The sequence below is a fragment of the Bacillus sp. FSL R5-0512 genome, from assembly GCF_038593295.1.
Classification (GTDB): Bacteria; Bacillota; Bacilli; order Bacillales; family Bacillaceae; genus Bacillus; species Bacillus safensis.
This window is the reverse complement of sequence record NZ_CP151982.1, coordinates 2,981,643-3,096,985: the sequence shown is the minus strand read 5'-3', so window position 1 is coordinate 3,096,985 and position 115,343 is coordinate 2,981,643. Positions and strand designations below refer to the sequence as shown.

Here is a 115,343-nt window from a genome sequence, read left to right as displayed (position 1 = left end):
GGAATTATTGGCGCAACAGGTAAAGCAGGACAAGAAATTGTGAAAGAGGCTCAATCAAGAGGACATGAAGTAACGGCGATCGTCCGAGATGCACAAAAGGTGACAGATTCATCACTAGCTGTTCTTGAGAAGGATGTGTTTCACTTGCAAGCAGAAGACATCAAAGGCTTTGATGTGATTGTAAATGCATTTGGCGCACCTGCTGGAAAAGAGCACCTTCACGTAGAAGCTGGGAAAAAGCTGATCGATATTTTAAAAGAGGCACCTGAGACTCGTTTGATCGTTGTGGGCGGAGCAGGAAGTCTATTTGTAGATGAGGCGAAAACAACAAGACTAGTGGACACACCAGAGTTTCCTAAAGAATATGCTGCTACGGCTTCACAGCAAGGAGAAAACCTAAAAGATCTTCAACAGACAGAGGGATTAAAATGGACCTTCCTCAGTCCAGCTGCGTTCTTTAATCCAGCTGGCAAACGTACAGGTTCTTACGTGAAAGGGAAAGACCATCTGATTGTCAATTCTAAAGGTGACAGCTATGTGAGCTATGCTGACTACGCCATTGCGCTGGTTGATGAGGTGGAGCAGGCAGCCCATGTTGGAGAACGTTTTACCGTTGTATCTGAAGCTGAATAAGCAGTTTCATGACCGCCTAAAAATGATAAATGGGGAGTCTAACGTATGAATGAGCAAGAATTGTCTTTCATCTATGTATGGGATGCGTATTGTGGCTGGTGTTATGGATTTTCAAATAGTATCCGCACTTTGCATGAAAATCATCCGGAGATATCATTAACACTTGTGTCGGGTGGTTTATTTGTAGGGGAAAGAAGTCTTCCAATAAAGGATTATCCACACATTTCAGAAGCAAATCAGCGTATTAGTCAGCTGACTGGTGTCGAGTTTGGTGAACGTTATCAGGAGCTGTTAGCAAACGGAACGTTTCTTTTAGACTCTGAGGCTGCGGCCATTGGTTTTTCTTCATTAAGATCCATCGCACCTGAGCGCGCATTGCACTTGGCTTCATCGATGCAAAAGGCTTTTTATCAAGACGGAAAAAGCCTGAGTGATGAAGAAACGTATCGGGAGATCGCTTTGGCGCATCATCTTGATCCTGACGCAGTCATTGAACGCATGAAAACAAAAGAAGCGATGAATGATGCGTATGCCGACTTTGCGAAGGTTCATCAACTTCAGGTGAACGGCTATCCTACACTTTTATTAAAAAGAGGGGAAGAATACTTCAGCCTGGGCGGAGGTGCGATGACAGCTGAAAAGCTTGAAGACCGCCTGAAGGAATTATTAGAAAAATAAATCATTCAAAAACAACCTCTATGCGGATAGAGGTTGTTTTTTTACGCTTTAATGATAATCGCCTGACTGCCCATCTGTTCCCAAGAATCTTCAAACTGATCACGGTCGACTTTTTGATTCTTTTCTCCATAGGGGTTATTCAAGTAGACATGCTCCTTGTCATAGCCTGTGATGACCACGCTATGCATATTAAAGCTTACATTTATTTTGCCATTCGGTGTATTCCAAGTTTCGATGTTATCTGTTTTGTCAAAGGTGGATGTCGTAATCACCCAGACAGGATAGCCCTTTTCAAGTGATTGATAGATGGCCTTTTTAACAGGCTTTCCGGTTAAGTCGACAACTTGATCGCCTGCATATTTTTTCGCAAGCTGATAAATCGGTTCGTGGTAAACACCAAGACCCGGCCCATTCTCCATATCGCCTACAAACCCGTCATGAGGGTCTCCTTTTAAGCCATTTTCATAATTGAGCGGAACACGTTTTACTTCATTTGCCAACTTGTTTTTCGTTACATGCTCATAGCCGCTGTAATGAAGCAGCATCGCTAAGCTCGTGACTTCGCATCCGTTATAAAGCCTTGGCGCATCCATTTGATTGTAGAGGGTGACGTCCATGGCTTTTTTGCTTCCTTTTAATGAATGATGTGTGGTTTCTGCTTTTTTCGTTGAACGAGTTTCTTCAGCTGCAAGTGCCGTATCGTTTTCTTTTGCTGCTTTTTGCGGCGAAGCTGTTTTCTTGACTTGATCGATTTGCGAAACGTATATAAAGCCGAAATAAACAAGACATGCGCACAACAAAGTTAAGATGAATGTCTGGATGAACTTCACTGTTAATCTCCTGTGTTATTCAATATTTTTAAGTATTATAGCACGTTCTTTCTTCGAACATACAGAAAAGGCACAGGTGTCACTTGAATGTAATAATTCCAGAATATGTTGATGAAAATAGGGGGAAATAAAAATGATTGATTTAATTGCTTTATTTTGTTAGCATATTATCATATTAGCGAACTAAAGGATTCGGAATTTTTTGTTTTAATGTGTTGGAGGTGCGGAAGAACATGTTTATGTTTGAGAAACCATATGGTATGCGAGATTCATTACCTGGATTGTATGAGACGAAGAAAAAAGTGAGACATTCTTTAACAGAGGTCATGACTGGTTGGGGTTTCCGTTTGATGGAGACACCAACGCTTGAATTTTACGATACAGTCGGTGTTCAATCGGCGATTACAGATACACAGCTCTTTAAGCTGCTTGATCAAAACGGGCAAACCCTTGTACTGAGACCTGATATGACGGGGCCGATTGCAAGAGTGGCGGCTTCCAAGCTTCACCAGCAGGCGTATCCGCTTCGTGTTGGGTATGCAGCCAACGTGTTCCGAGCGCAGGAAAGAGAAGGCGGAAGGCCGTCAGAATTTGAGCAGGTCGGAATTGAATTGATTGGTGATGGTTCGATTAGTGCAGATGCTGAAGTCATCGCGCTTGCCGTATTTGCCTTAAAAAATGCCGGGCTAAGGTCCTTCAAAATCGCGATCGGGCATGTCGCTTTAGCAGAGACGTTATTTGTCGATGTACTCGGAAATACAGAGCGTGCAAATGTCCTTCGCCGCTTCTTATATGAAAAGAATTATGTGGGATACCGTCAGCATGTGAAACAATTACCGCTCTCCTCCATCGATAAAACGAGGCTGTTACAGCTTTTAGAGTTAAGAGGCGGCCAAGAGGTTATAGGGCGGGCAGAGGAAATCGTCGTTTCACAAGAAGGAAAAGAAGTGCTCGCACAGTTAAAGTCGCTTTGGGAGACACTTGAAGATTACGGCTGTACAGAATATATCCGTTTAGATTTAAGCATGGTGAGTCATATGAGCTATTATACGGGTATTTTGTTTGAAGTATTTGCAGATCATGTTGGGTCGGTCATCGGAAGCGGCGGGAGATATGATCAATTGCTTGCTCATTTTGATGCACCCGCGCCAGCTACAGGGTTCGGACTTCGACTAGACCGTCTTCTTGAAGCGCTCGATGCAAAAGAAATTGTTGAGCCGCAGGAGGCTGTGATTTTTAGCAAAGAACAAAGACTGGAAGCTTTTGCTTTTGCAGAAAAGGAGCGGTCAAAAGGGAAAAAGATCGTCCTGCAAGACTTAGCGGGGATTGAAAATATTGACGCGATGACCAAGGCATTTGAGCAGGTGACTTATTTTATCGGCGCTAGAAAGGAAGAGCAAAATGGGTAAAGTGTTGACGATGGCGATGCCAAAGGGCCGGATATTTGAAGAAGCAGCAGGGCTGTTAAGACAGGCGGGGTACCAGCTGCCAGAGGAATTCGAGGATTCAAGAAAATTAATCATTGATGTACCAGAAGAAAACCTCCGCTTTATTTTAGCCAAGCCAATGGATGTGACCACCTACGTAGAGCACGGCGTGGCGGATGTTGGCATTGCAGGGAAGGATGTCATGCTTGAAGAAGCTCGTGATGTGTACGAAGTGCTCGATTTAAACATCAGTAAATGTCATTTAGCTGTTGCTGGCTTGCCAGGAGCGAGCTGGGGGGGTGTCGCACCGCGTGTGGCGACAAAGTACCCAAATGTTGCATCGTCCTATTTTAGAGAGCAAGGGGAGCAGGTGGAGATCATTAAGCTGAATGGTTCCATTGAATTAGCACCGCTCATTGGGCTTGCCGATCGCATTGTGGACATTGTCTCCACAGGTCAAACACTAAAGGAAAATGGCCTTGTGGAAACGGAGCATATTTGTGATATCACGTCACGTTTTATTGTCAATCCTGTGAGCTATAGGATGAAGGATAAGGTGATCGATGAAATGGCGCAGCGTCTTGCAAGAATCATTGGAGAAGGGGAGGAAACATCATGAACATCACCTGCATACAAGAAGGTGAGACAGATACTCTCTCACTCAAACGGTCCTTAGATACAGGAACAGAAGAGCAGCGTCAGGCTGTTCAGCGCATTATACAAGAAGTGAGAACAAATGGTGATGAAGCTGTACGGTCTTTTACAAAGCAATTTGACGGGGTGTTGATTGAAGATCCACTTGTCACAGAGGAGGAAATGGCAAAAGCCTGCGACCGCTTGGATAAAGAGATGATTCAGATTATCCAAACGGCTATCAAGCATATTCGCACATACCACGAGCGCCAGCTGACGTCCTCTTGGTTTTATCACCAAAAGGATGGTTCAATGCTTGGTCAAAAAGTAACACCGCTTGATGCGGTAGGTGTGTATGTCCCCGGTGGAACAGCTGCCTATCCATCATCTGTATTAATGAATGTGATCCCTGCGCTAGTCGCAGGCGTTGAACGAATCGTTCTTGTGACACCCCCTGGGAAAGATGGCTGTCTCTCTGACGCTGTCTTGGCTGCGGCGAAGGAGCTTGGTATTTCTGAGATGTATAAAATGGGCGGTGCCCAGGCGGTTGCGGCACTTGCCTATGGAACGGAAAGCATCAAACCTGTTGATAAAATCACAGGTCCAGGCAACATTTATGTCGCGCTGGCAAAGCGGGAAGTATTTGGTCAGGTAGACATTGATATGATTGCAGGCCCAAGTGAAATTGCAGTTCTAGCAGACGAAACAGCAGTCGCGCATGAGGTAGCGGCGGATTTACTTTCGCAGGCAGAGCATGATGCGCTGGCATCTAGTATTTTGGTGACACCGTCTAAGACACTTGCTGAAAGCGTGCAGGCTGAAGTAAGAAAGCAGCTTGATAGTTTACCGAGAAAATCAATCGCAGCAAAATCTATACAAGATCATGGCCGTATTTACGTGACAGAATCAATCGATCGTGCAGTAGACGTCATCAATCAATTAGCACCAGAGCACTTAGAGGTGCTGACAGCATACCCAGAAGCACTTCTTGGTCAAATCAAGCATGCTGGCGCAATTTTCTTGGGACGCTATAGTCCAGAGCCGGTGGGCGATTATTTTGCAGGACCGAATCATGTGCTGCCAACAAACGGAACAGCTCGATTCTCCAGTCCGCTTGGTGTGACTGATTTTCAAAAGAAAACGAGCATTATTTCATATAGTCAAAAAGCCTTTGAAACACACCGGGAAAGCATTGCGGCTTTTGCCAGATTAGAAGGGCTTGAAGCACATGCAAGGTCGATTGAAGCGAGAAAGCGGGAGGAATCGTAATGAGACAGGCGAAAACATCGAGAAAAACAAATGAAACGAACATTTCATTAGCGCTAGAAATTGATGGAGAAGGAAAAGCGGATATTCAAACAGATGTCCCTTTTATGACGCACATGCTCGATTTATTTACGAAGCATGGACACTTTAATTTGACCGTCGATGCGAAAGGAGATACGGATGTTGATGATCACCACACAACAGAAGATATCGGCATTGTACTTGGGCAAATGTTTAAGGAAGCGTTAGGCGATAAAAAGGGAATTAAGCGGTATGGATCAAGCTTTGTTCCGATGGATGAAACACTTGCCCAGGTCGTGGTCGACTTAAGCAATCGTCCTCATTTGGAAATGAGAGCGGCCTTTCCAAGTCAAAAGGTTGGTACCTTTGATACAGAGCTAGTGCATGAGTTTCTGTGGAAATTTGCACTTGAAGCCCGGATCAACCTTCATGTCATTGTTCACTACGGAACCAATACACATCATATAATTGAAGCCATTTTTAAAGCGATGGCACGTGCCTTAGATGAAGCAACAACCATTGATCCACGTGTGAAAGGAATTCCTTCAACAAAGGGGATGCTCTAATGATCGGAGTCATTGATTACGGAATGGGAAATTTGTTCAGCGTATCAAAAGCACTGGAACGAGCAGGTGCCCGCTATATCGTCTCCTCTGATGTAGAGGAGCTGAAAAAAGCAGATGCTTATATTTTGCCTGGGGTCGGTTCGTTTCATGATGCAATGCAGCTGTTAAAAGAGACTGGACTTGAGGCGTTTATCCATCAAGTCGTAGAGGAAGGAAAGCTGTTATTCGGCATTTGCCTTGGCATGCAGCTGTTATTTGAAGAAAGCGAAGAGGCAGGACACACAAAAGGATTGGGTCTGTTAAAAGGGCGTGTCGTTCTTTTAAAGGATCGTGATCAGGACGGGCAAAGGCTGAAGGTACCTCATATGGGGTGGAATGAGCTCACGTTTCATCAGCCCTCCCCATTGTTTGACGGTGTGCCAGAAGGATTTGCGTACTTTGTTCATTCTTATTATGTGAGTGATATGAATCCAGATGAGCAATTAGCAAGCGCGGACTATGGTGTTCAAGTACCAGCTGTTGTTGGCAAGGGAAATGTGCTTGGAGCACAGTTTCACCCTGAAAAAAGCAGTACAACGGGAATGGCGCTGCTCAAACAATTTATTCAATTAGCAAACGAACAGAAGGTGAACAAATGAGTGAGTTTACATTATATCCAGCGATTGATATGAGAAATGGCAAATGTGTACGTCTTGTGCAAGGAGATTATGATCAAGAAACCATTTATGGAGATTCACCGCTCGACATGGCCGCGCAATTTGTAAAAGAAGGAGCTAAATGGATTCATCTTGTCGATCTAGATGGTGCAAAAGCAGGGAAACGTGTCAATCATGAGCATGTGCTGGCGATTGCTTCCTCCTTAGATGTGAAGGTACAAATCGGCGGCGGTATTCGGACGGAAGAAGACGTTGCCTTTTATTTAAAGAGCGGCGTAGATAGAGTGATTCTCGGCAGCTCAGCTGTTTCGAACCCAGTCTTTGTGAAAAAAATGCTGGCGCAATATGGAGAGAAAATCGCAATTGGGATTGATGCGCGAAATGGCTTTGTATCAACTGAAGGATGGCTTGAAACGTCTAAAGTGAAGGCAGAGGAACTCGGCAGGGAATTGGCAAAGGAAGGCGCAGAGGTCTTTATTTTTACCGATATTCAAATGGATGGCATGCTGTCTGGTCCCAATGTAGAAAGCACGGTTCGCTTAGCAGAAGCAACCGGCAAACAAGTGATTGCTTCAGGTGGTGTCAGCGCAGTAGCTGATCTTCAAAAGCTGTCAGCGCAAAAACAGTCTGGTGTGTCTGGTGCGATCGTTGGAAAAGCACTTTACACAAAGCAGTTTACTTTAGCAGAAGCATTTGAAGGGCTTGACCGCATATGATGACAAAACGAATCATCCCATGTCTTGATGTGAAGGAAGGGCGTGTTGTCAAAGGGGTGCAATTCCTAGGCTTAAAGGATGCTGGTGATCCGGTCGAATTAGCGCAGATCTATGATGAGGAAGGGGCGGATGAACTTGTCTTCCTTGATATTTCCGCTTCTCATGAAGGCCGGAAAACGATGGTGGATGTGGTCAAACAAGTCGCGTCCACTCTTGCGATACCATTTACGGTGGGAGGCGGGATTAACCACCTTGATGACATGAAGCGTATATTAAGAGCGGGTGCAGACAAAGTATCTGTCAACACAGCAGCTGTGTTAAGGCCGGAACTGATTTCAGAAGGTGCTGACTTTTTTGGCTCCCAGTGTATCGTTGTTGCAATTGATGCAAAATACGATGAAGAGAAAAAAGCATACATGGTCTATACACACGGAGGACGCCGTCAAACAGATTTAGAGGTCAGCGACTGGGCGAAGGAAGCTGTGCAGAGAGGGGCAGGAGAGATTTTGCTGACAAGTATGGATGCCGATGGTGAAAAGACAGGCTTTGACCATCGATTGACAAAGCTTGTATCAGAGGCAGTCAATGTGCCAGTTATTGCTTCTGGCGGCGCTGGCAATGCCCAGCATATGCTCGAGGCCTTTACAAAAGGAGAAGCTGATGCAGCATTAGCAGCATCTATTTTCCATTATAAAGAAACCTCCATTCATGAGGTGAAGACATATTTGAGAGAACACGGGGTGAAGGTCAGATGAAACAGGCAAATGAATTAACCTTTAATGAGGCAGGCCTGATTCCTGCGATTGTACAGGATGCTCAAAGTAAGGAAGTATTGACGCTTGCGTATATGAATCAAGAATCCTATGAAAAAACGCTGGAGACAGGTGAAACATGGTTTTATAGCCGGTCGAGAAACGAGCTTTGGCACAAAGGCGCCACCTCGGGACATACCCAGCAAGTGATTTCTATTCGATATGACTGTGACAAGGACGCTCTGCTTGTCCTTGTCGCGCCAAGCGGCCCAGCCTGCCATACTGGCAGCTATAGCTGTTTTTCGGAAGAAGGCGTGAAGCGCCAAAGCGAAGAGCAGGATCGTTTTGCGATATTAAATGAACTTGAACAGGTCATTGCAAAGCGTCAGGCGGAAATGCCAGAAGGGGCTTATACAACCTATCTATTTGAAAAAGGGGTTGATAAAATCCTGAAAAAGGTAGGGGAAGAAGCATCCGAGGTGATCATTGCAGCGAAAAACCGGGATCAAGAAGAATTGAAATGGGAAACTGCTGACCTCCTCTATCATCTTCTAGTATTATTACGCGAACAGCAATTGCCGCTTGATGATGTATTAAAGGTATTAAAAAAACGTCATCAAGGTGAATGAAAAGCCGGGGGATATCCCTGGCTTTTTTATTTTAAATGAAAAACAAATCCTTCCTTTCTTTTTGTTCTATGTGACGACTGGTGAAGTATGTTATACTACACACGGTACACTGTTCGAAATGGAGGGTATCGGTGAGTAAATACACTTCTCAAAATAATCACACACAAGTCGTCCAGCTATTTCAAGATGGGCATTACTTTTTTCATAAAGGTCTTAAAGCATATAGAGAAAGAAATCTGTCCAGAGCAAGTAAGCTGATACAGCGGGCCATCGTACTTGAGCCTGAAAATGTAGAAATGCTGTCGCAGCTTGCCATTATTTATACTGAAATGGGTCATTACCAGCAATCAAACGAACTGCTTGATTTTATCCTTGAACACATCGATGAAAACATGTCTGAGTGCCACTATTTTAAAGCCAATAATTATGCGAATCTCGGACTGTTTCAAGAGGCATATAAATCAGCTACTGCTTATGCCGCGCTGGAAGAGAACGGGGAATTTGCGGATGAAAATGAAGACCTTCTTGACCTGCTCGATATGAGCGACGAAGAGGACGAAGATTTTCCTTATGATCAGGATGACCTGATTGTGAAGCAGGATCAAGCAAACCATTTGTTAGAAAGCGGCAGACTCGATGAAGCCATTGAGATGCTGGAACAGATGATTGTTGAGTATCCAGAATTTTGGTCAGCGTATAATAATCTTGCTTTGGCCTATTTTTATTCTGGCCGAATCCATCAGGCGAAAGAAATGTTGAACCGGGTCCTTCTTGAAAATCCCGGTAATCTGCATGCCCTTTGCAATCAGCTTGTCTTCTACCATTATGAGAAAGAAGAAGAGAAGGTCAACATGTTAGCGAAGCAATTAACGCACGTGTATCCAATACTAAGTGAACAGCGTTATAAGCTTGGCGCAACATTTGCCCTTGTGGGAGAATTTGAATGGGCCTTTAAATGGCTTTATTCTTTGTACAAAACAGGTTTTCAGGGAGATAGTACATTTTTATACTGGCTTGCAAGCGCAGCCTATCATACAGGCCACAAAACGCTCGCCCAAACGGTTTGGGATAAGATGGTTGAAGAAGATATCGACGCAGATGAAATCAAGCCGTGGCAGGATAAACCTGAGGAGACTGAGCCAATGGTCTCGATTGAGGAACGGCTGACTGCGTACTATGTCAGTAAACAAAAAGGGGAACGTGACGTTCTGCAGTCTGTCCTTGATGCACGCGCAGCGAAAACGGCCTTTGAACAGCAATTTATAGAACTGCTTTTGTATGAAGATGAAATGAAAGAAAAGTCTTTTTCAGAAGATGCAGTTTTTGCAAAACAAGCGGCATCCAGTCTGGAGGAAGCGGTTCAGCCTGACAGCCATATGCCTTATTTTTGGTTATTCCATATTATTCAGCAGGCACGTGCTTCTGGTATTGATAAGAAAAATGCACCTGCCTGGGCAGCAGCATCTTATTATCTATGGATGAATGAACAAGAAGCAGCTCTCAGCAAAAAAGATGTTGCGTCCGCTTTTCAGATCAGTGTTCAAACACTGTCTAAATACGAACGAGAGATCTGTACGTTAATCGATTAAATTAGGTAAATAGATTCAGAACATCGCAGCATGGCCGAAAAGGTCATGCTTTTTTCTTGGATAAAAAGGTGGGATTTGCAAGGAATTGGCGAAGTATGACAATCACGACATGTTTTTGAAACATAAATGTAATAAAAATATTAGCTCATTTTGTCGATGTCTCATGTATAATGAAACTCGTGGATAAAACAAAGATAGATATTTAAATATTTTACTATACATAATGAAACACCTAGTGATAGAAACAATCTGGTCAACATCTGACTGAACAATCAGGAAGAAAGACATAGAGAGCACAGATTGGTCGCAGAGAATTTGCTGCTTTCTAATGTCGCTTGGGAAATTGTCAAAGGAGGAACTATTCGTGAAAAAGTTTATTACTTTCGGTTTAGCTTCGGTGATCGGAGCGAGCGGTTTATTTATTCCATTTACGCATGAAGCAAACGCACAGAACTTTGAACAAAAGAAACAAGAACTAGACAGCAAGCAATCTGAGGTAAACAAGAATCTTCAAAAGAAAAAAGAAGAGCTTTCAAAGCTTGAAGCAAAACAAGAGGCACTTGCACAAAAGCTTAAAGATATTGATGAGAAAGCTTTAAAAACAAGTGATCAAATCGAAGAAAAACAAAAAGAAAATGAAAAAACAAAAAAAGAAATCAAAGCATTGAAAAAAGAAATTGCTGATACAGAAAAACGTATTGAGGATAGAAACAAATTCTTGAAAAAGCGTGTACGTGCACTCCAAGAGAGCGGCGGTTCTACGAAATACATAGATGTATTACTAGGAGCAAAAAGCTTTAGCGATTTCATCAGTCGTGCAGGTGCAGTATCTACATTGATCAACGCAGACAGTGAAATCATTAAAGAGCAGGAAAAAGACAAAGCAGAACTTCAAAAGTCTGAAAACGAATTAAACACAAAGCTTGAAAATGTGCAAAACACACTTGCCAAGCTTGAAACGCTTCAATCAGACTTGAATAAACAGCTTGATGAAAAAGACAAGCTATTCAAGCAAGTGAAAAAGCAAAAAGGAAGTGCTTTTTCTGAAATCAGTGAGTTAAACAGTGAGGCTAACAGCATCGCATCTGAAAAAGACGCAACAGTAGCTGCACAAAAACAAGCTGAAAAAGAAGCAAGAGAAGCAGCTCAAAAAGCAAAAGAAGAAAAAGCGCAAAGACAACAGCAGCAGCGTCAAGCTAGTGTCCAAGCGGAAGACAACAGCTCAAATAACGATAGCAGCCCGTCTTCAAGTAACAGTGGATCATCTAATGACAACAACAATAATAACAACAGCAGTTCACCAAGCAAGAAGCCATCTTCTCGCGGCGGATCACCTGTCAGCAGTAACGTAGGCGGAATTGAAGGTGCGATCAGCACAGGTTCTAGTATTGTTGGACAATCTCCATATAAATGGGGCGGCGGCAGATCACAAGCCGATATTGACGCACGTCGTTTTGACTGTTCTTCATTCGTTCGCTGGGCATTCGCATCAGCAGGCATCAACCTTGGGCCAGTTGGCGGTACAACAACCGATACGCTTGTAGGTAAGGGAAGAGCTGTAAGTGCATCTGACATGAAACGTGGAGACCTTGTGTTCTTTGATACGTATAAAGTAAATGGACACGTTGGTATTTATTTAGGAAACGGTTCATTCTTGAACGATAACAGCTCTCGCGGTGTTTCAGTTGACTCAATGAACAACGTATACTGGAAAAAAGCTTTCAATGGCGTTGTAAGAAGAGTCGTTGAATAAATCATTACTTTTTATATAACCGTAAACAGGCTTCCTTAAACAGCAGTTTAAGGAAGCTTTTTCTTTTTTTGAAGATATGAGCAAATGATTCGCTTATTCCCCGCAGATTTAATAGGATATGGGTAAGGAATAAAAGCTAAGAGTGGAAATGATGCTCTCTGTCATGAATGGAAGCATCACCCAAGGGCATTCTAATAAGAAATGCGAGCAGCAATTGAAGAGGGAGTGACAGTTGTGTCAGAAGAAAAAATCTACGATACGATCATCATTGGAGCGGGTCCTGCCGGAATGACAGCCGCTGTTTATACATCACGGGGAAATCTTTCAACATTAATGATTGAAAGAGGAATTCCAGGCGGACAAATGGCGAATACGGAAGATGTCGAGAACTATCCTGGCTTTGAAAGCATTTTAGGGCCGGAACTTTCAAATAAAATGTTTGAGCATGCGAAGAAATTCGGTGCAGAGTATGCATATGGCGATATTAAAGAAATCGTGAACGGTGAAGAATATAAAATCGTCAAAGCCGGCTCAAAAGAATACAAAGGACGCTCTGTCATTATCGCGGCAGGGGCTGAATACAAAAAAATCGGTGCACCAGGTGAAAAAGAACTTGGCGGCCGCGGCGTATCATATTGTGCAGTATGTGACGGGGCATTCTTTAAAAACAAAGAGCTTGTCGTCATCGGCGGCGGTGATTCTGCGGTAGAAGAGGGTGTGTATCTCACACGCTTCGCTTCTAAAGTAACGATTATTCATAGACGCGATAAACTTCGTGCACAAAGCATTTTACAAGCACGCGCCTTTGATAATGAAAAAATTGACTTCAAGTGGAACAAAACCGTCAAACAGATCAATGAAGAAAACGGGAAAGTCGGCAGTGTGACATTGGTTGATACGGTGACTGGTGAAGAAGAAGACTTTAAAACAGACGGCGCCTTTATCTATATCGGCATGCTGCCACTGTCTAAACCATTTGAAAATCTCGGCATTACAAATAAAGAAGGCTACATTGAGACAAACGAAAGAATGGAAACAAGAGTGGAAGGTATTTTCGCCGCTGGTGACATTCGTGAAAAAACACTTCGTCAAATTGTGACAGCAACAGGTGACGGAAGTATTGCAGCACAAAGCGCACAGCATTATGTAGAAGAGCTTGCTGAAAAACTCAAAGCAACGAAATAAAAGGCTGTCGTAAATCCTTAATATAGCGTCATGGGCTTTTAACTGGAATGTAACACGGGTGAAATAATTTTCCGTTATGATGAAACTAGTAATTGACCCCCTTTTATAAGGAATACATGTTTGGCACGGATGTGAATCCGTGTCCTTTTTTTTGCCTGAAATCAGAAATTCACTAGATGTTCACAAATGACGCATGGAGAACCATTAGATGCTGTAAAATAAAGAGTAGAGAAATTGCCCGTTACACGATTCAAACGAAAACCGGTCTGTTTTCGGGGAAGAACGGGCATGTTCATTGTGGGAGTCAGGTTGAACCTGTATAATAAGTTAAAGACATAAAAGAGTAGGTGACAGCTGATGCAACGAGTAACCAATTGTGTGCTGCATCACGAAGATCAAGTTCTCTTGCTGCAAAAGCCAAGACGGGGCTGGTGGGTAGCACCGGGCGGCAAAATGGAAAGCGGAGAATCGGTCAAGGATTCAGTCGTTCGAGAATATAGAGAAGAAACAGGTATTTATATTTTAAATCCGCAGCTGAAAGGTGTTTTTACCTTTATCATAAAAGAAGGCGATCAAATCGTTCAAGAGTGGATGATGTTCACCTTCATGGCAGATTCATTTACCGGAAAAAACGTAACAGAGTCAGAGGAAGGCGTTTTAAAATGGCATGACGTAAAGGATGTGCCTGATTTGCCGATGGCCCCAGGAGATTCCCATATTCTTGATTTCATGCTTAAAGGAAAAGGACTACTGCACGGCACTTTTACGTATACACCCGACTTTGAGCTGATTGCTTATCGGTTAGATCCTCAGGGAGAATAATACATGAACCGTTTTCATAAAGAAGGAGAGGAAGCAGGCATGAATACACACAAACAAGAAGATATTCAGCTTGTGATTATTACAGGAATGTCAGGTGCGGGGAAAACCGTCGCCATTCAAAGCTTTGAAGATTTAGGCTACTTTTGTGTTGATAACCTGCCGCCATCACTTTTACCGAAGTTCTTAGAGCTCATGAAGGAATCGAATTCCAAGATGAGCAAGGTCGCTCTTGTGATGGATTTGCGCGGACGCGAATTTTTTGACAGCTTAATTGCCGCCTTAGATGAAATGAGTGATCTTGACTGGATCACGCCAAGAATTCTATTTTTAGATGCAAATGATAAGGTGCTTGTCTCAAGATACAAAGAAACGAGACGTTCGCATCCCCTTGCGACAACAGGTTTGCCGCTCGAAGGAATTGAAATGGAGCGCGAGCTGTTAGAGGAGTTAAAAGGCCGGTCTCAAATGATTTTTGATACATCGGATTTAAAACCGAAACAGCTGCGAGAAAAAATTGTCACGCATTTTGCCACCAATCAAGGACAGGTGTTTACAGTAAATGTGATGTCCTTTGGTTTTAAATACGGCCTGCCGATAGATGCTGATCTTGTCTTTGACGTGAGATTCCTGCCGAATCCTTACTATATTGAGAGCATGCGTCCACAGACTGGAAACGATGAAGAAGTGCGCTCCTATGTGATGAAATGGAGTGAAACGCAAAAATTCACAGAGAAATTAATCGATCTCCTCAGCTTTATGCTTCCGTCCTATAAACGGGAAGGAAAAAGCCAGCTTGTGATTGCCATCGGCTGTACAGGCGGACAGCATCGATCTGTGACACTGGCCAACTATTTATCGGAGTATTTTAAAAACGATTACTATACACATGTCACTCACCGGGACATTGAAAAGAGAAGCAGAAAATAGATGACGACACTACCAAAGGTGGTCATTCTTGGCGGGGGCACTGGCTTATCTGTTTTGCTCAGAGGGCTTAAAACGAAGCCAGTGGACATTACCGCTATTGTAACGGTTGCTGACGACGGAGGCAGCTCAGGCAGACTGCGGCATGATTTGAATATTCCCCCTCCAGGAGATATTCGAAACGTCCTTGCGGCTCTCTCTGATGTGGAACCGCTAGTAGAAGATCTATTTCAGCACCGTTTTAACAAAGGGAATGACTTAACAGGCCACTCACTCGGCAACCTCATTCTTGCGGCCATGACAAATATAACCGGTGATTTTTTTCATGCCGTCACTGAAATGAGTAAGGTTTTAAATGTGAGAGGAAAAGTATTGCCAGCAGCAAATTCAAGTGTTGTTCTTCATGCTGAATTAGAAAATGGGCAAATGGTGACAGGAGAATCGAAAATTCCCACCTATGGTGAGCGAATCAAACGAGTGTTCCTCACACCCGATACGATTGAACCACTGCCAGAATCCATTCAAGTCATTCGTGAGGCGGATTTGATCGTCATTGGGCCCGGCAGCCTGTATACAAGTATTTTACCAAACTTGCTTGTCCCGCATATTGGAGAAGAAGTGATTCGCTCTAAGGCGAAAAAAGTATATATTTGCAATGTCATGACGCAGCCGGGGGAAACGCTTTCCTACAGTGCAGCTGATCATGTTCAGGCATTAAATGATCATATGGATCGTCCATTTATCGATACGATTTTTGTGAACAATAAAGAAATTCCAGAAGAAATCAAAGCAAAATATGCAGAAGAACAGGCACAGCCTGTCCAATTCGACACAGATGCACTGAAAGCAATGGGACTAGAAGTGATTCCTGGAGAAATCATTACATATGACCAGCATGTCATTCGTCATGACACGCTGAAAGTAGCCTCGCTGCTTGTCGACCTGCTGCATCAGAAAAAATAGGAATGGGGGTGGCAAGGATGTCATTTGCATCCGAAACAAAAAAAGAGCTGACTAATCTGGACGTGAAGGACTGCTGCACAAAAGCAGAGCTTTCTGCCCTCATCCGTATGAACGGTTCATTATCTTTCTCTAATCGAAAATTGATTTTAGATATACAGACAGAGAACGCAGCCATTGCAAGACGGATTTATACGCTGCTCAAGAAGAAATACGATGTGACAGTCGAACTGCTCGTCCGTAAAAAAATGAGATTGAAAAAGAATAACGTGTATATTGTCAGACTGGTAGAACGAGCGAGAACCATTTTAGAGGATTTAAAAATATTAGGTGAGCAATTTGTATTTGAGCGCAATATTTCAGAAGAGCTTGTGAAGAAAAGATGCTGCAAGCGCTCCTATATGAGAGGTGCTTTTTTAGCAGGCGGTTCTGTGAATAACCCAGAAACGTCCTCCTATCACCTTGAAATTTTTTCACTATATAAAGAACATAATGATGCCCTTTGTGAGCTGATGAATCAATTTCATCTCAATAGTAAAACACTTGAGCGCAAAAAAGGGTACATTACGTACATGAAGGAAGCAGAAAAAATCACGGAATTCTTAAGTGTTGTGGGCGCTCATAACTCACTGCTCCGCTTTGAAGATGTGCGGATCGTCCGAGATATGAGGAACTCCGTCAACCGGCTCGTCAATTGTGAAACAGCAAACTTGAATAAAACGATTGGTGCATCACTGCGTCAGGTCGAGAACATTCAATTCATTGATGAAAAAATTGGACTTGATGCCCTGCCGGAAAAGCTTCGTGAAATTGCCAAACTGCGAGTCGACTATCAAGAGGTCACGCTGAAGGAACTTGGGGAAATGGTAGAAAGCGGCAAGATCAGCAAGTCAGGGATTAACCACCGTTTAAGAAAGCTAGATCAAATCGCAGAACAATTACGAAACGGACAAGCTGTTACACTCAAATAGGAGAATGAAAAAGGGAGGCAGATCATATGGTGGAAAAAACGGTCACCATCCAGCTGAAAACAGGCTTGCAGGCACGTCCAGCTGCTTTGTTCGTACAAGAAGCCAATCGCTTTGGTGCTGATATTTTTCTAGAGAAAGATGGGAAAAAAGTCAATGCGAAAAGCATTATGGGTCTCATGAGTCTTGCGATCAGCTCTGGGGTTACTGTCACACTGATCGCAGATGGTGCGGATGAGCAAGAAGCCATTGAGGCGTTAACGGATTTTATCAATCAAGAAAACTGAGTCTCTTCAAAGGCTCAGTTTTTTTAGGAGGGAATGTCATGATTCAATCAGCTTTTTTACAGAAGATCGAATATGAAGGCCAGTCCATCACCTTTGATGACTTGCCTGTAGTATTAAAAAAAATGGCCTTTACCTTTCCGTTTGAAAATAGAGCTGTTCTGAACAAACAATCCTACGCTTTGAATCAAGAAGGGTTGAAGCAGCATCTACTTGAAGGAAACAGAGGAGGTCTTTGTTACGATCTCAATCCTCTCTTATACTATGTGTTAAAAGAGGCAGGGCTCTCTGTACAGCTTCTTCAAGGCACAGTGTATAACAAAGAAGCGGGTACGTGGGCAATTGATGGCACGCATGTAGCCATCATGTTGAAGCATCACAACGAACGCTTCCTCATTGATGCGGGATTTGGTGTGAATTTACCTCTTCAACCTGTGCCTTTTACAGGAGATTGGGTGGAAGGAGGGTCAATGCGGTTTCGCGTCAAAGCTGAGGAAACCGAAAAAGGGACACATCTGCTCCAATTAGATAAGGGAGATGGCGCTGAAACAGGCTATGCTTTCACATTGAACGAGGTGGACGAGGCTGTATTGGCCCAAATGAGACACGAGATTTATGAAAATGAATCCTCTCCATTTAACAAAAGACCGCTTGCCTCAAAGCTCACGCCAACAGGACGTGTGGTCGTTACTGAGGATCATGTCACCACACATGAGCATGAAGAAGTGTCGAAAAAGCCGCTGCCGATTCCTTTTGAGGATTACGTGAAAAACCTGATACCGTAAACCACCATACGAAAAGACAGCCCCAGATCAAATAGGGCTGTCTTTTTTGATTATCGAATACGGGTGAAAGTCGCATAATGGTCTGTTGTTTTGTAAATGAGCCAGTCGCTTGAATACACAAGACGGTCAGCATTGCGGAAGCCTGAAACGTAGTTGATGTCTGCCTCACGCCATGTTCGGCCGCTTGCTGAAGGAAGACGTCCCTCCCGGTTTGAGAAAATATCTCCACCAATGCTTTTACCTGGCGCCACCTCGGCTAGATTTCCCTTAGATGCCACCCATCCGAGAGCACTTGCTTGTGATTTCGTAATGTAGTTATCAGGCAGTCGTTTGTAGCGAATTAAATAATCTGCTACACCATCAAACGTATTAATGACGGCAAGGGTACGCACATCCGGCGTGAGCTGAATAGAAGCAGTTTCAGTTGTGGCTGTTGGTGTAAGAGGTGTTTCTGCATGAGCTTGCTGCGGGACAAATCCAGAAAACAGAATAGCAGCGATCAGAGCGAACATAGTAAAAACCGAACTTAATCTTTTCATCTTCATCCTCCTATTAAGGAAATCGGATGCCGTCCTCTTGATGCTTGTCTAGCTCATATTATAGCACCCGAACATAAAGGAAATGTAAAGAATCAGGATATTTGCTAAAATGAGTCTTTTCTCCTGATGTCTCCTAAAAGAAATAAATAAAAAGACGCAGTTTCTGCGTCTTTCAGCGTGTAGACAAACCCTCGCATTCTTTGTCAGTCCTGCGCGCTGGTGCTCACGAATGTCAAATTCGCTCCGCAAAAGTAGCCGTCCTTCCTAGACTTCAAAGGTTTTCTATCACGCTGAAAAGAAGACAAAGAGCTAAAATAAAGATCATTTTAGCCCTTTGTCAACAATCTGAAAGACGCAGTTTCTGCGTCTTATCTGTTCAAGATGAAGCAAGCTCCTTCACAACATCAACAGGCGCCTTCCCATCTATTCCATGAATCACATTATGAATGGCTCGTTTCAGCATGAGATCCCTTGTTGTTTCAGTAGCGGAACCGATGTGAGGGGCTAAGGTGACATTATTCATCTCTTTGAAAGGATGATCCTCTTGAAGCGGTTCCTGCTCATACACATCAAGACCAGCGCCTTTGATCCATCCCTCCTGAAGTGCTTGAATGAGGCTTTTTTCATCCACTGTTTTCCCGCGGGAAATGTTTACAAATAAAGCCGTTTGCTTCATTAACTTCAATTCTCGTTTCCCTATCATATGATATGTTTCCTCGGTCAGCGGTGTAATCAACACGATGATATCAGCTTGTTTTAAAAGATCATCAAGTGCACAATAGACAGCGCCATACGCCGTTTCAGCCTTTTCATTCCGGCTTCGGTTATGATAAAGAACGTTCATATCAAAACCATGTGCTGCCCGTTTGGCCACTTGTTCTCCTATACGTCCCATGCCAATAATACCGAGCGTTTGGTGATGTACGTCGATGCCAAAGATCTCTTCCTCCTGTACGAATTTCGTCCATTTTCCTTCACGGATAAAACGGTCAAGCTCGGCGATTCTTCGCGCAGAGGAGAGAATGAGCGAAAAGGCAAGGTCAGCCACGGTATGATCGAGGGTATAAGGAGTGTGCGTACCAATCACGCCTCTTTGCCTCATCGCTTCTATATCGAAATTGTCATAGCCGACAGAGTTATTACTCACCACCTTGAGTTTTGGTGCGTGATCTAACAGCTCTTGATCGATTTTTGTTCCAGACGTTAAAAGACCATCAGCGTGCTGCAGCTTCTCAAACAAAATGTCTCTTGGAATAGGGTCTTTGGATTGCCATATCTCGTATGTACAATGTTCCTTTAGCATTTCTTCAAAAGAGGCAGGTAAGGGTTTGGCGACAAAAATGTGTGGTGTCACAGTCAATTCGCTCCTTTCACATGGTCATCTTACTCCTTTTATTATATAGCAACGATTTCGGCAGAACACGTTTGAATGTTAGCAGCTCAATATTTAATATACTGAAATAACGGTAAAGAAAGACATTTTCTTAGTGAAAAAGTAGATTCTTATGCCATCTGATGCATTTTTTATCTATATAAAAATAAGCTGATAGTAGATGATACATGTGAAATTGCAAAATTTTACGAGAGATTATCTGACAAACTGGAAAATAGATCGAGACTTTTTGGTAGAAAATTTATTATATTTGAAATGTATTAAACGGGATGGTCATTTTCTACTAAACCATTTTATTGTCTTTTGGTGTGATGAGAACAATAGATTGAAAACAAACCCGCGAAGCCGTTGGGATGCAGCGTAAAATAGAGAAAATGATGATATTTCTTCTCATCGTTTTCTCATTTTTTTCTTTTTTTTCTATCATTTTTCTTCTCTATTCTTGAGAACACAAGAAAGAAAAGGAGGACAGGCACGAGCTTACGTTACTTAAAAAAAGATGGGAGATGGCAAAATGGAGTCAAAATTAGAACAGATTCTTCGGCACAATTCAGAGTTTGTGAATGAGAGACATTATGAGCCTTACAAAGCGGGGAAATTTCCTGAGAAAAAACTGGTTATTTTAACGTGCATGGATACCCGTCTTTTGGAATTATTGCCGCAATCTATGGGACTGCGCAACGGGGATGCAAAAATCATTAAGAATGCAGGCGCCATCGTGACACATCCGTTCGGCAGTGTGATGCGGAGTATCCTGCTAGCCATCTATGAACTAAAGGCAGAGGAAGTATGCATTGTAGGGCATCATGAATGCGGAATGGCAGGTCTTGCGGCGGACCCTTTACTTGAAAAGGCGAAAGCACGCGGAATCGAAGAGAAATGCTTAAGCATTGTGAAAAACTCAGGAGTTGATTTAAAGGGCTGGCTGACAGGCTTTGATTCAGTTGAAGAAAGCGTGGCCCAAAGTGTGAAATTAGTGAAAGAGCATCCACTGATGCCAAGTGATGTGGCTGTTCATGGACTGGTGATTCACCCAGCAACAGGAAAGCTGGATGTCGTAGTGAAAGATAAACTGATTGACCCGCAGTATACCTAAATCATCTACACATACTTGAAGGAGGCCAACACATACCATGCGTTTTTATGGAAGATTTGAAGGGTACAATTCATCAAAGTTTAGACGCGATTTAATCGCTGGGCTTGTCGTGGGGGTTGTGGCAATTCCTTTAGGCATGGCATTTGCCATAGCATCTGGTGTCGGACCAGAATATGGATTATATACAGTCATCGTTGCCGGCATTTTGATTTCATTGTTTGGTGGTTCAAAGTATCAGATCGGCGGGCCGACCGGGGCGTTTGTTCCCATTTTATTCGGGATCGTCAGCCAGTACGGTATTGAAAACTTGCTCATTGCCGGTTTTATGGCAGGCTGTATGCTTGTATTATTCGGAATATTCAAACTAGGAAAGCTCATGAAATTTATTCCTCGTCCGGTTATCATCGGTTTTACTGCTGGCATTGCTGTCATTATTTTTTCAGGACAGATTGCCAACTTCCTCGGATTAAAGGGTGTTGAAAAACATGAAAGCTTTTTCCTCAATATGAGAGAAATCGTGGTCCATCTTGGTACCACAAACAGTCTCGCCATTATCACAGCCGTCATCGGGCTCATCGTGATTTTGGCGGCACAAAAATACATTCCCAAAATACCTGGTGCTCTATTAGGTTTATTGGCTTCTACGTTTCTAGCCGTTCTCTTTTTTCAAGGACAAGTTGAAACGATTGGCTCTGCATATGGTGAAATCCCTCGTCAGCTGCCAACCTTCGCTTTTCCTGAATTGACGATTGAAAAAATGATATACCTCCTGCCTCCAGCAATTGTCATTGCGCTTTTAGGCGGCGTGGAATCGATTTTATCCGCAATGGTCGCTGATAATATGAAAGGCTCTAAGCATGACAGCAATAAAGAGCTTGTGGGGCAAGGAATTGCCAATATGGCGGCACCGCTTTTCGGAGGAATTCCAGCGACGGGAGCTATTGCCCGAACGGCAACGAACATAAAAAATGGCGGGGCAAGTCCGATTTCTGGTGTGGTGCATGGCGTTGTCGTCTTACTGATCTTAATGGTATTTGCGCCGTATGCGTCGATGATTCCACTTGCTGCAATGGCACCGATTTTAATGTTTGTTGCTTGGAATATGAGTGAGAGAAAAGAGTTTATCAATATTTTGAAAGTGAAAAATGCTGATTCGCTTGTACTGGTCGTGACCTTCCTGCTCACAGTGATCGGTGATTTGATTATTGGCGTCACTGCTGGTCTCATTTTAGCGTTTATCGCCTTTATCAAAAAAATGAGCCAGACGACCAATATTCATACCAATGTCGCTGTTCCTCAAATGGAAACAGCAGCTGCTTTAGAAAAACAGACAGAGGAGAAAGGGATCAGTATGTATTCCATTGAAGGGCCGCTCTTTTTCGGAACAACAGATTCATTAGAAAATTCGATATTGGATCATGTTCAAACAAAACCGAAAACGCTCATTCTGCTTATGAATAAAGTCAATTACATGGACACATCGGCAGAAGCGGTTCTAATGAATATCTCCAATCGGTTAAAGCATCATAATGGAAAGCTGATGATCGTTGGACTTCAATCACAGCCTAAGGAGCTTTTGCATCGAACGGGTCTATTCCATCATATCGGAAAACAGCATTTCTTTGAACGAACGGATGACATCTCACCACAGCATCTTTAAGGCGTAAAAAAACACGTGACAGCTTGGTCACGTGTTTTTTACTGGCTCTTTTTCTCCAGAAAAGCGTTTGTTGAGTTTTTGTTGATGAGCGCTGAAGACCTCTTCTACTGTGACATCATATTGATCCGCTAAAATGAGGAGATTTGCTAAAACATCTCCCATTTCTTCAATGAGTTCTTTCTTCAGCTCAGATGATTCCTGTCTCTGCTCATCAGGCCGGTCTCGTCCGATTTCTATTGCTCTAACAGCGCGAGCGAGTTCTCCCGTTTCTTCCATTAAGAAGCCTAACCGGATAAACGGTCCGTATTCTGTCCAATTTCTCGTTTGATAAAAATCCTTGATCCACTTCTCCATCTCAGTTGTTTGCATTCTCTCTATACAGCTCCTTATATGGTGTTCACTCTTTTGATTTTACACTATATATAGAAGAAACGGCTGTTTCTTTACAAATCATTATAGTAGAATGAGTGGGTGAAGAAATCATAGAGAGAGATGGGGCTGTTTTGATGAAAACGATTTGTGTGTTTGCTGGTTCGAATCCAGGTGTAAATGATGTCTACAAACAAAAGGCTGTAGAACTGGGTGCTTATATGGCGAAGCAGGGCATTCGTCTTGTTTACGGCGGATCGCGTATTGGGTTAATGGGTGCGATTGCCGATGAGGTCATGAGACATGGCGGGCAAGTGATCGGGGTCATGCCTAAGGGGCTTTTTAGAGGAGAAGTCGTGCATCAAGAGCTGACAGAGCTAATTGAGGTAACAGGCATGCATGAACGAAAAGCGAAAATGAGCGAGCTGGCCGATGGGTTTATTGCGATGCCAGGCGGCTTTGGTACATATGAAGAATTATTTGAGGTGCTGTGCTGGGCACAAATCGGCATCCATCAAAAGCCGATTGGATTGTATCAAGTGAATGACTACTTCAACCCGCTCATAGACATGGTGAAATTCAGTGTACAGGAAGGTTTTTCGAATGAATCTCACCTTCAATTGTTACATGCTTCGAGTGAACCGGAGGAATTAATCACGCAGATGGCTTCTTATCAAACACCGTTTCTTCAGCAGAAATGGACGGAGCTGTCTTAAAGTATGATGAAAACAAAAAACCGTCTGTTCAGGAACAGACGGTTTGTGTTGTGATGATTATTTTTGGTCTTCTGTATTACGGGTCAAGACTTTGTCAATGAGTCCGTATTGAAGTGCTTCTTCCGCTGTTTTGAAGTTGTCACGATCTGTATCGCGCTCAATGACTTCAATTGGCTGACCAGTACGTTCAGCAAGTACTTGGTTCAGTTTATCGCGTAAAGAAAGGATTCGTTTTGCCGCAATTTCAATTTCAGTTGCTTGACCTTGGGCACCGCCTAGTGGTTGGTGAATCATGACTTCACTGTTTGGAAGAGCATAACGCTTACCTTTTTCACCAGCAGCAAGCAGGAACGCACCCATAGATGCAGCCATACCAATACAAATAGTTGATACCTTTGGTTTAATAAATTGCATCGTATCGTAAATGGCCATACCAGCTGTGATTGAACCGCCAGGGCTGTTAATGTAGATAGAAATATCTTTTTCTGGATCTTCAGCTTCTAAGAAAAGCAGCTGTGACACGATGGAGTTGGCAACATTGTCATCGATCGCAGAACCAAGCATGATAATACGGTCTTTTAAAAGACGAGAATAAATGTCGTAAGCTCTTTCCCCACGATTTGTTTGCTCAATGACTGTAGGTATTAAATTCATAATGTTCCTCCTTCACCTTTTAGGTAAGTATGTAATTCAATGATACATTTTTGGTCAATAAAGGTCAAACAAAACGCTGACCTAAATTCAAATACCCCTATCCATTTTCCCCAAAATCATTCCACTTCAAACCATCATATTAGTGTATGAATACAAAGTAAGAAAATACATCATCATGACGAATGATTAATCATTGCTTTCTTGCAGTATTTCCCTTATAATTTGATATGCTGACGTTCAAAAAACATATCGTGCGCTCGTAGCTCAGTTGGATAGAGCGGTGGTTTCCGGTACCACGTCTGCCGGGGGTTCGAATCCCTCCGAGCGCGTACTTAGTATCTTATAGGATTCGATTAATAAATTGTGAAAAATGAGAAAACCCTTTTAAATAAAGGGTTTTCTTTGTTTTTTATTTGATTGAATATGTAAGTAAACGTTATTAATTCGATTGGTTTTGCACAAATTTTTCACTTGTGTAAATTTCGAGTATTAACATTTTGGAACAAATCTAAAGTACTTATAGTCTCTTCTTCTCTAAACTCCTTCATAACATGAGCATAATATCTAAATAAAAATAACATCTGAGGAAAGATTGCGCCTGCATTTGATTTTGAAGTCCCGACTAATATGGTTGATAGTTATTTGACATACAAGAAAAGCGGAAACCGTTCTTTAGTTGAAAGGAAGAAACGAAGCATAGCAGTGAAATTAAGGGTGAAACATCAGTGTATGACATTACGTATGAGCTTCCGCATATAAACGTTGAGCGCCATACAGGTCACTTATTTAATGATGAACAGGTGGAGAAGAAAGACAAAAGAATCACGTATGAACTTGTAGATGGAGGTCGTAAGTTTTATAGTCCTATTTGGTCTTATATGGTCTTATATGGGGAAGTATGGCATGAAACTGAAATCACAGCCTATGGGGGTGAATCTCGTTATGGTGGATGTGCAACAGGAATTAGAGCTATACGCTCATATGTATGCTCATATGGATTCGGAAACGAAGGAATATGACGAGGTTCTTTTGAAGCCAGTGTATGCAGATGATCCGTTTCCGAATGGTTTGCCAGAAGAGAGGACATGGAATGGATAAAAAGCAAATAACAGAGAGGAGATAGGTGGATTGAGTTTTGCAGAAATTTTAAGGAAAGCTATGGATGAAACAAATATGTCACAGGCTGAATTGTCAAAGTTGACGGGGATAGGGAAATCATCAATAAGTCAATATGTATCAGGTAAGAATGAACCTAATCGAAATAGGAAAATTAAGATATTTGAAGTTCTGGGGAAGAGTCCTTTAGAGCATATTGATAAAATAAGTACGGATGGTTTTAGTGGGAAAATGTCTTTGAAAAAGGCGGCTAAGCTATTGGGGAAGTCAGAACAATTTGTACGTATTGGATTGCAACGTTCTGTCTTGCCTTTTGGCACAACTGTTAAATTAAATTCTAAATGGACTTATCATATAAGTGCAAAGAAATTTTATGATTTTATAGGCTTGAGAGTGAACTTTTGAAAGCTGTTCGGTGTTGTGTGTAATAGACAGGTATGCCGCAGTTAACGTTAATAGAAACATTGATAGATCAATGTTCACAGATTTAGGTCGTGTCGAAAGAGGCGAAATTAATATTACTCTTTCAACTTTAGAAAAGATCATAGGTGGTCTCGGAATGACTGAAGCGGAATTTTTCAGTTCTTTAGATTTTGAAAGTGAAGACCCCACATTAGTGAAACTAATGCGAGAAGTAAAACAATCTTCCAAGCGAGATCAATATCTAAATGATTATTTTTTAAAGACTACTTTAACCGGTAGTCTTTTTCTTTCGCCACTGTCGTCCTCTTATCAAAGGGCTTGATTTTGACGTTACAAAATCAGGCCCTTTGATAAGAGATAGTTTTAATTTATACATCTCGTTTTATTTGTATTGTTCTTTATGAAATAAGTTTCTGTATTGTGGTAAAATAGAAAAAAATTGTAACGAGGTGTAATGATGGTAACTATAAATCTCGTGTTAGGAATTATTGCTTCAATCCTATCTATTTGTTCAATTGTTTTTTCAAAAAAGGTATCTGCCAAAAATAAAGAAATTGAACAACATTTGAAACAAGAGTTAAATATTACATTGGATTCATCTAAAAAAGATGTATTGTCTAGTAAAAAGGCTATTTCGGGTGAAAATGGGAACAGCATAATAGGAAACGGGAATAATATTCGTGGAGGGAAGTAATGGCGTTAAGTAATAGTGCTAGAAGCGGAGATAATGGAACTTCAATTGTTGGTAATGAGAATAAACTTACAACTGTTAATATTGGCAGCCAAACCCCTAAAATATTAAAGCGAAGTGCTATCTTTGATGTCTGTAAAATAATAGCAGAGCTTGATATCGACTATGATGATGAATATTCTATTCAGAACAATTCTGATTGGATGGAAAAGTTTGAGCACAATAAAGTTAAAGTTTATGTGGAGATTTTTGATAATTATTCGGACGGTTATGATGAAGTTTCTAAGGTTTTAAACGGCTATTTAAAAAAGTCAATAATGGTCAAAAAAATTCGGACGGTTTATTTAGAAGTGGAAAAGGTAAGAGAAGAAGAAAAATTTGATGGTGATTATGTGATTAACCAAGTGTTTAATCGTATTAAAGAAGAAGTTTGTTATAGTGCACTAATCAGTGAATCTGACTTATTAGATGAAGAAGTCGATGAAGCCATTTATCTGATTATGTTTTATGCATTTACTAAATGTAAACTTTTAAAGCCAGTGCCTAAGGATGTTGAATAAGATGATAATTGACAGAGACTCAAATCCTAAAGATACCGTATACTACATCTCAGCATGTATTTTAGAAATTATTTCTCTAAACAAGCACAACGTTGAGGACTTATACGAAACTTTAAAGAAGCGATACAATGACTCTCTTGAATACACAATCTATTTACTTTCATTGGATTTTCTTTTTCTTATTGATAAAATTTCAATTAGTAAGGAGGGATTTCTAAATTGTTCATAAAGCGTTTGATTATTAAAGAAACAAAACCTGCTCAAAAAATCATTAGAAACATTCGTTTTGCTAAGGGAATGAATTTTATTGTCGATGCTGGAAAAGATCAGGAAAAGGGAAATAGTGTTGGGAAAACGACTATTTTAAAGTTGATAGATATATGTTTGGGAGCAAAAGACAAGAAATTTATTTACTTTGATGATGAAACAAAGCAAACAAATGAGATACTAAAAAACTATATTATTGACAACAAAATTAATGTTGAACTGGAGGTTGTTGAGTCTTTCGACGAGGAAGATTCAACTGTGCATATTCTTTCTGTGGATCTTTATCCTCGGGGGAAAAGATATATCAATGGTATAGAAGTGAATCAAATTGATTACTGGCCACAACTTAATGAGATTTTCTTTTCTAATCTCGCTAATCATCCTACATTTAGACAGTTAATTAATATGTTTGTTAGAATAGATCAACGGGCAGACAATAATAAGTTCCTTAAATTTTTGGAAAGAACTAATGATGCAACCTATGAGAATATTTATTCGTATCTTTTTGAGATGCAAGATCAGGAAATAAGTAACCAAATTTTAGATTTAAGAAAAGAAATTGCAGAGAAAAATAAAGAAATAAAAAACTTTATGTCTATAAACAATTTTAAATCTATAGATAGTGTCAATCAAAAGGTAAATCTACTAAAGTCGACTATTGATGAATTAAATGATCAAATGAACATATTAGTGAATTCAAGGAAATTCAAAGAAAATGAAGAAAAAATATCTGAAATAAAAATTATGTATTCTGATTATAGTGATCGGATTGATGAACTTTTATTTAAAAGAAAGAGAATCATAGATATTCTTGAGGATGCTGAGCAGGAAATAAAAAATGCCATTGATAAAGAGGTTCTAAGAAATTTATATAATGAAACTCTGGAAGCAATGGGTGAATTACATAAGGAATTTGAAGATTTAGTAAAGTTTAATGATGAACTTATGCACAATAAAATAAGGTATTTTAATTTTCAGTTAGAAAAATTAGAAGAAAAAATTAGTGTTCTTGAAGAAGATAAGAATCAACTGTTTGAAAAACATAAGAATGTAATTATGTTAATAGAAGAAAATAAAATTGATGAGTATACTTCATTGCAAAGTAAACTAGCGGAATATAACGAAGAGTTGGGGAGTAATAAGAACATTAGATCAATTTATAATCTTTTAGAGAGTCGGGTGGCGAAGCTTGTTAAACAATTAGAAGAAACTGAAGCTGAAGCTACTATTAAGGAAGATTCTTTGTCTATCTTTAATAAATATTTTTCCCAATATAGTGAAAAGACTAATGGAGAATCCTTTATGCTCTATAAAACAGAAAAAGGCTTCCCTTTTGGTATTGATAACGTAAAAAGGGGTTTAAGTACAGGTACGAGGAAATCCATTATTGTTGCATTTGATTTAGCCTATCAACAACTAGCTAAGGATTTGGAGAAAAAAGTCCCCAATTTTATAGTTCATGATGTAATAGAAACTATCGACAAGGTAGCTCTAAATGCCATTATCACTATCGTGAACTCTATAGAATGTCAATACATTGTAGCAGTTCTAAAAGAGAAAATTCAAGATATTGATTTACAAAAATCAAATATTGCAGTTACATTTTCTGAAAATGATAGACCTTTTAGAATTTAAACGGCAAAAAGAAATCTTTAGGAAACAAGTATTCAACTAACATCCATCATTTTGGATCAAATTTGTTCAATTATTATCACTTTCAATAATTTCACATACAGCTTTATCCATCTTGTAATTGAGTAGATTGTTGATGTGAAATAATAAAAATAACACAGTTGAAAAATAACATTGGGTTAAATATCTTGAAGGTAAAATTGCACATAATTAAGATTTAAATTAAAATTTCGAAAAATGACTTGTGCGAGAACAAGCTTAACGGGAAAAATTAGGATTTCAGTCTGGCATTAATTACAAAAAAACATCAAAGAAATTGAAGCCAATATAAATCTTTTTAAAATGAAATTTCTGATTAGAAGAAAGAAATCAAAACAAATAATTTTAAGGATCATTACAAAAATTTTAATAAATATTGTCTTGTTTTAATTAGACACAGAAATATTCTTTGCACAAATTTTGCACCAAATCATCTTAAAATATAGTTACAACAGTAATCATAGACATAAATTGTACGTTCTCCGAGCGCGTACTTGACCTTGCTAACGATAGACAATGGTCTCACGAAATCCTCTCCTTTGGAGAGGATTTTTTTCGTTCCGCCTCATGTATAATTCACTTTTAAAACTTTTCATCTATGAATGATTATTTATGCTATAATTAATAATCATTCTCAATTAAAGGTGGTTTCGTAAGTGAAAAAAATGATCTGGCTGGTCAGTCTGCTGGCACTGCTGTTAGTGGCATGTGGGCAGAAAGAGAATAAAGAGCAAGCAGCAAGTACGCGTACATATACAACGGAAACGGGTGAAAAGATCACCATTCCTGCCAAACCGAAGCGGATTGTTGTGTTAACAGCGCAGCTTGGGAACTTTAAAAAGTTAGGTGTGACACCTGTTGGCATGACGGATGTTTATCCTAAATCATCATTTTTAGATGAAACAGGTGTGAAGCGGGTACCGATTGAAAATGTGGAGGCAATTGCAAAGCTGAAGCCTGATTTGATCATTGCTTATTCACAAAACGAACAGATTGAAAAATATAAAAAGATTGCCAAAACGATCACGTTTACGACAAGTGAACACAGCTTCAAAGAGATGCATATTGAAATTGGAAAGATTCTTGGAAAAGAAGCGTTAGCGAAAAAACAAATACAAGAAATGGACGAGAAGCTGAAGAAAGACGGGGAAGAAGTGAAAGCGAAAATTGGTGATGACAAGACATTCTCCATTATGGATGTTCAGCCAAAGCAAGTGTATTTATTTGGTACGGACTTTGGCCGCGGCGGGGAAGTCATCTATCAAGGCTATGGGTTCAGCTTGCCTGAAAAGGCAGAAAAGGCACTTCCCAAGGAAGGTTATCTCGGAATTTCACTAGAAGAGATGAACGAGTATACAGGGGACTATTTACTTGTACCAACAAAGGATGGAAAAAAGCCAAATCTTGATATAACGAACAGCGGTGTATGGAAGAAAAATCAAGCGGTGAAGCAAGGGCATGTCTTGTACTACTCAATCAAGGAATTTATCTATGCAGATCCGATCTCCATTGAAAAACAGTCTGCTGCATTTAAAAAAATGCTGCTCAAACCATAATGTGAAAAAGACAAAGTGCTCATTAGGAGACTTTGTCTTTTTTCATGCCACTTCATTATGAAATACTGGACGTAAGACTCATTTCTTCCCTTTTCAGGCGTATTTGTTGAGCCGGCTTGCTGTATATGATTAACATGGAAGGGAATTGACAATGAGGAGGAATTTCTTGTGGCGAAGATTTTATTGATTACGTTTCCAGCTGAAGGACATGTGAACCCTATGTTAGGAATGATTAAAGCATGGGCGGATCGAGGCGATGAAGTGCATGCGGTCACAACTGTACATTATGAGGAACGAATCAAACGCTTAGGCGCTCACGTACATATACATCCAGACTATATTCGGACATTACATGTGGAAGAAGGAGATTTAGATTCTATGCAGCCGTTCTTTCATGCCATGCTGCAAACATCCTATGATATTTTAGAGGTGGTGGAAACACTTTCCGAGAAGCATTCATTTGATTTGGTCTACTTTGATATGTTTGGGGCAGGGGAGCTTGTTCGAGATTATTTGCACATTCCAAGCATCGGTTCCAACCCATCTTTTGTGCTGCAAGAGGCACATTTTGATACACCGCTATACAGAAAGGATGAGAAAGCCGATCATCTGTTAGAAAAAATACAAGAGCGTTTTGGCGTTCAGCCGACGCGTTTGATGCAATTTATGAAAAACCGTGGAGAACTGAATATCGTCTATACAAGTGAATATTTCCAGCCTTCTGTTGATTCATTGAACGATTCGTTTGTTTTCATTGGACCGAGCTTTCTAAAAAGAGCCGACCAGCATGATTTCCCGCTGGAAGCACTTGAGCAAGAAAAAGTCGTTTTCATTTCCATGGGCACCGTTCTTGGGGATACAGAAGCATTTTTTAATATGTGTATAGATGCTTTCGAAGACTTTGACGGAAAAGTGATTATCGCAACAGGTGAAAAAGTAGATCGTTCTCTCTTAAAAGAGGCGCCTGCTCATTTTCTGATCGAGCCTTATGTGCCGCAGCTTGAAGTGCTCGAACTGACAGATGTGTTTATAACGCACGGCGGGATGAATAGTGTCAATGAAGGTATTCATTACCACGTTCCGATGGTTGTCATTCCAGTCGATAAAGATCAGCCGATGGTGGCACAAAGACTGACCGAATTATCTGCTGCCTGTACACTTGATAAAGATCAGCTGACACCAAAGCAGCTAAGAGAAACTGTTGAGAAGGTTTTAGGCAGTGACACGTACCGTGCGGGGATTGAGAAAATTGAAGAAAGCTTCCAAGCGGCAGGTGGAACAGAAAAAGCATTAAAGGTGATCGACCAATTTATACAAGCGAAACAGACTCAATCATGAGTCTGTTTTTTTATGAAAAGACGTTGTATTTCCCATTTCTGTATGCTAATATTCAATTCGTAATCATTTCGATTAATAATCGTAATGATTACGATAATGTTGAATTGGGGGAAGTACATATGAATGATCAACCTGTTTACATAAAAAAGAAATATGAGAAAAGGCATCCCTATGTGACATACACCTTGATGCTGTTTTCAGTGATGGCTTGTTTTTTATTGGCATCATGCTCTGAAAACAAAGCATCTTCCAGCAATGATAGAGAAGAAGATGAGCTCGTGTATGCAAGTACAAAAGATATCAGGGACATCAATCCCCATCTATACGGTGGAGAGATGGCTGCTCAAAATATGGTGTTTGAATCGCTTGTCGTCAATACAGAGAAGGGCGTTCAGCCTGCCTTAGCGAAAAGCTGGGACATATCAAAGGATGGAAGGACCTACACCTTTCATCTTCGAAAAGGTGTGACTTTTTCAGATGGTGAGCCTTTTAATGCAAAGGCAGTGAAATTGAATATTGATGCTGTCGTCAAAAATATTGAAAAGAACGCTTGGCTTAATCTCGTATCTGAAATCAAATCCACAAAGGCGGTAGATGACGATACATTTGTTCTCACGTTGAAAGAGCCTTATTATCCTACGTTAGAAGAGCTGGGCTTAACACGCCCCTTCCGTTTTATTTCTCCAAAAAGCTTCATTGATGGAACGACTGCAAAAGGAGTTAAAAGCTATGCAGGTACAGGTCCTTATGTACTAAAGGAACATAAGAAAAATCAATATGCCGTTTTTGAAATGAATGACCACTATTGGGGGCAAAAGCCGAAAATTTCAACTGTGAAATGGAAAGTCATGCCGGATCACCAAACCATCTTACTTGCGCTTCAAAAAGGAGAGATTGATCTTTTATTTGGAGCAGATGGTGACATGATTGATGGAGACTCATTCCAGGCTTTAAAAGAAGCAGGGCAATATGGTGTTACCGTGAGCCCTCCTGTTGGTTCAAGATCGATTGTGATTAATTCAAACCAGCCAATCACAAAAGATCCGAAAATAAGAGAAGCTTTTCAATACGCCATTCAAAAGGACATGATCACTGAAGGCATCTTAAATGGAACGGAAAAGGTGGCACACACATTGCTTGCTCCTTCTGTCCCTTACGCAGATATTCCACTGAAAAAGAAAACTTATCAAAAGAAGAAAGCAGAGGCAATATTGGATGAGGCAGGCTGGAGGATGAAAGAAGACGGGTATCGCTATCAAAATGGCAAACTGCTGAGTGTGGCTATTTACTATAATTCCGATAATGCAGGGGAAAGAACGATCAGTGAATCGATTCAACAAGATTTCAAGCAGGTGGGGATCAAGCTGGATATTAGAGGAGAAGAAAAACAGGCATTCTTAGATCGCCAAAAAACAGGAAAGTTCGATCTGATGTACTCGCTGTCTTGGGGGCTTCCTTATGATCCACAAACTTATGTCTCTTCATTCCGTGTAGCATCCCATGCTGATTATCAAGCTCAATTAGGACTGAAAAAGAAAAAGTGGCTGGACGAGACGATTACGGAAGTATTAGTAGAACCAGATGAGCAAAAGCGGAAACAAATGTATCAAGAAATATTGACGTATATCCATGATGAAAATGTCTACCTCCCAATCTCTTATTCTGTGACAAAGGCTGTTTATAATAAGCGCCTGAAAGGCGTAGGTTTTCATGTGTCTCAGTATGAAATCCCATTTGACCGTATGTATTTTGCGTCATAAAACGGAGGTAGAGACATGACTCGCTATCTCTTAAAACGAATACTGATGCTTTTTCCGCTTATGATCTTCATCACCTTCTTTGCTTTTGTACTGCTGACGATGCGGGCAAGTGATCCAGCAGAAGTCGCTTTGCGGGTGAATCAAGTCACTCCAACAGAAGAAATGATTGAATCGATGCGGCAGGAGTTAGGCTTAGACCAGCCATTTTTCATACGCTATGCCACATGGCTTAAAAATGGATTAACAGGTGATTTTGGCAGGAGCTATGTCACGCAGGAGCCCGTTTTTGATCTTATCATGGAGGCGCTGCCTGCGACATTGCAGCTTGCAGGAGCAGCGCTCTTTTTTATCATAGTGCTCAGTTTATTGTTCGGGGGGATCTGTTCATATGCTGCTCACACTTGGGTGGACCGTTTATTGAGAGCCTTTGTGTTTATCGCCGCTTCAATGCCTAGTTTTTGGCTGGGAATTTTGTTGATTTGGCTTTTTTCTGTCAAATTCAATTGGGTTAATACGAGTGGAATGGAAGGGTTCAAATCGATTCTTCTTCCAGCTGTCACATTATCATTAGGCTACTTATCGACCTATGTGAGACTCATACGTAATCAAATTCTAAAATTTCAGCACGAGCCCTTTGTTTTTTATGCAAGAGCACGTGGTTTAAAGGAACGAACCGTTCAACTGAAAGTCATGAGGCATGCCCTGCAATTAGCGGTAACAGCACTTGGCATGTCTATTCCAAAGCTCATTGCGGGAACCGTCATTATTGAGAACCTTTTTGCTTGGCCAGGGGTGGGCCGGTTGTGTGTAACGGCTATTTTCCATGCTGACTTCCCTATTATTCAAGCCTATTTGTTTGTGATGGGGTTCCTGTTTGTTATGTGCAACCTCATCGCTGATATGATGCAAATGACCATGAATCCGCAATTGCGAAAGGAGGTATGACAACAATGATAGGGTGGCATCAATTAAGAAAAGACCGTATGGCGATTCTTTCAATCTGGCTGTTAGTGCTTGTCGCATTAGCTGGACTGTTTGCTCCAATGTTAGCACCACATGACCCAACAAATACGAACATTCTTCAAAAATATGCCGGTATCAGTCTTACTTACCCACTCGGAACGGATCATCTGGGGAGATGTGTATTATCGCGGCTTTTATATGGCATTCGGACAACAATGCTTGCGGCTATGCTGACGATGTGTATCACGATGCTCATTGGCAGCGCACTTGGACTCATGGCAGGCTTCTTTCGAGGAAAGGTGGATGGGGTTTTGATGAGGCTGTGTGATGTCATGCTGTCCTTTCCAGCAGAGGTGATGATTCTTGCGGTTGTGGGAATACTCGGACCTGGACTATTCAATATTATTTTGGCCAATGTCCTAGCGAAATGGGCCTGGTATACAAGAATGATTCGGTCGTCTGTCCTTCAATATGCGAATGAACCTTCTGTTCAATTTGCAAAGGTGACAGGCGGCAAACCCCTTTACATATTGAGGAGACATCTATTTCCTCGCATCTCAGGAGAAATGGCTGTTTTTGCGACACTTGATGCGGGCTGGGTGATCTTAAATATATCAGCACTGTCTTTTCTTGGATTAGGTGTGAGTGCACCTACACCAGAATGGGGCATGATGCTCAACGAGGCGAAGAATGTCATGGTGACACATCCAGCTCATATGCTTGCGCCTGGACTTGCCATCTTGTTTGTGGTCATGGCGTTGAGCTTTTTAGGAGACAGCCTTCAGCATGCCGCGAATCCTGCCATGCATCATACCAGAAAGAAAGGGGTGAGGCCATTTGCCTTTAATCGCCGTAAAAAATCTGTCCGTACATGATCCACAGCAGCAAAAGAATATAGTGACGAATATCACACTTTCTTTACATCAACAACGCTGTTTAGCCATCATTGGGGAAAGTGGCAGTGGAAAATCAACTGTCGCTAAAGCGTTAATTGATCTTGTCGCCCCTTCGCTAGAAGTGGAAGGAACGATCATTTTTGACGGCAAAACATTAACAAATCAAGAAGCGCATCAATGGCGGGGGAAACGAATAGGTTTCATCTCACAGGATGTCATGAATGCATTCAACCCTATCGAAACGATTGGTCATCAAATGGTGGAAACATTTCAGCAGCATTTGGGCTTACGAGGGAAAGAAGGGAAAGCACATGCTATGGCTGGGCTTACACGTGTCCATTTAAAAAATCCATATGATTTGATGAAAAAATATCCGTATGAACTGTCTGGAGGAATGCTTCAGCGTGTGATGATTGGCATCACGATGATGCTTTCTCCAGATGTGATCATTGCAGACGAGCCAACTGCATCACTTGATGCCTTTAATCGGCGTGAAGTCATCAGACAATTACACAGTTTAAAGGAAGAAACGGCTGTTACCTTAATCGTCATAACGCATGATCTAGGCATCGTTCAGGAAATCGCTGATGAATTGATGGTTATGCACCAAGGAGTAATGCTTGAGCATGGGTCAGCCAAGGAAGTGTTCACATCACCCGAGCATCCCCAAACAAAGCATTTACTTGAGACGAGGCTTCGATTATCTGCCCCTACTGAAGCACTGCGGCAGCAGAAGAGAGTGGAGGCGTTTCCATGTTGATCACAGCTATCGATCTAGTCAAACACGGTGAGAAGAAAGGTCTTTTTTCAAATCAAAGGAAATCAAAAGACCGCATATCAAATGTTTCGTTTCAAATCGAAAAAGGACAATGTGCCGGATTAGTCGGTGAGAGCGGCAGTGGCAAAAGTACATTGGCACGTATCCTGCTCGGTTTAGAAAAAATAGATGGAGGAGAGGTACAGATTGATGGTATGACAGCTGACAAATGGCGGAGGGTGAATCGGGGGAAAATGAGTGTTGTCTTTCAAGATTATCTATCTTCTGTTCACCCTTCCTTTACCGTGAAAGAGATCATAGCAGAACCGATGCGTTTGTTAAAGCAGAATCAGAATCTGGATCAGAAGGTTTTGTCATTACTTGAGCAAGTCAGACTGCCCTCGTCTGTACTGAATCAATATGCTCATCAGCTAAGCGGTGGTCAGCTCCAGCGAGTGTGCATCGCACGAGCCATATCGACGCATCCAGCCATTCTCATACTAGATGAAGTCTTAAGCTCACTGGATGTCTCTGTTCAAGTACAAATATTGGAGCTGCTTGAGACATTAAAACAAGAGCTAGACATGACCATGCTTCTCATTACTCATGATGTAGAAGCAGCGGTGTATCTATGTGACCGCCTCCTATTTTTACATGAAGGAAGCCTAGTGGAAGAATGCAAAAAGGACGAACTGTTTGAAGTGTCCCATCCATTTACACTCCAGTTAATTGACTCACTTATGCCATTTCAGCTTGACAAAAAATAACCAATCTTTTATCGTATATGTAACAAACGACGGAAGGGTGACCCAATGCAATGAAGTACTAATCCTATGACCTGTAAGCAAAATGAACGAACGAAGGCAGTGAGCAAACGATCCGTTTGCCATGTTTGCTGCGTTTTCATTTTTTAGCTTCGGAATAGGATGGTACAGCTTGGGAATCAAAAAATGAAGTGATTGATACGCGGGATGTGTGTGTTCAAATAGGAACAGCCCTCCATGCTGGATCAATCCGCTTATTTTTGTACACCATTTTGCCTCCTATTCTGAGAATGGGAGGCTTTTTCATGTCTCCTGATATGAAAGGAGAGGATTGGATGTTATTAAAAGCCAATCAGTTAAAGGTATTTCGAAAAGATCGCTTGTTATTTGATATTGAGGAGCTCGCCATCCATCAAGGTGATCGCATTGGTCTTGTAGGGACAAATGGCAGCGGAAAAACGACTTTATTGCATGTGCTGGCGGGGCAGGAAACACCAGACAGCGGCACGGTTGCCGCCACAGCAGTCTGTACGCTGCTTCCTCAATTGAAACAAGGAGACGGCAGACAGAGTGGCGGTGAAATGACCCAGACTTATATTGAAAGAGCATTAAGCCGGCCGTCTGCTCTTTTATTAGCAGATGAACCGACCACTCATTTGGATACGGAGCATATTGAGTGGCTGGAAGATAAGCTGCGTCATTATCAAGGAGCTCTCATTGTTGTTTCACATGATCGTGCTTTTTTAGATGCAATATGTACGGAGATTTGGGAGCTGGATCATGGGAAGCTTCATCATTACAAAGGCAATTACACATATTTTGCACAGCAAAAAGAGCTGGCACATCGTCAGCAGGTGGAAGCGTATGAAGCCTATACACAAAAGAAAAAACAGTTAGAGCATGCACTGGAAAAGAAAAAGAAAAAGGCGGACAAAGCGACAAAGCCCTCCCAAAAGGTGAAATCCTCAGGGCCTAAAATTGCAAAGCCCTACTATGCAAATAAGCAAAAAAAGCTGCAAAAAACAGCCAAATCCATTGAAACAAGGATGGAGAAATTAGAAAAGGTGGAGAAGGTAAAGGACATTCAGCCGATTCAAATGTCTCAGCATACGATGAAGGAAGTAGCAAGCCGTACCATTTTGCGAGTGGAAAATGTAGATGGCAAGGCGGGCGATAAAGTGCTTTGGAAGCAGGCGAATGTGGAAGTGAGGGGCGGAGACAAGGTTGCCATTATCGGAAAGAACGGGAGCGGAAAAACGACATTTCTCCGCATGTTAGTGAATGGACACCCCGGAGTTACTCGTTCAGAGGCTGTCAAGCTAGCCTATTTTCGTCAGGATCTTTCAGGACTGAAGGCAGATGAATCGATTTTACAAAATGCGCTCAAAGAGGCGGTTCAAGATGAGACAGTGGTTCGAACGGTTTTGGCGAGACTAGGATTTAGAGGGGATGATGTGCACAAGCCTGTTGAGGTATTAAGCGGGGGAGAACGGGTGAAGACGATGCTTGCGTCCTTACTCGTCAGTGATGCCAATGTTCTCATGCTGGATGAACCGACGAACTTTTTAGATCTGGCGGCAGTTGAAGCACTTGAAGGTCTATTGAAGGATTACCCAGGTACCGTTGTGTTTGTTTCCCACGATCGCAGGCTGATTGAAGAGGTTGCCACTCGTATTTTCCATATTCATGAGGAACGTATTGAAGCATTTGACGGCACATATGAAGCCTATAAACAAAAGGAAGAAAAACCAGCTGTGACAAATAGAGAAGAGGAGCTTCTGTTAATTGATATGCAGCTGTCTGAAGTGCTCAGCCGTTTAAGTATTGAGCCGTCGCAAGAGCTTGAAGAGGCATTTCAAGCATTATTGAAACAAAAAAAGTCTTTGGAGTCATAAAAGAAAACCCCTGTTTACTCTACAGGGGTTTCAGCGCGCGGACAAACCCTCGCATTCTTTGTCAGTCCTGCGTGCCGGTGCTCACGAATGTACAATTCGCTCCGCTCCAGTACTCGTCCTTTCTAGGGCTGCAAAGGTTTTCCATCACGCTGAAAAGAAGACAAAGGGCTAAAATAAAGATCATTTTAGCCCTTTGTCAACAATTTGAGACCCCTGTTTACTCTACAGGGGTTTGTTCATGTCGTTCTTTTTTTAATTGTTCAAGTTCACTCACTGTGACGAGCTGGTAGCCTTGTTTGGTGAGTTCATGGATGATCTTTACGGCTGCTTGGGCTGAGCTTTCATAAATATCGTGCATTAACACTGTTCTGCCATCGGCTGCATGTGAGAGAACGCGGTTTGTGATCTGCTGGCTGTTGCGGATTTTCCAATCCTCAGGATCAACATCCCACAAAGTGACCTTCATCCCAATTGCATGATTGATATCTTGATTTGTACCGCCATATGGCGGTCTAAAGTGCGTAGGTGTATATCCGCTCGCTTTCTCAATCAGCTGCTGGGTGTCCTTCACTTGTTTCACCGCTTCATCTAAAGACAGTCTTGTTAATAAAGGGTGATTGTAGGAATGGTTTCCGATCTCATTCCCGCCTTTTAAAATATCGGCAAGCATTCCAGGATAATATTGCACCCTGCTGCCCAATACGAAAAAGGTGGCATGTCCTTTATTTTTCTTCAGCGCATCTAAAATTTTTGTGGTTGTCGCTGGATTCGGTCCATCATCAAATGTGAGTGCGATGGCTTTTTTATTCGGGTCAAGCTTTGATTTTTGCGGTAGCTTGACGGCTTTTCTTTTTGGATTCGGTTCTTTCATTTCATTTTTATTTTTGAGTTTATCCATATATTCTGGCTTTAATATGTCCTTCAGCAATGTCTTTTTGATTGCGAGTGTTTGCGGACCAAGATCCTCTGCGGCTACTTGAGATGCAGGGAAATAAAATTCTACATATTTGTCTTTCAAGGCAAATTGACTGAAGTTTTGAGCATCAGGGGCTGTTCCTTTCTGAAGGAGAGGCTGATCCTTAGATAAGGTTTTGTCCTTCCGAAGCTCTGTATATGTAATATAGGATAATTTCTTTAAATAATTGGTTTTAGGCAGAAATAAATCTTTGGTGTCAAGAAAGGCTTTTTTCTGAAAATCAAAGTTAATCGTGAGATGATTGGTGGTTCCATTTTGCTGGCCAGTATACGTATAGGTCGTAAAGCGAATGGCAGCAGACTGCTTCGCATAATGCACCATTTCATAATCAATATTCAGTTCATAGCGTTTATTTTCATCAATATCCTTTGCTTCACTGAATGTTTTTTTGAAATGCTCTAATGCTGAATTGGCATAGCTTTGAATCTTGTCATCTAGCTCTTTTTGATGAAAAAGAGGATAGTTGACTGCATATCTCATAAATTTCCCGTCATTTACGAGAGTGACAATTTCTACATCTTTATAGTTCGTATCCTGCTTTACATTTTTTTTCTCTGTACCGCTTGCTTGTTGATTTTGAAAGAAAGCAACTGCTCCAATGACGACTGCAAGCGCAAATAGGACGATACTCCATTTTCCCTTTACTGACACAACTTTCAAATCTCCTCTCATGACGGGTCATTCTTTATTAGTTTGACATCTGTTTGTAATATTTTTATAACATTTGACTTACTTTTGTAATTTTAGGGGATATTCATGCGAACTGTCAACTATTTTCCTATTAAACTATGAGAAAAAATGATAGGCCGTACTGAGCGGCAAAAAGAACCTCCCACCCCGATGCTCCGCACATACCTTCATTAATTAAAAAAAGGGGCGTACATTGATTTTTTAGAGGCTGACGGCTATAATTTTGTTGATTATGATTCTCATTTTCAAACTGACTTTTAATGAAGAAAAGGATGACACCGATTTTGCAGGATAAGCGAAAACCTCAACAAAAACGATCATCACATATTCTGTTCTTTTTGATATTTTTTCTCGCCGTCATTGGTTTAGCGGCTGCCATGTTTTTTGCTGTGTCATACGGTGCAAAAACATTGTCTCTGCAAACGGTTTGGACAGCTGTATTTGACTACCAGTCAAATGTCACAGAGCAGCAGATCATCCATGAATTAAGACTTCCACGTGTTTTAGGGGCAGCTCTAGTGGGAGCGGCGTTTGCCGTAGCGGGTGCTCTTATGCAGGGCATCACAAGAAATCCACTGGCAGATGCGGGGATTTTGGGCATTAATGGCGGTGCGATGTTTGTGGTCGCTCTCTGTTTTGCTTTTTTCCCAGGAATGCCTTATTCAGCACTGATGTTTTTTTCCTTTATTGGTGCTGTGCTCAGTACGCTGCTGATCTTTGCGATTGGAGCGGCTGGCGGCGTATTGACACCGCTGCGCCTCACTGTAGCAGGAGCGGTTGTAGCTGCATTGCTTCATGCGCTCAGCTCTGGGATCGCGATTTATTTTGACCTGAGTCAGGATCTGGCTTTTTGGTATGCAGGCGGGGTAGCTGGTGTGAAATGGCCGCAGCTGACGATTCTCGCCCCAGTTATTCTGATTGTGATCGTATGGGCCATACTATTAGGCCGGTCCCTTTCCTTACTATCGCTCGGTGAAGATACAGCGGCAAATTTAGGGGTGAAAACACGACAAGTGCGAATACTAGGAATGGCCGCTGCTGTGTTATTAGCAGGGGTTTCTGTATCAGCAGTTGGATCGATTGGGTTTGTCGGTCTCGTCATCCCGCATATTGCACGAAAGCTTGTTGGTGTAGACTATCGTTTCGTCATTCCAATGTCAGCGATATTAGGCGCAATGCTGCTTGTCTTTGCAGACCTTGCCAGCCGTACAGTCAATCCGCCAAGAGAGCTTGCCATTGGCGTGATGGTGGCACTTGTTGGTGTTCCTTTCTTCTTATACATTGCCAGAAAAGAAGGGAGGAACCTGTCATGAGAGAGAAACAGCGTGCTCTTGTCGTGACAGTCGTTTTGCTTTGCCTGAGTGCGGCTGTTGTGCTGTATAGTTTAAATACCGGTACGCTGAAACTAAACCCTGTCATGGTCGTCAAGACGTTATTTGGCTTTGGAGATTTTCAAAGTGAAACGGTGCTGTTTGACTATCGTCTGCCTCGAATTGTGGTGACGATGTTAGCTGGTATTGGTCTTGGCATTGCGGGCGGCATTTTGCAGAGCTTATCCCGTAACCCGCTGGCCGATCCTGGGATAATTGGACTGAATGCAGGGGCGGCATTTGGCTTAATTGTGTTTGTGACATATTTTCACGCACTTGAAGGCAATCCGTCTCTTCTTATTCCGCTCTTTACGTTTGGCGGCGGACTGCTCGCGGCAGCGGTCATCGTGCTTCTTGCATATGACCGGCATGAAGGGCTTGTTCCTATCCGGCTGATCTTAGTTGGCATTGCGGTTGCTGCGGGATTTAGTGCACTCACCTTATATTTGTCATTGAAGCTGGATGAAGATACATATACGTTTGCTTCAAGATGGCTTGTGGGCAATGTATGGGGGAGAGACTGGATTCATGTGCTGGCGCTTCTGCCTTGGATTGTATGCCTTGTGCCGCTTACGCTGATGCAGTCAAACACGCTCAATGCATTGACATTAGGAGATGCTGTCGCCTCAAGTGTAGGTGTACGTGTCCAGCGTAAACGCCTCCTTTTGCTGACCTTAGCGGTAGGCCTCGCGAGTGCAAGTGTTTCAATGACAGGCGGTATTGGCTTTATAGGCCTAGTCGCCCCGCATTTGGCTAGACGGCTTGTCGGTTCATTGCATCAGTATTTTTTACCAGTTAGTGCGCTGCTTGGCTTGTTGATTTTGGTCAGTGCCGATACAATCGGACGTTCCATCTTTGCTCCAAATGCGATACCGGCGGGTGTGGTCGTGGCCTTTATCGGTGCCCCATATTTTCTTTATTTATTAACTAAAACGAAATAAACACGAAAGAGGAACTCATCATGAAAAAATTACTAGTGTTTGGATTAACGCTCTGTTTCTTGCTGCTTGCCGCTTGCGGCGGACAACAGGAAACAAAGAATACAACAAATGAAAAGACCAATGGAACACCAAAGATAGCTTCCTTGTCTATTCATTTAACAAATGACTTATTAGCACTAGGTATCAAGCCGGCGGGCTCTGTTGTAGGAGGAGACTTAAAAGATTTCCTTCCACATGCGAAAAAGCAGCTGAGTCAGACGAAGAAGCTCGGCATTGCAGCTGATCCAGATATGGAATCACTGCTTGCGTTACAACCAGATGTCATTTATGTTGATGAAGAATTAGCCGGACAAGACTTATCGAAATATAAAAAGATCGCTAAAACAGAAGTGTTTAATTTAAATGATGGCACATGGCGGGATCATTTGAAAAAAATCGCCAAACACGTCAATAAAGAAAAAGAAGCGGATCAATATATTAAGAATTACAATCAAGAAGCAAAAGAAGTCAAATCGCTCATCAAGAAAAAGATTGGAAACGGAAAAGTCATGGCGATCCGTGTGACAGCAAAGGAGCTTCGTGTATTTAGCATGAAGCGCCCAATGGGTCCTATTTTATACGAGGATTTAGGCCTGACACCTGTCGATGGTGTGAAAAAGCTGGACAGCAAGCGCCCATTTGAAGTGATTTCTCAAGAGGTTCTTCCTGATTATGATGCTGATGCGATCTTTGTCGTTGTCAACCGTGATGATAAAGCGCAGCAGGCATTCAAGCAATTAGAAAAGACTCCGATTTGGAAGGGTCTAAAAGCAGTGAAGAAAAACCAAGTCTATCCGATTGCTGATCAGCCGTGGCTCGATTATTCAGCTCTAGGCAATAAAATGGCATTGGATGAAGCAAAAGAGATGTTTTCTAAATAATAGCAAGTGAAATCAGGCATCATTCTGCATATAGGAATGATGTCTCTTTTTTTGATTCGTTCTTCTATTCATTCTGCGGCTGCATACATATGAGAGAGAACAAGCAATACCGCCCGTAAGAAGAGGAAAGGGAGGGGTTACAGTTGGAGGTTCAAAAAATTAGTGCAGGTACAATTGCAAGGCTTGTGCTGCTTTTACTGGCGCTTGTTAACAGTGCGCTAACCGCTGCGGGAAAAAGCCCAATTCCTATTGATGAAGAAGGCGTTCAGCAATTTATCACGCTGGCTTTTCTGGGAATTACATCACTATGGGCCTATTGGAAAAACAATGATATAACGAAAAAAGCACGAACAAAAAAAGAAGAATAAAAGAAAAAAGAGCCTTTCATGAATCAAAGGCTCTTTTTCATCGAAGCGTCAAACGCCTCTCCCCGCAATCATTCTTCCTGAAAGGCTTACGCCCGGCGTTCTCCCATGTTGTTGAGGAAAGCTTTTACTTCCTCAATGCTTAAACCAATTGCCTTCGCTTCACTCATTAGACGCTTCCACTCTGCGATATTTGAATCGGTCAGCTTTCTATGGGTGACATGTAACGACTTTTCTTCCTGCTCCTTTCGGTACGTTTGGAGCAGCTGATAGAGCTCTTCTTTAGGCATGCCTGATTGGACGGCACTCACAATATGCTCCCGCCATTCGTGTTCACTACCCTCAGCGTAATGAAACATCATCGTCTCTGCATCAAACAGCTCTTGTAAATCGATCTCTAATGAAGAGGATACCTTTTTTAAGAACTGGACAGATGGATTTCTGTGGACACCACGCTCAATTTTGCTCAAATATGACTTAGAGACATGAGCATCCTCAGCCAGCTGCTGAATCGAGTATCCTTTTCTCTTTCGGTAAATGCGTATCACCTTGCCTATCATTCGATCAATGATCTCCCTTCTCCCCGGCGAATAGTTCTGCGACCTTTTCGTTCATTATAAGAAATAAATTGTTCTTTATAAAATTCAAAAACGTAAGAATCAGGAAGTAAACAAAAGAAAACGAACGATTTCGTTCTTTAAAAAGAACTATAAGACCTATTATGACATTTTTCTTTGCGGGTATTATCTTTTATAATCCAATCATTAACAAAAAGAAACCATATATAACCTTTTTATGATGAAATCGGGAGGTATCTATGAATGAGAATATAGGTTTTAAGCAGCTGTTTTCTGTCATTAAAGAGAAAATGGCCCTTCTGATCCTGATTGTCCTGATCGTAACGGGCATTTCAGCCTATTATCAGTTCTATGTCTCGACTCCTGTATATCAGGCAACCACTCAAATTCTTGTTCATAAACGCAGCAATGACGCACAAGCAGATTTAAACGATATTCAGATGAACCTTCAATATACACGTACCTTTCAAGTTTTATTAAAAAGCCCAATCGTCATTGAAAAAGTAAAAGAAACACTCCATCTCACAGAATCAGCTGAAGGACTAAAACACAAAATTGCCACAAGTACAGAAAATGAGTCTGAGGTCATCAATATTTCTGTACAAGATGAGGATCGCGCGAAGGCAGTCGCCATTGCGAATACCGCAACAGAGGTGTTGCAAGAAGAAATCAAAAAAACAATGAATATGGATCGCATTAATGTTTTGTCTGAAGCCAAGCTGTCCAACACGATTCTGATGAATTCAAGGAAATTCGTTCATATCGTTCTGGCACTAGGCGCCTCTTTATTAGGAGGCATGACACTCATTTTCTTAATGAATTTACTCGATGATACTGTAAAACGAACACATCAAATAAGAGAAGAGATCGGATTGCCGTCGCTTGGCAGTGTCTATCAGATGCAGGCAGACAGGAGGGCCAAAAAAGACAAGCAGTCCGTCATAACGGGAGGACAGAACATTGATCTTTAAGAGGAAGAAAAGAGAAAAGAGAGATTTATCCTGTATTTCTGTATTAAATCCTCACTCTGTCATTGCGGAACAATTCCGTACGATCCGAACAAACATCGAATTCACATCGATCCAAACAAGGCTGAAATCGATATTAGTGACCTCCTCCTTACCGAAGGAAGGGAAATCATTTACGGCTGCAAACTTAGCAGCTGTTTTTGCACAGCAGAACAAGCGGGTGCTGCTCATGGACGCTGATTTGCGAAAGCCGGCCGTCCATGAATATTTTGACCTGAGTCATCATACCGGTTTGACGAATGTGCTATTAAATAATTGCAGCTTGGAAGAAGCCATTTTACCGACACCGATTGAGCATTTAGAGCTGCTTCCGAGTGGAACCATTCCGCCGAATCCAGCTGAGCTGCTCTCCTCTTCTGTGATGAAGCAGTTATTTTATGAGATTGAACAGCAATATGACATGGTGATTGTTGATTCCACGCCGCTTCTGCCAGTTGCAGATGCAAAGATCTTGGCGAACCGGACGGATGGGAGCATTCTCGTTGTCTTAAGCGGCAAAACAAAGATTGCTGCTGTGAAGAAATCAAAAGAAGTATTAGAAGGAACAACAAGTAAACTGCTTGGAGCTATGCTAAATGGCAAGAAAGAGAAAAAGGGCAGGCTGTATATGTATTAAAAAGATTGATAGGTGATGTCTCCTAACCTTTAACAATGGAGGCACTCGATCCTGCTGTGGGCATAACCGTGCCTTAGATGCTCGTCATCAGTAGTGGGATGTGAGGACGGGTTTGATGCCCATGTTACGTAAGAATAGTGATGCTTTAAAAAGGGGGAGGAGCGTTGACTTACGCCCAAAGATTATCAATCATCGTAGCACTAGATTCATATCTCATCTTAGTTGCCGTCTTTTTTGGTTTTCAATTTGTCCAAGAGGCGGCTTTAACCGTTTATACATTTGAAATGCTCGCCATTTCTTCACTCAGTCTGCTCATTGGGCACCATATATTTGCCTGCATGTTTCATGTGTACAAGCAAGTATGGGCTTATACAGGAGTAAGAGAGTTATTTTCTTTAATGAAGACCTTTGTGTGTTCTTTTTTATTTTCGATGACGATGCTGTACCTTTTCGTGCAGACATGGCCATTTCGGTTTTTATTCATCGTGTGGCTTTTTCATATCTTATTCATCGGTGCATCTCGTATGGCTTCTAGGCTATTTCATGATGGGGCTAAACGGCTTCAAGCAGAAAAAGAGCGGGCATTAATTATTGGCGCCGGATCAGCGGGGACCATGCTCGTTCGTCAGCTTCAGCAATCGAGTGATGTACATATTGAGCCAGTCGCCTTCATCGATGATGACAAGACGAAACATCGGCTTGAAATTATGGGTCTGCCTGTCATAGGAGGAAAAGAACAAATTCAAACAGCTGTCGTCATGATGGATATTCAGAAGATCATCATCGCCATTCCGTCCAAAAGCAGCCACACCTTAAAAGGGCTGTATAAGGAATGTGTCGCGACCGGAGTCAAAACACAGATCATGCCGGAAATGGAGCAGATTTTAAAAGGAACCCATGCGCTGAATCAATTACGGGATGTACAGCCAGAGGATTTACTAGGGAGAGAACCGATTCAATTAGATACGAGCCGTCTATCTGCTCATTTAAAGGGAAAAACAATCATGGTCACAGGGGCAGGCGGATCAATTGGATCAGAAATCTGCCGTCAAATTTGTGTGTTTGCTCCTCAAGCGATTGTACTTGTGGGACATGGAGAATTTAGCATTCATTCTATTTTACTAGAGCTGAAAGAATTATATGGAGGCAGCATCAGACTCTATCCACAAATTGCGGATATTCAAGATAAACAGAAAATGAGTGAAATCGTTGGTCAATTTCAGCCGGATATGATTTATCATGCTGCGGCACATAAGCATGTCCCGCTCATGGAGATCAGTCCGAAAGAAGCTGTGAAAAACAATATTATCGGGACAAAAAATGTCGCAGAAGCCGCACACGAGCACGGCATTGAAACATTCGTCCTCATCTCATCTGACAAAGCGGTCAACCCTGCCAATGTGATGGGAGCCACAAAGCGGTTTGCTGAGATGCTGATCATGCAAATGGGGGCAAGCAGCGAAACAAAATTTGTTGCCGTTCGATTTGGAAATGTACTCGGAAGCAGAGGGAGCGTCATCCCTATTTTTAAGAAACAAATCGAGCAAGGCGGGCCGGTGACGGTCACGCACCCAGCCATGACAAGATATTTTATGACCATCCCAGAAGCATCAAGGCTTGTGATTCAGGCAGGTGCACTGGCAGAAGGAAGACAGATTTTTGTTTTAGATATGGGGGAGCCAGTGAAAATCGTGGACCTCGCAGAAAACCTCATTCACCTCTCAGGCTACACCACAGACCAGATTCCGATCACTTTCACAGGCATTCGTCCTGGAGAGAAAATGTACGAGGAATTACTCAACCAGCATGAAAAAGCACAGGAGCAAATCTTCCCGAAAATTCATATCGGCCATGCGCTGGATGGTGACCCATATGTGCTGAACCGCTTTATCCATGAATTTGACATGATGAGCGAAGAGCAAATGAGACAAGCATTATTTGCTGCCATTGAGTCGCATGATATGTTGTCAGAACAGATGAAACGAGAGGAGGAGCCGCTTGTCAATGAAGAAAAAAGTCTTGTTTTGCGCAACGGTTGATTATCACTTTAAAGCCTTTCATCTTCCGTATTTCCGGTGGTTTCAGGAACAAGGATGGGAAGTGCATACAGCGGCAAACGGCCAGCTGAAGCTGCCCTATGTGAATCAAGCTCACTCAATTCCGATTCAGCGCTCTCCTTTTCATGTACGCAACCGGCTTGCGTATGTAGAACTGAAGAAGCTGTTAGCAAAAGAGCACTATGATTTCATCCATTGCCACACACCAATGGGAAGTGTCATTGGCAGGCTCGCAGCCAAAGGTACGCGCAAAAAAGGAACGAAGGTTCTCTACACGGCACATGGCTTTCACTTTTGGCAGGGGGCACCGCTTCAAAACTGGCTGCTCTATTATCCAATAGAGAGATTTCTCGCCCGCTATACAGACGCTCTGATCACCATTAATGGAGAAGATTTTAAAAGAGCCGACCGTCTATCAAAAGAGCGGACATCTGTTTATTATGTGCCCGGTATGGGTGTGGATATGAAGCGGTTCGCACCTGTCGATGAAAATGAGAAGCAGCGTCTTCGCGCAGCCTATGGCTTTCCCTCGGAAGATTTTATCGTGCTGTGTGCTGGCGAATTAAATACGAATAAAAATCAAGGGATGCTCATCAAAGCATGTGCACAGCTGTCTAGGAAAATACCAAATATAAAGATCGTGTTTGCGGGGGAAGGGACAATGAGACCGAACTATGAAAAGCTTACCCGCCAGCTCCATCTTGAAAAGCATATCCACTTTGCTGGGTTTTGCAAACAAATGGAGGAATGGATGCATATGAGCGATGTATGTGTTTCCACCAGCTTGAGAGAAGGGCTTGGAATGAACCTGCTTGAAGCGATGTCTGCAGAAAAACCTGTGGTTGCAACGGAGAATAGAGGACATTGTGAGCTTGTCAAACATGGCGTCAATGGTTTTTTAGTTAAACCGCAAGATGTGAATAGTTTAGCTGATTACTTGCAGCAGCTCTACGACAAAAAAGATCAGCTGCCCCTCATGGGAAAAGCGGGACGTTCTATGGCTCATGCATTTGCACAGGAGCAGACGGTCAGTGCAATGGAAGAAATTTATACAATCTATATGGATCAAGCAGAGAAGGTGATACAGCATGCATAAACCAAAGGTGTCTATGATCATGGGCGTCTACAATTGCCAAGAGACAGTAGAAGAAAGCATTGAATCTATTCTTCATCAAACATATGAAAACTGGGAGCTCATCATATGTGATGACGCATCAACAGATGGCACTTATGAGAAAGTGCTGTCTTATACAAAACGACATCCTGAAAGAATCCGCCTGATCCGCAATAAACAAAATCAAAGACTCGCTGCCAGTCTCAATCGCTGCCTGGCTGAAGCGAGGGGAGAGTTGATTGCAAGGCAGGATGGCGACGACATTTCTGTGCCTGTTCGTTTAGAAAAACAGGTTCATTTCCTCGATACATATCCTGAATATGATGTGGTCGGTACGGCGATGACGGTTTTTGATGAATCTGGAACAAAGGGTGTACGGGCACTTGTGTCAGAGCCTGATCGGAAGATAATGGCAAGAGGGACTCCTTTTTGTCATGGGACCATTATGATGAGGGCTTCTGCTTACAAGGCTTTACATGGATATCGTTCTGTAAAAACAACAAGGCGGATGGAAGATATCGATCTTTGGATCCGCTTTTTTGCTGCTGGGAGAAAAGGCTTTAATTTACAAGAGCCGTTATATCTGGTGAGAGAGGATGATGCGGCTTTTCAGCGGCGGAAGTTTCGATATTCGATAGATAATGCCTGGCTCGTTTTGAAAGCATGCTGGCTATTAAAGCTGTCGCCGCTTGACTATTTATTTGCTCTAAAGCCGGTGGTCCGTGCCTTCTTGTCACCGAAGATCATGAAGCTTTATCATCGCCGGAAGCTGGCGTCGTCTATGCTGAAGAGGAGGGCGGTTCGGGATGAGTGAGCCAAAGCGCGTGCTTCATATTGTGGGCGGGATGAACCGCGGCGGAGCTGAAACGATGATTATGAACATTTATCGTGCACTCGACAGGAATATCCTTCAATTTGATTTCATTACCCACCGGCAGGACGTCTGTGATTATGATGAGGAAATTCGCCGGCTTGGGGGACGCATCTTTTACGTACCAAGTATTGGGGCGTCCTCTCCGGTTGCTTTTGTGAAAACATTGACCAAGACAATTAGGCAAACAGGGCCCTATCAGGCAGTGCATGCACATACGGATTTTCAGACAGGCTTCTCCGCACTTGCTGCCAAACTAGCGGGGGTGAAGGTACGCATTTGCCATTCACATAATACAGCGTGGAAGCCGTCGCCAAACTGGATGGATCATATGATGCTCAAAGGGTTTCGCCAGCTGATCTTTACATTCTCTACACAGCTTGTTGCATGCGGCAAGGATGCCGGTGTCTTTTTATTTGGACAGAAAAAAATGCAGAACGGGCAAGTTGAGGTGCTGCCAAATGGGATTGATTTATCCCTTTTTTTTCAGCCCAATCCAGAAGAAAAGGCGGAGATCAAAAAGCACCTCCATCTTCGCGAAAAAAACATGGTCATTGGTCATATTGGACGGTTCCATGAGCAAAAAAATCATGTTTTTTTTATGGAGCTGGCACAGACCTTAAAGAAGCAAGGGGTTTCATTTCAGCTTGTCCTCGTAGGAGATGGACCGCTGAAGCAAGTAGTCGAATCGTATGCAGAGAAGGCAGGCTTGATGGAGGACATTGTCTTTACAGGCGTCGTAACAGACGTTCCGCAGTATATGAAAGCATTTGATGTATTTGTGATGCCTTCCTTGTTTGAAGGTCTTCCGCTTGTATTAGTGGAAGCACAGGCGTCTGGTCTGCCTTGTGTGATTTCAGATCATATTACAGAGGAAGTAGATTTAGGCTGCGGGCTTGTGAAAAGGAAGTCGCTGCGAGATTCCGCGCATGAATGGATGAAGGCGGTGCTTGAAGCATATCATGCAGAACCTCCTCTTCAAGAGACCATTACCTCTCAACTTGAAAAAAGAGGATTTGATGTGAAACAGAATATTACACGTGTGATGAATCTATACGGACTGTAAGGAAGGAAGAGCAGATGGCGGTTTATTTGGTGAACATGATCATGGTCTATTTATGGTCGAGCTATGCCGCATTCTACGGCAGGCGTGATGATACCATTCAAAGCGGATGGCGGCCTAATAAGCTTCTGGTGTTTTTTCCGTTTCTGTTTCTTTGTATCGTAGCTGGTATTCGGTATAAAGTAGGAACCGATTTTGTCACATATGGCCAGATGTATGAGTTCTCCATCAATTACGAAAAGCCTTGGCATATATTTGGATTCGGTGTGGATAAGGCCGCAACGGATCCAGGGTTTACGTTTATTTTATGGATGCTTAATCAACTGTCTCATGATCCGCAAATCATGTATATCTCAGTCGGAGCCATTACTTATTTTTTTATCATCAAGACGCTTATTCAATATGGCCGTCCATTTGAGCTGAGTATGCTGCTTTTTCTTGGGACCTTTCATTATTATGCGTCATTTAATGGCATGCGTCAGTATATGGTGGCAGCGATCCTCTTTTACGCCATTCGGTTGGTGATCAATGGACAGTGGAAATTGTATTTTCCGCTCGTCCTTGTATGTTCATTGTTTCATTCATCCGCTCTCATCATGATTCCTGTGTATTTTATTGTGAGAACTAAGGCTTGGTCTTGGATGATGCTGGTCTTATGCCTGGTGTTCTTAGGCTTAACCGCTCTTTATGACCGTTTTGTCTCGGTGTTTGTCGTGATGCTGCAAGGCAGTTCATATGGTCATTACGAGGAGTGGCTCACAACGAATACGAATGGAATGAATGTGACAAAAATCGGTGTCTTGATTTTACCGCTTCTGCTTGCTTTTTTTTATCGAAAACGACTTCGTGAGCTGACGCCTGAGAGTGATTACATTGTGAATTTTTGTTTGCTTGGTTTCTTGTTTGGCATCCTTGCAACGAAGGATGTCATTTATGCAAGATTTCATATTTATTTTGGCTTGTATCAGCTCATTTTACTGCCATATTTCACACGCATTTTTGATCAGCGGTCTAATGTGTTTATGTATGTAGGGATTGCTGTTTGCTATATTCTGTACAGCATCATGCTGATGCCGTTTGATTCTTCGGTTTTGCCGTATAGAACGATATTTACAAAGTAGATTTGAAGAAAGGTGGGGCATGCTGTAATGCCAGCTATCAGTCTATTGGTCGCAGTTTACAATACGAGTCAATATGTGGAGCAATGTCTTCAATCAATTGCAGATCAAAGCTTTTCTGATATAGAAGTCATTCTTATCAATGATGGATCGACCGACCGCAGCGGTGAATGGCTTGAAGCATTTGCTGAGCGTGATGAGCGTTTCCGGGTAATCCATCAACCCAATCAAGGGTTAGGCGCTGTGAGAAACCGGGGCATCGAGGAAGCGAAGGGGACGTATCTCGCCTTTGTGGATTCAGATGATATTCTCGCTCCTCATTACTGTGAAGCTATGTATGAAAAAGCCGAAATGACCGGGGCAGATCTTATTGTGAGCGAGTATTGGATTCAATTTGAACAGTCAAAGCGAACGATAGGAACGACGCTGTTAGACAAGCGCTCAGCCGAAAAAACGGATTTAATCAAAGCGTTATTACACGGAGACTTGACTGGATTCTCATGGAATAAGCTGTATCGGCGTGCCTTTATGGAGGAACACCACATTCGATTTCCGCTGCGGGGTGAGCTTGAGAACATTGAAGATCAATATGTGACGCTGCGCTGTTTTTCTTTATCACGCAGCATCGCCTTTGTTCATGAGCCTCTTTATTATTACAGGGTTCATCTGTCATCTATTGTACAGCGATATCAGAAGCAGTATTTTCATCATGGACTGACCTTTTATCATGCACAGCGCTCTTTTTTAAAAGAGCATGATGACATCTATCTGTATGAGAAAGCATTAGACTTTTTTATCGTCAATCATACGCTTCATTGTATGCTCAACGAATGGAAGAGCCAAAATGATCTCTCTATTCAGGAAAAGCTTGATCACATGCGGGAAATGGTGACACACGATACTTTTCAGCATGCCGTCAAACAGGTGGAACTATCGAAGCTCACGGTTCGAAAGCGAATGATTTTATTTCTTGCTAAGTGCCGATTGGTTTATCCGCTTTCTGCCGCGGCTTCTAGCTATCAAAAATGGATCGAATATCAGACAAGGAAATAGGGGTGATGGGATTGACAGTGCAGCAATTGAAGGCAAAAACCGCAGAGTGGCTGCTCTTAAAGGTCAAATATCCGCTTGAGTATAGACTGAGCCGCCAAAGGCTGCCAGAGCTGAGTCATCAGAAGAAAATCATTCTCACGCTGCTGCCGGGCCATGATAATTTAGGGGATCATGCGATTGCCTATGCGAGTTATTGTTTTTTAAAGAAACACTTTCCAGCCTATGACATCATAGAAGTGGACATGAAAGAGATCTATCGCCTTGCCCGTCCGCTAAAGCGCAGCCGGCATCCAGAAGACATCGTCTGTATGATCGGCGGGGGCAATATGGGGGATTTATACCGGTACGAAGAATGGACGAGACAATTTATCATCAAGACCTTCAAGTCCTATCCCATGATCCAGCTGCCTGCTACTGTACATTTTACAGAAACAAAGAGAGGGAAACGAGAGGAGCGCCGCGCCATTCACACGTATAGTCAGCATCCAAGAATGCTTCTCATGGCAAGAGATCAAACAACCTATGAATGGATGAAGCTTCATTTTCCTGATCAAGATGTGTGGAAACAGCCTGATATGGTGCTGTCATTAGACGAATCATCAAAGGATGAAACACGTGAAGGGGTTCTGCTTTGTCTGCGTGAGGATCAAGAAGCGTATCTCACAAAGAAGGAGCGCCAGCAGCTGCAGCAGCATATCCAAGAGACATATGATCAAGTCGGTTTAATCACAACGACAATTGGCAGACGAGTCGATCGAACGACTCGCTTGGAGGAGTTAACGTCTTTGTGGACGGAGTTAAAACAAGCGCAGGTCGTCGTGACAGATCGTCTGCATGGCATGATCTTTTGTGCGATCACTCATACACCGTGTGTTGTCCTTAGATCGTTTGATCATAAGGTGATGGAGGGATTTGAGTGGGTGGCTCACCTTCCGTTTATGACCCTTTTAAAAGAACCAAATGAGGTAGCTGTGAAAGAGGCCGTTCATCAGCTGATGAAAACAAGCGGTCAAAAGGGAGAGGAAGCTGGATGAGGGCTCTTAAACGCTGCGTGAAAGCACAATGAATCGGGCGTTTCTTTACAATGCCAGTGCGAACTTAATTACGTTTGTTCTAATGATGCTCATGTCTGTTTGTTTAACACCTTATATTGTTCATACGCTTGGGGTGGAAGCATTCGGCTTAATCCATCTGACGCAAAATATGATCAACTATTTATCGGTCATTACGGCTTCGTTAAGTGCGGTTGTTGTGCGATTTTTTTCTGTGGCGGCTCATAAAGGAGAGATGGAGAAGGCGCAGCGCTATCTCGCTTCCTATTTCGTCAGTTCGTTTTTACTATCGATCAGTCTCTTTTTGCTTTGTCTTTTCATGTCTCAACAGCTGGTTGAGTGGCTTCATGTGCCTGTTCATCTCGCGAAAGACACACAGACCGCCTTTATTTTAGGGGGTCTTTTATTTATGCTCAATTTCGTCATGTCTGGCATTGGGGCTGCACCGTTTTATGCAAATAAGCTCTATGTATCAAGTGTTGGACAGGCGATTCAAATGTTTTTGAGGGCGCTGATGATTGTCATCCTGTTTACATGGACGACACCAGCCATTTGGCATATCCCGCTTGCGGCCGTCATTGGAAGCTTAGCGGCTATGGGAATCGGTATCTATTATTTTAAGAAACTCATCCCTTGGTTTTCGTTCAAGTGGCGGCACGTCTCATTATCGTCTAGTCTCACTCTTGTTCGATCAGGGGTCTGGCATTCATTTGAGCAAATGGGGATATTGTTGTTTTTACAAATTGATTTATTGATGACCAACTTGCTCATTGGAGCGGAAGCGACGGGCCAGTATGCGGCAATTTTACAGTTCCCATTATTATTACGCACACTGGCAGGGACACTGGCCGTTGTGTTTGCACCAACGATCACGAAATTTTATTCGAATCAGGACAAAGAGGGACTCATTCAATATGCTGCAAACGCCATTAAGTGGAGCGGCTTATTTGTTGCGTTCCCAGCCGCACTTCTAGGAGGTCTCGCTGGTCCGCTCATGCTTTTATGGCTTGGGCCTGACTTTGAAGAGCTGAAATGGCTTCTTATGATTCATGCGGCTTATTTATGTTTGACCTTGATGTTTTTACCGCTCACATATGTGCCGACTGTGTTTAATCGATTGAAAATTCCTGCGGTTGTCACCCTTATATTAGGTGTCTCTAATGTGCTTTTTGCCTATGGATTGACTCATATGCTGCAGCTTGGTTTATATGGCATTGCATCAGCGGGGGCAATGGTTTTATTGATTAAAAATATTGTGTTTCTGCCATTTTATACAGCCAGGATCACGAATCAGAAACGCACTATCTTTTACAAGCATACACTGGTTCCACTTGCTGGAGGGCTATTTATTTGGGGCATCTGTGCGGGGATTCAGGCGGTATATAACGTGACTTCATGGTGGGAGCTGTTTTGTATTGGCGGGCTTTGTTTCATTCTCTATATGGGCTACTTGTATCTGTTTGCAGGAACGAAACGAGAGCGGATGCAGCTGATGCGTAAGGTAAAACATGCGGTCTCCCGCTAATATGAAAAGGAGATGCAATGATGAAAAGAATGATAGATGTGACGGTGGCATTGACGCTGCTCATCGCAGGCAGTCTTCTTTTTCTTCTCATCTATGGACTGATTAGATGGAAAATTGGAACGCCTGTGGTGTTTCGGCAGAAGCGGCCTGGTCTGTATGGCCGGCCTTTTATGCTATATAAATTTCGAACGATGACCGATGAACGCGATGAACATGGGGTGCTGCTGCCAGATCATCTGCGATTAACAAAAACCGGCGCCTTGATTCGAAAGCTTAGTCTTGATGAATTGCCGCAGCTTGTCAATGTACTCAAAGGAGAGCTTAGTCTTGTAGGGCCAAGACCGCTTTTGATGGAGTATTTGCCTATGTATACAGAAGAACAAGCAAGGCGTCATCTTGTGAAGCCCGGCATAACAGGATGGGCACAGGTGAACGGCCGGAACAAGCTTACCTGGGAGGAGAAATTCACCTATGATCTTTGGTATGTCGAGCATCAATCGTTTTGGCTCGATATGAAAATTTTGTGGATGACCTTGCTGAAGGTCATGAAAACAGAGGGGGTGCAGCAGCCGGATCATGCCACAGCTGAAAAATTCAAAGGAACCGATATATAAGAAGAAAACCATTGGTTTAATTGGGGCCGGAGGACATAGCAAAGTCATCCAAGATCTCATTTTTGCACATGCCGATTACTCATTATGTGCGGTGTTAGATGATCAATTTGAAGAGGCGGTCACTCAAAGCGGGATTTTGTATGGACCGATCTCCATGAGTGAGCAGCTGAGAGAGACAATGCCTCATATGAAATGGCTGATTGCGATCGGACAAAATGAGATCAGACAGCTTATCAAGGAACGCCTCTCATTTGAAAATACAGCATTTGCCACACTCATTCATCCAGAGGCGGTGATGAGTCCGTCAGCTGTCATTGGAAGGGGGACTGTCGTGATGGCAAGGGCAGTGGTTCAAGCAGATGCAGCCATCGGTGAGCATACGATTATAAATACAGGGTCTATCGTCGAGCATGACTGCAAACTCGAATCGTTTGTGCACCTGTCACCAGGCGCGGTGCTGACTGGCGGTGTTTCCGTGCGGGAAGGTGCCCATATTGGGGCTGGTGCCGTGGTGACACCCGGTACAACGATCGGAAGCTGGACGGTCATTGGCGCTGGAGCGGCTGTGACAAGAGATATACATAATCATAAGGTCGCTGTAGGAATTCCTGCAATTGAAATCAAAGACCGGAGAGAAGGTGGGAAGTGATGAAAGAAAGGAAGCGAATTTACTTATCTCCTCCGCATATGAGCGGAAAAGAGTCTCTCAAAATAGAGGAAGCCTTCAAGAGCAACTGGATTGCGCCGCTTGGACCGCTTGTGAATGATTTTGAACAGGCAGTGGCGGACTATGCAGGAGTGAAGTCAGGAGCGGCTTTATCCTCAGGAACAGCAGCGATTCACCTTGCTTTAAAGCTGATAGGTGTACAAAAAGGAGACATTGTCTTTTGTTCCACCCTCACGTTTGTTGCAACGGCAAATCCGATTTTATATGAACAAGCTGAGCCAGTTTTTATTGATTCTGAAAGGGAGACATGGAATATGTGCCCGCTTGCTTTAGAGAAAGCCTTTGTTGAATCAAAACGTCTTGGTAAAAAACCTCGCGCGGTCATCGTTGTCCATTTATATGGGCAAAGTGCAAAAATGGACGAGATCATGGCTTTGTGTGAAGCATATGATGTACCAGTCATTGAGGATGCGGCTGAATCGTTAGGCGCGCTTTATAAAGGAAGAAAAAGCGGCTCAATGGGCAGGTTCGGTATCTATTCTTTTAATGGAAATAAAATCATTACAACATCAGGGGGCGGAATGCTTGTGAGTGATGATGAAGCTGCGATTGAACGATGCCGCTTTCTTGCTTCACAGGCCAGAGAACAAGCGATGCACTATGAGCATCAAGAGATGGGATACAACTATCGCATGAGCAACCTCTTAGCAGGGGTCGGGATTGCTCAAATGGAAGTGCTGGACGAGCGTGTTGAACAAAAGCGCCGCATTTTCCAGCGTTATCAGGACGCTTTATCAAAATCAGAGGGTCTTCATTTGATGCCAGAATATCAAGAAACGAAATCCAACCGCTGGCTGACGGCCTTAACCATTGAACGTGACACACAATTGTCTCCAGCAGATATCATTGGTGCTTTAGAAAAAGAACAAATCGAAGCAAGGCGTGTATGGAAGCCGCTGCACCAGCAGCCGCTCTTTCGTCATTGCCCTTTTTATACTGCGGAAAAAGGCACTCCTGTATCTGAGCTGTTATTTGAGCGCGGGCTTTGTCTTCCGTCTGGAACGAGCATGACAGATGCAGATCAGGAGCGTATCATCCATATACTCCATGACATGCTGCGAGAAAAAACATTTACCTCTTCACAGGCTGCTCATTCGTAAGCAGCCTGCCTCTCTTTCTATCAAATTCCTCAATTTATGGAATAAATAGGAATAATCATTGTCATTTCGTATCAAATATGATATTGACAACAGGTGCCTTCCTCCTTAAAATGAAAATGATTATCAGCATCAATTAGGAGGAACAACTTATGTCTATTTGGAGAAATTTTCCGAAAATTAAAATAAATTCAACATTACCATTCCTGCTTATTTTCTTTTTACTAGTAGGATGCTCTCAAACAAACAATGGAGCAGAAGGCAATAAGGATCATCCTGATATGATCACAATGGCGTGGCCAAGAGATATTGGTGAAATGAATCCACACGTATACAACCCATCACAATTATTTGCGCAATCAATGATTTATGAGCCATTGGTCAGCTATCAAAAGAATGGTAAGCTGAAACCTGAATTAGCGAAATCATGGGATGTTTCAAAGGATGGCAAGGTGTATACGTTCCATTTAAGAGACGGAGTGACATTCTCAGACGGCTCTAAATTTAATGCGGACATTGTAAAAAAGAACTTCGATACGATTTTAAAAAATAAAGATTTACATAGCTGGTTAGGTGTCATTAAGAAAATCAAAAAGACAGAAGCCGTTGATAAAAAGACATTTAAACTCACATTAACAGCACCATATTATCCAACTGTGCAAGAATTAGCCGTTGTTCGTCCAGTTCGTTTCTTAGGTGAAGCAGGTTTCCCTAAAAACGGAGATACGTCAAAAGGAATTGAAAAACCAGTGGGGACAGGCCCTTGGGTTTTAAAAACATATAAGAAAGATGATTATGCCATTTTCGAACGAAACGATCATTATTGGGGAGAAAAACCAAAGGTAAAAGAAATCAAGGTAAAGGTCATCCCAGATGCGGAAACGAGAGTCATGGCATTTGAAAAAGGTGATGTGGATTTACTTTACGGAGAAGGAACCATTAGCCTTGATTCTTACAAACAGCTTGAGGCAAGCGGCAAGTATGAAACAAAAATGTCAGAGCCTGTTGCAACGAGACAGCTTGTTATGAACACAAAAGTGGATCAGCTGTCAGATGAGAAAGTGCGTCATGCCCTTCAATATGCCTTCAATAAAAAATCAATGGTAGAAGGGGTCACCTCAGGTTTAGAGGATGAAGCAGATCACATCCTTCCGACTAACATGCCGTATACGTCACACATTCAAGTGAAGTCTTTCAAATATGATGTGGACAAAGCAAAAGCATTGCTGGATGAAGCGGGCTGGACACTTCCAAAAGGAAAATCCGTTCGTGAAAAAGATGGGAAAAAGCTTGAGTTTAGTATGATGTATGACTCAGCGGAATCGATTCAAAAAGCGATGGCGGAAACGCTGCAAGCAGAATGGGCAGCCGTTGGTGTCGGCGTTAAGCTTGAGGGTGTGGATTTGGCAACACAGGTTCAGCGCTTTAAAGCCAATAAGTTTGATATGAACTTCTTTAGCAACTACGGAGCGCCGTATGATCCGCATACATTTATGAACGTTCTCTCATCAGATGGTTTTGGATTCAAAGAAGCCATTTCAGCCTACCCAAATAAGGAAAAGCTGATCAAAGAAATGACGGAAATTCCATCCACAACAAATGAAAAGAAACGCAAAGCACTGTATTCGTCTGTCTTATCCTCTTTACAGGATCAAGGGGCAATTGTGCCAATCTCTTATTTTAAAAAGACAGCCGTTTATCAAAAAGCTGTGAAGGACTTTGAATTCCCTGCAAATCGTGATGAACATCCTTTCACAGGCATTAAGCTGAAGTAACAGAAGGAAGGTAAGGAAATGGGCCGCTATATCGTCAAACGAGTGCTATCAATTATTCCTGTATTTTTATTAGCCACACTGCTCACAACTGGTATGATTCACCTCTCGCCAGTTGACCCGGCTGAGGCATATTTAGCAGCGGCTCATATTCAGCCTACGGATGAAATATTAGCGCAAAAACGAAGTGAATTCGGCTTAGATGAGCCATTTTATATGCAGTATCTTCATACCATTGAAAAAGTCATTCACCTTGATTTCGGCCAGTCGTATATGTCCAATCAGCCTGTCGTTGATGAGGTGATTTATCGAATACCGGCGACAATTCAATTGGCGCTTACCAGTCTGCTGATCGCTATTTGTGTCAGCATTCCGCTCGGCTTTTTCAGCGGCATGAGGAAAAATGGTGCCGTGGATCATGTGAGCCGGCTCATTTCTTTCCTAGGAGCATCTATCCCGACGTTTGTCTTGGGGTATTTGCTCATCTTCTTTTTTTCAGTGAAGCTTGACCTCTTACCAGTTGAAGGGATTGGAACATGGGAGCATCTCATTCTGCCGTCGATTACACTGGCAGTCCCTTTAATTGCTACGTATACAAGGCTGTTACGGTCAAGTGTGAGTGAGGCGCTTCAAGAGCCTTTCGTTCAATATGCGAGAATCAGAGGATTGAAGGAACAATCGATCATGTTCAAGCATGTGTTCAGAATGGCGATATCGCCGATGCTGACCGGACTAGGGGTGAACCTTGGCAAGCTGTTAACCGGAACCATTATTGTAGAGGCCGTTTTCTCATGGCCGGGGTTTGGCCGCTTTTTTATTGAAGCGATCTTTAACCGGGATCTGCCTGTCATTCAATTTTATGTCCTCATGTCAGCCTGTATTTTTATCTTGAGCAGCTTGATCGTTGACTTAGTTCAGCTGATCATAGACCCCCGTATTTCTAGAAAGGAAGGCCGCCAGCAATGATGACAAAAGTAAAACATCTCTTCTCTCATCAAAAGATGATCTCGATCTGCGCTTTGCTGCTCGGTCTCCTGCTGATTGTGACAATATGTGCACCATGGATCGCTCCACATGATCCGGCAGCTGTCAATCTAGCGATGAAGCTAAAGGGGTCTTCGTGGGAGTATCCTCTTGGGACAGATCAATTAGGGCGGTGCAATTTATCTCGTATTTTATATGGTGCGCGCGTTTCGCTCGGCTGTGCGTTATTAATCTTTCTTTCTTCGTTATTCATTGGTTTAATTGTCGGCCTGTTTTCAGGATACAAAGGCGGCTGGATCGATCACGTATTGATGAGAATCTGTGACGGCGTCATGGCATTTCCCAACCTGGTGCTGATCCTTGGATTAGTCGGCATCTTCGGTCCGGGACTTTCTCAAGTCGTACTTGCCTTGATGCTAGTGCAATGGGTGTATTATGCCCGCGTCTTCCGAGGAATGGTGCTCAGTTTAAAAGAACAGAACTTTATTGCAGCTGCAAAAATCAGTGGGACCTCGCATTGGAACATTATGAGAAAGCATATGATTCCCAATGTTCTGCCGCCATTAGCAGTCATTGGAACACTTGAAATGGGCTGGGCGATTATGGACATATCAGCGATGTCCTTTCTCGGATTAGGCGTTCAGCCTCCTATGCCTGAATGGGGAGCGATGATTCATGAAGGAAAGTCGTACATTCAAACGAATCCTCAGTTAATGCTGTACCCAGGTCTTGTGATCATGGCTGTGGTGGTTCTGTTTAATTTACTAGGAGAAGCCCTTTCAGAGAAATATGGCATCAAACGCCGTGTGTAAAGGAATGATCAATGTGCAAGAGTCCATTTTACAAGTAGAGAACCTGCATGTGCAGACGAAAACTCCTCAAGGGACAACCCCTCTTATTCAAGAAGTCTCGTTTGAAGTAGGGCGTGGTCAAATTCTTGGATTAATCGGTGAGAGCGGCTGCGGGAAAACAGTAACAAGTATGTCGATCTTACGTATGCTTGATCGAAAAACAACTGAAGCCACTGGCAGTATCACATTACAGGGACGAGAATTGATTGGTATAAGTGAGAAGGATATGCGTTCCATTCGGGGCAAAGACATCTCGTATATTATGCAAAATCCAATGAACAGCTTTACGCCGGTATGGACAATCGGTCATCAGCTGGTTGAAACCATCCGCCGGCATACTGCTGTCAGTAAAAGGCAGGCACGAGCACAGGCAATGGATGCGTTAGCGCAAATGAATCTGCCGCAGCCAGACCAGCTGTTCAATAAGTATCCTTTTGAATTAAGCGGAGGGATGCTGCAGCGTGTCATGATTGCCATGGCTGCCTGTATGCACCCGCCCCTCATCATTGCAGATGAGCCGACAACCGCATTAGATGTACACAATCAGAAACGGGTGCTTCAGCATCTGAACCAAATTCGTCATGAACATGGAACGGCCATTTTACTCATTACCCACGATCTTGGTGTCATTGCTGAAATGGCAGATCAAGTTGTCGTCATGAAACAAGGAGAAATAGTTGAAAAGGCGGGAGTTCTTGAACTTTTTGAACAACCAAAGCATGATTATACAAAAAAACTATTAGCAGCTCGTCCATCCATCCCAGCTGTTTGTCCGATTTGAGGTGAGAAGTCCTTTGCATTTATTAGAAGTGAAAGCAGTCAGTCATGCATACAACAGCCGGTCGTTTCTAGTCAGAAAAAAAGGCGCAGCCCCTGTTCTGAAAAGCGTCGATTTAACTATTGAAGAAGGCACCTGCCTTGGGCTGCTGGGACAAAGCGGCGCAGGGAAAAGTACACTTGGCCGCATCATACTTGGTTTAGAGAAACCAAGAGCTGGACAGGTTCTTTTTGAAGGTCAGGATGTCTATCGTGCAGATCAGCCAACACGTAAGCATTTTCGCCGGCATGTGCAAGCGGTGTTTCAGGATTCCTATTCGGCGGTAAATCCAAGGTGGACAGTCGAACAAATTTTATCTGAGCCGCTTGAAAACTATGAATTTATGAGCCGGAAGGAACGTAAAAACATACTGATTCACTGGCTGGAAAGAGTCGGGCTCGGTGAAAAGGATTTGTCTAAATATCCGCACCAATTCAGCGGCGGCCAGCTGCAAAGGATCAACATCGCTAGAGCCTTATTGCTCCAGCCAAAGCTCATTGTGCTTGATGAATCTGTCAGCAGCTTAGACATGGTGACGCAGGCTGTCATTTTAGATTTATTAGTAGAATTAAAGAAGGAGCTGGGTGTGGCTTACTTATTTATTACACATGATATAACAGCAGCCTATCACTTATGTGATCAATTGGCGATTCTTGATCAAGGAGAGCTTGCTGCCCAGTTTCAATCAAAGGATGATTTTTTTTCATCAGAAAAGGAAGCGGTGCGGAAAATGAGAAATGCAATGCTCGCAGACCATCCTTTGTCACGAACGATTGGCAGACCGGTTCGGTAAAACTTCATTTTATTAATACCTCAGCGTGTAGGTCTCAAGCTGAAAAAAAGACAAAGGGCGAAAAGAAAGATTTTAGCCCTTTGCAGGCAAACTGCGCCTCTTTTAGAAGAGGCTATTTTTCATGAAAGGCAGGTGGCAGTGTGAACCATCGGGCGTATTTGGCTTTGGCTATTCCCTTAACAATTTCAACGATGACCACTCCATTACTTGGAGCTGTTGATACAGCGGTTGTCGGTCAGCTCGCAAATCCTGCTTACATTGGAGGCGTTGCGGTCGGCAGTCTCATTTTCAGTACATTATATTGGCTGTTTGGTTTTTTGCGGGTCAGTACATCTGCTTTTGCCGCCCAGGCAAACGGAGCGCAGAATGAGGAACTAGGCGTTCTTGCTTTTCTAAGACCTTTTTTCGTCGCCGTCATCGTCGGACTTTGTTTTATTGCTCTGCAATGGCCGATCATTCAATCTGCTTTTCTAGTCATCTCTCCTGATGCTGATGTCCGTCAATTTGCCGCAGACTATTTTCATATTCGCATTTGGGGAGCGCCATTTACTTTAATGAATTATGTCATATTGGGCTGGCTGATGGGGATGGCTAAAATGAAAGAAGCTCTTTCATTACAAATCTTGATCAATGTTATGAATATGGCGCTCGCATTTCTGCTTGTTCATGTGTTTTCGTTTGCAGTCAAAGGAGTTGCGGCTGCGACATTGATATCTGAACTAACCGCTTTTGTGTTAGGGGCATGGATCATCATGAAGCATTCGTCAAACGGATTCCAGATGCCTTCCATTAAGAAAATCATGGATACACAGGCAGTGCAGAAAATGTTTCATGTGAATAAGGATTTGTTTATTCGTACGATCTGTCTGCTAGTGGTCATCAACATGTTTACCGCAAAAGGTGCTTCTTTTGGTACAGAGCTGCTGGCAGCCAATGCCATCTTATTTCAAATTCACTACATCATGGCTTATTTGTTCGATGGTTTTGCCAATGCGTCCAGCATCCTTGTTGGCCGATCAGTTGGTGCAAATGACCGCACCCTCTATGAAAGAACCTTAACCCTTTCAAGGCAGTGGGCACTTGTCATGGCATGTGTCATTGCGGCGGTTTATTTTCTATTAAAAGAGCCGATATTGAGCTTGTTTACGAATCTCCCTCATTTGCTTGATGTGACATTACGCTATGCAGACTGGCTCGTTCTTTATCCGTTTGCGGCTTGTTTCGGTTTGGTCATTTACGGCGTATTTACAGGTGCGACAGAAATTGCCCCTGTTAGAAATTCGATGCTGTTTGCGATGATTTTGTTTATCGTCGTTCAAACCGCAGTCACGCCCCTTTGGCACAATCATGGCCTATGGTTTGCCTTTATCATTTATACTGTCGGGCGGTCTGGTTTTTTGATGATGTATAAATCGAGGCTGGATCAGAAACTTTTCGCATATGATAAACACCCTTTGCCATCTTGACAAAGGGTGTTCTTTTTCGTTCATTCGCTTTCTTTTTTCACCTTTTGATAGGCTTCATCAAGATGCTGAATTCGCTTCAATACAACCGCATTTTTGGTCAGCTGGTCTTGAACAAGCGTTGACACCACTGAGCGGTAATAGGCATTCATGGCATGAACCTTGTCTTCATTTTGGTTCATGGCGATGTGCTGCTTCAAGTTGTCGACAAAGTATGGAACGGAAAAAAGTTCAGACATATAAATCACTCCTATTTCGTATATACGGTCCGTCAATCTTCATGTAAAATGATGAGAGGGAGGGGAGACAATGAGCCTTAAACTGCAACAAGAACAGGTATTAAAGCAGGTGCTCACACCAGAACTCAGGCAGGCCATTACGCTGCTGCAGCTGAATTGCACAGAGCTCGGCGAGTATCTTGACCAGTTAGCACTTGAGAACCCTCTGATTGAGCGGAAAGACACGGACAGCTACCAACCAGTTTATCATAAAAAATCACACGATCGAATGACAGAGCCGTATCGAACGCATCAAAAAGAAAGCCTGCAAATGTTTTTAAAGAGACAGGCGATTGATTTAAATTTAAGTGAAAAGAATCAAAGAATCTTTTACTTTATGATTGAGTCCATTGATTCCAATGGCTATCTAAATGAACCGATTGACGCAATGGCAGCTGTCTTAGAGGTCCCAGCTGAAGAAGTAGAAGCCGTCCTTCATCAGCTGCAATCCCTAGAGCCTGCCGGTATTGGCGCAAGATCATTGCAGGAATGTATCCTCCTTCAACTGAGAAGAAAAAAGGAACGCTGGTATGAAGCCGAGCTGATCATCGAAGAGCATTTCTTTCTTTTTGCCAGAAAGGCTTGGAAGGAAATTGCGGCGAAAACAGGTGTTTCAATGAAAACACTCCAAGCGGTACAAGATGTAGTGTCTCAGCTTGAACCAAGACCAGGCCTTCATTTCTCATATGATGAGGAGCATCTGTATATAGAGCCTGATGTGACGATTACTGTGATGCAGGATCACATCACATTTGAGCTGAATCAGCGCGCTTTTCCAGACGTTGAAATGAATGAAGGCTACTTCGCCATGATTCAAGAACAAAAGCGGCATGAAGCATACACGTATTTAAAGGAAAAAGAGCAGCAGTACAATTGGCTTGTCCAAGCGCTGAAGCAAAGAAAGCAAACGATGACTCATGTCGTTCGTGAGATTATCTCACATCAGACAGATTTTTTCCTAACAGGGAAACATAAAATGAAACCGCTTACGATGAAGCGGATTGCAGATATACTGCAAGTGCATGAGTCAACAGTCAGCCGGACTGTAAAAGGGAAAATGGTGCAAACCCCTTATGGTCTCATGGAAATGAAACAATTTTTCCAAGCAAAATTAGAAGGGCATTCACTAGAAGAGGCGTCCAGCTACACTGTCAAAACGCACATTGCAGAGCTCATCCAAACGGAAAATAAGAAAAAACCGTATTCAGATCAGCAAATCATGACGCTGCTTCAGCAAACCTTTGGCATCCGGGCGTCACGCAGAACCATTGCAAAATATCGCGAACAAATGAATCTTCCATCCTCTACGCTGCGGAAGCGATACGATTAAAAAGAAGTACTTGCCAGAACATGGCACGTGCTTCTTTTTTTGTTGAAAGCAAGGCAGCCCGAAGATTTCTTGAAAATTAAAGAGGGGAGACGTGTGATCGGAAATTTTGGGGTAAAGTATAAGATAGGGCATGAGCCGATAGGGATAGACAACAGTGATGAGGTGAGACCAATTGAAATATAAACAAATCAAAACGAAAAAAATATATGAAGAAATTGCGGATGCATTAATTGAATCCATTCGTACAGGTGAGCTTCTTCCGGGGGAAAAATTAGATTCGGTTCAAGCGCTCTCAGAAAGCTTTCAAGTCAGTCGTTCTGCTGTAAGAGAGGCGCTGTCTGCTCTCAAAGCGATCGGATTAATAGAGATGAAGCAAGGGGAAGGTACATATGTGAAGCAGTTCGATCCTGAACAGCTCACATTTAGTCTGTCTCCTGCATTTTTGATGAAGCAGCATGATGTCACGCAGCTCCTTGAATTAAGAACCATTATTGAGACGGGTGCTGTCAAAAAGGCAGCGCTGCTCCGAACGGACGATGACCTTCATCAGCTGCGTGAGGCACTCGAACAAATGAAACTCGCAGAAGCACATAAAGAAACTGGTGAAGAGGCAGACCTCTTCTTCCATCTCGCCATAGCCACAGCCTCAAAGAATGATTTATTAAAAGCATTAATGAATCAGATCTCCACCTTGCTGGTAGAAACGATGCGTGAGACGAGAAAAGCCGTCTTGTTTTCAAAAAAAGCCTCCATTCGGCAGCTTTACAAAGAACATGAACACATTTACAAAGCCGTCTTGGCAAGACAGCCAGAAGAAGCAGAAAGAGCGATGCTCACGCATTTAAAAAATGTAGAAAAACTGCTGAGTGACGTGATTCAAGAACCGGCAGAAGAGTCAGAACCACAGTAAGCTGTGCCGAATAAGGGCACAGCTCTATTATTAACGAGAAATATGCAGTTTTTTCATGCGATATTGCAGACTTTGCCTGCTCATGCCCAGTATCTTTGCAGTCTGTGAAATATTATCGTCCATTTTTTCTAAGTAATGGACGATGTATTGTTTTTCGAATCGTTCCATTTGGGTTTGAAAATCAGTCGTATGTTCTTGGCTTGTATAAATAAACGTGTCAGCTGCTGCGGTATGCTGCAAAGGATTCGTCTGTAATTGCGCTGCAGGACGCCCTTCCCCATGCTTAAATCTAAAATGATATGGAAGGTGATGCAGGCTTAAGTAATCCTCATCCATCATCATATTCATCCCCGCTTCAATCACATGCTCCAGTTCTCGTACATTACCCGGCCAATCATACGCTTGAAAAAGGGCTAGTACCTCTTCGTCAGCCGCTTTCACCTTCATTTGAAACAGCTCATTATATTTTTGAATAAAATGACTGACAAACGTAGGAATGTCTTCTTTTCGCTCAGAAAGCGGCGGAATAAATAAGGTGACAATACCCAGCCGATAAAATAAATCCTTGCGCATGCGTCCGCCTGCGATTGCATCTACAGGATCCTCATTCATATTGGCAATGACTCTTACATCAACAGCGATTTCTTTTGTGCTGCCAAGCCTTCTCACACGCTTCTCCTGTAAAACACGCAGCAGTTTTGCTTGAAGACCAGGATTTAATGAGTTGATCTCATCAAGCAGCAGTGTACCTCCCTGCGCCTGTTCAAATAAGCCGGGCTGATCAGCTGCGCCTGTAAAAGCCCCTTTTTGTGTACCAAAGAGCAGACTTTCAATGAGATTATCAGGCAGTGCCGCGCAATTCTGGGTAATAAATGGTCCAGATGACCGGCTGCTGCCGTTATGAATGCTTTGCGCAAATAGTTCTTTTCCTGTCCCTGTTTCTCCAACAATGAGCACATAGGAAGAGGTGCGTGTCGCTCGTTTTGCATGCTCAATCACCTCTAAAAACGCAGGACTTTGTCCAATAATGGAATCAAAGGTAAAGCGTGTGCTTCCTTTTTTCTTCATATTGTGGTGGATCAGCCGTTCCAGCTTGGTCACATCATTCGAAATTTCAACCGCTCCTTGGATGAGGCCGTCTCGAACGAGCGGGTATGTATGATTAATCGTTGTGATTTCTTTTCCGTTGTAATTATGATACGTCTGCTTTGCATGAACGGTTTGTTTCCCAGTACGCAGCGCTTGGACAAGCGTACTGTGCATGTCGTCTTGGAAGACGAAGAGGTCTAATACATTTTTATGGAGAACATCAGAGCGTTTCAAAGACTCAATCTCCATCATTTTTTTATTATAGACAACAGTGTTGCCATTCTCGTCAATTGCATGAACCCCGACATCTATTAAATCGAGCATTTGTTTATACAGATCAATCTCATTTTCGAGCTTTGCAGTATACGAATCTTCTTTCATTGCGCCACCTCCAGACGTTACCTCTATTTTACATGAAAAATTTTGCGGTTTCCTCTAAAAAATTTGGCGGATGCAAAAATATTTTGCATAAAAAACCAGATCAATCACCGCCATAATGCAGGCAGAAAGTTGGCACGATCCTTGCATATCATATGTGTGTAGATGAACCTAATGAAAAAGAGGCTAGCTTATAGAAGGAGGAATAGACGATGACACAGACAAATGAATTGATTCAACAAACCGAACAATACGGTGCGGCAAACTATCATCCGCTGCCAATTGTGATTTCAGAGGCTGAAGGGGTTTGGGTGACAGACCCTGAAGGCAATCGATATATGGATATGCTGAGTGCATATTCCGCAGTGAACCAAGGGCATCGCCATCCCCGCATTATTGAAGCGCTCAAAAAACAGGCAGACCGGGTAACACTGACCTCAAGAGCTTTTCACAATGATCAGCTTGGTCCTTGGTATGAGAAAATTTGTCAACTGACGAATAAAGAGATGGCACTCCCGATGAATACTGGAGCTGAGGCTGTAGAAACAGCTGTCAAAGCAGCAAGACGCTGGGGCTATGACGTCAAGGGAATCGAAGACAATCGCGCAGAAATCATTGCGTGCGTCGGTAACTTCCATGGCAGAACGATGACGGCTGTTTCCCTTTCTTCTGAAGCAGAATATCAAAGAGGTTTCGGTCCAATGCTTCCAGGCATTAAGCTGATTCCTTACGGAGATATTGAAGCGTTACGTGAAGCCATCACACCACAAACAGCGGCTTTTCTGATCGAACCTATTCAAGGAGAAGCGGGAATTGTCATGCCGCCAGAAGGCTTCTTGAAGGAAGCGAAGGCGCTTTGTGAAAAGGAACATGTGCTGTTCATTGCGGATGAAATTCAGGTCGGATTAGCACGAACAGGCAAGATGTTTGCATGCGACTGGGAAGACATTGAGCCAGATATGCTGATTCTTGGGAAAGCTTTAGGCGGTGGTGTATTCCCAATCTCGTGTGTGGTCGCAAACCGCGATATATTAGGTGTGTTTAACCCTGGATCTCACGGCTCTACCTTCGGTGGAAATCCTCTTGCGTGTGCGGTATCGCTGGCTGCACTGGATGTCTTAATCGACGAAAACCTTGCAGCGCGTTCTATGGAGCTTGGCGAATACTTAAAAGACAAACTCACGCGCATTCAAAGTCCTGTCATCAAGGAAGTGCGCGGCCGCGGATTATTTATCGGCATGGAGCTGACAGAGGCAGCGAGACCTTATTGTGAAAAGCTGAAACAAGCAGGACTGTTATGTAAGGAAACCCATGAGACCGTCATCCGCTTTGCACCGCCTCTCACGATTTCTAAAGAAGATTTAGACTGGGCGATTGGTCATATTGAAGCATTATTTCAAGCATAAATGTCAAAGGGGGAGAAACCTTCACTTTCTCCCTTTCCCTTTCAACGAACAGCGAATTTTGTCAAAGGATGATGAATAGAAGAGTGAAAGTGGGGAAAATGATTTGAAGCAAGAGCAGCATAATGAACTAGAACGTTCCATGAAAAGCAGGCATCTCTTTATGATTGCCTTAGGCGGCGTCATTGGTACTGGTCTTTTCCTTGGGTCAGGACTCATTATCCATCAGGCTGGACCCGGGGGAGCCATTCTATCCTTTATCATTGGCGGATTGTTAATGTATTTGGTGATGCTCTGTCTTGGAGAATTAGCAGTGGCGATGCCGACAGCGGGTTCCTTTCAGGAGTATGCAACCAAATATATAGGTCCGTCCACAGGCTTTATGATCGGCTGGCTTTATTGGTTTAGCTGGGCATGTACAATAGGACTGGAGTTTACGTCAGCAGGCATTTTGCTCCAAAGATGGTTCCCAGATATCCCTGTTTGGCTGTGGTGTCTTGCATTTAGCGTAATTTTATTTGCCGTGAATGCCATCTCAGCTCGCAGCTTCGCTGAAACCGAGTTTTGGTTTTCAGCCATTAAGGTCGCTGCCATCCTATTATTTATTATCATTGGAATTGGCGCAATTTTCGGAATGATTGATCTAAAAGATGGAGAACCAGCCCCTCTATTTCGTCATTTGACGGATCATGGCGGACTATTTCCTAACGGCGTTTTTGCTATTTTATTAACCATGGTCACGGTCAATTTCTCCTTTCAAGGAACAGAACTTGTAGGGATTGCCGCAGGAGAGAGTGAAAGCCCTGAAAAAACATTGCCGCGATCTATACGAAATATTATTTGGAGAACGATGGTCTTTTTCGTTTTATCCATTGCGGTTCTGGCCGCACTTCTTCCGTGGCAGACAGCAGGCACCGTCGACAGCCCGTTTGTCGTCGTGCTGGACAAGGTCGGCATACCGTATGCTGCAGATATCATGAATTTTATCATCATCACAGCGGTCTTATCTGTAGCAAACTCTGGATTATATGCATCATCACGTATGCTTTGGGCGCTGTCGAAAGACGGGAAAGGACCTGACTTTACGAAAAAGCTGTCCAAGCGTAAAATTCCGATCAATGCACTATTGGTCACAATGGGCGTATCTGCACTATCTCTGCTGACAAGTGTTGTGGCACCAAAAACGGTGTATGTGTGGCTCATTTCTATTTCTGGTATGGTTCTTGTTGTGGTGTGGATGTCTATTTGCTTGTCCCAGTATTTCTTTAGAAAACAATTCATAAAGGCGGGCGGAGATGTAAAGGATCTCGTCTTCCGAACACCGCTCTATCCATTTGTCCCATTAGCAGGCTTTATCGCATTTGGCATTGTCCTCATCAGCTTGTTTTTTATCGAGGATCAGCGGATCGGTCTTTATTGCGGAATTCCGTTCATGGCTGCCTGTTACATCATTTATTATCTCAAAATCAAACCGAAAGAAGAGGCAAAACAGTTTGGAACCATCACAAAAACATAAGCAAATCCTGAAAAAAATGTGCATGCTGATCTCACCAGCATGCACATTTTGCATCGTGAATACATTCTATATAAAAGAAAATAAATATTTTGAAAAGAAATATCATAGCAAGAACCTTGATGACAAGCAGGTTATCGGTGAAAATGTGTCTATTTTTTGTCTAAATGTGTTTGTAAGAGTTGAAAATGCAAGATTATCCTGTTAAAATAATTAAAGAAAGCAGGGATTGATTTTTTTTGGCTGTGGCGGGACGTTTTTTGTCACAGTGGGACGTTTTTGGTCCAACGTGAAAAGAAAGGGTCGTTAGCCATGAATCATTTATTGGAAGCTCAAAAAAAATTATTGCCAGATCTTCTCATTGTTATGCAAAAACGCTACGACATTTTGCAGTACATCAGATTAGCTGAACCAATTGGCCGCAGAAGCCTTGCGACGAGTCTTGGTCTCAGCGAGCGCATCTTACGTGCTGAAGTTCAGTTTTTAAAAGAACAAAATCTGCTGGATGTCAAAACGAGCGGCATGATGCTGACGAGTGAGGGTCACGCTTTGCTTGAAATGCTTGAAGGAATGATGAAGGACGTTTTAGGTTTAACCTTTTTGGAAAATACATTAAAGAGAAAGTTAGGCCTGGAAGAAGTCATGATCGTTTCTGGTGACAGTGACGAATCCCCGTGGGTGAAGCAAGAAATGGGAAGAGCTGCTGTCCAATGCATGAAAAAAAGGTTTACTGGAAATAATATCGTCGCCGTCACTGGCGGAACGACGATGGAAGCCGTTGCCGAAATGATGACCCCTGATGCCAAAAACCGCGATATGATGTTTGTCCCTGCGAGAGGCGGTCTTGGGGAGAATGTAAAAAATCAGGCAAACACCATTTGTGCCCACATGGCTGAAAAAGCTTCCGGTACTTACAAACTGCTGTTTGTTCCAGGGCAGCTGTCAGAAGGTGCTTACTCTTCCATTATTGAAGAGCCGTCCGTCAAAGAAGTGCTTCAAACGATTAAATCGTCCACGATGCTTATTCATGGTATTGGTGAAGCAAAAACAATGGCGATGAGACGAAATACACCAGCTGAAGATTTAAAAAAGATTGATGAGCATGACGCAGTGACAGAGGCCTTTGGCTATTACTTTAATCGTGATGGTGAGGTCGTACACAAAGTGCACTCCGTCGGTATGCAGCTAGATGATCTAGAAAGCATTCCACACATCATTGCTGTTGCAGGTGGATCATCAAAGGCGGGGGCGATTGAAGCTTATTTCAAGAAACCGCGCCGAACGGTTCTCGTCACAGACGAAGGAGCCGCAAAAGAGTTATTAAGGGAGTCAATTGATCCCTCAATATAAAACATTGTGACCTATAAAAGGAGGAAACATCATGGCAGTAAAAGTCGGTATTAACGGATTTGGACGTATTGGACGTAACGTATTTCGTGCAGCATTAAATAATCCTGAAGTTGAGGTAGTAGCGGTTAACGATCTAACAGATGCTAACATGCTTGCACACCTTTTACAATATGACTCTGTTCACGGAAAACTAGATGCAGAGGTTTCTGTAGACGGTACAAACTTAGTAGTGAACGGTAAAACAATCGAAGTATCAGCTGAGCGTGACCCTGCGAAATTAAGCTGGGGTAAACAAGGCGTAGAAATCGTTGTTGAATCTACTGGATTCTTCACAAAACGTGCAGACGCTGCGAAACACTTAGAAGCTGGCGCTAAAAAAGTCATCATCTCTGCTCCTGCTAACGAAGAAGATATCACAATCGTTATGGGTGTAAACGAAGACAAATACGATGCAGCTAGCCACGATGTCATCTCTAATGCGTCTTGTACGACAAACTGCTTAGCTCCATTTGCAAAAGTACTTAACGATAAATTTGGTATCAAACGCGGTATGATGACAACTGTTCACTCATACACAAATGACCAGCAAATTCTTGATCTTCCGCACAAAGACTACCGTCGTGCTCGTGCAGCTGCGGAAAACATCATCCCAACTTCTACAGGTGCTGCGAAAGCTGTTTCACTTGTATTGCCTGAACTTAAAGGTAAATTAAACGGCGGCGCTATGCGTGTTCCAACACCTAACGTTTCTTTAGTTGACCTTGTGGCTGAATTAAACCAAGATGTAACAGCTGAAGACGTAAATGCAGCACTTAAAGAAGCAGCTGAAGGAGAACTTAAAGGAATCCTTGGCTACAGCGAAGAGCCATTAGTATCTGGTGACTACAATGGTAATGCAAACTCTTCAACAATCGATGCTCTTTCTACAATGGTAATGGAAGGCAGCATGGTGAAAGTGATTTCTTGGTACGATAACGAGAGCGGATATTCTCACCGCGTTGTTGACCTTGCAGCTTACATTGCAAAACAAGGTCTTTAATTTCTCACACTGAAGGAACTCACTTGGTTCTTTCCTAGAGACACGATATAATGAAGACGGACAAGGGAAGGGGAAGCATCCCTTTCCCTTTTTCTCTGTTTTTATCCGTTCTGCACGATTTCTCGTTTTGATGAGGGCAAAATGGGAAAAGGATAAAGAGAGTCTTGTCCAATGCGTAAGGAAACCAGAATAAAGGAGGATCTCCTGACGAGCATGAATAAGAAATCAGTAAAAGACATTGACGTAAAAGGTAAAGTTGTGTTCTGCCGCGTAGATTTTAACGTTCCGATGAAGGACGGAGAAGTGACGGATGATACTCGTATCCGTGCAGCATTACCAACAATTGAGTATTTAACAGGACAAGGCGCAAAGGTACTGCTAGCTAGTCATTTGGGTCGTCCGAAGGGTCAAGTTACTGAAGAACTGCGTCTGACACCTGTGGCAAAACGTCTGCAAGAGCTTCTTGGAAAAGAAGTGAAAAAAGCAGATGAAGCTTACGGCGACAACGTGAAAAAGCAAATCTCTGACTTAAAAGAAGGAGATGTGCTAGTGCTTGAAAACGTTCGTTTCTATCCTGGTGAAGAAAAGAACGATCCTGAATTATCAAAAGCATTTGCTGATTTAGCCGATGTGTATGTCAATGATGCGTTCGGTGCTGCACACCGTGCACATGCATCGACAGCTGGTATTGCAGCTTATCTTCCGGCTGTTTCAGGCTTCCTCATGCAAAAAGAGCTTGAGGTTCTAGGGAAAGCCATTTCAAATCCTGATCGCCCATTTACAGCGATTATCGGCGGCGCAAAGGTAAAGGATAAAATCGGTGTGATTGAAAGTCTTCTTGATAAAGTGGACAACCTCATCATCGGCGGCGGACTTGCTTACACATTTGTGAAAGCACTTGGCCACGAGGTAGGGAAATCTCTACTAGAAGAAGATAAAGTCGATTTAGCGAAATCCTTTATGGACCGTGCAAAAGAAAAAGGCGTGAACTTCCTGATTCCAACAGATGTTCTGGTAGCCGACGACTTTTCAAATGATGCGAATACAAGCATTGTGCCAATCTCTGAAATTCCAAGTGATCTAGAAGCACTTGATATTGGAACAGAGACAAGAGAAAAGTATGCTGACGTTATTAAAAACAGCAAACTTGTTGTCTGGAACGGACCAATGGGTGTATTTGAAATCGATGCATTCGCTAAAGGAACAAAAGCTATCGCAGAAGCACTGGCAGAAGCAAAAGATACATATTCTGTCATTGGCGGTGGAGATTCAGCAGCAGCTGTTGAGAAATTTGGTCTTGCCGATCAGATGAGCCATATTTCTACAGGCGGCGGCGCTTCACTTGAATTTATGGAAGGCAAAGAACTTCCTGGTGTTACTGCATTAAACGATAAATAAGACCAAAACTGCTATAAGGAAGTGTCAATCATGAGAAAACCAATTATAGCTGGGAACTGGAAAATGAACAAAACACTTGGCGAAGCAGTCAGCTTCGTTGAAGAAGTCAAGTCATCTATTCCATCTCCTGACAAAGTGGAATCCATTGTCTGTGCGCCAGCTCTTTTCCTTGAAAAGTTAAACAGCCTTTCAAACGGAACAGACCTTAAAATTGGTGCACAAAACATGCACTTTGAAGAAAATGGTGCATTCACTGGTGAAATCAGCCCTGCTGCTCTAAAAGATTTAGGCATCGGCTATTCAGTGATTGGGCATTCAGAGCGCCGTGAATTCTTTGCTGAAACAGATGAAACAGTGAACAAAAAAGCACATGCTGCATTCAAGCATGGCATCGTTCCAATCATTTGTGTAGGTGAAACGCTTGAAGAGCGTGAAGCTGGCAAAACAAATGAACTTGTCGCTGATCAAGTGAAGAAAGCACTAGCTGGTTTAACGAAGCAGCAAGTCGCTGAATCTGTGATTGCATATGAGCCAATCTGGGCGATCGGTACAGGAAAATCTTCTACAGCGAAAGATGCAAACGACGTTTGCGCACACATCCGCCAAACCGTTGCAAGCGAATTTGGTCAAGAAGCGGCAGACAGCCTTCGCATTCAATATGGCGGAAGCGTGAAGCCGGCAAATATTAAAGAATATATGGCAGAATCCGATATTGACGGTGCTTTGGTAGGCGGCGCAAGCTTAGAACCTCAGTCTTTCGTTCAATTATTGGAGGAAGGTCAATATGAGTAAGAAACCAGCTGCATTAATCATCTTAGACGGGTTCGGTTTAAGAGGCGAAACAGTCGGTAACGCTGTCGCACAAGCAAAAAAACCGAACTTTGACCGCTACTGGAATGAATTTCCGCATCAAACCTTAACGGCTTCAGGTGAGGCAGTAGGCCTCCCAGAAGGTCAAATGGGAAACTCTGAAGTTGGGCATTTGAACATCGGTGCAGGACGTATTGTGTATCAAAGCTTAACAAGGGTGAATGTTGCCATCCGTGAAGGGGAATTTGAGAAAAACGAAACGTTCCTAGATGCAATGACTTATGCAAAAGAGAATGACAAGGCGCTTCATTTATTTGGACTCTTGTCAGACGGCGGTGTGCACAGTCACATCCAGCATCTTTTTGCCCTGCTGAAGCTGGCGAAAAAAGAAGGCTTAACAAAGGTATACATTCATGGCTTCTTGGACGGACGTGATGTTGGTCAGAAGACAGCCAAAGTGTACTTGAAACAGCTGGAAGATCAAATCAAAGAAATCGGTGTCGGTGAAGTGGCAACACTTTCTGGACGCTATTACTCAATGGACCGTGACAAACGCTGGGATCGTGTGGAGAAAGCGTACCGCGCGATGGCATATGGTGAAGGCCCAAGTTATCAAAACATTTATGATGTCGTTGATGACTCCTATGAAAATGGAATCTACGATGAATTCGTTATTCCATCTGTCATTACGAGAGAAAATGGTGAGCCGGTTGCCAAAGTAAACGACGGTGACTCTGTGATTTTCTATAACTTCCGTCCAGACCGTGCCATCCAAATCTCGAACACTTTCACAAATGCAGATTTCCGCTCGTTTGACCGCGGAGAAGCTCATCCGAAGAATTTACACTTCGTCTGCTTCACACACTTCAGTGAAACGGTTGATGGTTATGTTGCCTTCAAACCAGTGAATTTGGATAACACAGTAGGAGAAGTGCTTTCTCAAAACGGATTGAAACAGCTGCGGATTGCTGAAACAGAGAAATATCCTCACGTGACGTTCTTTATGAGTGGTGGACGTGAAGAAGAATTTCCTGGTGAAGACCGCATCTTAATCAATTCACCAGATGTGGCAACCTATGACCTCAAGCCGGAAATGAGCGCTTATGAGGTAAAGGATGCACTTGTTGCAGACATCAATGCTGACAAGCATGATGCGATCATCCTGAACTTTGCTAACCCGGATATGGTTGGTCATTCAGGTATGCTTGAGCCAACAATCAAAGCTATTGAAGCAGTAGATGAGTGCTTAGGAGCTGTAGTCGACGCAATCCTGGCAAAAGGCGGACATGCCATCATCACGGCAGACCACGGTAACGCAGACGTGCTCATTACCGAAGAAGGAAAGCCGCATACTGCACATACAACGAATCCTGTACCAGTCATCGTGACGAAAAAAGGTGCGACGCTTAGAGAAGGCGGTATTTTAGCCGATCTATCTCCAACGCTTTTAGACTTACTTGGTCTTGAGAAACCAAAAGAGATGACAGGAACATCATTAATTCAGAAATAAAAAAATTGATTCAAAAGGAGAGAAATTAAACATGCCATACATTGTTGACGTATATGCACGCGAAGTATTAGACTCTCGCGGTAACCCAACAGTTGAAGTAGAAGTTTACACAGAATCTGGCGGCTTTGGCCGTGCGCTTGTTCCAAGTGGTGCTTCTACTGGTGAATATGAAGCAGTAGAACTACGTGACGGAGACAAAGACCGTTACCTTGGAAAAGGTGTTCTGACAGCTGTAAACAACGTAAACGAAATCATTGCACCAGAGCTTTTAGGCTTTGATGTAACAGAACAAGTAGCGATTGACAAAATGTTAATCGAACTTGACGGAACAGAAAACAAAGGGAAATTAGGCGCAAACGCAATCCTTGGCGTATCTATCGCTGTAGCACGTGCGGCTGCTGATTTCTTACAAATTCCACTTTATCAATACCTTGGTGGCTTCAACTCCAAAACGCTTCCAGTACCAATGATGAACATCGTCAACGGCGGAGAGCATGCGGATAACAACGTAGACATTCAAGAATTCATGATCATGCCTGTAGGTGCACCGAACTTCCGTGAAGCACTTCGCATGGGCGCTCAAATCTTCCATAGCCTGAAATCTGTATTAAGCGCAAAAGGCTTAAACACAGCTGTAGGTGACGAAGGTGGATTCGCTCCAAACCTTGGTTCTAACGAAGAAGCACTTCAAACAATCGTTGAAGCGATCGAAAAAGCTGGCTTCAAACCAGGTGAAGAAGTGAAACTTGCAATGGATGCTGCATCTTCTGAGTTCTACAACAAAGAAGACGGTAAATATCATTTATCAGGCGAAGGTGTTGTGAAAACATCTGCTGAAATGGTTGACTGGTATGAAGATATGGTATCGAAATACCCAATCATCTCTATCGAAGACGGCCTTGATGAGAACGACTGGGAAGGTCACAAACTATTAACTGAGCGCCTTGGCAGCAAGGTTCAGCTAGTAGGAGACGACTTGTTCGTTACAAATACGAAGAAGCTTTCTGAAGGAATCAAAAACGGCGTTGGTAACTCAATCCTGATCAAAGTAAACCAAATCGGTACATTAACTGAAACATTTGATGCAATCGAAATGGCAAAACGCGCAGGATACACAGCTGTTATCTCTCACCGTTCTGGTGAAACAGAAGACAGCACAATTGCAGACATCGCTGTGGCAACAAACGCTGGACAAATCAAAACAGGTGCTCCGTCTCGTACGGACCGTGTGGCGAAATACAACCAATTACTTCGCATCGAAGATCAATTGGCTGAAACAGCACAATATCACGGCATTGCAACATTCTATAACTTGAATAAATAATGTCAGCTATGCGCTGCGTTCCGCTCTTTCATGAGAGCGGGACGCAGCGTTTTTTTTGTGTTGAGCGAAAATCCGGTGGCTAATTCATTTGGCTTATCCTATTTCTGTAAAAAATCCTCCTTCAGTTAGAGAAGAAGCCAAAATCCTCTCCATTTATAAGCACTAAATCATGAAAAATCGACTAAAAATATGATCTGAAATGAACTTATGCTCTCTGTAAGGAGGTGGTATCATTTTACATATATTAGGGGGTGATGAGATGCTGAATCCTTTTAGCCTTCGTTTTCCAGTAGGTGTGTATATGTATGTCCTTCACCTATTGGCGGCATATGATGAAAGGAAGCAACGAATTTTAACTTCTAAGAATGTACAGAAAAACGCATTTTGGATTTATGTCCTTGCCGCTATATTAGGCATTATTTCACTCGGAGCATTGATTTGGGCATGCAAGACCTTTGGACGGGGCTCGAAATTTTTAGGAGAGTTCAAATTATTAGGCATGTACGTTAAAATCCAGTGCGGTTTTTAACAGGGATGAGAACAGATGCAAGGTCATCTGTTCTATCTGAAACAAACGGAGGGATATGATGCTGACATTACAATTAAAAGAAAAAACATATAGCCGCACCTTCTCTCTCCGTAATATTCAAATGAATGTCGAGAAAGGGCAGATGCTGCTGCTTTTGGGGCATAATGGTGCGGGAAAGACGACGATGATCCAATCCATGTTTGGGCTGACACCATTTATAGGATGCGTCACTTTACACGGTAAACAGCTGAACCTTCAATCCTCAGAACACATCTCCTTGTTGAAAAAACATGTTTCCTATATTCCTGACGAGCATTCGTTGTTCGATTATTTATCACCGAGGGAATACTTTCAATTACTTCAGCTGCCAAATGAGCAAGATGTCACACGGGAGGAGACGTTCATCGAACTGTTTGAGCTGGGTTCATATATGGATCAGCCTATCGCTCAGCTGTCTCATGGCAATCAAAAGAAAACGCAGATCATTTCCCAGCTCCTCAGGCCATGTGATTATTATGTGTTCGACGAGCCAACGAACGGACTTGATCCAGATATGATGATCATCTTAAAAAAGGTGCTCATGAAGCTGAGAAATCAAGGCGCTGGCATTCTCATTTCAACCCATCATTTGAGCTTTGGTGATACGCTTTATGACCATCTCATGATCTTAAGAAATGGGGACGTCAAGCTGGATATGTCCCGCCAAGAAACGAATCAGACATTTCCTCATCAGGCACTTGAAGAGATTTATAAAGAAGTGAATCGAGATTACTATATGCAGGTGGAGAGGTTACTCAATGATCTGGACACGACACGTTCTTCATAAAATAGAATGGGGAATGCTGACAACGAAAGGAAAGCAGCTTGCAAAAAAGTACCCTATACAGCTTCTCGCAGCCGCGGCTTTTTTCTTGCTCATGTACGCAATATACGTCGTTATCAGCCTGCGCTTTTTCATGCAGGCAGGAGAAAGTGAGCCGGCTGCTCTATACCTCCAATTGATGAAAATGACGCTTTTACTTTTAGGTGCAGCTATTTTGTTATCCCGCAATAAATTAAAGCGACAGGAATATCAATTCTACTTTTTGAATAGTGCGATACAAAGTGTGCCATTTGTCCTTTGTGTGTATTTCTTTCCGATGCTCTTTTGTTTTCTCATGGTAGGACTGCTTTTTTTACCGATTGTCTTAGGCCTTTTGATCAGTGGTGTTACGCCATCTTTGTATTGGATAACGGCTGTATGCATGACTTGCTGTGTACTGGCGCTGCTTGCACTTGCTTCTTGGATGGTGATGCGGATTGCTGTGAGCCATTTCGTATCAAAAACAAAAGAGCATTTGCTGCTGCAAACGCTAGGCTTTGCGGTGCTGAATCTATTGGTGTTTCTCCTTTTGCAAAAAGCAATGGAGATGATCCGTGTATGGCCATCAGTCTATCTCATATTTCTGGTGATCCTTCTAAGTGCTGGCTGGCTATGGCTGAAGGGGGTAGCGGCTTCTTATGTCCATCGGATGTTCTTGCAGCTGAAAACAGAGGTGAAGTCGTTTTCTTACAAGAAAATCAGAACGCAATCTTCCTTTCTGACGCACCTGCGGCAGGAATTGGTCTATTTCAGCCGGTCAGCTGTTTTTAAAGAACAGGGCATTTTGTTTTTATTTCTCGTTTGTTTGACGGCGGGGCTGCCATTTGTTTTTACACCGCTAGAAACCGGCTGGCTGTATGCCTTTATTGTGCAGTATGCATTAAAGGAAATATTGATCATGCTTCCGCTGATGATTGGCAGAGAATATCATATGAATCAAAGGGCTATTTTTATGTTAAATACATCAAAGAGTGCTTATTTATTGTCGAGAATTTTATTTTATTACGCTATTAATTTGTTGACATATTTTGTGTTTATTTGGCTTGCATCTATGGTGATAGGCATTGAAAGTGAAGGGCATGGCCTCGCAAGTTTGTCCATTTTGTTGATCACTGCCATGGCGGCCTGTACAGGGTTTATCGTGAAGATCAGTGAGTTTAATAAACTGTTTGTCATCGTGATGATGATTGCTGTATTCAGCTTCATCGATATGCTTTTATTGAAGTGGCTTTCATCAGATGTGTATCTTCTCGCCACCGCCTATCTGCTAGGTTCACTTGCATTCTTTATCTGTATATATGCTGTCATGTTAAAGAGGCCTGTCTTGCGATGATAGAACTTGTGTGCAGTTTCCTAGCGGTTGTGGTGATACATGAACTCGGACATATGCTGATGGTCATGGTGTGTAACAAATTCGAAAAAAGGCCGCTCTTTGATTTTGTGGTCACGATTGATTGGAAGCATGTGGCGGTTGTCCATGAAACATTTGTCCGGCCGAGCTTCAATATGATGGTGGCACTTGCAGGGCCGCTCTTTCCGGTGCTTTGTTCGATTGTGCTTATTATGATATGGAAGCATCCGGTCAGTCATCAGCTGCTGTTTTTTTCTTTACTAAATACGGTGATGCTGCATCCAGCTTGTCCAGACGGGAAAAATATCACAGCCAGTTTAAAAGAGATGAAGGAGAGAAAGAGATGATCAAAGTATTTCATTCGTTTTCCAGCGGTATAACACTTGCGATGCTGTATGTATTTGCTGTGTTTATGACCCCTGTTTTTTTACTGCTGCTAGAGGTCAATCATGTTGAATCAAGCCCAACATTGTTTGGCATGCCATTTTATATCATGAAAATTGAAGAGTATCAATTCAGCTCAGAGGCGACGCTCTTTGGATGTGTGGTCTGTTTTTTAGCTGGCGCCGTCCTTTATTTCTTCATTCAATATGTGAAGCATGTGGTAAAAAAGCGCAGAACATAAAAAAGCAGACGGAACAAAACATCAGTCTGCTTGCAAAGTGAGTGACAGCCGTACCATATCCATACACTGAATGCCATTTTCAAAAATCGGTTCATCATAATGCTTAAGAAAGAAATCGTGGTCAATAGATGTCATGCGGAAGCCGCATTTCTGATAAAGTGCGAGCTGCTGAATGCTCGAGTTGCCTGTGCCGATTTCAACTGTGTGAAATCCGTCGGCTTTCGCTTCAGCAATGGCATGGCGGATCAGCTGCTTCCCTATTCCTTTTCCTTGCCATGATTCCTTCACGGCGACATTAATGATTTCGACTGTCTGCTGAGACAGAGATAAAAGCACATAGACGCCAATCACGTCCTGTTCATGATACGCGGCATAACAAGAGCCGGATTGCACATAAGTAAGAACCTTTTCCTTGGAAGGATCAGCTAAGAGTAAAAGATCCATAGGGACAGATTGATCACCTGACAATGGCCGAATGTGTATCATGTTTTTTCATCCTTTCTATTCTTTAATATACCCTTGTTTCACACCCCAATCATATTGATCCTGTACCCATTGTGAGGGCGGATTGTGGGTGACATTTGGGTCTTTTTTGACAGTTGGTTTCCTTGCAGCCTGTGCTCTCTGCTTATTCGCTTGAGCAGTGGCTTTCGCTGCTGTCAGCTCTTTTTGAAGCTGGTCAATTTTTGCCTCAAGCGCTTTTCGCTGCTTGACTTCTTTTTGATAGGCTTTCTTTTCGTTTTTGAGCTTTTTCGACATGGTCGACAGTTTCTTTTTTTGATCTTCGTTTTCATGCTTCATATCCGCTTGATCTGATTTTAACTGCGAAAGCTGCTCAGTGTTCGTTTTGCTTTCTTGCTGATGTTTTTCCTCTGCTGCTTTGATGGTCTGCTGCTGCCAAACCATCCAGCCGGCTGCGCCTAAAACCGCAACAGATAGAAGGACGATAGTGATTGTTTTCTTCATGTGTGATTCCCCTTTCAATAAAACCTCTATTAACATCGGTTAAATATATACAGGTTTTAACATCACAAGGGAATATTCACATCAGATTGGCAGACACTATGAAAAAAGGAGGGTGTCTGTTGATTTCCTTTATGATTCATGTCGTGGTCTCATTATTTGCTGTATCAAATCCCATTGGAAACGTGCCTCTTTTTATCACCTTAACAGAGGGATATACAGAGAAAGAACGCTCCCAGACAGCCAAAAAAGCCATTGTGGTCTCTTTCATCATTCTGATTGCCTTTCTATTGGCAGGCAGGCTTATTTTCAAATTGTTTGGGATCGATATTCATGCACTCCGCATCGCTGGAGGTATTTTTATTTTTGGTATCGCTTACAATTTACTGAATGCAAAGGAGTCACATGTCCAAAATCCACATTCTGAAGAAAAGGCAGAAAGCAAAGAGAAAGCGGATGTCTCCGTTACGCCGCTGGCGATCCCGATCATCGCTGGTCCTGGTACAATCGCTACAGTGATGAGCTTAACCCCGGGAAGTCAAGTGATGCTTCACATGTTTGCGATTGTAATTGGCATTGTCATCGTTCTGGCAATGACCTTTTATGCCTTTCATTATTCAAGTTTCATTATGCGGAAAATGGGGAAAACAGAGATGAATGTCGTGACGCGGTTAATGGGATTAATTCTTGCTGTAGTGGCAGTTGAGATGATCGGCGCAGGCTTAAAAGGGATGTTTCCAATGTTTATGCAATAAGTGTATATAAAAAAGCTGTTTTTTCTACAATGATGTAAAATAAAACAGCTTTTTTTAAGGTTTCGGCACATGCTTAAACACTTCTTCACTTTCAAAGAATTCAATTAAGCGGCTAATCCAATCATAGTAATCAAGACTTTCCTTGATTTCTGAAAGAAGCAGATTGATTTTATCCTCTGTCTCTTCTGGCAGGTCGTCCTGTTCAAGCAGCTCCAGCAATTCCTTGCACGTTTTCTTATGTGCCTTGCGGTTTTTGCTGACAACTCGGGACCAATTGGCTGCAAACAAGGAAATAAACGTTTGATATTGATCTTGCTCAACGTCATATAGATCTTTACGTATTCCTTTTTCATAAACCTTTTCCGCAATATTCAAATCAAGCATTTCTCGAACGACTTGACTCATTCTCGTTTTGCTCATGCCTGTCGCCTCTGATAGCTCCCCAAGCGTCATTGGTTTACGGTTCATGTGAATGATACCAAGCACTCTACCCACTGTAGAAGAAAGACCAAAGGCATTCATGTTCTCGGCAGCTTTTTCAATATAATGATCCTGTGCTTTTTGAATGGCGCCTAACGCTAGCTTGTCCACTCCCCGATTCATCCCTTCACGACTGACAATTTGTAACACAATATATCATATACCTGTTTGTTGATGAAAACAATAAATATTGAGTATTTGCTCGTAATTTGGAGGAAAAAGGAGAGATCTCTATCTATCGGGCCGTTAACTGAAAATTTTAAATAAATGTTATGCAATACAAACACATCGTAAACTTTTTATTTTATAAAGTTTGCACTATAATAAATAAGGTGTAAATTTTCTGAAAATATTGATCCGACTAATTGGAGGTGTCTCATTTGCTGAAACTAGAGAATGTATCTAAGACGTATAAAGGCGGAAAAAAAGCTGTCAAAAATATTGATTTAGAAATAGCAAAAGGAGAATTTATTTGTTTTATTGGACCGAGTGGCTGTGGTAAGACAACAACCATGAAGATGATCAACCGACTCATCGAACCTTCCTCAGGAAAAATCTTCATCGAGGGAGAAAACATTATGAAAAAAGATCCAGTTCAATTAAGAAGAGAAATTGGCTATGTGATTCAGCAAATTGGACTGTTCCCCCATATGACCATCGCACAAAACATTTCACTTGTTCCGAAGCTGTTAAAATGGCCGGAAGAAAAACGAAAAGAACGGGCGCGTGAACTGCTGAAGCTTGTCGACATGGGACCGGAATATTTAGAGCGCTATCCTCATGAACTCAGCGGAGGACAGCAGCAGCGTATTGGTGTTCTTCGCGCACTAGCAGCGGAACCCCCTCTGATCCTCATGGATGAACCGTTTGGCGCACTTGATCCAATCACACGAGATTCATTGCAGGAAGAATTTAAGAAACTGCAAAAAACGTTAAATAAAACCATCGTATTCGTCACACATGACATGGACGAAGCTATTAAACTAGCTGATCGAATTGTGATTTTAAAAGATGGAGAGATTGTCCAAGTAGGTACGCCTGACGATATTCTGCGAAACCCAGCCAATGAATTCGTAGAAGAATTCATCGGCAAAGAACGTCTGCTTCAATCAAATCCGAATATGGAACGTGTAGAACAAATGATGAACACGTCACCAGTCACCGTTACAGTTGAAAAAACATTAACAGATGCCATCTACATCATGAGAGAAAAGCGGGTCGATTCCTTGCTTGTAGTAGATGAACATCATGTGCTAAAAGGCTATATCGATATTGAAACAATCGATGCGAACCGCAGAAAAGCAGCTTTTGTTGGTGATATTTTAAATACAGAGTTCTATACCGTACAAGAAGGCGCACTTCTAAGAGACACTGTCCGGAAAATCTTAATACGCGGCATTAAATATGTACCGGTTGTGGATGCAGAAGGGCACTTAAAAGGCATTGTGACACGTGCAAGTCTGGTAGATGTTGTGTACGACTCCATTTGGGGAGACGATACGCCGGCAGCTGTCACTGAAATGAAGTAAGGGAGGTGTACACATGGATCAAATCATCGACTTTCTAGAGAAAAATGGCGGGGAACTCCTCACAAAAATGTGGGAGCATTTATATATTTCCTTAATTGCTGTCGTGCTCGGTATTCTTGTTGCCGTTCCTTTAGGCGTGGTACTCACACGAATGAAGCGAGGCGCAGGTTTTATCATCGGTATCGTGAATATCTTTCAAACACTCCCTAGTTTAGCGATTCTTGCCTTTTTTATTCCTATTTTGGGGGTTGGGAAAATACCTGCAATCGTTGCTCTCTTTTTCTATTCGGTTTTACCTATTTTAAGAAATACGTATGCCGGGGTACAAGGTGTGAACAAAAACTTGCTTGAATCCGGTAAAGGAATCGGGATGACAACATGGGAACAAATTCGTCTTGTTGAACTCCCGCTTGCTGTACCGGTCATTATGGCAGGTGTTAGAACGTCAACGATTTATTTGATTGGCTGGACAACACTTGCAGCCTTTATCGGTGGAGGCGGTCTAGGTGACTACATTTTGATTGGACTTCAGCTGTATCAGCCGGAATTCATTATTGCGGGTGCGATCCCAGTCACAATTTTAGCAGTCATCATCGACCTATCATTAATGAAGCTGGAGAAAAAAGTAACACCTGAAGGCTTAAAAGGATTGAAGGAAGTTTCATAAGGAGTTGGCTTATGTGAAGAATCGAAAAACAAAATGGATCAGTGCACTGCTTGCCGGATGCTTGCTATTGATAAGCGGCTGTTCACTTCCTGGACTAGCCGGCTCCTCAGGGGGCACGCTGCGAATTGGAGCACAAAACTTTACCGAATCAGAAATTATGGCCTATATGGTTAGCGATATGATTGAACATTACACTGATAAAAAGACGACCATTGTGAAAAACCTAGGCTCCAACACTGTGCAGCAGAAAGCAATGGAAAACGGAGATGTCGACATTTCTGCCACAAGATATTCAGGCACAGATTTAACAAGCACGCTTGGAATGGATGCGGAAAAAGACCCGGAGCGGGCGATGGAGATCGTCCAAAAAGAATTTAAAAAACGCTATGATTACAAATGGTTTGATTCTTATGGATTTGATAATACGTATGCCTTTGCCGTAACGCAGAAGATGGCGAAGGAAAATAATTTAGAAACGGTCTCTGATTTGAAAAAGAATGCGACCAATTACCGATTTGGGGTCGATAACATATGGCTCAAAAAGAAAGGCGACGGCTATGACGGATTTGTGAAAACATACGGAATCAAATTTGGCAGCACATATCCGATGCAGATTGGTTTAGTCTATGATGCATTAAAAAATGAAAAAATGGATATTGTACTTGCCTATTCAACAGATGGACGAATCAAAGCCTATAATCTCAAAATCTTAAAAGATGATAAACGGTTCTTCCCGCCATATGATGCATCGCCAGTAGTCCCGGAGAAAGTCTTAAAAGAAAATCCAGGGCTTGATAAGGTGATCAACAGGCTGATCGGAAAAATCGATACAGAACAAATGCAAGAGCTGAACTATCAAGTCGACGGAGAGCTTCAAGAACCAGCAACCGTTGCGAAGAATTTCCTGAAAAAACACAATTACTTTGAGTAAGATGGGGAGGTGTCACGGCTGATGGACACACTGCAGCAATTATGGACGTATTATCAGCAGAACGGGTCATATGTGTTAGAAGAATTTTATCGGCATTTTCTCATGTCGGCGTATGGGGTGTTGTTTGCGGCGATTGTCGGGATTCCAGTAGGCATCTTTGTAGCGCATTACCGCAAGCTGAGCAATTGGGTCTTTGCCATTACCAACGTCATCCAAACGATACCGGCATTAGCGATGCTTTCCGTGTTGATGCTTGTATTAGGACTTGGCGCAAATACAGTCATCCTATCACTCTTTCTGTATTCGCTTCTGCCGATCATCAGAAACACGTATACAGGCATTGTCAGCATTGAACATGCCTATTTAGAATCAGGTAAAGCGATGGGCATGACGAAATGGCAAGTGCTGAGAATGGTTGAACTACCGCTTGCTTTATCAGTCATTATGGCTGGTTTAAGAACCGCACTGGTCATTGCCATCGGAATTACAGCGATTGGAACATTTGTGGGCGCGGGAGGTCTTGGTGATATCATCATCAGAGGGTCAAACGCCACAAACGGAACAGCCATCATTTTAGCAGGTGCGATTCCAACTGCACTTATGGCTATTATCGCTGACCTTGTCATGGGCTGGCTCGAACGCTATTTAAGCCCGACAAACAAGAAAAAAGAAAGAAAAGCGTTAGCTGAAAAAAACATCACATCTGCTTAAGCTGTTGAAAAGACAAAACCTCCCTTACATCTGTAAGGGAGGTTGTTTTATGAAGATCAGGTGGTTCGAATGCTGGTTTATGATTCAAGCGTGATCCATTCAGAGGACCACTTCGCAATTTCCTCAAAAACGGGTGCAAGTGAACGCCCCATATCTGTTAAAGAATACTCAATGCGCACGGGTGTTTCAGCAAAAACCTCCCGTTTTACAATACCTGCTGCTTCCAGCTCTTTTAATCTCTCAGATAATACTCTTCCGCTTAAGTTTGTTAGAGCCGCCTCAATTTCACTAAAGCGCTGCTGACCTGAGAGAAGCTGAAAAACAATCAGTGCCACCCAGCGTTTACTCAATAACTCAACTGCTTTTTCAAACCGCGGGCACATGTCAGATTGATTCATCTTTCTTCACTCCAATCTGAACCCATTATACCGTAAATCTGTCATAAATCGGCGCAAAAAGCTTAAACATTTATGAGGACGAACGGCTGTTTAACATAAATAACAAATAGCGGTTGAGGTCCTCTATTTCTTTTTTCGAAAGGGTCGACCATATGTCACCATCAAATATTTCGAGATCACCAAGTTCATATTGCGCTGCGGCTTCCTTTATTTTGGATAAAGAAAGATCATTTTCCTCGAGCTGTTGGACAGAAGCGGCTTCCTCAATATAGCCCGCAGCCTGCATCATGTCTTCATAAGGTACCTTTAACGCACCAGCTAGCTTTTTAATCGTAGGAGGTTTCGGAATGCCGCGTTTCCCGTTTTCAATACGAGAAATACCGGCAGCGCTGACCTCAGAATACATCGCTAATTGGTTCACCGACAGCTTCTTTTCCTCACGTAATGCTCTTAAATATGCACCAAAGTTCATTAACGCAAAACCTCACATGGTTATAGATTAGATATGTCTATTTTACTTGATTTGTTGACTATTGGCAATAAGTACACCATGAAAATATTGACATTAGTTAATGGTGGATGTACATTAGGTTTATGCCCCGCTATTTGTTCACCTTTTTTGGTTGATGAGCGTGAGAAAGTATTCATTCAGCTGGCTGATGTCTTGTGCGGAGAGCCTTTCCCATTTGTCCCCGTCAAAAATGGGGAGATGTTCTACATCCTTTTGAAGCGCCGTTTGATAGATTTTTAACATGGACTCATATTTCGGTTTCATTTCATGAACTTGTTCCTGTTCAATATGACCGGCAAGCAGCATTAAATCCTCATAAGGCACCTTCAAGGCGTGTGCTAATTTTTTTATGGTTAAAGGCTTTGGCACACCGCGCTTTCCATTTTCAATACGAGAAATACCAGCAGCGCTTACACCTGAATACATGGCAAGCTGATTGACCGACATTTTTCTATTTTCTCTTAAAATGCGTAATTGTTCACCAAAGTGATTCATGACATCGAACCTCACATTTCAGTATATGACTTATTTTAGTATGATCATTGACCAAAGGAAATAGCAGAGGGGTAAAAGTGTTGACATAAGTTAATGAATCTGCTTGATGTGAGAGTCTTACATGTTGTACATAATGATTCCATAGGAGGTTGTAATGATGGTCGAAAAGATTCAGATCAGGCGGGCTTTTGTCATGCAGTATATGATCGAGAACGATATGTCGTTAAATCAGCTCGCTGATGAAATTGGCATCTCTCCTGCCACACTTAGCAGGGTATTAAATGGTCACCGAAAACCGGGACAGCTTGTCATTGGCAAAATGATTCATTACTTTGATAAAAAATTTGAAGATCTATTTTACTATGAAAATGTTGACAAAAGTCAATGAATGATATCATCATATCATCATTAAGGAGGAAATGTCATTGAAAAGGACTGGGATGGTCAGACACATTGATTCTCTCGGCAGAATTGTTCTGCCCTCAGAAATGCGCAAGGTACTCAATATTAAAGAAGAGCAGCTGTTAGAAATTTTCATTGAAGATCAAACCATTATGCTGAAAAAATATGATGCAGATAAGAGCTGCCTGCTGACGGGACAAGTGACGAAGTACAACAAAAGCTATGGAAATGGGAACGTGATGCTGAGTCCTGAAGGAGCTGAACGTTTGTTAGTAGAATTAAAACAGCTATTGAAGGAAGAAGCAACTCATTAAAAATGTGTTTTTAACCGAAAAATTGCATATAAAAATGCTGCAGCCAGCACTTTGGAACGAAATTGTATCAAAATAACGAATCAAGTCGACAATATATAGGAAATCTTTATTTTGATGTTTCGTGACATGCACCTTGTTTTCATGTAAAATAAAGTTATGTGTACCAGTTTGTCTGGAGGTGTTTTCATGCACGCATTTGTTATCACATTACTCGTAATTGTCAGTATCGCACTTATCATCGTTGTATTACTACAATCAAGTAAAAGTGCTGGACTGTCAGGCGCTATTTCAGGTGGAGCCGAGCAGCTTTTCGGTAAGCAAAAAGCGAGAGGCCTTGACTTGATTCTTCACCGTTTAACGGTTATTTTGTCAGTGCTTTTCTTCATCTTAACACTTGCATTGGCATATTTAGGCGTGTAAAGCGCGAGTAACAGAAGGTCTGATCTTTTTTCAGACCTTTTTTTATTATCAGCACTCTTTTGTGTTTGTTTCATACATACAAGTGGAAAATATAAACCATACCAGAAGGAAAGGAAGTCACATCATGAAAGTTGTTACACCAAAACCATTCACGTTTAAAGGTGGAGAAAAGGCGGTGCTTCTTCTTCACGGTTTTACTGGGAATACAGCCGATGTTCGAATGCTTGGCCGTTATTTGAACGATAGAGGATATACATGCCATGCACCTCAATATAAAGGACACGGTGTGCCGCCAGAAGAGCTTGTCCATACAGGCCCGGCTGACTGGTGGAAAGACGTTGAAGAAGGCTATCAATTCTTAAAAGATGAGGGTTATGAGGAGATTGCAGTTTGCGGACTATCCCTCGGAGGAGTTTTTTCATTGAAATTAGGTTACACTGTACCTGTAAAGGGAATTGTACCTATGTGTGCACCTATGTACATAAAAAGTGAAGAAGTCATGTACCAGGGTGTACTAGATTATGCCCGTAACTATAAGAAATTTGAGGGTAAGTCAGAGGACCAAATTGAACAAGAAATGGAATCGTTCAAGAAAACACCAATGGATACACTGAGGAGCCTGCAAGAACTGATTGCAGATGTTAGAAACAATGTCGACATGATCTATTCACCTACTTTTGTTGTGCAGGCACGTCACGATCATATGATTAATACAGACAGTGCGAATATCATTTATAACGAAGTAGAGACAGATGATAAGCATTTGAAATGGTATGAAGAATCAGGCCATGTTATCACGCTTGATAAAGAGCGGGAGAAGGTTCATCAGGATGTCTATGCATTCTTAGAATCACTTGATTGGTCAATTTAAATATATAGGGGGTTAGAGTGTGCAAAAAGAAGAATTTATGGATGAATTACTCGCTTTTATGAAAGAAGAAGCGTATAAACCGTTAACCGTTCAAGAGCTGGAAGTCATGATGGAGATTACCAATCCTGATGATTATAAAGAGCTCGTCAAAGCACTTGTGACGCTGGAGGATCAAGGACTCATCGTTCGCACGCGCAGCGACCGTTACGGTGTACCAGAAAAAATGAATTTGGTAAAAGGAAAGCTGTCTGCTCATGCAAAAGGATTTGCATTTGTGACGCCTGAAGAGTTTGGACAGGATGATATTTTCATCCCGCCAAATGAGTTAGGCACAGCGATGAATGGAGATACCGTCATGGTTCGTGTCAGCCACAAATCAAACGGCACGAAAAAAGAAGGAACTGTTATCCGTATTCTCGAGCGTAATACTCAGACGGTTGTCGGTACCTACACAGAAACGAAAAGCTTTGGCTTTGTCATTCCTGATGATAAAAAAATCACAAACGATATCTTCATTCCGAAATCCGCTAAAAACGGTGCGGTCGAAGGTCATAAAGTCGTTGTGACGCTGACAAGCTACCCTGAAGGAAGAATGAGTGCAGAAGGTGAAGTGACTGAAATCCTCGGTCATAAAAATGACCCTGGCATTGATATTTTGTCGATCATTCATAAACACGGTCTGCCAGGTGAGTTCCCAGAAGAAGCACTTCAGCAGGCAGCAGACACACCTGAAACGATTGATGAAAAAGACCTTGAAGGCAGACGCGACTTGCGCAATGAAACGATTGTGACGATTGACGGTGCAGATGCGAAGGACTTAGATGATGCTGTAACTGTGCAAAAGCTGGATGATGGCAAATATAAGCTTGGCGTGCACATTGCAGACGTTTCTCATTATGTCACAGAGAATTCGCCGATTGATCAGGAAGCTTATGAACGTGGAACGAGTGTGTATCTCGTCGACCGCGTCATCCCAATGATTCCGCATCGTTTGTCAAACGGTATTTGTTCATTAAATCCAAAGGTCGATCGTCTCACACTGTCTTGTGAAATGGTCATTGATCGAAACGGAAAAGTCGTCAAACACGAGATTTTCCAAAGTGTGATCAAAACGACGGAGAGAATGACCTATTCTGATGTGAATAAGATTTTAGTCGACCAAGACGAAGAGCTTTTAAACAAATATGAGCCGCTAGTGCCGATGTTTCAAGAGATGGAGAAGCTTGCAGAGATTCTTCGTGACAAACGAATGGAGCGCGGAGCTGTAGACTTTGATTTCAAGGAAGCAAAAGTACTTGTAGATGATGAAGGCGCAGCGAAAGACGTTGTCATTCGTGAGCGTTCCGTTGCAGAGAAATTAATTGAAGAATTCATGCTTGTTGCAAACGAAACGGTTGCAGAGCATTTCCACTGGATGAATGTTCCGTTCATTTACCGAATTCACGAAGAACCAAACCCTGAGAAGCTTCAGCGCTTTTTAGAGTTCGTAACGACGTTTGGTTACATTGTGAAAGGGACGTCAACGAACATTCACCCGCGTGCACTTCAAAGTGTCCTCGATGCTGTCAGGGATCAACCGGAAGAAGTCGTCATTCAAACTGTGATGCTTCGCTCTATGAAACAGGCGAAGTATGATCCAGAAAGCATTGGCCATTTTGGATTATCAACGGAATTCTATACACACTTCACATCACCGATCCGCCGTTACCCGGATTTAATCGTGCATAGACTGATTAGAACCTATTTGATTCAGAAAAAGACAGATGAAGCGACCTTAGAAAAGTGGGGCCAGCTGCTGCCTGAAATCGCAGATCATGCGTCCACGATGGAGCGCCGCTCAGTCGATGCAGAGCGTGAAACAGATGATCTGAAAAAGGCAGAGTTTATGCTAGATAAAATCGGTGAAGAGTTTGATGGCATGATTAGTTCTGTGACGAACTTCGGACTATTCGTTGAACTGCCTAATACGATAGAAGGTCTTGTCCATGTCAGCTACATGACAGACGACTATTATCGCTTTGATGAACAGCACTTTGCCATGATCGGTGAACGTACAGGGAATGTCTACCGTATCGGTGACGAAATCACTGTCAAAGTTGTTAATGTTAATAAAGATGAGCACTCAATTGATTTTGAAATCGTCGGGATGAAAGGCACTCGCCGTAAATCTCCAAAAGATTTCAAGTTCAAAAAACGGACAGATCCACCAGCGAAAAAAGGGCGTGGAGGTCAAAAAGCCTCTGGGGAAAAAGGCAAAGAGGATAAAAGCGGAAGTGACTGGTTCACAAACCGTAAAAAGAAGAAAAAGAAAAAACGCGTATTTGAAAACGCACCGAAACAAAAACGCAAAAAGAAAAAGTAACGTGCCAAAAAGCAAATAGGGCATCCCGCTCTATTTGCTTTTTGACCACATGGCGTCAGCATTGTCGAAAGCTGGATTGTTTGATAAAATAATCCGTACGATTTGGACCGTGTTTGTGTCAAAAGGAGGGTGTACGCCAATGCCAAAGGGAGAGGGAAAAGTTGTTTCCCAAAACAAAAAAGCAAATCATGATTACTTTATAGAAGAAACATACGAAGCCGGCCTAGTATTACAAGGAACTGAAATCAAATCGATTCGTGCTGGAAAAGTGAATTTAAAAGATTCCTTTGCCAAAATCGAGCGAGGAGAAGTGTTTCTTCATAATATGCACGTGAGCCCATACGAACAGGGGAACCGTTATAACCATGATCCGCTGAGAACGAGAAAGCTGCTGCTTCATCGCAAGCAAATCAGCAAATTGATTGGTGCGACAAAGGAAGAAGGCTACTCACTTGTGCCTCTGAAACTTTATTTGAAAAATGGCTTTGCCAAAGTGCTGATCGGAATCGGAAAAGGGAAGAAGAAATACGATAAACGTGAAGATCTGAAGAAAAAAGATGCAAAACGTGAAATCGAACGTGCCTTCCGCGATCGTCAAAAGCAATTCTAGCCTAATGCAGATGGCTTGCTGAGAGCGGAAGCATTATGCTACAATATGTTATGCAGTAAACAATCATCGCTGTTTTGACAGAAACCACCAGTTGTTTCGAGCGATGAGATTGTTATAATAGTTATATACGGAAGCAGTTAAGCTGAACGTTTCCATCCCGTATATCCCTTTTACAAGGGGACGTTACGGATTCGACAGGGATGGTTCGAGCTTAGGCTGCGAGCCGAGAGGCGATCTCGTTAACACGCACTTAAATGTAACTGGCAAAACTAAAAGTTTTAACCAAAACTTAGCACTAGCTGCCTAATAAGCGCAGCGAGCTCTTCCTGACATCGCCTATGTGTCTGTGAGGAGCCCAATGAAGTAGGCTACGCTTACGTTTCCGCCTGAGGACGTAAGAAGAGATTCATCAGACTAGCTCTCCAAGCGCCCGTCAGCAGGCATGAGGATGAGTGAACACGTAAATATGTTGACTACGCTCGTAGACGCTTAAGTAATCGATGTCTCTGGACGTGGGTTCGACTCCCACCGTCTCCATCAAAACTTTTAGAATGCAGCCGTATCAAGAGTTTGAAAGCCCTTGATGCGGGTCTGGAAACATGAATAATTAAAAATGACGCTTGTTATAGCGTCATTTTTTTATTTTTTATAAGATTATATTAGCAAAAGTAAGAATGCAAAATGTATTCTTGTTATTTTTATTTCAAGTCGGTAAGAAATGTGGTTTTTTTATGTTAAGTATGATAAATTGTTGTATCATAGAAGTGAAAAGGTAAGGCATTATTAAATCAACAAATTATTCTATTGAGTCGTCTTTATAGACGAATCTTTTTTTTGAATAAAAACATGTTTTTGTTATAATATTTATTGTTTTTGAATTTAACTTAAGTGATGGAGAAATTGAAACATCATTATATTTTTATACAAAATTCGGAAGAGGGATCTTATGTTATTTACTATTGTTATTCCTTATAAGGATACCAATAAAAAGTATACTGATAACTGCATCAAAAGTTTAGATGATCAAATTTTTAAAGATTTCGAAGTGCTTTTTATTCATCAAGATAGTCAACATTTAGAAGAAATATTAGAGTCTTATTCCTTTAACTATAGAACCATCAATATGGGACTTCATACTAATCCAGGCATTAGTAGAAATAAAGGCATATTAGAAGCCCAAGGAGAATACATCTTGTTTTTAGATGCAGATGATTTCTTACATCCTAATGCACTTATATATGCGAAGCAAATTATTGATCAAGAACAAGTGAATGTATTCAAACTAAAAGTTAAAAAGACAATCGTAGATAGAAAAACAACATTAAAAGAAAAGAAGCAGGCCTTGTATCAGCATGATACTTTAGATAATTTAAGCCATGTTTTGAAAAAATTAAATGTTAATGCGGATGAAAACAAAGTCATGCAAATGCTTTTTGAGGAGAATGTGGTTTCGGCACATTATCATGAAATTGCAAAAGAAAAATTCTTTAAAAAGATATCCTACCAATTTAAATCACACGGATTCGTTGTGCAAAAAAAATATTTGCTGAACAAACAAATACAGTTTGATGAAAGCGCACCATTGTATAGTGATATTCCTTTCTTAATGAAAATTTACCAAGATGCTTTCTCTATTTTGGAGACTTCAATTTGCTTATACTATAAGCTGATTCATAATGATCCTATCAATTATGCATCACTTTCTCAAGAAGATCATGATCATCGATTCGAAGAATTGTTTCGAACATTAAGTAAGTCAATTGAACAATGTGATGATTTGGCTTTGGTTAAGCAAGTAAAGGTTGAAGCAATTAGTCAATATTTGTATAAAGTTGTAAAAAGCCCAATATTTAAAGTAGGAACTGAACGATTAACGCCTATTTATCAGTACTTTCAAACCATTTTGAATGCAGAGTCAAATCCATTCAAATTGAAGAGAAGACATACAAAAGAGATTGATGCTATTAAGAATGGGAATTACAATAAGGCATATCGTCTAAGTAAAAAACGCGTTCTTTATTATACTCTATATCAGAGTATAAAACCGAAAAAGAAGAGAGCGAGACAAAGAACAGTTCAACAAATGTTTTTTTCTAGATTACCTATCAAACACCACACAATTGTTTATGAAAGCTTTTTAGGAAGAAACTACTCGGATAGTCCAAAAGCGATTTTTAAATATTTGCTGAAAAATGAACCAAACAAATGGAAGCATGTTTGGATTCTTAATGATAAAGAAATGGTATCAAATGAAGAAGAATTTCGGCATAAGAACGTCAAAGTGATTAAGCGATTTAGCTGGAAATATTTTTATTATGTCACCGTCGCCAAATACTTTGTTTTAAACATGAGACAGCCAAAGTGGCTTTATAAAAAAGATGAACAAATTATTTTATCCACTTGGCATGGAACACCACTGAAGAAATTAGTATTTGATATGGAAAATGTAGTATCTGCTAATCCCGATTATAAAAAAGAATTTTACTTGCAGTCACGTAAATGGGATTACTTAATTGCAGCAAACCGATATTCCGAAAAAATCTTTGAAAGTGCATTTATGTATCCGAAAGAAAAAATATTAACTTATGGATATCCAAGAAATGATATTTTGAAAAACTTTACTGATGAGGATAAAGTCAAAATTAAATCGAAACTTGGTATACCTGCTGATAAAAAAGTTATTTTATATGCACCAACATGGAGAGATGATGAATTTCATAAAGCAGGTCAGTATAAATTTAATCTTACCTTAGATTTAAATTTACTAAAAGAAAAGTTAGGCGAAGAATATGTCATTATATTACGGATGCACTATTTTATTTCAGATAATATTGATTTAACTGGATTTGAAGGATTTGCCTTTGATTATTCCAAATATAACGATATAAATGATTTATATATTTCAAGCGACATCCTAATCACTGATTACTCGTCTGTATTCTTTGATTTTGCAAACTTAAGGCAGCCAATTCTTTTCTTTACGTATGATATTGATAAATACAAAGATGTGCTGAGAGGTTTTTATATAGATGTTGAAAAAGATCTACCAGGTCCATTATTGTATACGTCTGAAGAAGTTCTAAATAGCATACAAAACATCGAAAGCGTAAAAGATGCTTACAAGGAAAAATATGATGTATTCCATGAAAGATTCTGTTCATTAGAAGATGGTAGGGCAAGTGAGCGGGTTGTGAAGAAAGTATTTACGAGTAAATAAATTTAAATCAGATGATTACCTCTACTTGGTATAGAAACAAGTAGAGGTTTTTTATGGAGTGAAGTTAAATACTCCTTTGAGAAGACTGCACCAACCGAACAAACAAAGGAAAAACGACAACCACCGCAATCATCAACAAAAATCCATCCGGCACAAGTTCTACAAACGTTGTCTGAATCACATAAACCGCAATCAGCAGTAAATAACTGATCAAAAATAACAATCCAGAACTTCTTTTTTCAAACGGTTTTTCTAAAAGAATCAACATATACAGCCCCGTCATAATCATCCAAAAAGTCATATTCCTTTCGAGTCTCCTCTCCATTGATCTCCACATTGTACAGATATTTCTCCAGACGCAACATACTTCTCCCTCAAATTAAGCAAAAAGTAGTGAAAATATAAGGGATCACAAACAGATAACGCCTGAAATTTTACAAAAAACCTCCAACCAATTCAAAATCACATCTTCCCATTTTTGACTTCCTCATATATAGTAAGATTAGACTAGTTCTAAATAACTGAAATTGGGGCGTTTACATGGATTCGATTGTTTTACATTTTATTGTGATCATGAGTGTTTCTGGCATTCTGTCCGTGATATTATCAATCATTGCTCATGCGAACCGCCACCGGTATATTGGCTGTCAATTGTTTATGTACATGTCTGGAGCAACTGCGATTTATATCTTTGGGCATACGTTTGAATTATTGGCTCGTACCCCTGAAGAAATCATGTTCTGGGTTTGTTTTCAATACATAGGTCTTCCGTTTATCGCACCGCTCAGTCTGCTGATTGTGCTGCAATTTACGGGGTTCCATCAATATTTCACAAAGCGCCGCGTGCTTCTCATCTTATTGATTCCAACTCTCACAACCATTATGGTGTTCACCAACTCTTTACATTCACTCTTTTATCGAAGCATCACGATGAATCCAGTAGATGGGTTTTTATTGGCTGATTTTACGATTGGCTATTGGTATATCATTCATGGCGTTTATACGTTTGGCTGTTCGATGCTTGCTATTTTTATGCTGCTTTGGTTTTTACGTGTCACAAAAAAAGAATATTTAAAGCAGATTCTGATACTGTTAGTGGGAATGTCCTTACCAATTTTGACTTCTTTTATTTATTTATTAGGCGTTACACCCCTACATATTGATCCGGTTCCTGTGGTGATGTTTATTACCAACGCACTCTATTTATGGGCAATTATGTCGTTCCAGCTGTTTAAGCTGTCTCCCATTGCAATGGAGCGTGTGTTTGAGCATATGTCTGAAGGGGTTTTGATTTTAGATCGATATCGGACACTCATTGATTACAATCCCGCTGCTGCATCGATCATTCCAGCACTTGCGAATAAAAAGGGAATTGGCTATAAGATCGACGATATTTTCTCAGCAATCATCAAAGATTCAGCGTTCATTCAATGGCTGCGCTCTCCGCAGGATCATTCGCAATATGATTTAATGTGGAAAAAAGAAAAAGACCAGTCCTATTATTATCATCTGACCGCTTCCTCTCTATTTAATAGAAGAGGAGAGATTGAGGGCAGGCAAATAGTGATCAGTGATGTTACAGAGCAGCGTTTGCTGCAGGAAGAGCTGGAGCGTCGTGCGTATATCGATGGTTTGACGAATATTTTCAATCGATCTTCTTTCATCGAACGAACGCAGTTGATCCTTGAAGAGGATGCGCAGGATACCGCTGTTATGCTGTTTGATATTGATTTCTTTAAACAAATCAATGACACACACGGACATCATATCGGGGATGAAGCGCTGCGTCATGTTGTCTCTATTTGTCAGGAGCATTTACAAATGGATGATTTATTTGGACGATATGGGGGAGAAGAGTTTGCCATTTGTCTGCCTCATCAGTCATTTAAAGAGGCATGTCATATCGCGGAACAAATAAGACATTCGTTTGAAGCAAGTTTCTTTACGAATGATAAGGAAAAAGTGCGAGTGACAGCGAGCTTTGGAATTGCTCACACAGCCAATGATCCTTGTGTATTAGAGACACTTCTATTTGAAGCGGATCAGGCCTTGTATATGTCAAAACGCCAAGGACGGAACCGGATTTATGCATCCACTGGTAAGGGCCATGTGCTGTATCAAGAGCAGGATCTTCCTCATTGACTGTTGTCCTGACATTCGATATGATAAACATAACATTTGAACGGTTTCCTAAAGGGGAGTAGCTTTTACGGTTTTGGTCGTCACTACAGAAACATTCGTTGTTTCTCGGCCATTCCGGCATGAACAATGTTAGCCAGACCTTTGCCTATCACACATGAGGCAAAGGTCTGGCTATTTTTAAGGTCTTTTTGCATCTGTGTGATAGGGAAGCGGAACAAATGATGCTTTTAATCCTACAGATGAAAGGATGATCGATCTTGAAAAAATACGTGATGGCTTGTCTATTTTCCGGAACGCTTGTATTAAGCGGTTGCTCCGGCTTGCTTGATCAGGTCAACGATACAACGACGTATGTCACTGAGGCAAATGACTATGTGACGGACATTCAGCAATTTACAGAGGAATTTCCAAAGCTCGCTGAAGAAGCTGTGCAAAACGCCGCCAAAAAGGCAGAATTAACGCAGCAGCTTGAATCGTTGAAGGCAGACATACAAGATTTTAATGAAGTCACAGCGCCAAAAATGGCAGAAGATCTTCATGCACAAATCATTGAAAAAAATAAAGTGCTGTCAGAGGAGATTCAAACATATATACAGCAATTGAAAGCAGGCGATATCGATGTTGCCGCCATACTGGAGGATCAGCAGGGATTGATGAAACAGCTTCAGCAATCCGTCAATCTTTTGCAGGATATCGAACAATTAACAAATTAGGACAAACAGCTTTATATGCGGTGCTCAGCATATCTTTGCCTTTTTCGGTGGAGATATGCTTTAATTTAGATAAAGACAAGTCATAATGAAAAAAAGGTGATCACATGACAGAACATGAAGAAAGACATATGGCTTCGCCTAGAGCCGAAAAGGAAAAGGACCAATTGATCAATCGCTTGAAACGAGTGGAAGGACAAGTTCGCGGGATCCAGCAAATGATTGAAAACGATCGTTACTGTATAGATGTTGTGAATCAAATCTCTGCAGTCAATGCGGCTTTGAAAAAAGTCAGTCTTCATTTGATGGAAAAGCATACACATCATTGTGTTGCAGATGCTATCAAGAGCGGCAATGGGGATGAAGCCATTGAAGAGTTAATGACGGTCTTTACGAAACTGACAAAATCGTAGCATTTATGTTTACATCAATACCCTACTAGGGTATAGTAAATTGTAGAAAATGATTGATGGAGGCGATGAGAAGTGGAACAAGCAACACTTCAAGTGCAGGGCATGTCTTGCGGACATTGCGTGAAAGCAGTCGAAGGAAATGTAGGAGAATTAGCAGGTGTGGAATCTGTGAAAGTCCATTTAGACAAAGGACAGGTGGAGGTTTCATTTCATCCGGATCAAGTCACGTTACACCGTATTTCTGATGTGATTGAAGAACAGGGATATGATGTCGTATAAATAAGTATACGTGCTGCAGTACAGCACGTATTTTTTTCAAAAAATAATACCCCCATGGAGTATGTGGAGAGGTGAGATCAATGAAAAAGGAAATTGACTTTCAAATTACGGGGATGACCTGTGCTGCTTGTGCAGGCCGTATCGAAAAGGGATTGAACAGGCTGGAAGGTGTGGAGGATGCCAGTGTGAATTTGGCGCTTGACACTTCCCATATCGTCTATGAAACAGAGAAGATAACACCAGATGATTTAAAGCGAAAAGTTCAATCGCTTGGCTATGATGTGGTGATGGAGCAAGCAGAATTTGATATAGAGGGAATGACGTGTGCTGCTTGTGCAAACCGAATCGAGAAAAAAATTAACCGAATGGACGGTGTCGATCACGGGTCTGTAAATTTTGCGCTTGAGACACTTCAGGTCACATATCATCCGGGCCAAACGTCTACAAATGACATAAAAGATGCGGTGCAGTCTATTGGGTATTCTTTAATTGAACCAGCCGCAGATCAAGCAGAGGAAGGAAAGAAAGATCACCGCCAAGCAGCAATAGAGAAGCAAACGGCACGCTTTTTATTCTCGATGATTTTGTCACTGCCGCTTCTTTGGGCAATGGTCAGCCATTTTTCTATTACGTCCTTTATTTGGCTGCCTGAAGCGTTTATGAATCCATGGGTACAGCTGGCGTTGGCAGCGCCTGTGCAGTTCATTGTCGGCTGGCCCTTTTATGTAGGGGCGTATAAGGCTTTAAGAAATAAAAGTGCCAATATGGATGTTCTTGTCGCTCTTGGGACATCTGCCGCGTTTTTCTATAGTTTATATGAAAGCATTCAGTCAGCGGTTCAAGGCACACATGAGGCAGCCCTCTATTATGAAACAAGTGCTGTCCTCATTACGTTAATCGTGCTCGGAAAATTAATGGAAGCTAGAGCTAAAGGAAGATCATCAGAAGCGATTCAAAAGCTCATGGGCTTACAAGCGAAAGAAGCGGTTATCGAGCGAGATGGCAAACAGATGACTGTGCCTATTTCAGACGTGAAAGTGAATGACCTTGTGTTTGTCAAACCCGGGGAAAAAGTGCCGGTAGATGGGGAGATCATAGAGGGGACAACCGCAATAGATGAGTCCATGATTACAGGAGAAAGTCTGCCTGTTGATAAAACAGCAGGAGATATGGTCATCGGGGCAACGATCAATAAAAATGGATTCATCAAAATAAAAGCGACTAAAGTCGGGAAAGAGACTGCTCTTTCACAGATTATCCGAGTCGTAGAACAAGCGCAGGGCTCAAAAGCACCAATTCAAAGAATGGCAGATCAAATATCAGGAATATTTGTTCCCATTGTTGTTGGAATTGCTGTGCTCACATTCCTCATATGGTTTTTCTTTGTTGACCCAGGAAATGTGACGTCTGCACTTGAAACCTTTATAGCCGTCATTGTCATTGCATGTCCGTGTGCGCTCGGCCTTGCGACACCAACCTCTATTATGGCTGGCAGCGGCCGTGCGGCTGAATCAGGCATTCTGTTTAAAGGCGGAGAGCATTTAGAAGTGACTCAATCACTCGACACGGTCGTGTTAGATAAAACAGGGACTGTAACAAAAGGAGAGCCTAGTCTGACAGATGTACTGGCATATGCCAACTGGACAGAAGATACGCTGCTTCAGCTAGCAGGATCGGCAGAACAGCAGTCGGAACACCCGCTTGCCCGGGCGATCACAGACGGTATGAAAGAACAAGGTCTTGAAGCAGTCGAAATTGAAGCCTTCCAAGCAGATCCAGGTAATGGAATTGAAGCAATAGCCGCTGGGCACAAGCTATTCATTGGTACACGGAAGCTATTACAGAAACATCATATCCAATATGAGCAAATAGAAGCATCTGTCACAAAGCTGGAGGAGCAAGGAAAAACGGCTATGCTTGTTGCGATTGACGGCGAAGTCGCCGGCATTGTAGCAGTGGCAGATACGATCAAATCATCCTCTCCTCAAGCCATCGCTCGTCTGAAAGAGCAGGGGATTCACGTTGTGATGATGACAGGTGATAATAAACTTACAGCAGAGGCGATTGCGAAACAGGCGGGCATTGATCATGTCATTGCTGAAGTGCTGCCTGAAGAAAAAGCGGCTCACATTGCAGTGCTTCAGGAACAGGGAAAGAAAGTCGCCATGGTCGGAGACGGTATCAATGATGCCCCAGCTCTTGCAACAGCGAATATTGGGATGGCTGTGGGGACAGGGACAGATGTTGCCATGGAAGCAGCAGATATTACGCTCATGACGGGAGATCTCCATGCCATTGCAGATGCGCTGGAATTTAGTAAAAAAACAATGAGAAACATTAAACAAAACCTATTTTGGGCGCTTGCCTATAACTGTATTGGGATACCGATCGCTGCATTTGGTTTCCTTGCACCATGGCTTGCAGGAGCAGCAATGGCCTTTAGCTCCGTGTCCGTTGTGCTGAATGCGCTCAGATTGCAGCGATTGAAGCCAGTCAGAGAGGGAGTGGCAGAATGAAGATGAATGTCAAATGGATTTGGACCGTTAGTGCATTGTTATACGTTGCTCTTGTGCTCATTGGATATACGATTTATGATGGATTTTTTCCAAATCAGCATACACCAAGTGAACAGATGCAAAATCATTAAGACTTCGCCAAAAGCAAAGTCTCAGCGTGTAGACAAACCCTCGCATTCGCCCGCAGTCCTGCGCGCTGGTGCTCACGAATGTCAAATTCGCTCCGCGCCAGTGCTCGTTCTTCCTAGACTTCAAAGGTTTTCTATCACGCTGAAAAGAAGACAAAGAGCTAAAATGAACATCATTTTAGCCCTTTGTCAACAATCTGAGACTTCGCCAAAAGCGAAGTCTTTTTTTTACAATATTGTGGAAAAACCCACCTTTTTAAAGATTTTTCATAAAAAATTCACTTCTTTTTGTTCTTTTTTGTCGTTTTTTGTAGGTTCGTCGTTAAGATGCGATTAAGCAACAAAGAAAGCGTTATCAATAAAAGGGGGTTCACGTATGAAAAAGTTAGGGTTAGCTTCTCAAATACTCATTGCACTTGTTCTGGGTGTTGTCGTGGGAGCGCTGTTTTATCAAAATGAAACCGTTATTAATGTGTTAACGCCGATTGGCGATATATTCATCCATTTAATTAAAATGATCGTTCTTCCAATTGTTATTGCTGCATTGATTGTAGCAGTTGCAGGTGTTGGAGATATGAAAACGATCGGAAGACTCGGCGGAAAAACCATTCTTTACTTCGAGATTGTGACAACGATTGCATTAGCAGTTGGACTGCTTGCAGCAAACTTGTTCCATCCTGGTACAGGAATTGATATGAGCAACATGGAGAAAGGCGATATCTCTAAATATGAAGAGACATCTAAGGCTTCTTCTGAAAAAGCGACTTTCTCAGAAACGTTGGTGCATCTTGTACCGACAAACGTTTTCCAATCCATTGCAGAAGGTGATCTATTACCAACCATCTTCTTTACAGTCTTATTCGGATTAGGAATTGCCGCAGTTGGAGACAAAGGAAAACCAGTGTTAGGATTCTTTGAGGGTATACTCGAAGCCATGTTCTGGGTAACCAATAAAGTGATGAAGTTTGCACCATTTGGTGTATTCGCGCTCATCAGTGTGACGGTGATCAAATTCGGGGTCGGAGCGCTTCTCCCGCTAGGCAAACTGGTACTTGTCGTTTACGGTACAATGGCATTCTTCGTCATTGTTGTACTTGGCATTATTGCGAAAATGGCTGGAACAAGCGTCTTTACACTATTTAAAGTATTAAAAGAAGAAATCATTCTTGCATTCTCAACAGCAAGTTCAGAAGCTGTACTGCCTAGATTAATGGACAAAATGGAGAAGTTCGGCTGCCCGAAAGCGATCACATCGTTCGTTATTCCAACAGGCTACACCTTTAACTTAGATGGAAGTGCCATCTATCAATCCATTGCTGCGATATTTGTTGCACAAATGTACGGCATGCCGCTTTCCATCTATGAGCAAATTACGTTACTATTAATCTTAATGCTGACATCTAAAGGAATGGCTGGTGTACCAGGTGCATCGATCGTTGTTGTCATCACAACTCTTGGTGCCATGGGACTGCCGCTTGAAGGACTTGCCTTCATCGTTGGGATCGACCGACTTCTTGACATGGTTCGTACAACAGTGAACGTATTTGGTAACTCACTTGCAGCCATTGTCATGTCTAAGTGGGAAAAAGTATTTGATCAAGAGAAATCGAAGAAGTATATTGAGGAATTAAAACAACAAACAAAAGCAGCGTAAAAAAGGAGATCTTTTCAAATGACGAAGCTACAGGACAAGCAAGTTCGAATCGAACGAGACTTTCTAGGTGAAAAGGAAGTAGACACTCAAGCATATTATGGAATTCAAACATTACGTGCAGTGGAGAACTTTCCAATTACAGGCTACCGTATTCATGAGGAACTCATCAAAGCATTAGGGATTGTCAAAAAGGCAGCCGCACTTGCAAATATGGATACACAGCGACTATATTCTGGTCTTGGAGAAAAAATTGTTCAAGCCGCAGATGAGGTCATCGAAGGAAAATGGAACAATCAATTTATTGTCGATCCAATTCAAGGCGGGGCTGGCACTTCAATGAATATGAATGCCAATGAAGTCATTGCAAACAGAGCGCTTGAACTACTAGGAAAGGAAAAAGGCGCTTATACTGAGCTAAGTCCAAACACGCATGTGAACATGTCGCAGTCAACAAACGACGTTTTCCCAACAGCGATTCATATTTCAACATTGAATATGATTGAAAAACTACTTTATACGATGGAAAACATGCATCAAGTCATGACCGAAAAAGCGCAGGAATTCGATCATGTCATCAAAATGGGACGCACGCATCTTCAGGACGCTGTTCCAATCAGACTTGGACAAGAGTTTAGTGCTTATGCAAAAGTTCTTGCTCGTGATATTAAACGTATCAAGCAGTCTAGACAGCATTTATATGAAGTCAATATGGGTGCAACAGCAGTCGGAACTGGATTGAATGCAGATCCTAAGTATATTCGCCAAGTGGTTGGCTACCTATCTGACATTAGCGGATTACCGTTAGTTGGTGCTGAAGACTTAGTCGATGCAACGCAAAATACGGATGCTTATACAGAAGTATCGGCTGCGCTTAAAGTATGTATGATGAACATGTCCAAAATGGCGAACGATATTCGTCTAATGGCTTCAGGTCCAAGAGCGGGCTTTGGTGAGCTGCACCTGCCGCCGAGACAGCCAGGTTCATCCATCATGCCAGGAAAAGTCAACCCAGTTATGCCTGAGGTCATGAACCAAGTGGCATTCCAAGTTATTGGGAACGATCACACAATCTGTCTTGCATCAGAGGCTGGCCAGCTTGAACTAAACGTTATGGAACCAGTGTTAGTGTTCAACCTGCTTCAATCTCTCAGCATGATGAAAAATGTATTCGAGTCCTTCGTGGACAACTGCTTGCGTGACCTAAAAGCAGATGAATCTAGATTAAAAGAATATGTAGAAAAGAGTGCCGGTGTCATGACGGCGGTGAACCCGCACATTGGTTATGAAGCGGCTGCACGAATTGCAAGAGAAGCCATCCTTACAGGTGCATCTGTACGTGAGCTTTGTCTGCAAAATGATGTGTTAACAGAGGAAGAGCTTGATGTCATCTTAAATCCTTTTGAAATGACAAAACCAGGTATTGCTGGTGCATCACTTTTAGAAAAGGATCGTTTAGAAGATTAAGCGGCATCATGAGAAGCGCACACCGGCAAAGTTCCGGTGTGCGCTTTTTCATGGAGGTTTGTTTTTCTTTAGCTCACATAGTATACTATCGTCAATTATTAGGGATGTGACTGCGTTTGAATCTACTGAAAAAATGGCTGAATACAGAGCCTTATTTAATTGTGCTGCTCATTGTACTGACGCCGATTGGCGGAGAGTTTAAATTTTATCCATTTGAGGACAGCTTTCGGGTCAGCTTTGGAACCGTTGTCTTTTTCTTTATCCTGCTTCAAATGAAAAGATTTCCGGCATGGGCAAGCGGCATCATCGCTGGGATATCTGTTTTTGCGTTTCGCGTGCTGCTTGATACAGCTGTGACAGGGCATCTTCCGCTTGAAGAGGCAGTTTCATTAAGATTTCCTTCCCTGCTTTATTATGTTGTCTATGGCACACTCTTTTATTTATTGAAGGTCAGACGTTTCCGCGATCAGCCATGGCTGATTGGCGCAACAGGCATCGTCATGGAGCTGTGCGCAAGCGTTGTTGAAATCATCGCACTTCGAGGCACGATGGATGAAATGTTAACGGTGAGGACGCTGTTCCAATTATTTGTTTTAGCGATTTTCAGAAGCTTTTTCGTGTTGGCTTGTTATACAATGATTCGCTTATATGAAGAGCAGGCGAGAGAGCGTCAGATGAAAAAGGAAAAGGAACATTTGCTGATGCTTCTGTCCAACCTTTACACAGAATCTACATATTTCCATAAAACACTCGCACATGCCGAGCACATTACGGCCACATCCTATCAATTGTATCAATCCCTTCACCACGCAAAGGATGCGGAATCATTGGATTTGAAAAAGCTCGGTAAAACCGCCTTGCAAATTGCAGGAGAGGTGCATGAAATCAAAAAGGATAACCAGCGGATTTTTTCTGCCTTATCAAAGCTGATTCATGAGGAAAACTTCCAGGCTTATGAGAGTCCTTCTCATATCGCTGGGCTTGTCATTCGCATTCATGAAAATTACGCAGAATCTCTTAAAAAAAACATCGTCTTTCATTATGATGAAGATGGGAAGCATCCCGCCTATCACGTGTATACCATTCTATCTTTGTTAAATAACATCGTATCCAACGCTGTTGAAGCCATTCCTGTAGATGGAGAGGTGTCACTTTCTATTTCACAGAAAGAAAACCACGTGATTTTTCAGATCAGCGACAACGGCCCTGGCATAAAAGAACGTAATCATCATGTGATTTTTAAACCGGGCTTCACTTTGAAATACGACCAGGCTGGGAATCCATCTAGCGGTATCGGGCTTGCCTATGTAAAGGATACAGCGGAGAAGCTTGGCGGAAGTGTTGAGATGAAGAGTATCCCAAATAAACAAACGATTTTCACATTAACGATACCAGTAGATCAAGTCAGTAGAAAAGAGGGGATTGGGAGATGAGATTTTTTATAGTTGATGATGATGAAGCCGTTCGTTCTTCACTGGCTCAGCTCATTGAAGATGAAGAGCTTGGCATTGTGGCCGGGGAAGCAGAGGATGGCGCAGAGTTAACAGCCAGCTACTTAAATGATTTGCACATTGATATCTTATGTATTGATCTATTGATGCCGGAAAGGGACGGGCTTGAAACGATTCGAGCGATCAAGGATGAGTTTCATGGGAAATACTTAATGCTGTCACAGGTTGAAACAAAGGAATTAATCGGACAGGCGTATACGCTTGGCGTCGAATATTATGTGACAAAGCCGATCAATCGTGTAGAGGTCTTAAGTGTCCTCCATCTGATGATTGAACGTCTTCATTTAGAGCATTCAATTGAAAATATTCAGCACTCACTCAAATCAGTCATGCAATTTCAGCAGCGCGGTCAGACGAAAACGAAGCAGCGGGGGAAAAGTCTTGCAGAGGCAGGTCAGTTTTTGCTGGCGGAGCTTGGTATTGTTGGGGAGAAGGGGTCTAAAGATTTATTAGATATGATTCTGTTTACAGACCAGTATTTAGCGCTGCATGCTGATCATCATGATTCCTTTCCTTCTTTAAAAATCATTTTCACTGGGATTACGGAGGATAAGTTAAGTGAGCCCTACACATCGGCAGACATCGCAAGAGAAGCAAAGGCAGCCGAACAGCGGGTAAGGCGTGCGATCAATCAATCATTGAAACACATCGCATCACTTGGGCTAACCGATTTTTCCCATCCAACGTTTGAAAATTACGCATCTAAATTTTTCGATTTCACCATCGTACGAAAGAAAATGAGTGAATTGACGAAAGAGATGAGCGGAAGAGAAGAACACACCCGTATCAATGTGAAGAAATTTGTGCAGGTGCTTTACTACGAAGCGAAACGTATTTTTATGGAAGATTAAAAAAAGACATGCTCTCCAATTAAGGAGACATGTCTTTTTTTGTGATGGATTGCAGGTGCATCTGCAGTACGGAGCGTATGAGCTGAGGCGGTATACGTTCGGGCTGCACGATTCCATTCAATGCAAGCCCATTGATGACCGCATAAAGCCGTTCGGTTTCTAATAAAAGATCGATATCATTTAGCAGCAGCTCATCCTCTTTCAATTTCATTAAACAATATTGGACCGTTTGGAAAAGCTCGTCATACATCTTTGCATTGAGCGGCTGTAAATCTGGTTCAGTCAGCGCCTTGACTGCAAAAGCCTGCCACACCTCCATTTCAAATTTTCTTTCTTCATCAAGTGGAAGAAGCTGCTCCAATAAAGTGAGGACATTTTCCTCCGTTGAACCGTTTAATGAAAGCCCTGTAATCCGCTCCTTGACTCTTTCTTGAATTAAATTCATAGAGAATAGAAATAACTCTTGCTGTGTGGAAAAATAATGACGCATAGAGCCGGCTGAAATTCCAGCTTCGACTGCTATTTTTCGTACAGAAGCGCTTTCCAATCCCTCTTGTTTAATCACTCTCATTGCAGCTTGAGCGACCTTTTGTTTTTGTTTATGGTGATCGACGATTTTTGGCATACATTGATTTTAGCATAGCTGTTGTTTTTTTAACACATCTGTGTTATTTTTTATTTAATACAATCGTATTAAAAAGGATGTGGAGAAATTGGTCGGTTTATTGATTGTGGCATGTGAAATTGGTTTTTGGCTGTTTATTCTAATGGGCTTAACGCTGCGTTATGTGTTTAAACAGAAAAAGTGGGGTGCTTTTTTTCTTGTCTGTACGCCGATTTTGGATTTAATCCTTCTTGCTGCAACTTATATAGATTTAAGGCAAGGGGCTGTGGCGAGTGTCATCCACGGGCTTGCGGCTGTTTATATTGGTGTGAGCCTTGCCTTCGGACATCAAATGGTGAAATGGGCAGATGCTAGGTTTGCCTATCGATTTGCAGGAGGCCCTAAGCCAAAGGGAAAACCAAAGTACGGGAAAGAGCGGTCTGTGTATGAAATGGTCGGCTGGGCGCGGCATTTCATTTCTTATGTTATTGGAGCGGGGCTGTTATATGGATTAACCTATCTCATCCAAGCACCAGAGCGGACGGAAGCGCTGATGCAGCTTGTCAATACATGGGGGATGATCTTAACTATTGATTTCATCATTAGCATCAGCTACGTCATTTGGCCGAAAAAACATCCAGAAAATATAACAGGCTGACAAAAAAGACAGGCGGATTCACTCCACCTGTCTTTTCTTATGATGACAGCCCTTTGTAAATGGTGTCGATATTCCATTTCATCATCTTATAGTAGCTGTCTCCATCTTCACCTTCTTTTCCAATGGAGTCAGTGAAGACTTTTCCTTTGATCGGAACCCCGGTTTCCTCAGAGAGGCTTTCAAGGCTGCGTTTATCAACACTTGTTTCAAGAAAGAGCGCAGGAACTTGATGATCTTTGACAAAATGAATAATGCGCTTCATTTGTCCTGGTGTTCCTTCACTTTCTGTGTTGATCTCCCAAATATAGCCGGCTTTCAATCCATACGCCTCTGCAAAATATTTGAATGCCCCTTCACTTGTGACAAGGAGCTTTTTATCTTTTGGCAGCTGATCAAACTTGTCTTTTGCTTCATCGTGAAGCGCTTGAAGCTTTTTGATATAGGCTTCTGCATTTTTTTCGTAATCCTCTTTATGTTCAGGGTCTGCTTGAATGAGCGCATCTCGGGCATTTTGGGCATAAATGATCCCGTTCTCGACATTCAGCCATGCGTGCGGATCCTGCTGGCTTTCAAGGCCTTTTGATGACAAATGCTTCACTTTGACGCCTTTACTCAGCTCGGCTACAGGTGCATCATCCCCGTCCTTGCTGCTCGATTCAAGCAGCTTTTGAAACCAGCCGTTTCCTGTTTCAAGGTTCAAGCCATTATATAGAACAAGGTCTGCATCCGTCGTATACTGAACATCCTTTGGCAGCGGGTCAAATTCGTGTGGATCTGTACCAATGGGAACAATGCTGTGAATAGAGACATGCTGCCCGCCTACTTCCTTCACAATGTCATAAAGAATGGAGTAGGTCGTGACAACTTTTAATGTGCCGTCATCTTTACCGGAATTACTTTGCTGGGTCGAACAGCCTGCGATGATCATAAGGGCAATGAATACTGCGGTCAAACGGATAGCAAATACCTTCTTCATATATGTCCTCCTTTTACATAGACGCTTCCTTTTTTAAGTGCGTTCGTTTTCGTTTAGATTTTAATGATCTCCATAGAATGCCTTGCTTTGGTGAAAAGATAAAGGCACTGCCGAATAAAATAGTCGCGACCAGCACGATGGAAGCGCCTGATGACAAGTTATACGTAAAACTAAGCCCTAGACCTACGACAGCAGAAACAGCACCGAAAAAAGCAGATAAATAAATCATGATCCATAGCCGGTCCGTTAAGAGATAAGCGGTGGCTGCCGGCGTAATCAACATGGCAACAACAAGAATAATCCCAACGGTTTGCAGTGATGCAACGGTCACAAGGGTCAATAAGGTCATGAGAAAATAATGAATCATACGATTCGGCAAACCGTAAACCGAAGAAATCACCGGATCAAATGAACTAATGAGCAGTTCCTTGTAGAAAACAATGACGGCTAGCAAAATAAAAATACCGATTCCCAGTGTAATCCACATATCAGATGATCGAACAGCTAGAACGTTTCCAAATAGAATATGATATAGATCACTTGAACTTTTCAAAAATGTGATCAAAATAATTCCGATTGAGAAAAAGGCTGTGAAGACAATGCCGATGGCAGAATCATTTTTTATGCGGCTGTTTTGACTCACATAACCGATCCCAATCGCTGTTAACACCCCAGTTAAAACGGCCCCGAAGAAAAAGTTAATTCCCAGCATATAAGAGATGGCGACACCTGGCAGTACGGCGTGTGAAATGGCGTCTCCCATCAGGGCCATGCCGCGTAAAATGATAAAGCAGCCGATAACGCCGCAAATGATGCCTACCATGACGGATGTAAATAGCGCTTTTTGTAAAAAAGCATATTCAAAGAGTCCGGTTAAAAATTCCATTACACGTCTCCTCCTGCTGATTTTAAGAATGGCAGCTGTGTTTCATATGCTTCCAGCATGATTTCTGGGCGAAGGATGTCGTGTACAGGCCCTGCTTTGATGAGTTTTTTATTTAACAGAACAAGATGGCTGAAATAATCATCTGCCTTACTCAAATCATGATGGACAACCAAAATGGTTTTCCCTTCATCTCGTAATTCCTTCAAAATGCGAACCATCGTTTCTTCACTTGCCATATCAATCCCGACAAATGGTTCATCCAAACAGAAAAGCTGTGCGTTTTGAGCAAGTGCCCTTGCAAGGAAGACACGCTGCTGCTGTCCGCCGGATAACTCACCGATTTGTCTTTTGGCAAAGACCTGCATCCCGACTTTTTCTAAACAGTGATACGCATATGCCCGGTCTTCTTTTTTTGGACGTTTGATTAGTCCGAGCTTCGGATATGTTCCAAGTAGTACGGTATCCAGTACATGAATCGGAAACGTCCAATCTAAATCATTTCTCTGCGGTACATAGGCGATTTGTTTTCTGACTTGTTTAAAGGGCTGCTCAAAAAAACGAATATCCCCTTGGTCTTTTTCAATGAGATCCAAACATGCCTTGAGTAACGTCGATTTACCAGCACCATTTGGACCGATGATTCCTGTCATTGTCCCTTCCTGTATGGAAAGAGAGACATTCTCTAATGCATCCTGTCCGTGATATGAGACATGAAGACGGTCGATTGTTAAAGCATTTGACATCTCTTGCGGCCCCTTTCAATCATCATTGCACTTCCTAAAGATATATGCATACATTAAATAATTTTGACTAAAGGATGAAATGATTCACTAACGCTAATTTGTTTCCTTAGGGAAACTTTTATTTTATTCTAAGCTTATGTCCTTCTTTTGTAAAGAGAAAAACTGCAAATGATCGTTTTTATGTTATGCGGGGAGCGGGGGACATGAGCTTGGTTTATTGAAAATCCGTGTGACAGAATTGGACACAAAAAACCAATGATTTCTTCAGAAATGATTGACAGAAGACAAGAACTCCTCATATAATAAAGGTAATCTAATATATGAATATATGCTCATATATAAAGTTTTTGATTTTTAATAGGTTTCATCGATCCAGGGAACGTTACTTATCATATAGAAAAAAGGTGAGAACATGAAAAAAATGAAGGATGAATACGTATTAAGCGGTCTTGATTGTGGAAACTGTGCACGTAAAATTGAAACAGGTGTCAGCAAAATGGATGGCGTTGAAGCCTGTTCCGTTAATTTTGCGACAGGGACATTGACTGTCACACATGCAGATAAGCAAGAAACGATGTCAAAGCGTATTGAAAAAACGGTTCAGTCCATCGAACCTCATGTGAGTGTATCACCAAAAGAAGAGGGACATCACCACGATCATGATCATGGGACAAAGAATTTAAAAGCGATTGTGCTGAAATTAATTGGCGGTGCAGTTATTGGAACAGCAGCTTATTTTATACCAGAAGATGGCTTACTGAAATTTATCATGTTTTTCGCAGCGTATTTACTAGTCGGCGGTGATGTGGTTTTTAAAGCGCTGAAAAATATCGTGCGCGGTCAATTATTTGATGAGA

General features: G+C 42.2%; 118 protein-coding genes, 1 tRNA gene and 1 other RNA gene (2 of these 120 cut by a window edge). 100 read left to right on the top strand and 20 right to left on the bottom strand.

All coding sequences use genetic code 11. The features are described 5' to 3' along the window. Nucleotides 1-633, top strand: partial view of an NAD(P)-dependent oxidoreductase gene (locus tag NSQ25_RS16015; protein WP_061110127.1) — the 3' portion only. Its footprint begins 9 nt before the window's first position; only the last 633 of its 642 coding nucleotides appear in the window; its start codon lies beyond the left edge, outside the window; it ends in the stop codon at nucleotides 631-633. A gap of 45 nt (nucleotides 634-678) precedes the next feature. Then, nucleotides 679-1,311: a DsbA family protein gene (locus NSQ25_RS16010; protein ID WP_326135841.1), complete on the top strand. Its 633-nt coding sequence runs from the start codon at nucleotides 679-681 to the stop codon at nucleotides 1,309-1,311. 41 nt (nucleotides 1,312-1,352) lie between these two features. Here NSQ25_RS16010 and NSQ25_RS16005 read toward each other — a convergent pair whose 3' ends face one another. Then, nucleotides 1,353-2,141 carry a C39 family peptidase gene (locus NSQ25_RS16005; protein WP_065214812.1) on the bottom strand — a complete coding sequence of 263 codons (789 nt, stop codon included), beginning with the start codon at nucleotides 2,139-2,141 and terminating at the stop codon, nucleotides 1,353-1,355. Nucleotides 2,142-2,374: 233 nt separating this feature from the next. Here NSQ25_RS16005 and NSQ25_RS16000 point away from each other — a divergent pair, with 233 nt between their 5' ends. The 17 genes from NSQ25_RS16000 to NSQ25_RS15920 all read left to right on the top strand — a co-directional run bounded on the left by NSQ25_RS16000 (nucleotide 2,375) and on the right by NSQ25_RS15920 (nucleotide 18,077). After that, nucleotides 2,375-3,550: an ATP phosphoribosyltransferase regulatory subunit gene (locus NSQ25_RS16000; RefSeq protein WP_034281040.1), complete on the top strand. Its 1,176-nt coding sequence runs from the start codon at nucleotides 2,375-2,377 to the stop codon at nucleotides 3,548-3,550. Next, a complete protein-coding gene (hisG, locus tag NSQ25_RS15995; protein ID WP_326135840.1) occupies nucleotides 3,543-4,187 on the top strand; it encodes an ATP phosphoribosyltransferase in 645 nt (214 codons plus the stop codon). The genes NSQ25_RS16000 and hisG overlap by 8 nt, the downstream gene beginning before the upstream one ends. Beyond that, complete coding sequence (hisD, locus tag NSQ25_RS15990) at nucleotides 4,184-5,470, top strand: histidinol dehydrogenase (RefSeq protein WP_326135839.1); 1,287 nt, start codon at nucleotides 4,184-4,186, stop codon at nucleotides 5,468-5,470. Before hisG ends, hisD begins: the two co-directional genes overlap by 4 nt. After that, nucleotides 5,470-6,054, top strand: a complete 585-nt coding sequence (hisB, locus tag NSQ25_RS15985; protein WP_041115604.1) for an imidazoleglycerol-phosphate dehydratase HisB — start codon at nucleotides 5,470-5,472, stop codon at nucleotides 6,052-6,054. The genes hisD and hisB overlap by 1 nt, the downstream gene beginning before the upstream one ends. Then, entirely contained in the window at nucleotides 6,054-6,692 is a 639-nt protein-coding gene (gene hisH / locus NSQ25_RS15980) for an imidazole glycerol phosphate synthase subunit HisH (RefSeq protein ID WP_326135838.1), read from the top strand. The genes hisB and hisH overlap by 1 nt, the downstream gene beginning before the upstream one ends. Next, nucleotides 6,689-7,426 (top strand): 1-(5-phosphoribosyl)-5-[(5-phosphoribosylamino)methylideneamino]imidazole-4-carboxamide isomerase, encoded by a 738-nt coding sequence (gene hisA / locus NSQ25_RS15975; protein WP_061110122.1) that lies wholly within the window; start codon nucleotides 6,689-6,691, stop codon nucleotides 7,424-7,426. The genes hisH and hisA overlap by 4 nt, the downstream gene beginning before the upstream one ends. Continuing rightward, nucleotides 7,423-8,181, top strand: a complete 759-nt coding sequence (hisF, locus tag NSQ25_RS15970; protein WP_034281034.1) for an imidazole glycerol phosphate synthase subunit HisF — start codon at nucleotides 7,423-7,425, stop codon at nucleotides 8,179-8,181. Before hisA ends, hisF begins: the two co-directional genes overlap by 4 nt. Continuing rightward, nucleotides 8,178-8,807 carry a bifunctional phosphoribosyl-AMP cyclohydrolase/phosphoribosyl-ATP diphosphatase HisIE gene (hisIE, locus tag NSQ25_RS15965; protein WP_041115607.1) on the top strand — a complete coding sequence of 210 codons (630 nt, stop codon included), beginning with the start codon at nucleotides 8,178-8,180 and terminating at the stop codon, nucleotides 8,805-8,807. The genes hisF and hisIE overlap by 4 nt, the downstream gene beginning before the upstream one ends. 131 nt (nucleotides 8,808-8,938) lie before the next feature. Continuing rightward, complete coding sequence (locus NSQ25_RS15960) at nucleotides 8,939-10,396, top strand: tetratricopeptide repeat protein (protein ID WP_284384400.1); 1,458 nt, start codon at nucleotides 8,939-8,941, stop codon at nucleotides 10,394-10,396. Between the two features lie 364 nt (nucleotides 10,397-10,760). Beyond that, nucleotides 10,761-12,149: an NlpC/P60 family protein gene (locus tag NSQ25_RS15955; protein WP_065214806.1), complete on the top strand. Its 1,389-nt coding sequence runs from the start codon at nucleotides 10,761-10,763 to the stop codon at nucleotides 12,147-12,149. 234 nt (nucleotides 12,150-12,383) lie between these two features. Next, on the top strand, nucleotides 12,384-13,334 hold the full coding sequence (trxB, locus tag NSQ25_RS15950; protein WP_024427675.1) for a thioredoxin-disulfide reductase: 951 nt from the start codon (nucleotides 12,384-12,386) through the stop codon (nucleotides 13,332-13,334). Between the two features lie 357 nt (nucleotides 13,335-13,691). Next, nucleotides 13,692-14,156: an 8-oxo-dGTP diphosphatase gene (locus NSQ25_RS15945; RefSeq protein ID WP_034281027.1), complete on the top strand. Its 465-nt coding sequence runs from the start codon at nucleotides 13,692-13,694 to the stop codon at nucleotides 14,154-14,156. A gap of 39 nt (nucleotides 14,157-14,195) precedes the next feature. Then, nucleotides 14,196-15,083, top strand: a complete 888-nt coding sequence (gene rapZ / locus NSQ25_RS15940; protein ID WP_034281443.1) for an RNase adapter RapZ — start codon at nucleotides 14,196-14,198, stop codon at nucleotides 15,081-15,083. Beyond that, a complete protein-coding gene (locus NSQ25_RS15935) occupies nucleotides 15,084-16,043 on the top strand; it encodes a YvcK family protein (protein WP_034281026.1) in 960 nt (319 codons plus the stop codon). A 17-nt stretch (nucleotides 16,044-16,060) separates the two neighbouring features. Further along, nucleotides 16,061-17,011, top strand: a complete 951-nt coding sequence (whiA, locus tag NSQ25_RS15930; protein WP_034281025.1) for a DNA-binding protein WhiA — start codon at nucleotides 16,061-16,063, stop codon at nucleotides 17,009-17,011. Nucleotides 17,012-17,037: 26 nt separating this feature from the next. Further along, nucleotides 17,038-17,295: an HPr family phosphocarrier protein gene (locus tag NSQ25_RS15925; RefSeq protein WP_024423549.1), complete on the top strand. Its 258-nt coding sequence runs from the start codon at nucleotides 17,038-17,040 to the stop codon at nucleotides 17,293-17,295. A gap of 38 nt (nucleotides 17,296-17,333) precedes the next feature. Continuing rightward, nucleotides 17,334-18,077, top strand: coding sequence for an arylamine N-acetyltransferase (locus tag NSQ25_RS15920; protein WP_034281024.1), 744 nt, complete (start codon nucleotides 17,334-17,336; stop codon nucleotides 18,075-18,077). A 50-nt stretch (nucleotides 18,078-18,127) separates the two neighbouring features. On the opposite strand, the gene NSQ25_RS15915 is transcribed toward NSQ25_RS15920, so the two are convergent. Both NSQ25_RS15915 and NSQ25_RS15910 read right to left on the bottom strand, forming a co-directional pair. Continuing rightward, on the bottom strand, nucleotides 18,128-18,616 hold the full coding sequence (locus tag NSQ25_RS15915; RefSeq protein WP_024423547.1) for a ribonuclease: 489 nt from the start codon (nucleotides 18,614-18,616) through the stop codon (nucleotides 18,128-18,130). Nucleotides 18,617-18,992: 376 nt separating this feature from the next. Beyond that, nucleotides 18,993-19,970, bottom strand: coding sequence for a D-glycerate dehydrogenase (locus NSQ25_RS15910; protein WP_034281023.1), 978 nt, complete (start codon nucleotides 19,968-19,970; stop codon nucleotides 18,993-18,995). A 553-nt stretch (nucleotides 19,971-20,523) separates the two neighbouring features. Here NSQ25_RS15910 and NSQ25_RS15905 point away from each other — a divergent pair. Further along, a complete protein-coding gene (locus NSQ25_RS15905; RefSeq protein WP_326135837.1) occupies nucleotides 20,524-21,105 on the top strand; it encodes a carbonic anhydrase in 582 nt (193 codons plus the stop codon). Between the two features lie 37 nt (nucleotides 21,106-21,142). Beyond that, nucleotides 21,143-22,765: a SulP family inorganic anion transporter gene (locus NSQ25_RS15900; protein WP_024423544.1), complete on the top strand. Its 1,623-nt coding sequence runs from the start codon at nucleotides 21,143-21,145 to the stop codon at nucleotides 22,763-22,765. A 27-nt stretch (nucleotides 22,766-22,792) separates the two neighbouring features. Here NSQ25_RS15900 and NSQ25_RS15895 read toward each other — a convergent pair whose 3' ends face one another. Then, nucleotides 22,793-23,134, bottom strand: coding sequence for a MazG-like family protein (locus tag NSQ25_RS15895; protein ID WP_034281021.1), 342 nt, complete (start codon nucleotides 23,132-23,134; stop codon nucleotides 22,793-22,795). Between the two features lie 137 nt (nucleotides 23,135-23,271). On the opposite strand from NSQ25_RS15895, the gene NSQ25_RS15890 reads away from it, so the two are divergent. Further along, entirely contained in the window at nucleotides 23,272-23,850 is a 579-nt protein-coding gene (locus NSQ25_RS15890) for a TIGR00730 family Rossman fold protein (RefSeq protein WP_081124871.1), read from the top strand. Between the two features lie 57 nt (nucleotides 23,851-23,907). Here NSQ25_RS15890 and clpP read toward each other — a convergent pair whose 3' ends face one another. Next, nucleotides 23,908-24,504, bottom strand: coding sequence for an ATP-dependent Clp endopeptidase proteolytic subunit ClpP (gene clpP / locus NSQ25_RS15885; protein WP_024427684.1), 597 nt, complete (start codon nucleotides 24,502-24,504; stop codon nucleotides 23,908-23,910). 253 nt (nucleotides 24,505-24,757) lie between these two features. Here clpP and NSQ25_RS15880 point away from each other — a divergent pair. The 15 genes from NSQ25_RS15880 to abc-f all read left to right on the top strand — a co-directional run bounded on the left by NSQ25_RS15880 (nucleotide 24,758) and on the right by abc-f (nucleotide 39,161). Continuing rightward, nucleotides 24,758-24,833: transfer RNA gene (locus NSQ25_RS15880), tRNA-Arg, on the top strand. A gap of 574 nt (nucleotides 24,834-25,407) precedes the next feature. Then, the gene (locus NSQ25_RS15875) at nucleotides 25,408-25,602 is read left to right on the top strand and encodes a hypothetical protein (RefSeq protein ID WP_326135836.1); all 195 of its coding nucleotides are present in this window, start codon (nucleotides 25,408-25,410) and stop codon (nucleotides 25,600-25,602) included. A 30-nt stretch (nucleotides 25,603-25,632) separates the two neighbouring features. Continuing rightward, a complete protein-coding gene (locus tag NSQ25_RS15870; RefSeq protein ID WP_214755370.1) occupies nucleotides 25,633-26,025 on the top strand; it encodes a helix-turn-helix transcriptional regulator in 393 nt (130 codons plus the stop codon). Between the two features lie 154 nt (nucleotides 26,026-26,179). Then, on the top strand, nucleotides 26,180-26,365 hold the full coding sequence (locus NSQ25_RS15865; protein ID WP_326135835.1) for a hypothetical protein: 186 nt from the start codon (nucleotides 26,180-26,182) through the stop codon (nucleotides 26,363-26,365). Between the two features lie 153 nt (nucleotides 26,366-26,518). Next, nucleotides 26,519-26,737, top strand: coding sequence for a hypothetical protein (locus NSQ25_RS15860; protein WP_214755371.1), 219 nt, complete (start codon nucleotides 26,519-26,521; stop codon nucleotides 26,735-26,737). Then, nucleotides 26,737-27,294 (top strand): hypothetical protein, encoded by a 558-nt coding sequence (locus NSQ25_RS15855; RefSeq protein WP_214755372.1) that lies wholly within the window; start codon nucleotides 26,737-26,739, stop codon nucleotides 27,292-27,294. The genes NSQ25_RS15860 and NSQ25_RS15855 overlap by 1 nt, the downstream gene beginning before the upstream one ends. Before the next feature lie 219 nt (nucleotides 27,295-27,513). Next, the gene (locus NSQ25_RS15850; RefSeq protein WP_120207745.1) at nucleotides 27,514-29,196 is read left to right on the top strand and encodes a DUF2326 domain-containing protein; all 1,683 of its coding nucleotides are present in this window, start codon (nucleotides 27,514-27,516) and stop codon (nucleotides 29,194-29,196) included. Nucleotides 29,197-29,897: 701 nt separating this feature from the next. Next, complete coding sequence (locus NSQ25_RS15845; RefSeq protein ID WP_251027186.1) at nucleotides 29,898-30,788, top strand: ABC transporter substrate-binding protein; 891 nt, start codon at nucleotides 29,898-29,900, stop codon at nucleotides 30,786-30,788. Between the two features lie 168 nt (nucleotides 30,789-30,956). Continuing rightward, nucleotides 30,957-32,126: a macrolide family glycosyltransferase gene (locus NSQ25_RS15840; protein ID WP_070326049.1), complete on the top strand. Its 1,170-nt coding sequence runs from the start codon at nucleotides 30,957-30,959 to the stop codon at nucleotides 32,124-32,126. Nucleotides 32,127-32,245: 119 nt separating this feature from the next. Further along, the gene (gene nikA, locus NSQ25_RS15835) at nucleotides 32,246-33,886 is read left to right on the top strand and encodes a nickel ABC transporter substrate-binding protein (protein WP_326135834.1); all 1,641 of its coding nucleotides are present in this window, start codon (nucleotides 32,246-32,248) and stop codon (nucleotides 33,884-33,886) included. Between the two features lie 15 nt (nucleotides 33,887-33,901). Next, complete coding sequence (gene opp1B, locus NSQ25_RS15830) at nucleotides 33,902-34,831, top strand: nickel/cobalt ABC transporter permease (RefSeq protein ID WP_326135833.1); 930 nt, start codon at nucleotides 33,902-33,904, stop codon at nucleotides 34,829-34,831. A gap of 5 nt (nucleotides 34,832-34,836) precedes the next feature. Continuing rightward, the gene (gene opp1C / locus NSQ25_RS15825) at nucleotides 34,837-35,724 is read left to right on the top strand and encodes a nickel/cobalt ABC transporter permease (RefSeq protein ID WP_125586011.1); all 888 of its coding nucleotides are present in this window, start codon (nucleotides 34,837-34,839) and stop codon (nucleotides 35,722-35,724) included. After that, nucleotides 35,687-36,505, top strand: a complete 819-nt coding sequence (locus NSQ25_RS15820) for an ABC transporter ATP-binding protein (protein WP_326135832.1) — start codon at nucleotides 35,687-35,689, stop codon at nucleotides 36,503-36,505. The genes opp1C and NSQ25_RS15820 overlap by 38 nt, the downstream gene beginning before the upstream one ends. Next, nucleotides 36,499-37,269, top strand: coding sequence for a dipeptide/oligopeptide/nickel ABC transporter ATP-binding protein (locus NSQ25_RS15815; RefSeq protein ID WP_041115617.1), 771 nt, complete (start codon nucleotides 36,499-36,501; stop codon nucleotides 37,267-37,269). Before NSQ25_RS15820 ends, NSQ25_RS15815 begins: the two co-directional genes overlap by 7 nt. A gap of 332 nt (nucleotides 37,270-37,601) precedes the next feature. Continuing rightward, the gene (gene abc-f, locus NSQ25_RS15810) at nucleotides 37,602-39,161 is read left to right on the top strand and encodes an ABC-F type ribosomal protection protein (protein WP_326135998.1); all 1,560 of its coding nucleotides are present in this window, start codon (nucleotides 37,602-37,604) and stop codon (nucleotides 39,159-39,161) included. Between the two features lie 217 nt (nucleotides 39,162-39,378). Here abc-f and NSQ25_RS15805 read toward each other — a convergent pair whose 3' ends face one another. Next, the gene (locus NSQ25_RS15805; RefSeq protein ID WP_024426100.1) at nucleotides 39,379-40,788 is read right to left on the bottom strand and encodes a polysaccharide deacetylase family protein; all 1,410 of its coding nucleotides are present in this window, start codon (nucleotides 40,786-40,788) and stop codon (nucleotides 39,379-39,381) included. A gap of 323 nt (nucleotides 40,789-41,111) precedes the next feature. Between NSQ25_RS15805 and NSQ25_RS15800 the strand changes: the two genes are divergently transcribed. From NSQ25_RS15800 to NSQ25_RS15785, 4 genes are all read left to right on the top strand, one after another. Then, complete coding sequence (locus tag NSQ25_RS15800) at nucleotides 41,112-42,140, top strand: iron ABC transporter permease (protein ID WP_176967187.1); 1,029 nt, start codon at nucleotides 41,112-41,114, stop codon at nucleotides 42,138-42,140. Next, on the top strand, nucleotides 42,137-43,138 hold the full coding sequence (locus NSQ25_RS15795) for an iron ABC transporter permease (protein ID WP_061110110.1): 1,002 nt from the start codon (nucleotides 42,137-42,139) through the stop codon (nucleotides 43,136-43,138). Before NSQ25_RS15800 ends, NSQ25_RS15795 begins: the two co-directional genes overlap by 4 nt. 20 nt (nucleotides 43,139-43,158) lie before the next feature. Continuing rightward, nucleotides 43,159-44,058: an iron-hydroxamate ABC transporter substrate-binding protein gene (locus NSQ25_RS15790; protein WP_080701164.1), complete on the top strand. Its 900-nt coding sequence runs from the start codon at nucleotides 43,159-43,161 to the stop codon at nucleotides 44,056-44,058. A 143-nt stretch (nucleotides 44,059-44,201) separates the two neighbouring features. Beyond that, the gene (locus tag NSQ25_RS15785) at nucleotides 44,202-44,426 is read left to right on the top strand and encodes a phage holin (protein WP_024423530.1); all 225 of its coding nucleotides are present in this window, start codon (nucleotides 44,202-44,204) and stop codon (nucleotides 44,424-44,426) included. An 86-nt stretch (nucleotides 44,427-44,512) separates the two neighbouring features. On the opposite strand, the gene NSQ25_RS15780 is transcribed toward NSQ25_RS15785, so the two are convergent. Next, a complete protein-coding gene (locus tag NSQ25_RS15780) occupies nucleotides 44,513-44,983 on the bottom strand; it encodes a helix-turn-helix domain-containing protein (protein WP_034280998.1) in 471 nt (156 codons plus the stop codon). Between the two features lie 257 nt (nucleotides 44,984-45,240). On the opposite strand from NSQ25_RS15780, the gene NSQ25_RS15775 reads away from it, so the two are divergent. The 19 genes from NSQ25_RS15775 to NSQ25_RS15685 all read left to right on the top strand — a co-directional run bounded on the left by NSQ25_RS15775 (nucleotide 45,241) and on the right by NSQ25_RS15685 (nucleotide 65,619). After that, a complete protein-coding gene (locus NSQ25_RS15775; RefSeq protein WP_024423528.1) occupies nucleotides 45,241-45,972 on the top strand; it encodes a Wzz/FepE/Etk N-terminal domain-containing protein in 732 nt (243 codons plus the stop codon). Next, entirely contained in the window at nucleotides 45,962-46,645 is a 684-nt protein-coding gene (locus NSQ25_RS15770; RefSeq protein ID WP_024423527.1) for a CpsD/CapB family tyrosine-protein kinase, read from the top strand. Before NSQ25_RS15775 ends, NSQ25_RS15770 begins: the two co-directional genes overlap by 11 nt. Nucleotides 46,646-46,809: 164 nt before the next feature. Continuing rightward, complete coding sequence (locus NSQ25_RS15765) at nucleotides 46,810-48,684, top strand: nucleoside-diphosphate sugar epimerase/dehydratase (protein ID WP_061110108.1); 1,875 nt, start codon at nucleotides 46,810-46,812, stop codon at nucleotides 48,682-48,684. After that, nucleotides 48,650-49,798 (top strand): glycosyltransferase family 4 protein, encoded by a 1,149-nt coding sequence (locus NSQ25_RS15760; RefSeq protein WP_326135831.1) that lies wholly within the window; start codon nucleotides 48,650-48,652, stop codon nucleotides 49,796-49,798. The genes NSQ25_RS15765 and NSQ25_RS15760 overlap by 35 nt, the downstream gene beginning before the upstream one ends. Next, on the top strand, nucleotides 49,791-50,630 hold the full coding sequence (locus NSQ25_RS15755; RefSeq protein WP_326135830.1) for a glycosyltransferase: 840 nt from the start codon (nucleotides 49,791-49,793) through the stop codon (nucleotides 50,628-50,630). The genes NSQ25_RS15760 and NSQ25_RS15755 overlap by 8 nt, the downstream gene beginning before the upstream one ends. Beyond that, complete coding sequence (locus NSQ25_RS15750) at nucleotides 50,623-51,753, top strand: glycosyltransferase family 1 protein (RefSeq protein WP_326135829.1); 1,131 nt, start codon at nucleotides 50,623-50,625, stop codon at nucleotides 51,751-51,753. Before NSQ25_RS15755 ends, NSQ25_RS15750 begins: the two co-directional genes overlap by 8 nt. A gap of 14 nt (nucleotides 51,754-51,767) precedes the next feature. Then, on the top strand, nucleotides 51,768-52,871 hold the full coding sequence (locus tag NSQ25_RS15745; RefSeq protein WP_326135828.1) for an EpsG family protein: 1,104 nt from the start codon (nucleotides 51,768-51,770) through the stop codon (nucleotides 52,869-52,871). A 27-nt stretch (nucleotides 52,872-52,898) separates the two neighbouring features. After that, on the top strand, nucleotides 52,899-53,921 hold the full coding sequence (locus NSQ25_RS15740; RefSeq protein WP_326135827.1) for a glycosyltransferase: 1,023 nt from the start codon (nucleotides 52,899-52,901) through the stop codon (nucleotides 53,919-53,921). A gap of 5 nt (nucleotides 53,922-53,926) precedes the next feature. Further along, nucleotides 53,927-54,955, top strand: a complete 1,029-nt coding sequence (locus NSQ25_RS15735) for a polysaccharide pyruvyl transferase family protein (protein ID WP_326135826.1) — start codon at nucleotides 53,927-53,929, stop codon at nucleotides 54,953-54,955. A 28-nt stretch (nucleotides 54,956-54,983) separates the two neighbouring features. Then, a complete protein-coding gene (locus NSQ25_RS15730) occupies nucleotides 54,984-56,498 on the top strand; it encodes an MATE family efflux transporter (RefSeq protein WP_061110103.1) in 1,515 nt (504 codons plus the stop codon). Nucleotides 56,499-56,518: 20 nt separating this feature from the next. Beyond that, the gene (locus NSQ25_RS15725) at nucleotides 56,519-57,112 is read left to right on the top strand and encodes a sugar transferase (RefSeq protein WP_080943491.1); all 594 of its coding nucleotides are present in this window, start codon (nucleotides 56,519-56,521) and stop codon (nucleotides 57,110-57,112) included. Then, nucleotides 57,075-57,761: an acetyltransferase gene (locus NSQ25_RS15720; RefSeq protein ID WP_326135825.1), complete on the top strand. Its 687-nt coding sequence runs from the start codon at nucleotides 57,075-57,077 to the stop codon at nucleotides 57,759-57,761. Before NSQ25_RS15725 ends, NSQ25_RS15720 begins: the two co-directional genes overlap by 38 nt. Further along, nucleotides 57,761-58,939, top strand: coding sequence for an aminotransferase class I/II-fold pyridoxal phosphate-dependent enzyme (locus NSQ25_RS15715; protein WP_326135824.1), 1,179 nt, complete (start codon nucleotides 57,761-57,763; stop codon nucleotides 58,937-58,939). The genes NSQ25_RS15720 and NSQ25_RS15715 overlap by 1 nt, the downstream gene beginning before the upstream one ends. A gap of 149 nt (nucleotides 58,940-59,088) precedes the next feature. After that, nucleotides 59,089-60,711, top strand: coding sequence for a nickel ABC transporter substrate-binding protein (nikA, locus tag NSQ25_RS15710; protein ID WP_326135823.1), 1,623 nt, complete (start codon nucleotides 59,089-59,091; stop codon nucleotides 60,709-60,711). 18 nt (nucleotides 60,712-60,729) lie between these two features. After that, nucleotides 60,730-61,674 carry a nickel ABC transporter permease subunit NikB gene (nikB, locus tag NSQ25_RS15705; protein ID WP_061110100.1) on the top strand — a complete coding sequence of 315 codons (945 nt, stop codon included), beginning with the start codon at nucleotides 60,730-60,732 and terminating at the stop codon, nucleotides 61,672-61,674. Continuing rightward, nucleotides 61,671-62,504, top strand: a complete 834-nt coding sequence (nikC, locus tag NSQ25_RS15700; protein ID WP_070326035.1) for a nickel ABC transporter permease subunit NikC — start codon at nucleotides 61,671-61,673, stop codon at nucleotides 62,502-62,504. Before nikB ends, nikC begins: the two co-directional genes overlap by 4 nt. Nucleotides 62,505-62,508: 4 nt before the next feature. Next, nucleotides 62,509-63,324 carry a nickel import ATP-binding protein NikD gene (gene nikD, locus NSQ25_RS15695; protein WP_170825849.1) on the top strand — a complete coding sequence of 272 codons (816 nt, stop codon included), beginning with the start codon at nucleotides 62,509-62,511 and terminating at the stop codon, nucleotides 63,322-63,324. A 13-nt stretch (nucleotides 63,325-63,337) separates the two neighbouring features. Next, nucleotides 63,338-64,153, top strand: coding sequence for a nickel import ATP-binding protein NikE (gene nikE / locus NSQ25_RS15690; protein WP_326135822.1), 816 nt, complete (start codon nucleotides 63,338-63,340; stop codon nucleotides 64,151-64,153). A 140-nt stretch (nucleotides 64,154-64,293) separates the two neighbouring features. Further along, nucleotides 64,294-65,619 (top strand): MATE family efflux transporter, encoded by a 1,326-nt coding sequence (locus tag NSQ25_RS15685; RefSeq protein ID WP_041115634.1) that lies wholly within the window; start codon nucleotides 64,294-64,296, stop codon nucleotides 65,617-65,619. Nucleotides 65,620-65,639: 20 nt separating this feature from the next. Here the strand turns inward: NSQ25_RS15685 and yvfG are convergent, their stop codons facing one another. Then, nucleotides 65,640-65,855, bottom strand: coding sequence for a protein YvfG (gene yvfG / locus NSQ25_RS15680; RefSeq protein ID WP_024423509.1), 216 nt, complete (start codon nucleotides 65,853-65,855; stop codon nucleotides 65,640-65,642). A gap of 70 nt (nucleotides 65,856-65,925) precedes the next feature. Here yvfG and rpoN point away from each other — a divergent pair, with 70 nt between their 5' ends. Continuing rightward, nucleotides 65,926-67,224, top strand: a complete 1,299-nt coding sequence (gene rpoN, locus NSQ25_RS15675; protein ID WP_111926754.1) for an RNA polymerase factor sigma-54 — start codon at nucleotides 65,926-65,928, stop codon at nucleotides 67,222-67,224. Between the two features lie 172 nt (nucleotides 67,225-67,396). After that, on the top strand, nucleotides 67,397-68,134 hold the full coding sequence (locus NSQ25_RS15670; protein ID WP_326135820.1) for a FadR/GntR family transcriptional regulator: 738 nt from the start codon (nucleotides 67,397-67,399) through the stop codon (nucleotides 68,132-68,134). Between the two features lie 30 nt (nucleotides 68,135-68,164). Here the strand turns inward: NSQ25_RS15670 and NSQ25_RS15665 are convergent, their stop codons facing one another. Then, on the bottom strand, nucleotides 68,165-69,604 hold the full coding sequence (locus NSQ25_RS15665; RefSeq protein WP_120207715.1) for a sigma 54-interacting transcriptional regulator: 1,440 nt from the start codon (nucleotides 69,602-69,604) through the stop codon (nucleotides 68,165-68,167). Between the two features lie 209 nt (nucleotides 69,605-69,813). On the opposite strand from NSQ25_RS15665, the gene NSQ25_RS15660 reads away from it, so the two are divergent. From NSQ25_RS15660 to NSQ25_RS15600, 13 genes are all read left to right on the top strand, one after another. Next, a complete protein-coding gene (locus NSQ25_RS15660) occupies nucleotides 69,814-71,007 on the top strand; it encodes an ornithine--oxo-acid transaminase (protein WP_034280960.1) in 1,194 nt (397 codons plus the stop codon). 139 nt (nucleotides 71,008-71,146) lie between these two features. Beyond that, a complete protein-coding gene (locus tag NSQ25_RS15655) occupies nucleotides 71,147-72,520 on the top strand; it encodes an amino acid permease (RefSeq protein ID WP_259455922.1) in 1,374 nt (457 codons plus the stop codon). A 309-nt stretch (nucleotides 72,521-72,829) separates the two neighbouring features. Further along, entirely contained in the window at nucleotides 72,830-73,867 is a 1,038-nt protein-coding gene (locus tag NSQ25_RS15650; RefSeq protein ID WP_034280955.1) for a sugar-binding transcriptional regulator, read from the top strand. A gap of 31 nt (nucleotides 73,868-73,898) precedes the next feature. Beyond that, nucleotides 73,899-74,906, top strand: a complete 1,008-nt coding sequence (gap, locus tag NSQ25_RS15645; RefSeq protein ID WP_007500174.1) for a type I glyceraldehyde-3-phosphate dehydrogenase — start codon at nucleotides 73,899-73,901, stop codon at nucleotides 74,904-74,906. 213 nt (nucleotides 74,907-75,119) lie between these two features. Next, nucleotides 75,120-76,304, top strand: a complete 1,185-nt coding sequence (locus NSQ25_RS15640) for a phosphoglycerate kinase (RefSeq protein WP_024426073.1) — start codon at nucleotides 75,120-75,122, stop codon at nucleotides 76,302-76,304. Nucleotides 76,305-76,334: 30 nt separating this feature from the next. After that, nucleotides 76,335-77,096, top strand: coding sequence for a triose-phosphate isomerase (gene tpiA / locus NSQ25_RS15635; RefSeq protein WP_017359213.1), 762 nt, complete (start codon nucleotides 76,335-76,337; stop codon nucleotides 77,094-77,096). Further along, the gene (gpmI, locus tag NSQ25_RS15630) at nucleotides 77,089-78,624 is read left to right on the top strand and encodes a 2,3-bisphosphoglycerate-independent phosphoglycerate mutase (RefSeq protein WP_034280952.1); all 1,536 of its coding nucleotides are present in this window, start codon (nucleotides 77,089-77,091) and stop codon (nucleotides 78,622-78,624) included. The genes tpiA and gpmI overlap by 8 nt, the downstream gene beginning before the upstream one ends. Before the next feature lie 31 nt (nucleotides 78,625-78,655). Continuing rightward, nucleotides 78,656-79,948 (top strand): phosphopyruvate hydratase, encoded by a 1,293-nt coding sequence (gene eno, locus NSQ25_RS15625; RefSeq protein WP_003212752.1) that lies wholly within the window; start codon nucleotides 78,656-78,658, stop codon nucleotides 79,946-79,948. 259 nt (nucleotides 79,949-80,207) lie between these two features. Continuing rightward, entirely contained in the window at nucleotides 80,208-80,477 is a 270-nt protein-coding gene (locus NSQ25_RS15620) for a hypothetical protein (protein ID WP_024423498.1), read from the top strand. 58 nt (nucleotides 80,478-80,535) lie between these two features. Then, complete coding sequence (locus NSQ25_RS15615) at nucleotides 80,536-81,303, top strand: ABC transporter ATP-binding protein (protein ID WP_041115638.1); 768 nt, start codon at nucleotides 80,536-80,538, stop codon at nucleotides 81,301-81,303. Further along, complete coding sequence (locus tag NSQ25_RS15610) at nucleotides 81,275-82,672, top strand: hypothetical protein (protein ID WP_326135818.1); 1,398 nt, start codon at nucleotides 81,275-81,277, stop codon at nucleotides 82,670-82,672. Before NSQ25_RS15615 ends, NSQ25_RS15610 begins: the two co-directional genes overlap by 29 nt. Then, nucleotides 82,669-83,037 carry a hypothetical protein gene (locus NSQ25_RS15605; protein ID WP_217008731.1) on the top strand — a complete coding sequence of 123 codons (369 nt, stop codon included), beginning with the start codon at nucleotides 82,669-82,671 and terminating at the stop codon, nucleotides 83,035-83,037. Before NSQ25_RS15610 ends, NSQ25_RS15605 begins: the two co-directional genes overlap by 4 nt. Beyond that, nucleotides 83,034-83,315: a hypothetical protein gene (locus tag NSQ25_RS15600; RefSeq protein WP_024426069.1), complete on the top strand. Its 282-nt coding sequence runs from the start codon at nucleotides 83,034-83,036 to the stop codon at nucleotides 83,313-83,315. Before NSQ25_RS15605 ends, NSQ25_RS15600 begins: the two co-directional genes overlap by 4 nt. Nucleotides 83,316-83,336: 21 nt before the next feature. Here the strand turns inward: NSQ25_RS15600 and NSQ25_RS15595 are convergent, their stop codons facing one another. Both NSQ25_RS15595 and NSQ25_RS15590 read right to left on the bottom strand, forming a co-directional pair. Further along, nucleotides 83,337-83,801, bottom strand: coding sequence for a GNAT family N-acetyltransferase (locus NSQ25_RS15595; RefSeq protein WP_326135816.1), 465 nt, complete (start codon nucleotides 83,799-83,801; stop codon nucleotides 83,337-83,339). A gap of 15 nt (nucleotides 83,802-83,816) precedes the next feature. Then, entirely contained in the window at nucleotides 83,817-84,281 is a 465-nt protein-coding gene (locus NSQ25_RS15590; RefSeq protein ID WP_041115645.1) for a hypothetical protein, read from the bottom strand. A gap of 119 nt (nucleotides 84,282-84,400) precedes the next feature. Here NSQ25_RS15590 and NSQ25_RS15585 point away from each other — a divergent pair, with 119 nt between their 5' ends. Further along, the gene (locus tag NSQ25_RS15585; protein WP_034280938.1) at nucleotides 84,401-85,033 is read left to right on the top strand and encodes an NAAT family transporter; all 633 of its coding nucleotides are present in this window, start codon (nucleotides 84,401-84,403) and stop codon (nucleotides 85,031-85,033) included. Between the two features lie 54 nt (nucleotides 85,034-85,087). Here the strand turns inward: NSQ25_RS15585 and NSQ25_RS15580 are convergent, their stop codons facing one another. Then, a complete protein-coding gene (locus NSQ25_RS15580; RefSeq protein ID WP_034280936.1) occupies nucleotides 85,088-85,624 on the bottom strand; it encodes a GbsR/MarR family transcriptional regulator in 537 nt (178 codons plus the stop codon). A 269-nt stretch (nucleotides 85,625-85,893) separates the two neighbouring features. Here NSQ25_RS15580 and NSQ25_RS15575 point away from each other — a divergent pair, with 269 nt between their 5' ends. The 4 genes from NSQ25_RS15575 to NSQ25_RS15560 are packed head-to-tail and all read left to right on the top strand — an operon-like array spanning nucleotide 85,894 to nucleotide 89,351. Beyond that, nucleotides 85,894-87,042 carry a betaine/proline/choline family ABC transporter ATP-binding protein gene (locus tag NSQ25_RS15575; RefSeq protein ID WP_025094044.1) on the top strand — a complete coding sequence of 383 codons (1,149 nt, stop codon included), beginning with the start codon at nucleotides 85,894-85,896 and terminating at the stop codon, nucleotides 87,040-87,042. A 13-nt stretch (nucleotides 87,043-87,055) separates the two neighbouring features. Continuing rightward, complete coding sequence (locus NSQ25_RS15570; protein WP_034280933.1) at nucleotides 87,056-87,709, top strand: ABC transporter permease; 654 nt, start codon at nucleotides 87,056-87,058, stop codon at nucleotides 87,707-87,709. A gap of 13 nt (nucleotides 87,710-87,722) precedes the next feature. Then, nucleotides 87,723-88,640: an osmoprotectant ABC transporter substrate-binding protein gene (locus tag NSQ25_RS15565; protein ID WP_061110093.1), complete on the top strand. Its 918-nt coding sequence runs from the start codon at nucleotides 87,723-87,725 to the stop codon at nucleotides 88,638-88,640. 21 nt (nucleotides 88,641-88,661) lie between these two features. Next, nucleotides 88,662-89,351 carry an ABC transporter permease gene (locus tag NSQ25_RS15560; RefSeq protein WP_034280931.1) on the top strand — a complete coding sequence of 230 codons (690 nt, stop codon included), beginning with the start codon at nucleotides 88,662-88,664 and terminating at the stop codon, nucleotides 89,349-89,351. Between the two features lie 77 nt (nucleotides 89,352-89,428). Here NSQ25_RS15560 and NSQ25_RS15555 read toward each other — a convergent pair whose 3' ends face one another. The 3 genes from NSQ25_RS15555 to NSQ25_RS15545 all read right to left on the bottom strand — a co-directional run bounded on the left by NSQ25_RS15555 (nucleotide 89,429) and on the right by NSQ25_RS15545 (nucleotide 90,755). Further along, the gene (locus tag NSQ25_RS15555) at nucleotides 89,429-89,749 is read right to left on the bottom strand and encodes a helix-turn-helix domain-containing protein (RefSeq protein WP_024423485.1); all 321 of its coding nucleotides are present in this window, start codon (nucleotides 89,747-89,749) and stop codon (nucleotides 89,429-89,431) included. Nucleotides 89,750-89,819: 70 nt separating this feature from the next. After that, the gene (locus NSQ25_RS15550) at nucleotides 89,820-90,221 is read right to left on the bottom strand and encodes a transcriptional regulator (RefSeq protein ID WP_144496382.1); all 402 of its coding nucleotides are present in this window, start codon (nucleotides 90,219-90,221) and stop codon (nucleotides 89,820-89,822) included. A gap of 138 nt (nucleotides 90,222-90,359) precedes the next feature. Then, on the bottom strand, nucleotides 90,360-90,755 hold the full coding sequence (locus tag NSQ25_RS15545) for a helix-turn-helix transcriptional regulator (RefSeq protein WP_034280928.1): 396 nt from the start codon (nucleotides 90,753-90,755) through the stop codon (nucleotides 90,360-90,362). A 154-nt stretch (nucleotides 90,756-90,909) separates the two neighbouring features. On the opposite strand from NSQ25_RS15545, the gene NSQ25_RS15540 reads away from it, so the two are divergent. From NSQ25_RS15540 to NSQ25_RS15505, 8 genes are all read left to right on the top strand, one after another. Continuing rightward, nucleotides 90,910-91,143, top strand: coding sequence for a helix-turn-helix transcriptional regulator (locus NSQ25_RS15540; protein WP_024719830.1), 234 nt, complete (start codon nucleotides 90,910-90,912; stop codon nucleotides 91,141-91,143). 37 nt (nucleotides 91,144-91,180) lie between these two features. Further along, nucleotides 91,181-91,471 carry an AbrB/MazE/SpoVT family DNA-binding domain-containing protein gene (locus NSQ25_RS15535; protein ID WP_024423481.1) on the top strand — a complete coding sequence of 97 codons (291 nt, stop codon included), beginning with the start codon at nucleotides 91,181-91,183 and terminating at the stop codon, nucleotides 91,469-91,471. Between the two features lie 186 nt (nucleotides 91,472-91,657). Then, nucleotides 91,658-91,891 (top strand): preprotein translocase subunit SecG, encoded by a 234-nt coding sequence (secG, locus tag NSQ25_RS15530; protein ID WP_003212746.1) that lies wholly within the window; start codon nucleotides 91,658-91,660, stop codon nucleotides 91,889-91,891. A gap of 124 nt (nucleotides 91,892-92,015) precedes the next feature. Next, nucleotides 92,016-92,762 (top strand): carboxylesterase, encoded by a 747-nt coding sequence (locus tag NSQ25_RS15525; RefSeq protein WP_034280925.1) that lies wholly within the window; start codon nucleotides 92,016-92,018, stop codon nucleotides 92,760-92,762. Between the two features lie 19 nt (nucleotides 92,763-92,781). After that, nucleotides 92,782-95,124, top strand: coding sequence for a ribonuclease R (rnr, locus tag NSQ25_RS15520; protein WP_041115651.1), 2,343 nt, complete (start codon nucleotides 92,782-92,784; stop codon nucleotides 95,122-95,124). A 139-nt stretch (nucleotides 95,125-95,263) separates the two neighbouring features. After that, entirely contained in the window at nucleotides 95,264-95,734 is a 471-nt protein-coding gene (gene smpB / locus NSQ25_RS15515) for an SsrA-binding protein SmpB (protein ID WP_012011279.1), read from the top strand. Nucleotides 95,735-95,910: 176 nt separating this feature from the next. Further along, nucleotides 95,911-96,274, top strand: a transfer-messenger RNA (tmRNA) gene (ssrA, locus tag NSQ25_RS15510). Between the two features lie 406 nt (nucleotides 96,275-96,680). Next, nucleotides 96,681-98,951: a CDP-glycerol:glycerophosphate glycerophosphotransferase gene (locus NSQ25_RS15505; protein WP_120207691.1), complete on the top strand. Its 2,271-nt coding sequence runs from the start codon at nucleotides 96,681-96,683 to the stop codon at nucleotides 98,949-98,951. Nucleotides 98,952-99,015: 64 nt separating this feature from the next. On the opposite strand, the gene NSQ25_RS15500 is transcribed toward NSQ25_RS15505, so the two are convergent. Beyond that, on the bottom strand, nucleotides 99,016-99,252 hold the full coding sequence (locus NSQ25_RS15500; protein ID WP_326135813.1) for a hypothetical protein: 237 nt from the start codon (nucleotides 99,250-99,252) through the stop codon (nucleotides 99,016-99,018). A 239-nt stretch (nucleotides 99,253-99,491) separates the two neighbouring features. Here NSQ25_RS15500 and NSQ25_RS15495 point away from each other — a divergent pair, with 239 nt between their 5' ends. The 10 genes from NSQ25_RS15495 (at nucleotide 99,492) to NSQ25_RS15450 (ending at nucleotide 110,619) form a co-directional block, all read left to right on the top strand. Further along, a complete protein-coding gene (locus NSQ25_RS15495) occupies nucleotides 99,492-101,093 on the top strand; it encodes a histidine kinase N-terminal 7TM domain-containing protein (RefSeq protein ID WP_070326024.1) in 1,602 nt (533 codons plus the stop codon). A gap of 257 nt (nucleotides 101,094-101,350) precedes the next feature. After that, on the top strand, nucleotides 101,351-101,806 hold the full coding sequence (locus tag NSQ25_RS15490) for a DUF6376 family protein (RefSeq protein WP_034280921.1): 456 nt from the start codon (nucleotides 101,351-101,353) through the stop codon (nucleotides 101,804-101,806). A gap of 104 nt (nucleotides 101,807-101,910) precedes the next feature. Then, nucleotides 101,911-102,216, top strand: coding sequence for a metal-sensing transcriptional repressor (locus tag NSQ25_RS15485; protein ID WP_012011272.1), 306 nt, complete (start codon nucleotides 101,911-101,913; stop codon nucleotides 102,214-102,216). Between the two features lie 72 nt (nucleotides 102,217-102,288). Further along, nucleotides 102,289-102,495: a copper chaperone CopZ gene (gene copZ / locus NSQ25_RS15480; protein ID WP_024423475.1), complete on the top strand. Its 207-nt coding sequence runs from the start codon at nucleotides 102,289-102,291 to the stop codon at nucleotides 102,493-102,495. A gap of 80 nt (nucleotides 102,496-102,575) precedes the next feature. Continuing rightward, nucleotides 102,576-105,011: a heavy metal translocating P-type ATPase gene (locus NSQ25_RS15475; protein WP_326135811.1), complete on the top strand. Its 2,436-nt coding sequence runs from the start codon at nucleotides 102,576-102,578 to the stop codon at nucleotides 105,009-105,011. Further along, a complete protein-coding gene (locus NSQ25_RS15470; protein ID WP_326135810.1) occupies nucleotides 105,008-105,142 on the top strand; it encodes a hypothetical protein in 135 nt (44 codons plus the stop codon). The genes NSQ25_RS15475 and NSQ25_RS15470 overlap by 4 nt, the downstream gene beginning before the upstream one ends. 373 nt (nucleotides 105,143-105,515) lie before the next feature. Then, entirely contained in the window at nucleotides 105,516-106,793 is a 1,278-nt protein-coding gene (locus tag NSQ25_RS15465; protein ID WP_024426051.1) for a cation:dicarboxylase symporter family transporter, read from the top strand. 18 nt (nucleotides 106,794-106,811) lie between these two features. Then, on the top strand, nucleotides 106,812-108,257 hold the full coding sequence (aspA, locus tag NSQ25_RS15460; protein WP_024426050.1) for an aspartate ammonia-lyase: 1,446 nt from the start codon (nucleotides 106,812-106,814) through the stop codon (nucleotides 108,255-108,257). Nucleotides 108,258-108,373: 116 nt separating this feature from the next. Beyond that, on the top strand, nucleotides 108,374-109,690 hold the full coding sequence (locus tag NSQ25_RS15455) for a sensor histidine kinase (protein ID WP_034280917.1): 1,317 nt from the start codon (nucleotides 108,374-108,376) through the stop codon (nucleotides 109,688-109,690). Further along, a complete protein-coding gene (locus tag NSQ25_RS15450) occupies nucleotides 109,687-110,619 on the top strand; it encodes a response regulator (protein ID WP_034280916.1) in 933 nt (310 codons plus the stop codon). The genes NSQ25_RS15455 and NSQ25_RS15450 overlap by 4 nt, the downstream gene beginning before the upstream one ends. A gap of 19 nt (nucleotides 110,620-110,638) precedes the next feature. Here the strand turns inward: NSQ25_RS15450 and NSQ25_RS15445 are convergent, their stop codons facing one another. Continuing rightward, nucleotides 110,639-111,244: a TetR/AcrR family transcriptional regulator gene (locus tag NSQ25_RS15445; RefSeq protein WP_041115663.1), complete on the bottom strand. Its 606-nt coding sequence runs from the start codon at nucleotides 111,242-111,244 to the stop codon at nucleotides 110,639-110,641. An 88-nt stretch (nucleotides 111,245-111,332) separates the two neighbouring features. Between NSQ25_RS15445 and NSQ25_RS15440 the strand changes: the two genes are divergently transcribed. Further along, on the top strand, nucleotides 111,333-111,881 hold the full coding sequence (locus tag NSQ25_RS15440; protein WP_081124838.1) for a hypothetical protein: 549 nt from the start codon (nucleotides 111,333-111,335) through the stop codon (nucleotides 111,879-111,881). A gap of 37 nt (nucleotides 111,882-111,918) precedes the next feature. Here NSQ25_RS15440 and NSQ25_RS15435 read toward each other — a convergent pair whose 3' ends face one another. Genes NSQ25_RS15435 through NSQ25_RS15425 form a run of 3 tightly spaced genes read right to left on the bottom strand, consistent with a single transcriptional unit; the run spans nucleotide 111,919 to nucleotide 114,486 of the window. Then, on the bottom strand, nucleotides 111,919-112,857 hold the full coding sequence (locus NSQ25_RS15435; RefSeq protein WP_326135808.1) for a metal ABC transporter substrate-binding protein: 939 nt from the start codon (nucleotides 112,855-112,857) through the stop codon (nucleotides 111,919-111,921). Between the two features lie 13 nt (nucleotides 112,858-112,870). Beyond that, on the bottom strand, nucleotides 112,871-113,743 hold the full coding sequence (locus NSQ25_RS15430) for a metal ABC transporter permease (RefSeq protein WP_024423468.1): 873 nt from the start codon (nucleotides 113,741-113,743) through the stop codon (nucleotides 112,871-112,873). Next, nucleotides 113,743-114,486 carry a metal ABC transporter ATP-binding protein gene (locus NSQ25_RS15425; protein WP_326135806.1) on the bottom strand — a complete coding sequence of 248 codons (744 nt, stop codon included), beginning with the start codon at nucleotides 114,484-114,486 and terminating at the stop codon, nucleotides 113,743-113,745. Before NSQ25_RS15425 ends, NSQ25_RS15430 begins: the two co-directional genes overlap by 1 nt. A gap of 412 nt (nucleotides 114,487-114,898) precedes the next feature. On the opposite strand from NSQ25_RS15425, the gene NSQ25_RS15420 reads away from it, so the two are divergent. Then, on the top strand, nucleotides 114,899-115,343 hold the beginning of the coding sequence (locus tag NSQ25_RS15420; protein ID WP_326135804.1) for a heavy metal translocating P-type ATPase. It continues 1,655 nt past the right edge of the window; only the first 445 of its 2,100 coding nucleotides appear in the window; it begins with the start codon at nucleotides 114,899-114,901; its stop codon lies off the right edge, out of view.

Coding starts and splice junctions, on each gene's coding strand:
- NSQ25_RS16010 (WP_326135841.1), top strand. CDS start 679: ATGAATGAGCAAGAATTGTCTTTCATCTATGTATGGGATGCGTATTGT.
- NSQ25_RS16000 (WP_034281040.1), top strand. CDS start 2,375: ATGTTTATGTTTGAGAAACCATATGGTATGCGAGATTCATTACCTGGA.
- hisG (WP_326135840.1), top strand. CDS start 3,543: ATGGGTAAAGTGTTGACGATGGCGATGCCAAAGGGCCGGATATTTGAA.
- hisD (WP_326135839.1), top strand. CDS start 4,184: ATGAACATCACCTGCATACAAGAAGGTGAGACAGATACTCTCTCACTC.
- hisB (WP_041115604.1), top strand. CDS start 5,470: ATGAGACAGGCGAAAACATCGAGAAAAACAAATGAAACGAACATTTCA.
- hisH (WP_326135838.1), top strand. CDS start 6,054: ATGATCGGAGTCATTGATTACGGAATGGGAAATTTGTTCAGCGTATCA.
- hisA (WP_061110122.1), top strand. CDS start 6,689: ATGAGTGAGTTTACATTATATCCAGCGATTGATATGAGAAATGGCAAA.
- hisF (WP_034281034.1), top strand. CDS start 7,423: ATGATGACAAAACGAATCATCCCATGTCTTGATGTGAAGGAAGGGCGT.
- hisIE (WP_041115607.1), top strand. CDS start 8,178: ATGAAACAGGCAAATGAATTAACCTTTAATGAGGCAGGCCTGATTCCT.
- NSQ25_RS15945 (WP_034281027.1), top strand. CDS start 13,692: ATGCAACGAGTAACCAATTGTGTGCTGCATCACGAAGATCAAGTTCTC.
- rapZ (WP_034281443.1), top strand. CDS start 14,196: ATGAATACACACAAACAAGAAGATATTCAGCTTGTGATTATTACAGGA.
- NSQ25_RS15935 (WP_034281026.1), top strand. CDS start 15,084: ATGACGACACTACCAAAGGTGGTCATTCTTGGCGGGGGCACTGGCTTA.
- whiA (WP_034281025.1), top strand. CDS start 16,061: ATGTCATTTGCATCCGAAACAAAAAAAGAGCTGACTAATCTGGACGTG.
- NSQ25_RS15925 (WP_024423549.1), top strand. CDS start 17,038: ATGGTGGAAAAAACGGTCACCATCCAGCTGAAAACAGGCTTGCAGGCA.
- NSQ25_RS15920 (WP_034281024.1), top strand. CDS start 17,334: ATGATTCAATCAGCTTTTTTACAGAAGATCGAATATGAAGGCCAGTCC.
- NSQ25_RS15915 (WP_024423547.1), bottom strand. CDS start 18,616: ATGAAAAGATTAAGTTCGGTTTTTACTATGTTCGCTCTGATCGCTGCT.
- NSQ25_RS15905 (WP_326135837.1), top strand. CDS start 20,524: ATGGAGTCAAAATTAGAACAGATTCTTCGGCACAATTCAGAGTTTGTG.
- NSQ25_RS15900 (WP_024423544.1), top strand. CDS start 21,143: ATGCGTTTTTATGGAAGATTTGAAGGGTACAATTCATCAAAGTTTAGA.
- NSQ25_RS15895 (WP_034281021.1), bottom strand. CDS start 23,134: ATGCAAACAACTGAGATGGAGAAGTGGATCAAGGATTTTTATCAAACG.
- NSQ25_RS15890 (WP_081124871.1), top strand. CDS start 23,272: ATGAAAACGATTTGTGTGTTTGCTGGTTCGAATCCAGGTGTAAATGAT.
- clpP (WP_024427684.1), bottom strand. CDS start 24,504: ATGAATTTAATACCTACAGTCATTGAGCAAACAAATCGTGGGGAAAGA.
- NSQ25_RS15875 (WP_326135836.1), top strand. CDS start 25,408: ATGAAACTGAAATCACAGCCTATGGGGGTGAATCTCGTTATGGTGGAT.
- NSQ25_RS15865 (WP_326135835.1), top strand. CDS start 26,180: ATGACTGAAGCGGAATTTTTCAGTTCTTTAGATTTTGAAAGTGAAGAC.
- NSQ25_RS15855 (WP_214755372.1), top strand. CDS start 26,737: ATGGCGTTAAGTAATAGTGCTAGAAGCGGAGATAATGGAACTTCAATT.
- NSQ25_RS15845 (WP_251027186.1), top strand. CDS start 29,898: ATGATCTGGCTGGTCAGTCTGCTGGCACTGCTGTTAGTGGCATGTGGG.
- nikA (WP_326135834.1), top strand. CDS start 32,246: ATGAATGATCAACCTGTTTACATAAAAAAGAAATATGAGAAAAGGCAT.
- opp1B (WP_326135833.1), top strand. CDS start 33,902: ATGACTCGCTATCTCTTAAAACGAATACTGATGCTTTTTCCGCTTATG.
- opp1C (WP_125586011.1), top strand. CDS start 34,837: ATGATAGGGTGGCATCAATTAAGAAAAGACCGTATGGCGATTCTTTCA.
- NSQ25_RS15815 (WP_041115617.1), top strand. CDS start 36,499: ATGTTGATCACAGCTATCGATCTAGTCAAACACGGTGAGAAGAAAGGT.
- abc-f (WP_326135998.1), top strand. CDS start 37,602: ATGTTATTAAAAGCCAATCAGTTAAAGGTATTTCGAAAAGATCGCTTG.
- NSQ25_RS15795 (WP_061110110.1), top strand. CDS start 42,137: ATGAGAGAGAAACAGCGTGCTCTTGTCGTGACAGTCGTTTTGCTTTGC.
- NSQ25_RS15790 (WP_080701164.1), top strand. CDS start 43,159: ATGAAAAAATTACTAGTGTTTGGATTAACGCTCTGTTTCTTGCTGCTT.
- NSQ25_RS15780 (WP_034280998.1), bottom strand. CDS start 44,983: ATGATAGGCAAGGTGATACGCATTTACCGAAAGAGAAAAGGATACTCG.
- NSQ25_RS15775 (WP_024423528.1), top strand. CDS start 45,241: ATGAATGAGAATATAGGTTTTAAGCAGCTGTTTTCTGTCATTAAAGAG.
- NSQ25_RS15760 (WP_326135831.1), top strand. CDS start 48,650: ATGAAGAAAAAAGTCTTGTTTTGCGCAACGGTTGATTATCACTTTAAA.
- NSQ25_RS15755 (WP_326135830.1), top strand. CDS start 49,791: ATGCATAAACCAAAGGTGTCTATGATCATGGGCGTCTACAATTGCCAA.
- NSQ25_RS15750 (WP_326135829.1), top strand. CDS start 50,623: ATGAGTGAGCCAAAGCGCGTGCTTCATATTGTGGGCGGGATGAACCGC.
- NSQ25_RS15745 (WP_326135828.1), top strand. CDS start 51,768: ATGGCGGTTTATTTGGTGAACATGATCATGGTCTATTTATGGTCGAGC.
- NSQ25_RS15740 (WP_326135827.1), top strand. CDS start 52,899: ATGCCAGCTATCAGTCTATTGGTCGCAGTTTACAATACGAGTCAATAT.
- NSQ25_RS15735 (WP_326135826.1), top strand. CDS start 53,927: ATGGGATTGACAGTGCAGCAATTGAAGGCAAAAACCGCAGAGTGGCTG.
- NSQ25_RS15730 (WP_061110103.1), top strand. CDS start 54,984: ATGAATCGGGCGTTTCTTTACAATGCCAGTGCGAACTTAATTACGTTT.
- NSQ25_RS15725 (WP_080943491.1), top strand. CDS start 56,519: ATGAAAAGAATGATAGATGTGACGGTGGCATTGACGCTGCTCATCGCA.
- NSQ25_RS15720 (WP_326135825.1), top strand. CDS start 57,075: ATGCCACAGCTGAAAAATTCAAAGGAACCGATATATAAGAAGAAAACC.
- NSQ25_RS15715 (WP_326135824.1), top strand. CDS start 57,761: ATGAAAGAAAGGAAGCGAATTTACTTATCTCCTCCGCATATGAGCGGA.
- nikA (WP_326135823.1), top strand. CDS start 59,089: ATGTCTATTTGGAGAAATTTTCCGAAAATTAAAATAAATTCAACATTA.
- nikB (WP_061110100.1), top strand. CDS start 60,730: ATGGGCCGCTATATCGTCAAACGAGTGCTATCAATTATTCCTGTATTT.
- nikC (WP_070326035.1), top strand. CDS start 61,671: ATGATGACAAAAGTAAAACATCTCTTCTCTCATCAAAAGATGATCTCG.
- nikD (WP_170825849.1), top strand. CDS start 62,509: ATGATCAATGTGCAAGAGTCCATTTTACAAGTAGAGAACCTGCATGTG.
- yvfG (WP_024423509.1), bottom strand. CDS start 65,855: ATGTCTGAACTTTTTTCCGTTCCATACTTTGTCGACAACTTGAAGCAG.
- rpoN (WP_111926754.1), top strand. CDS start 65,926: ATGAGCCTTAAACTGCAACAAGAACAGGTATTAAAGCAGGTGCTCACA.
- NSQ25_RS15665 (WP_120207715.1), bottom strand. CDS start 69,604: ATGAAAGAAGATTCGTATACTGCAAAGCTCGAAAATGAGATTGATCTG.
- NSQ25_RS15660 (WP_034280960.1), top strand. CDS start 69,814: ATGACACAGACAAATGAATTGATTCAACAAACCGAACAATACGGTGCG.
- NSQ25_RS15655 (WP_259455922.1), top strand. CDS start 71,147: ATGAAAAGCAGGCATCTCTTTATGATTGCCTTAGGCGGCGTCATTGGT.
- NSQ25_RS15650 (WP_034280955.1), top strand. CDS start 72,830: ATGAATCATTTATTGGAAGCTCAAAAAAAATTATTGCCAGATCTTCTC.
- gap (WP_007500174.1), top strand. CDS start 73,899: ATGGCAGTAAAAGTCGGTATTAACGGATTTGGACGTATTGGACGTAAC.
- NSQ25_RS15640 (WP_024426073.1), top strand. CDS start 75,120: ATGAATAAGAAATCAGTAAAAGACATTGACGTAAAAGGTAAAGTTGTG.
- tpiA (WP_017359213.1), top strand. CDS start 76,335: ATGAGAAAACCAATTATAGCTGGGAACTGGAAAATGAACAAAACACTT.
- gpmI (WP_034280952.1), top strand. CDS start 77,089: ATGAGTAAGAAACCAGCTGCATTAATCATCTTAGACGGGTTCGGTTTA.
- eno (WP_003212752.1), top strand. CDS start 78,656: ATGCCATACATTGTTGACGTATATGCACGCGAAGTATTAGACTCTCGC.
- NSQ25_RS15620 (WP_024423498.1), top strand. CDS start 80,208: ATGCTGAATCCTTTTAGCCTTCGTTTTCCAGTAGGTGTGTATATGTAT.
- NSQ25_RS15615 (WP_041115638.1), top strand. CDS start 80,536: ATGCTGACATTACAATTAAAAGAAAAAACATATAGCCGCACCTTCTCT.
- NSQ25_RS15610 (WP_326135818.1), top strand. CDS start 81,275: ATGATCTGGACACGACACGTTCTTCATAAAATAGAATGGGGAATGCTG.
- NSQ25_RS15605 (WP_217008731.1), top strand. CDS start 82,669: ATGATAGAACTTGTGTGCAGTTTCCTAGCGGTTGTGGTGATACATGAA.
- NSQ25_RS15600 (WP_024426069.1), top strand. CDS start 83,034: ATGATCAAAGTATTTCATTCGTTTTCCAGCGGTATAACACTTGCGATG.
- NSQ25_RS15595 (WP_326135816.1), bottom strand. CDS start 83,801: ATGATACACATTCGGCCATTGTCAGGTGATCAATCTGTCCCTATGGAT.
- NSQ25_RS15590 (WP_041115645.1), bottom strand. CDS start 84,281: ATGAAGAAAACAATCACTATCGTCCTTCTATCTGTTGCGGTTTTAGGC.
- NSQ25_RS15570 (WP_034280933.1), top strand. CDS start 87,056: ATGGATCAAATCATCGACTTTCTAGAGAAAAATGGCGGGGAACTCCTC.
- NSQ25_RS15560 (WP_034280931.1), top strand. CDS start 88,662: ATGGACACACTGCAGCAATTATGGACGTATTATCAGCAGAACGGGTCA.
- NSQ25_RS15555 (WP_024423485.1), bottom strand. CDS start 89,749: ATGAATCAATCTGACATGTGCCCGCGGTTTGAAAAAGCAGTTGAGTTA.
- NSQ25_RS15550 (WP_144496382.1), bottom strand. CDS start 90,221: ATGAACTTTGGTGCATATTTAAGAGCATTACGTGAGGAAAAGAAGCTG.
- NSQ25_RS15545 (WP_034280928.1), bottom strand. CDS start 90,755: ATGAATCACTTTGGTGAACAATTACGCATTTTAAGAGAAAATAGAAAA.
- NSQ25_RS15540 (WP_024719830.1), top strand. CDS start 90,910: ATGATGGTCGAAAAGATTCAGATCAGGCGGGCTTTTGTCATGCAGTAT.
- secG (WP_003212746.1), top strand. CDS start 91,658: ATGCACGCATTTGTTATCACATTACTCGTAATTGTCAGTATCGCACTT.
- NSQ25_RS15525 (WP_034280925.1), top strand. CDS start 92,016: ATGAAAGTTGTTACACCAAAACCATTCACGTTTAAAGGTGGAGAAAAG.
- smpB (WP_012011279.1), top strand. CDS start 95,264: ATGCCAAAGGGAGAGGGAAAAGTTGTTTCCCAAAACAAAAAAGCAAAT.
- NSQ25_RS15505 (WP_120207691.1), top strand. CDS start 96,681: ATGTTATTTACTATTGTTATTCCTTATAAGGATACCAATAAAAAGTAT.
- NSQ25_RS15500 (WP_326135813.1), bottom strand. CDS start 99,252: ATGACTTTTTGGATGATTATGACGGGGCTGTATATGTTGATTCTTTTA.
- NSQ25_RS15495 (WP_070326024.1), top strand. CDS start 99,492: ATGGATTCGATTGTTTTACATTTTATTGTGATCATGAGTGTTTCTGGC.
- NSQ25_RS15485 (WP_012011272.1), top strand. CDS start 101,911: ATGACAGAACATGAAGAAAGACATATGGCTTCGCCTAGAGCCGAAAAG.
- NSQ25_RS15475 (WP_326135811.1), top strand. CDS start 102,576: ATGAAAAAGGAAATTGACTTTCAAATTACGGGGATGACCTGTGCTGCT.
- NSQ25_RS15470 (WP_326135810.1), top strand. CDS start 105,008: ATGAAGATGAATGTCAAATGGATTTGGACCGTTAGTGCATTGTTATAC.
- NSQ25_RS15465 (WP_024426051.1), top strand. CDS start 105,516: ATGAAAAAGTTAGGGTTAGCTTCTCAAATACTCATTGCACTTGTTCTG.
- aspA (WP_024426050.1), top strand. CDS start 106,812: ATGACGAAGCTACAGGACAAGCAAGTTCGAATCGAACGAGACTTTCTA.
- NSQ25_RS15450 (WP_034280916.1), top strand. CDS start 109,687: ATGAGATTTTTTATAGTTGATGATGATGAAGCCGTTCGTTCTTCACTG.
- NSQ25_RS15445 (WP_041115663.1), bottom strand. CDS start 111,244: ATGCCAAAAATCGTCGATCACCATAAACAAAAACAAAAGGTCGCTCAA.
- NSQ25_RS15435 (WP_326135808.1), bottom strand. CDS start 112,857: ATGAAGAAGGTATTTGCTATCCGTTTGACCGCAGTATTCATTGCCCTT.
- NSQ25_RS15430 (WP_024423468.1), bottom strand. CDS start 113,743: ATGGAATTTTTAACCGGACTCTTTGAATATGCTTTTTTACAAAAAGCG.
- NSQ25_RS15425 (WP_326135806.1), bottom strand. CDS start 114,486: ATGTCAAATGCTTTAACAATCGACCGTCTTCATGTCTCATATCACGGA.